Annotated in this window: 110 protein-coding genes and 1 tRNA gene (2 of these 111 cut by a window edge); 70 read left to right on the top strand and 41 right to left on the bottom strand. The window is 40.7% G+C overall.

Annotated features, from left to right (window positions below):
• The 13 genes in view from DI060_RS06910 to DI060_RS06850 are tightly spaced (at most 57 nt apart) and all read left to right on the top strand, a layout consistent with a single transcriptional unit that may run on beyond the window.
• Window positions 1–127 carry the 3' end of a hypothetical protein gene (locus tag DI060_RS06910; RefSeq protein ID WP_108975082.1) on the top strand. The gene continues 509 nt to the left of window position 1, outside the view, so 127 of the gene's 636 nt are visible here — the last part of the coding sequence; the start codon falls outside the window, past its left edge; it ends in the stop codon at window positions 125–127.
• 3 nt (window positions 128–130) lie between these two features.
• Window positions 131–448: a cell division protein ZapA gene (locus DI060_RS06905; protein ID WP_108975079.1), complete on the top strand. Its 318-nt coding sequence runs from the start codon at window positions 131–133 to the stop codon at window positions 446–448.
• Window positions 445–1,029 (top strand): 5-formyltetrahydrofolate cyclo-ligase, encoded by a 585-nt coding sequence (locus tag DI060_RS06900; protein WP_108975077.1) that lies wholly within the window; start codon window positions 445–447, stop codon window positions 1,027–1,029. Before DI060_RS06905 ends, DI060_RS06900 begins: the two co-directional genes overlap by 4 nt.
• Window positions 1,030–1,065: 36 nt before the next feature.
• A complete protein-coding gene (locus tag DI060_RS06895; RefSeq protein ID WP_108975075.1) occupies window positions 1,066–1,569 on the top strand; it encodes a chemotaxis protein CheW in 504 nt (167 codons plus the stop codon).
• Window positions 1,570–1,583: 14 nt separating this feature from the next.
• On the top strand, window positions 1,584–4,790 hold the full coding sequence (locus DI060_RS06890) for a chemotaxis protein CheW (RefSeq protein WP_108975073.1): 3,207 nt from the start codon (window positions 1,584–1,586) through the stop codon (window positions 4,788–4,790).
• A complete protein-coding gene (locus DI060_RS06885; RefSeq protein ID WP_108975071.1) occupies window positions 4,787–5,866 on the top strand; it encodes a protein-glutamate methylesterase/protein-glutamine glutaminase in 1,080 nt (359 codons plus the stop codon). The genes DI060_RS06890 and DI060_RS06885 overlap by 4 nt, the downstream gene beginning before the upstream one ends.
• Window position 5,867: 1 nt before the next feature.
• Complete coding sequence (locus tag DI060_RS06880; RefSeq protein ID WP_108975069.1) at window positions 5,868–6,230, top strand: response regulator; 363 nt, start codon at window positions 5,868–5,870, stop codon at window positions 6,228–6,230.
• On the top strand, window positions 6,231–6,977 hold the full coding sequence (locus tag DI060_RS06875; RefSeq protein ID WP_108975067.1) for a segregation and condensation protein A: 747 nt from the start codon (window positions 6,231–6,233) through the stop codon (window positions 6,975–6,977).
• Between the two features lie 30 nt (window positions 6,978–7,007).
• The gene (scpB, locus tag DI060_RS06870) at window positions 7,008–7,604 is read left to right on the top strand and encodes an SMC-Scp complex subunit ScpB (RefSeq protein ID WP_439956901.1); all 597 of its coding nucleotides are present in this window, start codon (window positions 7,008–7,010) and stop codon (window positions 7,602–7,604) included.
• Window positions 7,604–8,692: a prephenate dehydratase gene (pheA, locus tag DI060_RS06865; protein WP_108975706.1), complete on the top strand. Its 1,089-nt coding sequence runs from the start codon at window positions 7,604–7,606 to the stop codon at window positions 8,690–8,692. The genes scpB and pheA overlap by 1 nt, the downstream gene beginning before the upstream one ends.
• Complete coding sequence (locus DI060_RS06860; RefSeq protein WP_244594301.1) at window positions 8,689–9,594, top strand: prephenate dehydrogenase; 906 nt, start codon at window positions 8,689–8,691, stop codon at window positions 9,592–9,594. The genes pheA and DI060_RS06860 overlap by 4 nt, the downstream gene beginning before the upstream one ends.
• A complete protein-coding gene (locus DI060_RS06855) occupies window positions 9,581–10,738 on the top strand; it encodes a DUF1343 domain-containing protein (RefSeq protein ID WP_108975060.1) in 1,158 nt (385 codons plus the stop codon). The genes DI060_RS06860 and DI060_RS06855 overlap by 14 nt, the downstream gene beginning before the upstream one ends.
• 57 nt (window positions 10,739–10,795) lie before the next feature.
• On the top strand, window positions 10,796–11,386 hold the full coding sequence (locus DI060_RS06850; RefSeq protein ID WP_209451993.1) for a LemA family protein: 591 nt from the start codon (window positions 10,796–10,798) through the stop codon (window positions 11,384–11,386).
• Here DI060_RS06850 and DI060_RS06845 read toward each other — a convergent pair.
• From DI060_RS06845 to DI060_RS06835, 3 genes are read right to left on the bottom strand one after another with little or no spacing between them, the layout of a single operon-like run.
• Complete coding sequence (locus tag DI060_RS06845; protein WP_108975056.1) at window positions 11,383–12,813, bottom strand: MBOAT family O-acyltransferase; 1,431 nt, start codon at window positions 12,811–12,813, stop codon at window positions 11,383–11,385. The two genes, DI060_RS06850 and DI060_RS06845, sit on opposite strands and share 4 nt — an antisense overlap.
• Entirely contained in the window at window positions 12,814–14,064 is a 1,251-nt protein-coding gene (locus DI060_RS06840; RefSeq protein WP_108975054.1) for an LA_2490 family SGNH/GDSL-type esterase, read from the bottom strand.
• Window positions 14,065–14,105: 41 nt separating this feature from the next.
• The gene (locus DI060_RS06835) at window positions 14,106–14,786 is read right to left on the bottom strand and encodes a DUF6989 domain-containing protein (RefSeq protein WP_108975052.1); all 681 of its coding nucleotides are present in this window, start codon (window positions 14,784–14,786) and stop codon (window positions 14,106–14,108) included.
• On the opposite strand from DI060_RS06835, the gene DI060_RS19305 reads away from it, so the two are divergent.
• On the top strand, window positions 14,772–15,887 hold the full coding sequence (locus tag DI060_RS19305) for an alkaline phosphatase D family protein (protein ID WP_108975704.1): 1,116 nt from the start codon (window positions 14,772–14,774) through the stop codon (window positions 15,885–15,887). The genes DI060_RS06835 and DI060_RS19305 overlap by 15 nt on opposite strands.
• Here DI060_RS19305 and DI060_RS06825 read toward each other — a convergent pair.
• The 8 genes from DI060_RS06825 to DI060_RS06790 form a co-directional block, all read right to left on the bottom strand.
• Window positions 15,838–15,914, bottom strand: a tRNA-Val gene (locus DI060_RS06825). The genes DI060_RS19305 and DI060_RS06825 overlap by 50 nt on opposite strands.
• 15 nt (window positions 15,915–15,929) lie before the next feature.
• On the bottom strand, window positions 15,930–17,240 hold the full coding sequence (locus DI060_RS06820) for an ATP-dependent helicase (protein WP_167836938.1): 1,311 nt from the start codon (window positions 17,238–17,240) through the stop codon (window positions 15,930–15,932).
• Window positions 17,241–17,283: 43 nt separating this feature from the next.
• Window positions 17,284–20,082, bottom strand: coding sequence for a TonB-dependent receptor plug domain-containing protein (locus tag DI060_RS06815; RefSeq protein WP_108975048.1), 2,799 nt, complete (start codon window positions 20,080–20,082; stop codon window positions 17,284–17,286).
• A gap of 1 nt (window position 20,083) precedes the next feature.
• Entirely contained in the window at window positions 20,084–21,616 is a 1,533-nt protein-coding gene (locus DI060_RS06810; RefSeq protein ID WP_108975046.1) for an ABC transporter substrate binding protein, read from the bottom strand.
• Window positions 21,613–24,057, bottom strand: a complete 2,445-nt coding sequence (locus DI060_RS06805) for a SpoIIE family protein phosphatase (protein ID WP_135355009.1) — start codon at window positions 24,055–24,057, stop codon at window positions 21,613–21,615. Before DI060_RS06805 ends, DI060_RS06810 begins: the two co-directional genes overlap by 4 nt.
• 227 nt (window positions 24,058–24,284) lie before the next feature.
• Complete coding sequence (glyA, locus tag DI060_RS06800; RefSeq protein WP_108975042.1) at window positions 24,285–25,529, bottom strand: serine hydroxymethyltransferase; 1,245 nt, start codon at window positions 25,527–25,529, stop codon at window positions 24,285–24,287.
• Window positions 25,526–26,398, bottom strand: a complete 873-nt coding sequence (locus DI060_RS06795; RefSeq protein ID WP_108975040.1) for a lipoate--protein ligase family protein — start codon at window positions 26,396–26,398, stop codon at window positions 25,526–25,528. Before DI060_RS06795 ends, glyA begins: the two co-directional genes overlap by 4 nt.
• Window positions 26,395–27,216, bottom strand: a complete 822-nt coding sequence (locus DI060_RS06790; RefSeq protein WP_108975702.1) for a rhomboid family intramembrane serine protease — start codon at window positions 27,214–27,216, stop codon at window positions 26,395–26,397. Before DI060_RS06790 ends, DI060_RS06795 begins: the two co-directional genes overlap by 4 nt.
• A gap of 58 nt (window positions 27,217–27,274) precedes the next feature.
• Here DI060_RS06790 and DI060_RS06785 point away from each other — a divergent pair, with 58 nt between their 5' ends.
• From DI060_RS06785 to DI060_RS06775, 3 genes are all read left to right on the top strand, one after another.
• Window positions 27,275–28,228, top strand: a complete 954-nt coding sequence (locus DI060_RS06785) for an MBL fold metallo-hydrolase (RefSeq protein WP_108975038.1) — start codon at window positions 27,275–27,277, stop codon at window positions 28,226–28,228.
• 7 nt (window positions 28,229–28,235) lie between these two features.
• Window positions 28,236–30,641, top strand: a complete 2,406-nt coding sequence (locus tag DI060_RS06780; RefSeq protein ID WP_108975036.1) for a penicillin-binding protein 1A — start codon at window positions 28,236–28,238, stop codon at window positions 30,639–30,641.
• Window positions 30,642–30,821: 180 nt separating this feature from the next.
• Window positions 30,822–31,259: a hypothetical protein gene (locus DI060_RS06775; RefSeq protein WP_108975034.1), complete on the top strand. Its 438-nt coding sequence runs from the start codon at window positions 30,822–30,824 to the stop codon at window positions 31,257–31,259.
• A 14-nt stretch (window positions 31,260–31,273) separates the two neighbouring features.
• Here the strand turns inward: DI060_RS06775 and DI060_RS06770 are convergent, their stop codons facing one another.
• From DI060_RS06770 to sppA, 3 genes are read right to left on the bottom strand one after another with little or no spacing between them, the layout of a single operon-like run.
• Window positions 31,274–31,990, bottom strand: coding sequence for a hypothetical protein (locus DI060_RS06770; RefSeq protein ID WP_108975032.1), 717 nt, complete (start codon window positions 31,988–31,990; stop codon window positions 31,274–31,276).
• A complete protein-coding gene (locus DI060_RS06765; RefSeq protein WP_108975030.1) occupies window positions 31,959–33,386 on the bottom strand; it encodes an MBOAT family O-acyltransferase in 1,428 nt (475 codons plus the stop codon). The genes DI060_RS06770 and DI060_RS06765 overlap by 32 nt, the downstream gene beginning before the upstream one ends.
• A gap of 14 nt (window positions 33,387–33,400) precedes the next feature.
• Window positions 33,401–34,393, bottom strand: a complete 993-nt coding sequence (sppA, locus tag DI060_RS06760; protein WP_108975028.1) for a signal peptide peptidase SppA — start codon at window positions 34,391–34,393, stop codon at window positions 33,401–33,403.
• Window positions 34,394–34,446: 53 nt separating this feature from the next.
• Here sppA and DI060_RS06755 point away from each other — a divergent pair, with 53 nt between their 5' ends.
• On the top strand, window positions 34,447–35,349 hold the full coding sequence (locus tag DI060_RS06755) for an aldose 1-epimerase (protein WP_108975026.1): 903 nt from the start codon (window positions 34,447–34,449) through the stop codon (window positions 35,347–35,349).
• A 207-nt stretch (window positions 35,350–35,556) separates the two neighbouring features.
• On the opposite strand, the gene DI060_RS06745 is transcribed toward DI060_RS06755, so the two are convergent.
• On the bottom strand, window positions 35,557–36,354 hold the full coding sequence (locus DI060_RS06745; RefSeq protein WP_135355008.1) for a hypothetical protein: 798 nt from the start codon (window positions 36,352–36,354) through the stop codon (window positions 35,557–35,559).
• A 137-nt stretch (window positions 36,355–36,491) separates the two neighbouring features.
• On the opposite strand from DI060_RS06745, the gene DI060_RS06740 reads away from it, so the two are divergent.
• From DI060_RS06740 to DI060_RS06720, 5 genes are all read left to right on the top strand, one after another.
• Window positions 36,492–37,256 (top strand): LOG family protein, encoded by a 765-nt coding sequence (locus tag DI060_RS06740; protein WP_108975022.1) that lies wholly within the window; start codon window positions 36,492–36,494, stop codon window positions 37,254–37,256.
• Between the two features lie 19 nt (window positions 37,257–37,275).
• Window positions 37,276–37,557, top strand: a complete 282-nt coding sequence (gene rpmB, locus DI060_RS06735; protein ID WP_108975020.1) for a 50S ribosomal protein L28 — start codon at window positions 37,276–37,278, stop codon at window positions 37,555–37,557.
• A 22-nt stretch (window positions 37,558–37,579) separates the two neighbouring features.
• Window positions 37,580–38,227: an endonuclease III gene (gene nth, locus DI060_RS06730; protein ID WP_108975018.1), complete on the top strand. Its 648-nt coding sequence runs from the start codon at window positions 37,580–37,582 to the stop codon at window positions 38,225–38,227.
• Between the two features lie 785 nt (window positions 38,228–39,012).
• Entirely contained in the window at window positions 39,013–39,921 is a 909-nt protein-coding gene (locus tag DI060_RS06725; RefSeq protein ID WP_108975016.1) for a UbiA-like polyprenyltransferase, read from the top strand.
• A complete protein-coding gene (locus DI060_RS06720) occupies window positions 39,921–40,517 on the top strand; it encodes a UbiX family flavin prenyltransferase (RefSeq protein ID WP_108975014.1) in 597 nt (198 codons plus the stop codon). The genes DI060_RS06725 and DI060_RS06720 overlap by 1 nt, the downstream gene beginning before the upstream one ends.
• On the opposite strand, the gene DI060_RS06715 is transcribed toward DI060_RS06720, so the two are convergent.
• Complete coding sequence (locus DI060_RS06715) at window positions 40,501–40,914, bottom strand: acyl-CoA thioesterase (RefSeq protein WP_108975698.1); 414 nt, start codon at window positions 40,912–40,914, stop codon at window positions 40,501–40,503. The two genes, DI060_RS06720 and DI060_RS06715, sit on opposite strands and share 17 nt — an antisense overlap.
• Before the next feature lie 65 nt (window positions 40,915–40,979).
• Between DI060_RS06715 and pyrB the strand changes: the two genes are divergently transcribed.
• From pyrB to DI060_RS06655, 12 genes are all read left to right on the top strand, one after another.
• A complete protein-coding gene (gene pyrB, locus DI060_RS06710) occupies window positions 40,980–41,909 on the top strand; it encodes an aspartate carbamoyltransferase (RefSeq protein WP_108975012.1) in 930 nt (309 codons plus the stop codon).
• A gap of 6 nt (window positions 41,910–41,915) precedes the next feature.
• Window positions 41,916–42,287, top strand: a complete 372-nt coding sequence (locus DI060_RS06705; protein ID WP_108975010.1) for a DUF2203 family protein — start codon at window positions 41,916–41,918, stop codon at window positions 42,285–42,287.
• The gene (locus DI060_RS06700) at window positions 42,271–43,497 is read left to right on the top strand and encodes an LL-diaminopimelate aminotransferase (protein WP_108975007.1); all 1,227 of its coding nucleotides are present in this window, start codon (window positions 42,271–42,273) and stop codon (window positions 43,495–43,497) included. The genes DI060_RS06705 and DI060_RS06700 overlap by 17 nt, the downstream gene beginning before the upstream one ends.
• 52 nt (window positions 43,498–43,549) lie before the next feature.
• Window positions 43,550–44,536 carry an adhesin OmpL37 family surface protein gene (locus DI060_RS06695; RefSeq protein WP_108975005.1) on the top strand — a complete coding sequence of 329 codons (987 nt, stop codon included), beginning with the start codon at window positions 43,550–43,552 and terminating at the stop codon, window positions 44,534–44,536.
• The gene (locus DI060_RS06690) at window positions 44,537–45,175 is read left to right on the top strand and encodes a hypothetical protein (RefSeq protein WP_108975003.1); all 639 of its coding nucleotides are present in this window, start codon (window positions 44,537–44,539) and stop codon (window positions 45,173–45,175) included.
• 45 nt (window positions 45,176–45,220) lie between these two features.
• Window positions 45,221–46,342 (top strand): CBS domain-containing protein, encoded by a 1,122-nt coding sequence (locus DI060_RS06685; protein ID WP_108975001.1) that lies wholly within the window; start codon window positions 45,221–45,223, stop codon window positions 46,340–46,342.
• A gap of 131 nt (window positions 46,343–46,473) precedes the next feature.
• Entirely contained in the window at window positions 46,474–47,880 is a 1,407-nt protein-coding gene (rho, locus tag DI060_RS06680) for a transcription termination factor Rho (protein ID WP_108974999.1), read from the top strand.
• A 10-nt stretch (window positions 47,881–47,890) separates the two neighbouring features.
• A complete protein-coding gene (gene rpmE / locus DI060_RS06675; RefSeq protein ID WP_108974997.1) occupies window positions 47,891–48,091 on the top strand; it encodes a 50S ribosomal protein L31 in 201 nt (66 codons plus the stop codon).
• Between the two features lie 48 nt (window positions 48,092–48,139).
• Window positions 48,140–48,934, top strand: a complete 795-nt coding sequence (locus tag DI060_RS06670) for a pentapeptide repeat-containing protein (protein WP_108974995.1) — start codon at window positions 48,140–48,142, stop codon at window positions 48,932–48,934.
• A complete protein-coding gene (locus tag DI060_RS06665) occupies window positions 48,934–49,119 on the top strand; it encodes a hypothetical protein (RefSeq protein WP_108974993.1) in 186 nt (61 codons plus the stop codon). Before DI060_RS06670 ends, DI060_RS06665 begins: the two co-directional genes overlap by 1 nt.
• A 75-nt stretch (window positions 49,120–49,194) precedes the next feature.
• The gene (locus DI060_RS06660; RefSeq protein WP_108974991.1) at window positions 49,195–49,554 is read left to right on the top strand and encodes an STAS domain-containing protein; all 360 of its coding nucleotides are present in this window, start codon (window positions 49,195–49,197) and stop codon (window positions 49,552–49,554) included.
• A 1-nt stretch (window position 49,555) separates the two neighbouring features.
• On the top strand, window positions 49,556–50,311 hold the full coding sequence (locus tag DI060_RS06655) for an LA_1326/LA_4305 family lipoprotein (protein WP_108974989.1): 756 nt from the start codon (window positions 49,556–49,558) through the stop codon (window positions 50,309–50,311).
• Here the strand turns inward: DI060_RS06655 and DI060_RS06650 are convergent.
• The 7 genes from DI060_RS06650 to DI060_RS06620 all read right to left on the bottom strand — a co-directional run bounded on the left by DI060_RS06650 (window position 50,308) and on the right by DI060_RS06620 (window position 60,251).
• Window positions 50,308–51,966 carry a DUF342 domain-containing protein gene (locus tag DI060_RS06650; RefSeq protein ID WP_108974987.1) on the bottom strand — a complete coding sequence of 553 codons (1,659 nt, stop codon included), beginning with the start codon at window positions 51,964–51,966 and terminating at the stop codon, window positions 50,308–50,310. The genes DI060_RS06655 and DI060_RS06650 overlap by 4 nt on opposite strands.
• Before the next feature lie 3 nt (window positions 51,967–51,969).
• Window positions 51,970–53,037, bottom strand: a complete 1,068-nt coding sequence (locus tag DI060_RS06645) for a glycosyltransferase family protein (protein ID WP_108974985.1) — start codon at window positions 53,035–53,037, stop codon at window positions 51,970–51,972.
• Window positions 53,034–53,867 carry a TrmH family RNA methyltransferase gene (locus DI060_RS06640; RefSeq protein ID WP_108974983.1) on the bottom strand — a complete coding sequence of 278 codons (834 nt, stop codon included), beginning with the start codon at window positions 53,865–53,867 and terminating at the stop codon, window positions 53,034–53,036. Before DI060_RS06640 ends, DI060_RS06645 begins: the two co-directional genes overlap by 4 nt.
• 9 nt (window positions 53,868–53,876) lie before the next feature.
• Window positions 53,877–54,710, bottom strand: a complete 834-nt coding sequence (locus tag DI060_RS06635) for a class I SAM-dependent methyltransferase (protein ID WP_108974981.1) — start codon at window positions 54,708–54,710, stop codon at window positions 53,877–53,879.
• A complete protein-coding gene (locus tag DI060_RS06630) occupies window positions 54,707–56,638 on the bottom strand; it encodes a SpoIIE family protein phosphatase (protein WP_244594300.1) in 1,932 nt (643 codons plus the stop codon). The genes DI060_RS06635 and DI060_RS06630 overlap by 4 nt, the downstream gene beginning before the upstream one ends.
• A complete protein-coding gene (locus DI060_RS06625) occupies window positions 56,619–57,908 on the bottom strand; it encodes a citrate synthase (protein WP_108974979.1) in 1,290 nt (429 codons plus the stop codon). Before DI060_RS06625 ends, DI060_RS06630 begins: the two co-directional genes overlap by 20 nt.
• Window positions 57,909–57,977: 69 nt before the next feature.
• A complete protein-coding gene (locus DI060_RS06620) occupies window positions 57,978–60,251 on the bottom strand; it encodes a lytic transglycosylase domain-containing protein (protein ID WP_108974977.1) in 2,274 nt (757 codons plus the stop codon).
• Window positions 60,252–60,297: 46 nt separating this feature from the next.
• Between DI060_RS06620 and DI060_RS06615 the strand changes: the two genes are divergently transcribed.
• The 7 genes from DI060_RS06615 to DI060_RS06585 all read left to right on the top strand — a co-directional run bounded on the left by DI060_RS06615 (window position 60,298) and on the right by DI060_RS06585 (window position 66,052).
• Entirely contained in the window at window positions 60,298–61,533 is a 1,236-nt protein-coding gene (locus DI060_RS06615; protein ID WP_108974975.1) for an LBF_1011 family protein, read from the top strand.
• Complete coding sequence (locus DI060_RS06610) at window positions 61,533–62,306, top strand: hypothetical protein (RefSeq protein ID WP_108974973.1); 774 nt, start codon at window positions 61,533–61,535, stop codon at window positions 62,304–62,306. The genes DI060_RS06615 and DI060_RS06610 overlap by 1 nt, the downstream gene beginning before the upstream one ends.
• Window positions 62,307–62,375: 69 nt before the next feature.
• Window positions 62,376–62,816, top strand: coding sequence for a bactofilin family protein (locus tag DI060_RS06605; RefSeq protein ID WP_108974971.1), 441 nt, complete (start codon window positions 62,376–62,378; stop codon window positions 62,814–62,816).
• Window positions 62,817–63,758, top strand: coding sequence for a PdxA family dehydrogenase (locus tag DI060_RS06600; RefSeq protein WP_108974969.1), 942 nt, complete (start codon window positions 62,817–62,819; stop codon window positions 63,756–63,758). It begins immediately after the preceding gene.
• Entirely contained in the window at window positions 63,755–64,174 is a 420-nt protein-coding gene (locus tag DI060_RS06595) for a hypothetical protein (RefSeq protein ID WP_108974967.1), read from the top strand. Before DI060_RS06600 ends, DI060_RS06595 begins: the two co-directional genes overlap by 4 nt.
• Before the next feature lie 11 nt (window positions 64,175–64,185).
• Entirely contained in the window at window positions 64,186–65,301 is a 1,116-nt protein-coding gene (locus tag DI060_RS06590) for a DegT/DnrJ/EryC1/StrS aminotransferase family protein (RefSeq protein ID WP_108974965.1), read from the top strand.
• The gene (locus tag DI060_RS06585) at window positions 65,288–66,052 is read left to right on the top strand and encodes a hypothetical protein (RefSeq protein WP_108974963.1); all 765 of its coding nucleotides are present in this window, start codon (window positions 65,288–65,290) and stop codon (window positions 66,050–66,052) included. The genes DI060_RS06590 and DI060_RS06585 overlap by 14 nt, the downstream gene beginning before the upstream one ends.
• A gap of 91 nt (window positions 66,053–66,143) precedes the next feature.
• Here the strand turns inward: DI060_RS06585 and DI060_RS06580 are convergent, their stop codons facing one another.
• Genes DI060_RS06580 through odhB form a run of 3 tightly spaced genes read right to left on the bottom strand, consistent with a single transcriptional unit; the run spans window position 66,144 to window position 71,582 of the window.
• On the bottom strand, window positions 66,144–68,909 hold the full coding sequence (locus DI060_RS06580; protein WP_108974961.1) for a 2-oxoglutarate dehydrogenase E1 component: 2,766 nt from the start codon (window positions 68,907–68,909) through the stop codon (window positions 66,144–66,146).
• 35 nt (window positions 68,910–68,944) lie between these two features.
• Complete coding sequence (lpdA, locus tag DI060_RS06575; RefSeq protein ID WP_108974959.1) at window positions 68,945–70,351, bottom strand: dihydrolipoyl dehydrogenase; 1,407 nt, start codon at window positions 70,349–70,351, stop codon at window positions 68,945–68,947.
• Between the two features lies 1 nt (window position 70,352).
• Complete coding sequence (gene odhB, locus DI060_RS06570; protein WP_108974957.1) at window positions 70,353–71,582, bottom strand: 2-oxoglutarate dehydrogenase complex dihydrolipoyllysine-residue succinyltransferase; 1,230 nt, start codon at window positions 71,580–71,582, stop codon at window positions 70,353–70,355.
• A gap of 153 nt (window positions 71,583–71,735) precedes the next feature.
• Here odhB and DI060_RS06565 point away from each other — a divergent pair, with 153 nt between their 5' ends.
• The 4 genes from DI060_RS06565 (at window position 71,736) to DI060_RS06550 (ending at window position 75,781) form a co-directional block, all read left to right on the top strand.
• Window positions 71,736–72,272 (top strand): gamma carbonic anhydrase family protein, encoded by a 537-nt coding sequence (locus tag DI060_RS06565; protein WP_108974955.1) that lies wholly within the window; start codon window positions 71,736–71,738, stop codon window positions 72,270–72,272.
• 181 nt (window positions 72,273–72,453) lie between these two features.
• Complete coding sequence (locus DI060_RS06560; RefSeq protein ID WP_108974953.1) at window positions 72,454–74,148, top strand: methyl-accepting chemotaxis protein; 1,695 nt, start codon at window positions 72,454–72,456, stop codon at window positions 74,146–74,148.
• An 81-nt stretch (window positions 74,149–74,229) separates the two neighbouring features.
• Entirely contained in the window at window positions 74,230–75,255 is a 1,026-nt protein-coding gene (locus DI060_RS06555; protein WP_167836937.1) for a sensor domain-containing diguanylate cyclase, read from the top strand.
• A 37-nt stretch (window positions 75,256–75,292) separates the two neighbouring features.
• The gene (locus DI060_RS06550; protein WP_108974949.1) at window positions 75,293–75,781 is read left to right on the top strand and encodes a PaaI family thioesterase; all 489 of its coding nucleotides are present in this window, start codon (window positions 75,293–75,295) and stop codon (window positions 75,779–75,781) included.
• Here the strand turns inward: DI060_RS06550 and DI060_RS06545 are convergent, their stop codons facing one another.
• Entirely contained in the window at window positions 75,782–76,441 is a 660-nt protein-coding gene (locus DI060_RS06545; RefSeq protein ID WP_108974947.1) for a class I SAM-dependent methyltransferase, read from the bottom strand.
• Window positions 76,442–76,521: 80 nt separating this feature from the next.
• Here DI060_RS06545 and DI060_RS06540 point away from each other — a divergent pair, with 80 nt between their 5' ends.
• Entirely contained in the window at window positions 76,522–78,192 is a 1,671-nt protein-coding gene (locus DI060_RS06540; RefSeq protein WP_108974945.1) for a hypothetical protein, read from the top strand.
• Complete coding sequence (locus DI060_RS06535; RefSeq protein WP_108974943.1) at window positions 78,189–79,382, top strand: tetratricopeptide repeat protein; 1,194 nt, start codon at window positions 78,189–78,191, stop codon at window positions 79,380–79,382. The genes DI060_RS06540 and DI060_RS06535 overlap by 4 nt, the downstream gene beginning before the upstream one ends.
• Here DI060_RS06535 and DI060_RS06530 read toward each other — a convergent pair.
• Window positions 79,371–80,345 (bottom strand): metalloenzyme, encoded by a 975-nt coding sequence (locus tag DI060_RS06530; protein WP_108974941.1) that lies wholly within the window; start codon window positions 80,343–80,345, stop codon window positions 79,371–79,373. The genes DI060_RS06535 and DI060_RS06530 overlap by 12 nt on opposite strands.
• Before the next feature lie 50 nt (window positions 80,346–80,395).
• Between DI060_RS06530 and DI060_RS06525 the strand changes: the two genes are divergently transcribed.
• The 4 genes from DI060_RS06525 (at window position 80,396) to DI060_RS06510 (ending at window position 84,375) form a co-directional block, all read left to right on the top strand.
• On the top strand, window positions 80,396–83,230 hold the full coding sequence (locus DI060_RS06525; protein WP_108974939.1) for a hypothetical protein: 2,835 nt from the start codon (window positions 80,396–80,398) through the stop codon (window positions 83,228–83,230).
• Window positions 83,231–83,294: 64 nt separating this feature from the next.
• Window positions 83,295–83,810, top strand: a complete 516-nt coding sequence (locus tag DI060_RS06520) for a hypothetical protein (protein WP_108975694.1) — start codon at window positions 83,295–83,297, stop codon at window positions 83,808–83,810.
• A complete protein-coding gene (locus DI060_RS06515; RefSeq protein ID WP_108974937.1) occupies window positions 83,810–84,001 on the top strand; it encodes a ribbon-helix-helix domain-containing protein in 192 nt (63 codons plus the stop codon). The genes DI060_RS06520 and DI060_RS06515 overlap by 1 nt, the downstream gene beginning before the upstream one ends.
• Complete coding sequence (locus DI060_RS06510; RefSeq protein WP_108974935.1) at window positions 83,998–84,375, top strand: hypothetical protein; 378 nt, start codon at window positions 83,998–84,000, stop codon at window positions 84,373–84,375. Before DI060_RS06515 ends, DI060_RS06510 begins: the two co-directional genes overlap by 4 nt.
• Here the strand turns inward: DI060_RS06510 and DI060_RS06505 are convergent.
• Genes DI060_RS06505 through serC form a run of 4 tightly spaced genes read right to left on the bottom strand, consistent with a single transcriptional unit; the run spans window position 84,343 to window position 88,153 of the window.
• A complete protein-coding gene (locus DI060_RS06505) occupies window positions 84,343–86,052 on the bottom strand; it encodes a concanavalin A-like lectin/glucanase (RefSeq protein ID WP_108974933.1) in 1,710 nt (569 codons plus the stop codon). The genes DI060_RS06510 and DI060_RS06505 overlap by 33 nt on opposite strands.
• On the bottom strand, window positions 85,980–86,420 hold the full coding sequence (gene rpiB / locus DI060_RS06500) for a ribose 5-phosphate isomerase B (RefSeq protein WP_108975692.1): 441 nt from the start codon (window positions 86,418–86,420) through the stop codon (window positions 85,980–85,982). The genes DI060_RS06505 and rpiB overlap by 73 nt, the downstream gene beginning before the upstream one ends.
• Complete coding sequence (locus tag DI060_RS06495) at window positions 86,420–87,046, bottom strand: hypothetical protein (protein ID WP_108974931.1); 627 nt, start codon at window positions 87,044–87,046, stop codon at window positions 86,420–86,422. The genes rpiB and DI060_RS06495 overlap by 1 nt, the downstream gene beginning before the upstream one ends.
• Window positions 87,047–87,055: 9 nt before the next feature.
• A complete protein-coding gene (gene serC, locus DI060_RS06490) occupies window positions 87,056–88,153 on the bottom strand; it encodes a 3-phosphoserine/phosphohydroxythreonine transaminase (protein WP_108974929.1) in 1,098 nt (365 codons plus the stop codon).
• Window positions 88,154–88,280: 127 nt separating this feature from the next.
• On the opposite strand from serC, the gene DI060_RS06485 reads away from it, so the two are divergent.
• Window positions 88,281–89,969, top strand: coding sequence for a P83/100 family protein (locus tag DI060_RS06485; RefSeq protein WP_108974927.1), 1,689 nt, complete (start codon window positions 88,281–88,283; stop codon window positions 89,967–89,969).
• A 63-nt stretch (window positions 89,970–90,032) separates the two neighbouring features.
• Here DI060_RS06485 and DI060_RS06480 read toward each other — a convergent pair whose 3' ends face one another.
• Window positions 90,033–91,139, bottom strand: coding sequence for a tetratricopeptide repeat protein (locus DI060_RS06480; protein ID WP_108974925.1), 1,107 nt, complete (start codon window positions 91,137–91,139; stop codon window positions 90,033–90,035).
• A 118-nt stretch (window positions 91,140–91,257) separates the two neighbouring features.
• On the opposite strand from DI060_RS06480, the gene ilvB reads away from it, so the two are divergent.
• Window positions 91,258–92,964: a biosynthetic-type acetolactate synthase large subunit gene (gene ilvB / locus DI060_RS06475; protein ID WP_108974923.1), complete on the top strand. Its 1,707-nt coding sequence runs from the start codon at window positions 91,258–91,260 to the stop codon at window positions 92,962–92,964.
• Window positions 92,961–93,449, top strand: coding sequence for an acetolactate synthase small subunit (ilvN, locus tag DI060_RS06470; RefSeq protein ID WP_108974921.1), 489 nt, complete (start codon window positions 92,961–92,963; stop codon window positions 93,447–93,449). Before ilvB ends, ilvN begins: the two co-directional genes overlap by 4 nt.
• Window positions 93,450–93,477: 28 nt before the next feature.
• Here ilvN and trxB read toward each other — a convergent pair whose 3' ends face one another.
• Together trxB and DI060_RS06460 are read right to left on the bottom strand one after the other, a co-directional pair.
• Window positions 93,478–94,419, bottom strand: coding sequence for a thioredoxin-disulfide reductase (trxB, locus tag DI060_RS06465; protein WP_108974919.1), 942 nt, complete (start codon window positions 94,417–94,419; stop codon window positions 93,478–93,480).
• Window positions 94,420–94,482: 63 nt separating this feature from the next.
• The gene (locus DI060_RS06460) at window positions 94,483–94,992 is read right to left on the bottom strand and encodes a tetratricopeptide repeat protein (RefSeq protein ID WP_108974917.1); all 510 of its coding nucleotides are present in this window, start codon (window positions 94,990–94,992) and stop codon (window positions 94,483–94,485) included.
• 121 nt (window positions 94,993–95,113) lie between these two features.
• On the opposite strand from DI060_RS06460, the gene xerD reads away from it, so the two are divergent.
• The 4 genes from xerD to hslU are packed head-to-tail and all read left to right on the top strand — an operon-like array spanning window position 95,114 to window position 98,453.
• Window positions 95,114–96,010 carry a site-specific tyrosine recombinase XerD gene (gene xerD / locus DI060_RS06455; RefSeq protein ID WP_108975690.1) on the top strand — a complete coding sequence of 299 codons (897 nt, stop codon included), beginning with the start codon at window positions 95,114–95,116 and terminating at the stop codon, window positions 96,008–96,010.
• On the top strand, window positions 96,010–96,444 hold the full coding sequence (locus DI060_RS06450) for an ATP-binding protein (RefSeq protein WP_108974915.1): 435 nt from the start codon (window positions 96,010–96,012) through the stop codon (window positions 96,442–96,444). Before xerD ends, DI060_RS06450 begins: the two co-directional genes overlap by 1 nt.
• 48 nt (window positions 96,445–96,492) lie before the next feature.
• Entirely contained in the window at window positions 96,493–97,029 is a 537-nt protein-coding gene (gene hslV / locus DI060_RS06445) for an ATP-dependent protease subunit HslV (RefSeq protein WP_108974913.1), read from the top strand.
• On the top strand, window positions 97,029–98,453 hold the full coding sequence (gene hslU, locus DI060_RS06440) for an ATP-dependent protease ATPase subunit HslU (RefSeq protein WP_108975688.1): 1,425 nt from the start codon (window positions 97,029–97,031) through the stop codon (window positions 98,451–98,453). The genes hslV and hslU overlap by 1 nt, the downstream gene beginning before the upstream one ends.
• Here hslU and DI060_RS06435 read toward each other — a convergent pair.
• Both DI060_RS06435 and DI060_RS06430 read right to left on the bottom strand, forming a co-directional pair.
• A complete protein-coding gene (locus DI060_RS06435; RefSeq protein WP_108974911.1) occupies window positions 98,450–100,294 on the bottom strand; it encodes a chorismate-binding protein in 1,845 nt (614 codons plus the stop codon). The genes hslU and DI060_RS06435 overlap by 4 nt on opposite strands.
• Window positions 100,291–101,127, bottom strand: a complete 837-nt coding sequence (locus tag DI060_RS06430) for a hypothetical protein (protein ID WP_108974909.1) — start codon at window positions 101,125–101,127, stop codon at window positions 100,291–100,293. Before DI060_RS06430 ends, DI060_RS06435 begins: the two co-directional genes overlap by 4 nt.
• Window positions 101,128–101,208: 81 nt before the next feature.
• Between DI060_RS06430 and DI060_RS06425 the strand changes: the two genes are divergently transcribed.
• The 6 genes from DI060_RS06425 (at window position 101,209) to DI060_RS06400 (ending at window position 106,447) form a co-directional block, all read left to right on the top strand.
• Window positions 101,209–101,457 (top strand): lipoyl domain-containing protein, encoded by a 249-nt coding sequence (locus DI060_RS06425; protein WP_108975685.1) that lies wholly within the window; start codon window positions 101,209–101,211, stop codon window positions 101,455–101,457.
• The gene (locus DI060_RS06420; RefSeq protein ID WP_108974907.1) at window positions 101,454–102,329 is read left to right on the top strand and encodes a metallophosphoesterase family protein; all 876 of its coding nucleotides are present in this window, start codon (window positions 101,454–101,456) and stop codon (window positions 102,327–102,329) included. The genes DI060_RS06425 and DI060_RS06420 overlap by 4 nt, the downstream gene beginning before the upstream one ends.
• A 16-nt stretch (window positions 102,330–102,345) precedes the next feature.
• On the top strand, window positions 102,346–103,398 hold the full coding sequence (locus DI060_RS06415) for an Mrp/NBP35 family ATP-binding protein (RefSeq protein ID WP_108974905.1): 1,053 nt from the start codon (window positions 102,346–102,348) through the stop codon (window positions 103,396–103,398).
• A gap of 48 nt (window positions 103,399–103,446) precedes the next feature.
• Complete coding sequence (locus tag DI060_RS06410) at window positions 103,447–104,139, top strand: hypothetical protein (RefSeq protein ID WP_108974903.1); 693 nt, start codon at window positions 103,447–103,449, stop codon at window positions 104,137–104,139.
• A 35-nt stretch (window positions 104,140–104,174) separates the two neighbouring features.
• Window positions 104,175–104,555 (top strand): peptide chain release factor family protein, encoded by a 381-nt coding sequence (locus tag DI060_RS06405; protein WP_108974901.1) that lies wholly within the window; start codon window positions 104,175–104,177, stop codon window positions 104,553–104,555.
• A 101-nt stretch (window positions 104,556–104,656) separates the two neighbouring features.
• The gene (locus DI060_RS06400) at window positions 104,657–106,447 is read left to right on the top strand and encodes a PP2C family protein-serine/threonine phosphatase (protein ID WP_167836935.1); all 1,791 of its coding nucleotides are present in this window, start codon (window positions 104,657–104,659) and stop codon (window positions 106,445–106,447) included.
• Window positions 106,448–106,525: 78 nt separating this feature from the next.
• Here DI060_RS06400 and groL read toward each other — a convergent pair whose 3' ends face one another.
• From groL to DI060_RS06385, 3 genes are all read right to left on the bottom strand, one after another.
• Window positions 106,526–108,175: a chaperonin GroEL gene (gene groL / locus DI060_RS06395; protein WP_108974897.1), complete on the bottom strand. Its 1,650-nt coding sequence runs from the start codon at window positions 108,173–108,175 to the stop codon at window positions 106,526–106,528.
• 21 nt (window positions 108,176–108,196) lie between these two features.
• Window positions 108,197–108,487, bottom strand: a complete 291-nt coding sequence (gene groES / locus DI060_RS06390; protein ID WP_108974895.1) for a co-chaperone GroES — start codon at window positions 108,485–108,487, stop codon at window positions 108,197–108,199.
• A gap of 128 nt (window positions 108,488–108,615) precedes the next feature.
• A complete protein-coding gene (locus tag DI060_RS06385; RefSeq protein ID WP_108974893.1) occupies window positions 108,616–110,211 on the bottom strand; it encodes a helicase HerA-like domain-containing protein in 1,596 nt (531 codons plus the stop codon).
• Window positions 110,212–110,352: 141 nt separating this feature from the next.
• Here DI060_RS06385 and DI060_RS06380 point away from each other — a divergent pair, with 141 nt between their 5' ends.
• Window positions 110,353–112,758, top strand: coding sequence for a hybrid sensor histidine kinase/response regulator (locus DI060_RS06380; RefSeq protein ID WP_108974891.1), 2,406 nt, complete (start codon window positions 110,353–110,355; stop codon window positions 112,756–112,758).
• On the opposite strand, the gene DI060_RS06375 is transcribed toward DI060_RS06380, so the two are convergent.
• A complete protein-coding gene (locus DI060_RS06375) occupies window positions 112,755–113,375 on the bottom strand; it encodes a response regulator (RefSeq protein ID WP_108974889.1) in 621 nt (206 codons plus the stop codon). The two genes, DI060_RS06380 and DI060_RS06375, sit on opposite strands and share 4 nt — an antisense overlap.
• A gap of 196 nt (window positions 113,376–113,571) precedes the next feature.
• On the opposite strand from DI060_RS06375, the gene DI060_RS06370 reads away from it, so the two are divergent.
• The 4 genes from DI060_RS06370 to flaA1 all read left to right on the top strand — a co-directional run.
• Complete coding sequence (locus DI060_RS06370; protein ID WP_108974887.1) at window positions 113,572–114,042, top strand: cyclic nucleotide-binding domain-containing protein; 471 nt, start codon at window positions 113,572–113,574, stop codon at window positions 114,040–114,042.
• Between the two features lie 144 nt (window positions 114,043–114,186).
• Window positions 114,187–114,411, top strand: coding sequence for a DNA-binding protein (locus DI060_RS06365; RefSeq protein ID WP_108975683.1), 225 nt, complete (start codon window positions 114,187–114,189; stop codon window positions 114,409–114,411).
• Window positions 114,412–114,432: 21 nt separating this feature from the next.
• Window positions 114,433–115,146, top strand: coding sequence for a flagellar filament outer layer protein FlaA2 (gene flaA2, locus DI060_RS06360; RefSeq protein WP_108974885.1), 714 nt, complete (start codon window positions 114,433–114,435; stop codon window positions 115,144–115,146).
• A gap of 21 nt (window positions 115,147–115,167) precedes the next feature.
• Window positions 115,168–115,343, top strand: partial view of a flagellar filament outer layer protein FlaA1 gene (gene flaA1, locus DI060_RS06355; protein WP_108974883.1) — the beginning only. 799 nt of this gene lie beyond the right edge of the window; 176 of the gene's 975 nt are visible here — the first part of the coding sequence; the start codon lies at window positions 115,168–115,170; its stop codon lies off the right edge, out of view.

Genomic DNA, 115,343 nt, shown 5'->3' with positions numbered 1-115,343 from the left:
AGATGTTCCTACTGTTGAGCTAGACGATGAAGACGACATCATCATTGACGATGACGATGATACGATCACTGTCTTTGATGCGGATGATGACGATGACTTTTTAGTCATTGAAGACGATCCCAAATAGCAGATGGCAGATTCTGCCTCTTCACCTCAAAAAATCACAAAACAAATCTTTGGTGAAACCTACACCATCGTTGGCGAAGCAAGTCCCGACTACATACATACCGTAGCAGAGTATGTAGAAGCTCGCATGAAAGAAATCGCGCAAGGTTTGCCACAGGCTTCAAAAACAAAAATAGCAGTACTCTGTGCTTTAAACCTTGCTGATGAATTGTTCCAACTGAAAGATAAGTCACTCGACCCCAACCAATCGAAAGAGATTGAGGATAGAACACAAAAAATCATCTCATTACTCGAAGAAGGAATCATCGGGGATATCTATTGAATCTACTCGAAAAGCCAGAAGCCAGAAAACGACTCAAAGAGTTGTTACCGGTTTTGAGCCGAAGGGATGAGGCTGAAGGCATCATCCTTCGGCGTTTGTTGCAAGAACTTTCAGGCAAAGAAAGGCTTATATTTTACGTCGCGGACCCTCGTTTGGAAGTCGACGTACTTCCCCTAACGGAATCGACTCCCTTACCTAGGCCCAGTGCCTTTTGGGAGTTCCGTCACCCAGCCAAATATTTTTTTCCAAAAGTCAATCCTCGGGGAACTTTATCCTTTGTAAGGCCTCATTCTTGGGAGCGCGGACAGTTTGGACTTTGGGAGCCGATTGGGATTGAGGAGATATCCCCAGAAGAAGCCGATTTGATTCTGGTTCCTGCCTTAGGATTCTCAGAAACGGGGGAGCGATTGGGCCGCGGGGCGGGTTATTATGACCGAACCCTTTCGTCTCCTGCTGTGTTCAAAAAAACGATAGGACTTACATTTTCCGCAGTTTTTCCCGTTCCCTTCCGAACAGAAGAACATGATCAGAAAGTAGGAAAAATCATCACAGAAACGAGCATACACTCGTTTTTGGATTGAACTCAGTTCTTTACTTAGAGAGTATATAGCTTAGATATGGACCAAGAAAAGTATGCTCTCAGTTTAGCCGAAAGAACCAAAGCAGAAGCAGAAAATGAAATAGGGGATTTGGAACAATTCCTTACGTTTACAATCGATAAAGAATACTTTGGTCTTCCCTTATTGCATGTTCATGAGATATTAAAGCCTGTAATGATCACTCGTATACCCAATGTCGAAGAATACATATTAGGTGTGATCAACCTACGAGGAGAGATCATCCCTATCGTGGATCTCAAAAAACGCTTTCATCAAATCGATTCCGAAATCTTCCCTATCTCCCGCATTATAGTCATTATGCTAAATGAAAAAAGGTGTGGTATCTTAGTCGATGAAGTTAAACAAGTTGTGAAAATCCAAAAGGCTATGATTAGCTCAACTGTTGATGATCTATCCCTCAATTATTCAAAGATGGTTGAATCGGTGTCTCGCTTCGAAGGCAATTTAATTTTAAATTTGGATTTTTCTCAGATCGTAGAATTTATCTCGGTCAACAAGTAGGAAGGGTTATTACTTTGGCTGGAATCTTAGGCGAATACACAGAAGTCTTTTTAGAAGAATCAGAAGACCAAATTGAAGAGCTTAACGCAAATCTTTTAAGGTTAGAAAAAGACCATGATAACCATGAGATTATCAATGATATCTTTCGTGCAGCACACTCTCTAAAAAGTTCATCTGCTTTTGTCGGCCTTTACAATCTTTCTGACCTTGCGCATAAGATGGAAAACCTTCTCCAACAAATTCGGGAAGGTTCGCTTGAGATCAATGTATCACTGGTAAATCTTTTATTTGAATGTTTTGATCTGATAAAACAAGTGATAGATGGAGTTGCCAATGGATTTAAGGTTGAAACTCCTTTTACTAGCATGATCGATAAACTGGCAAAGTATGAAGAAGACCATAAGGGAGGAAAAACACAAACAAAATCAGATGCGCCCCTTGCGAAAGCTGAAAAGTTGCAATCCGATTTGCCAGCAAAAATAGAATTACACGATGAGGATTGGAAAGAAATAAAATCTCTTCTTCGAGAAAAAAGCGGTTCTAAACTCTTTCAGGTTTGTTTGCGCTTAAAAGCAGATACTCCGATGCAAAACCTACGTTTGCTTTTGATCGTCCAAGCCGTAAAACAAACAGGCACTATATACCGAGCTGAACCATCGGAAGAGGCTTTGGATAATGGCGAAGGCAATTCAGGCATATCCTTTTTGAGTGTAAGCCAACTTTCTAGAGAGAACTTATACAGCCAATGTAACATTGATATGGTGGAAAGTCTTTCTGTTGACGAAGTCATTCCTCCTGTAACAGAAATGGATGTGCTTGAAGAAGAAGTTCATGAAGAAGAAAGCCTTCCCAAAAAAGCCTTCGGATCAGCATCTGAGACAAGTCAATCCCTGCCCAATGGAAATTTTGATAAAGCTGTCTCTGAATCAAAGGTTGTCATGCGGACCATCAAAGTTTCCTCAGATAAATTGGATGAACTTATGAATAACGTCGGTGAGTTGGTTATTACCAATTCCGGTTTTCAAAAAATTTATGACGATTTGGTTGCGCAATTTGGAGAGGATTCCCTTTTCAATGAACTTAAAGGCAAAATAGACCAAATCAATAGGATCTCTAAGGATCTACAAACAGGGATCATGAATATCCGAATGGTTCCCATCGGTTCGGTATTCAATCGTTTCACTCGACTTGTAAGGGACCTTTCATTGGAAACTGGCAAACAAGTCAATTTAGTGCTAAGAGGTGAATCGACTGAACTCGATAAAAAAGTAATCGATGCCATTGGGGAACCACTGATCCACTTGATCCGAAATTCAGTAGACCATGGGGTGGAGCCACCTAGTGAGCGTAAGGCGGCTGGCAAACCGGAAGAAGGTACGGTTGAATTGAATGCCTACCAGGGCGGCTCGAATATCATGGTTGAAATTAGAGATGATGGTCGAGGACTCAATAAAAGTAAAATTCTAAAAAAGGCGATAGAAAGAGGTCTTGTTTCAGAATCAGAAGCAATTAACCTCTCCGAATCAGAAATTTATAATTTCATATTTGCTCCTGGATTCTCTACAGCAGACAAAATTTCCGACATCTCTGGACGGGGAGTTGGGATGAATGTGGTAAACAAATTGATTGAAGAGTTCAAAGGAAAAATTTTGATCCAATCAGAAGAAGGCAAAGGCTCTTCTTTTACCTTATCCTTTCCTCAGGCTCTGGCGATCATTCCGTCCATCCTGGTTACCATGGAAGAAGAGGTCTATGCTTTCCCATTATCTGAGGTATCAGAGACGATTAAAGTAAATGTAGACCAAATCACAACTTTGGAAGGACACGAAATTATAAATCTCCGTGGAGAGGTCCTACCAATTTATAGATTGAATCGTATCTTAGGACTGGCTGATAAAGCGGAATTGAGTGAAGTGCCTGTGATCATCGTCAACTATAAGACCAGAAAATTGGGCTTTATTGTGGATGATTTGATCGGAAAGCATGAGACAGTGATAAAATCTCTTGGCAAAAACTTTCGAGATGTCAAGGGTCTCACGGGTGCGACCATTATGGGCGATGGGACCATTATTTTAGTTCTGGATATCACTGGATTAATTGAAATCGCATCAGATTTGTTAGGTTTGGAAGAAAATAAGATCACAGGCGATATGATGAAGAGAACATCCACCATTCGTTCTCTCGAAATGTCCGATTCAAATACCATCTTCAAGTCAAAACTAGCAACAAACGTATATAACTCTAAACTTTTAGAAATTCGTTCCAAAGAAAAGACAAAGGTGAAAAAAGACCGGAACAAAGTGGAACACCATGTCATTGTTCCCAAAGAAGAAGTTTTCTATGAGGAAAAAACTTCTAACCCCAAAGTAGAGCCAGAAACAAAAGCACATACAAATGGACAATCGCAACATACGGACACGCACTCGACTTCCGTTAGTTCATCCATTGCCACAATAGAAGCGGTGGATGCAAAGACAATAGAAGTCCAAAGACTTGCTGAGAAGGCAAAATCAGAAAAGGCTAGTGCAGAGGACCGAAAACAAGCTGCGGAAATCATTAAAGGCTTTGTGGAGCAAAAAGAAGAGCGACTCTCAAAGATATCATCAGATCAGTCAACTGACATCAGCAAGTTGATGTCCAATAAAGATATCAAAAAATTAGAGAACATAGTCAATTCAGGAATGATGAATGCAGGCGTCGTTTTATCCCAATTAGTTGGGAAGGAAGTAGAGTTATTCATCCCTGAAATTAAATTAACAGATAGAGAAGGCCTCGCCCGAGAATTCAGATTTTCAAATGATGAGTTTTTTGGAGTCAAGATTCGGATGAACGGGGACCTAAATGGTAACTTACTGATGATGTTTTCGGAAGACAATGGCCGAGAGGTAGCGAAAGAACTATTAGGTTCTGATGCGCAAAGTGAGGCCATCCAAGGCAAAAAGCTTTCCGATGATATGACTTCAGTTTTATCTGAAATTTCGAACATTGTATGTTCCAGTGTTATGAATTCATTATCCAATAAACTTAAAAAGGAGATCCTCCCCTCAGTGCCAGAGATGATCACGGGAAGTTTTTTGGATGTCTTGGATATCGTAAAACCGGAGCGAACCAAGTTCTTATCCATGCACACAGAATTCAATCATGAGGGTAGCAATCTACTTGGAGTACTTCTCTTCTTGCCAGACTTCGATGAACTTGTCGATTTAATCCAAAACACATGACTAACAAATCAAAAATTGTCATCATTGATGATTCCCTCCTCGTTCGAAATATCTTAAGCGATGTACTTGGGAAAAAAGACGGGATTGAAATCCTCGCAACTGGAAAGACTGGTTTAGATTGCATAGACTTGGCAGAAAAACTCAAACCAGACTTTATCATTTTGGATATTGAGATGCCTGTCATGGACGGATTGTCCGCCCTTGCGGAAATCAAGAAGAAAAAACTGCCATCGCAAGTGATAATGCTCTCCGTATTAACTCAGCATGGCGCAGATGCAACCTTTAAGGCCTTAGAGTTAGGTGCTATCGACTTTGTGCCTAAACCGTCCACAGGAAATCAGTTTTCGCCCGAGCAGATTTCGGATGTGCTGATACAAAAAATTCGCGGTTATATGGATTCAAAGGGACTAGGCTCCTTTAGTTCCAAACTTCAGCAATCGCCAATTCTACCGGCCAAGGATTTTCTAAATAAAAGTTTTCAAAAACTGGTCTCCGTAAACGCTATAGCAATTGGCACTTCAACTGGTGGTCCAAAGGCCTTGCAGACAATTTTTACGTCACTTCCCAAGGACCTGACGAAGCCTATATTTGTTGTCCAGCATATGCCACCTGGTTTTACTAAGGCCTTTGCTGATCGATTGAATGGATTGAGCCAGATAAGCGTAAAAGAAGCGGAACATGGGGAAATGGTAGAGGCAGGGCATGCCTACATTGCTCCAGGAGATTACCAAATGCGAGTCATAGAAAAAGGTGGTCACAAGTTGATCGATTTAAAACAAGATCCTCCTGTTAATGGACATAGACCATCCATAGAAGTGACCTTTGACTCTGTTTCACAGGTTTACGGAGCCAACCATCTATTGTCTGTTATTATGACAGGTATGGGCAAAGATGGCGCCAATTCTATAACCAATATCCATAAAAATGGCGGGGTTACATTGGCGCAAGATGAGGCAAGTTCGGTTGTTTATGGAATGAACCGAGCAGCTGTTGAGTTAGGCGGAATTGATTTTGTTTTACCTTTAGAAGATATTGTACCTAAGATGATTGATATATTGAGAGCGAGAGGAAATTAGTATGGCAAGGATATTAGTAGTGGATGATGCAAAATTCATGAGGACTCTTGTAAAAGACGCCCTTGTGGGAGCAGGTCACGAGATAGTTGGTGAAGCTGAAAACGGAAATATTGCCATTGAACAATACAAGGCTTTAAAACCTGATTTGGTAACCATGGACATTACCATGAGAGAAAAAGATGGGATTGAAGCAACAAAAGAGATCATTAAATTTGATGCACAAGCAAAAATCATCATGGTGACTGCACTCGGCCAAGAGGATTTATTAGCAAAGGCGATCAAAATGGGAGTCAAGGATTTTGTAGTAAAACCTTTCCCACCAGAAAGACTGCAACAAGCAGCTGCTAAAGCTCTCGGGTTGTAAATGAGCCAAACTCCTGAATTTATCGTCCGTTGGAACAACCAGGATGGTGGACTCACGGAGGGCCCTTTGAGTGTTCTTTGGAGTCTGATTGATAGTTATAAAGTGGACATTTTTGAAGTGTCTCTCGCTCGGATCACTTCTGATTTTATTCAGTTTTTGAGGACGTCTCAATCTTTATCGATAGAACTCAGCTCAGAGTTTGCATTGATGGCAGCGCATCTCGTTTATTTGAAATCAAAAGCTCTCCTACCCGATCCAGGGTTTGAAGAGGAAGACATTGAGCCACCGCTGCCAAAAGAGTTAGTAGATAAATTATTGGAGCATAAAAAATTCCAGATGGCTGGTCAAAGGCTCGCTGAGTTAGATCGTATAACGGCGGGTATGTTTACTCGCGAAACAAATCAGGTTTTGGAAGAAGAAGATAGTTGGTTGGATGTCAGTTTGGTTGACTTAATTTCTGCCTTTAACTCAATCTTAGAAAAAGAAGCTGCTAATTCTGGCGAAGAAGATATCCCAATCTACGAAGGACATCAACAATACTCTGTAGAAGATAAAATGGCGTTTCTACATCGTATACTGGATGAAAAGGGTGAATTGCACTTTTTGGACTTATTCACTCAATACCCACCAGAAAAGAAAGAGATAGTCGCCGGTTTCATTGCTGTTCTGGAAACAGTTAAGATAAGGGTATGTAAAGTTGTCCAACACCAATTGTTCGGTGAGATAAAAATAGTAAAGGTTGCATAAGATTTGGAAGATCGTAAATATTTACGAGGATTGCTCGAAGCATTGCTATTTATTTCCTCTACTCCCATCAAACTTTCATCTCTTGCGAAATCATGTGGCATCGAAAAAACTGAGGCCAGAGAACTTTTAGATGAATTGATTTTGGATTACGAAGAAAGAGAAGGTGGGTTTTTACTGCGGGAGATTGCAGGCGGATACCAATTCATCACAAGCCAAACATATAGTGAGGCCCTCTCTCATATATTTAAAGATAAAAAGAGAGAAACACTCTCTCGGGGTACTTTAGATACCTTAGCGATATTAGCATACAAACAACCTATCACCTTAAGCGAGTTAGATGAGATTCGTGGAGTTTCTTCGCGTGCGATGGTTGCATCATTGATTTCAAAAAAATTAGTGAAGGCTGTTGGCCAAAAAGAAGTTCCAGGACGGCCAACTCTATACGGAACAACAAATGAATTCTTAATCCACTTTGGTCTGAGTAAATTGGCGGATTTGCCTACTCCAGTCGAAGTGAAGGAATTAAAATTTGAAGAACTCAGCCCTGAAAGTTTTGAGATTACCGATGAGCCAGAAGTCATCAATCCAGATTTTGATACAAATTCCTTACCAGAAGAGCTACGATGATGAGCAGTGCCGAGGAAGAATTAAATAAGTTACGATCTAAAATTGATGAGATAGACTCACAAATCATTCGATTGATTCAGGAAAGAGCTAGTTTCGCGAAAGAAATCGGGCATGTAAAAAAGAATTCGAATGAAGCCATTTACCGCCCAGATAGAGAACGTGATGTATACGAAAAAGTAACCAAACAATCAAAGGGGCCACTTCCAGATTCAGTTCTACGGGCAATCTACAGAGAGATGATGTCAGGAACAATTGCCTTGGAGCACCCTCTGCAAGTGGGCTATTTAGGTCCTGAAGGATCTTTTTCTTATGAGGCACTCAGAAATAAATTTGGATCCTCGATTGAATCGATTCCCTTGCCTACAATCCCTGACGTGTTTCGCGCGGTTGATTCAGGTCAGATTGAATATGGCATTGTCCCCGTTGAAAACTCCACGGAAGGACATGTTAGTTCCACCTTAGATATGTTATTGGAATCTCATGTAAGTATTTATTCAGAATCTTATCAGAAAATTCAATTCTCACTTCTCGGCTATGAAAAAGATCTAAAAAAAATTCAGAAGATTTATGGAATTCGGATCGGCAATGAACAATGCCGAAATTGGATTTCTGCCAATCTCTCTCACGCAGAGATCATAGAAACATCTTCAACTGCAATGGCCGCAAAGACAGTCGCTGAAAAAAAAGAAGGAGCTGCGATTGCATCCAAGATTGCTAGTGAAACCTATGGCTTGGATATCATAAAGGAAGGGATCCAAGACTTTTCAGGAAACACAACTCGATTTTTAGTGATTGGAAAAACTGATTGTCCAAGAACAAGTAGCGATAAGACATCTATCGTTTTTTCCTTACCCAATCAAGTTGGCTCGCTTTTTTCTGCACTTTCTCTTTTCCAAGACCATTCTATCAATTTACTAAAGATCGAGTCCAGACCGATGAAATCAAATCGTTGGGAGTATAACTTTTTCATCGATTTTAAAGGCCATAAAAACGATCCACTCATTGAATCTGTCTTATCTGATTTGAAGACTAGATGCCTAACACTAAAGGTATTGGGTTCTTATCCGATCTCAGAAGAGAATTTATGATGACAAATCAAGAAGTGCTCATCGTTGGTATGGGACTTATGGGCGGTTCTCTCTCGCTTGCAATTAAAGAGAGATGCAAAAATTTCAGAGTAACAGGCGTTGTTCGATCTGAAAATTCCAAAAAAACTGCTGAGTCTATGCATTTAGCAGATGAAATCCTTTTAGATTCATCCTTAAGTGTTTCCTTTCCTTGGGGGAACTATGACTTTATTATTTTTTCTACTCCAGTTGATTCTGTTATTCGCTACATTCCAATGCTACCCAAAAGTGGGAAGACTTTTATAACTGATTTGGGATCTACAAAAAAGACGATCATTGATGCAATCAACAGACATTTCGGTGAAGATCATAGGTATCTTTCTTCTCACCCTATGTGTGGGTCTGAATTTTCGGGTCCTGCAGCGGCCAAGGTAGACTTGTATGATCAAAAACTATGTATTTTGACAAAAGCGAATTCTACAAGTATAGACGCATATGATTTTATCAGAGGTTTTTGGGAGCAAATCGGATGTTGGACTTTGGATATGGATGCCAAAGAACATGATGAAACCTTAGCCTACTTATCTCACCTTCCTCATATTATCTCCACATTGTTAGTTGATACTGCCATTGAAAATGAGACCGTCAAGAAGATCATTAACGCGACTGACAAGCCGATTACGGGCGGTGGCTTTCGCGATATGTCTAGGATTGCAGGTTCTAATTTCGAAATGTGGTTATCTATCTTTCGAGAGAATCAAACTTACGTTTACGAATCCTTATTAAAATATAGAGACCAATTGAATTCTATCCTAGAGGATTTTTCCAATGGTAAACCTCTTGAAGAGACTAGACTCCAATCGTTATGGAATCTAGCAAAAGAAGGAAAGAAAAAAATTCAGAAAGCAAATGAAGCAGATTAAAAGTTTAACAAAGTTTTCTGGTTGTTCCGCTGGAATTTTAACCAATCAAAGTGCTTTTGGCTTTGAAGGAAAATACCATTTTGAGGCTTATTCTGAAATAGTATCCCTAAAAACATTGTTTTTACCAGAGCATGGTTTGTTTGCTGAGCTTCAAGATCAGGTCAGCGGTAAAGATTTAAGTTATTTGTTTGGTGACCTTCAAATTGTAAATCTTTACGGAGATACAGAATCTTCTCTTGTGCCAGAATCAAAAATTCTCCAAAGTTTGGATCTGATTATTATTGATATTCGAGATGTCGGATCTCGTTATTATACGTTTTTGACTTCTGCCTTCTATATGATGGAAGCCGCTTCTGAAATCAAAAAAAATGGAGGGAAAGCTCCCATTTTTGTAATCGTAGACTCTCCGAATCCAATCGGAACAAAGGTAGAGGGGAGTCCATTACAGGTAGCCTTTGAATCTTTTGTTGGTGTACGGACTGTGCCACATCGACATGGGCTTAGTCCTGGTGGATTGTTAAGTTATTATAATCTGGAATTCCATCTAAAACTAGATGTCGCTGTTGTTCCAATAGGTGTTTACCATCCAAAAAAATTTGATAGCTTTTTGTGGGTACCACCTTCCCCAAATATACCTACACAAAATACCTGTTATGTGTATCCGGGTCAATGTTTGTTAGAAGGGACAAACCTCTCGGAGGGACGTGGCACGACAAAACCCTTCGAAACATTCGGAGCTCCCTACTTACAAGGACCAGAAAAAAGAGAGCTAGACCGTCGATTAGAATTGCACCAGGCCAAAAGTAAACAGATTCGGAAGTTAAGGTTTTTGCCGACCTTTCATAAGTTCAAAGACCAGATTTGTGAAGGATACCAACTGCTGATTTTGGATCCAAAAAAATTTCGATCCCTTTACTTTTCGCTGTTTTTGATTAAGAATACAAAAGAACTCTTTCCTGATGCATTTAAATTTTTGACAGGCGTGTATGAATTCCGCTCCGACAAACCAGCCATTGAATTACTTGTAGGAGATAGTTTTCTTTTGGATTACGTGAATGGAAAGGTGTCGGAAACTGCATGTTTGGAGTATCTTGAGCACCAAGAAAAACAATGGATTCTTAAAACAAAAGATTTCCGTTATTAATTTTTTTTGTCCGAAATAGGCTTGATCCTACTCTAAATTTTGTATATGAAGAAGTCTATGATTCAAACTGTACAAAGATTTTTCCTAGCGTTCCTTCTTTTATCTGCAGTATCAAATTGCGGATACAATCGCATCCAAGAATTAGATGAAGAAGTGTCAGCATCCTGGGCAGAAGTTCTCAACCAATACAAGAGGCGAGAGGATCTCGTCCCCAATTTAGTTGCGGCCACGAAAGGCTATGCGAATCAAGAAAAGGATATCATGAAAGGGATTGCGGAAGCACGTTCCAAACTTGGTTCCATCCAGGCGACTCCAGAGTTACTCAGAGACCCAGAAGCTTTCTCTAAGTTTACACAGGCACAAGGTGAGCTAGGTGGCTTTTTAGGTCGTTTGATGTCGATCCAAGAGAATTATCCAGAACTAAAATCAAGCCAGTTGTTCTCAGATTTAACGGCTCAATTGGAAGGCACTGAAAACCGCATTACAGTTGCTAGAAATAGGTTTATAAAAGCAACAAAAGACTACAATGTGTTCATTCGACAATTCCCTCAAGTGCTAACCGCAAAGGCTTTCGGCTATGATGCCAAACCAACCTTTACCGTAGCGGATGAGAAAAAAATTGAAAATGCTCCCAAAGTAGAATTCTAAAACTGAAAGTAAACAAATGGGCTCGAAACTGCTACACTGTAGATTAGAAATGCAGTGACGAGCATGATTGCGGAAATTGAATACAATATAAAAGGACGCTTCATGAAAAAATCAAAAGCGTCCTCTTTTTTGTTCTGCACAATATCCACGAAGAAAAGGAGAAATACAGCTAAACCCATTTCGAATGTAAAATCAAGGCTCAATCCTTTTGCAAATGTAAACATCCTTTCAAAAATCACAAAGGACACTTGAATTCCGTAAGGTATCGTTTCGGTTGGCCTTGCTCGAAAGAAAAAAATTGAGAGCACAAAAATGGCACAAGGGTAGATTGGCTGGAGAATCTTGGGAACGGAATCCCAGGCGTTTCTGGCCTTTTGGAACTTAAAAACAAATTTTTCTACAACCATCATACTTGCGTGAGTGGCCCCCCACAACACATAGGTCCAATCTGCTCCGTGCCAGATTCCAGAAACAAAAGTAGTAACAAAAAGATTGATAAACGCGATCAGTTCTCCCTTTCTGTTTCCACCTAATGAGATATAGACGTAATCTCTTAACCAGGAAGAAAATGAAATATGCCATCTGCGCCAAAGTTCCGTCAAAGTTCCCGACAAAAATGGTCGGTCAAAATTTTTTGGAATATGAAACCCTAGTATACGACCGGTTCCAATGGCGATATCTGAGTATCCAGAAAAATCACAATAGATTTGAATGCAGAATAAAGTTCCTGCAGATAACAAAGCAATTCCAGAATAGGAATGAGGGTCGGCGAAAGCAGGATCTACCGCGAGAGTCAATGGATCGGCAACAAAAGTTTTTTTAAAGACTCCCCATAAAAATTGGCGTATGCCCTTATGGAGATTTTCCCATTCAAATTCTTTTGGTTCCAAAAATTGGTGCAACACATCACTCGCTCGTAAAATGGGCCCAGCAACAAGTTGGGGAAAAAAAGATAAAAATAATCCAAAGTGAAAGATAGATTTTGCCGGCTGAACGATTCCTCTATGGACATCGATCGCATATGAAATTGCTTGCAACGTAAAAAAACTAATCCCCATCGGAAGGACAAGCCCCACTAGAGGAATTGCTTGCGGATCGCATATTTCACGACCTAAAAGCAGATTAATGGTCTGAATGGAAAAATCTAGATATTTAAAGATGAATAATAAACCCAAATTTGCCCAAATGGCAACGGACAGCCAAAGAGTTTTATAGAGTTTTGTGGTCGCACGAACCATTTGGTCGACAGCTAATTTTGTACTGACAAAAGAAAAAACTAGCAATATCAAAAATGGAAGCTTAAAAATCGCGTAAAAGTATAAGCTAACAATAAATAATAGAATCCCCTGCATACGTTTGGGAATTAAAAAATATGTGATAATAACAATCGGTGCGAAGAGAAGATAGTGAACTGAATTAAATAACATTTATTTTAATTTTCCCAATTCTGTTTTTAACGATTTAGCAACCCATTCATTGCCTAGCTTTGTTAGGTGCCCATCTCCCGGAATGAAGAAATCTCGGATTTTGGATAATTTGATTTCACTTTGTTCCTCAAATTTTGTTCCACACATTTCAGGAGTGTAATCTGTCAAATCGATTGAGTGTACCGATTTGGTCTTCCAATAGGCTTTTGCTTGGAGGCTATAATTTCCGAGCGGATGGTATTTCCCATTGAGATGACAATAGATTTCTTCAACTTGCACTGGTATAAATACAGGATGCAATCGAAATCCTTTTTCAAGGCTCAACTGATACAGTCGGTCATATGACTTTTTTGTCAGATCTGGCAGGGGAGGAAGATCTTTTTCATTCGGTGCTTTGTCAATGCAAGTGAATTCATGAACAGGAATTGGTTCTGGACAAACGACCGTAGTTTGATTTTCTTTTTTTCTGCAGACTTTTGGGCTTACTTGTCCTAAGAAAAAAGATTCCCATAAATATCGATCCGGCTGAAAGAAGATTTGGTTTAGTTCCTCAAAAAAAGCCAATTTTGTTTGTTGGCTAAGTAGGATGGATTGTTCGTAAGATAGTTTTAAAGCTTGTAGAACATAGGAAACTCTTGTCGCTTCAAATTGTAATTTGAAATTTCGTTTCCAAGTAGGGTCATTTTCATGCAAGGCATCAAGTTCATCGTCTGGCAAAATCCCTTGTTTTCTGAGAACTTCCGGCATCGCAAAATCATTGGGAGAGATAAATACTAATACTTCTTTTGGCTTATCGATTTGCTGTAAAATATCTTCCAGTCGTTTTGCATAGCCTAAGGACCCATACGCATCAACACCCAAGTTTAGTGATTGGTGAACTTTGTCTCCTATCTTGATACCATCGAGAAGAGAACAAAATGTTTCATGGTCAGAAACACCAAATCCCATGACCATACTATCACCAAGACAGAGCAATTTAGGAGAATTGGGATCAGCTTCTTTCGTACCTCGAATGCCTAGAGAATTAGTGGTAAACTGGCCTTGCCACAAACTAGCATAGTGTTTTATGAAACGCGCTTCCTTCTTTTGGAGGGTGACTCCATATTCGGGATGGTAGGCATGAAGTAGCTTAACATCCCGATAGTATTGCAAACCTTTTGGTTTTGAAATTCGGAGGAGGAGTTCAACGCCGATGAAAACAAAAACCGCACTCGTAAAAACCAGAAGTACTGATTTCAGAAAAGACTTCATCCCTCAAAGATTTCTAATCTGGATAGCCTTGCAAGCATAGCTTACATGATTTTTTCGAAAAATAAATAACTCACTGCGAGGCTTCCTGCGTATTGGACCATGATGAGGAAGGAGATAGGAATCTGCATCCAGAGAGGACTCGTCGAAAATCCTTGGTAGGCAAGGTAAGTTGCCACACTTAAGATCATTTCAGGGACCAAAACATAATGGGCAATCCCGTAAGACATCTTAACATTTTGGGCATACCAAGATCCAAGTTCATTGGAAAAAGCTTCCGACAAACCAAAGACTACGACGGATAAAAATGCGACCCAAAGGCAAGTACCAATGATGGAAACGGAACGTTCCTCTAGTTTTATGCCTGTGTAGACAAGCACAAATAATGGAATCGACCAAAGGCCTGCCATGTATGCCGACACCGTGCCAATTTTGGCAAAGCCATCTTCTGGAAATACTAACACAGAGAGTACGCCAGAAAGAAACCAATCAGGTACGACCATCATAATGGAAAGCGGCAATAAAAAGAGCCAAATCCGAAATAGATTATAAAACCGGAATACAAGGCTCACTAGAGGGAAGCTGATTTGAAAGAGGAGAACGAGCAGAAAAAACTTCCATCCTTGAGAAAAATCTAGGAAACGAAGCACACAAATTGATATAATAGTAAAAACGCTAAAATAAGCAAATAAAAAGGACTCTTCTAAAAAATGGACTTTCTTCATAGATGCAAAAGATTTTATACATCCGTTTCTTATAAATCAATCTTAATAATTTTCCTTCATTTTAATTTTTTAGGGATTGAGGCCAAAGAGAAATCCAATTTACAGCCGATCAAAATCGCTTTCGGTTCTTGTATGGACCAAGATTTAGAAAAACAGATTTGGAAATCAGTGCTAAACACAAATCCGAATGTCTGGTTATGGTTAGGGGATAATATTTATAAAGATACCTATGATAAGCAGGAAAAGGAACTTGCGTATGCGAAACAAAAACAAGAGCCACTGTATAGCTTACTCAGGACAAAAACAAAGGTATTGGGAGTCTGGGATGACCACGACTTCGGGATCAATGACTCGGGTATGGAGTATCCAAAAAAAGAAATGTCTAGAGATCTTTTCTTTCAATTTTTAGATATCAATCCGAAAAACCATGCCTTACCTAAAGAAGGTATTTACCAAAAATGGATTCTTCAGGAAAGGAACCTAAAGGTGCGATTTTTTCTTCTGGATACTAGGACTTTTCGTACGGCACTTAAGAAAGGATATTGGGATTCTATCCAGAGAGAGGGATATATAGAAGATGACAGTCCAGAAACGGATATGTTAGGCAAGGAACAGTGGTCTTGGTTGGAAGCCAATATCAAACCCGAAGGAGAAGATTTAAACATCATTGTTTCAAGTATACAAGTGTTAAATGATACTCATCCTTTTGAGAAGTGGTCAAATTTTCCGAAGCAAAGAAAAAAATTATTAAACCTGATTGCAAAACACATCCCCAAAAACACCATCCTCCTTTCTGGGGATAGACACATCGCTGAAATTTTTGAGGAGAGGGGAGAGAAAGGTAATCTTTACATAGACTTCACATCTAGCTCTCTGAATAAGCCTATCAAAGGTCTCTACCAAGAAACCCAAGACGAAAGACGAAAAAGTAAAGTCATAAGCCAGGAAAACTTTGGTTTGATTGAAGTGAGAAAACAAAAACGAAAATTACACATCTCGTTAAAAATCATTGGACTTGAGGATGTTTTGGAGGAAAGGGCTTATCTGCGTTTGGTGGGAGATACTGGGATCGAACCAGCGACCTCTACCATGTCAAGGTAGCGCTCTAACCAGCTGAGCTAATCCCCCAAACGTAAAACCAGTTCACCAGAGAGGGTTTCTGAGTAAAGTCAGTTTTCCGGAATCATTGAATCCTCTGAAGTCAGAATAAAATAGATCTTCCAAGGATACTCGGTTCTGGACAGGTTTCCTTCCGATGAGCACGATCCGATTTTTGGATCGGGACAATCCCACATATAAAATCCGTCTTTCTTCTTCGAGGCTCTCTTTTATTTGGGACTGTGAAATTGTCCAACCGGTAGACAGATCTAACAGTACGGTTGAATACTCCAAACCTTTTGCTGCGTGGATAGTTGAGACTTGCTCGTCTCTTAGACCTGCTCGTTTCCACTCATGCTTTCGGTAGTTGGAACGAACGAGTAAAATTGAGTCCGTATCTTGAGTAAAATATGTTTGAACTCTTTCGAGAATACCTTGTGTAACCTTTGTGGTCTCCTGAGGAAATTCTATTCTCTCAAACAAAGCGCAGCCTTTGCGATGGGCAAAAACTTGTTTATCAATCTTGTCTTTATTCTTGCGGATAGCATGGGTTGAGAGGTTCACTATACCTGATAGGGAGCGATAGTTTGTGCTCAGTAAGAATTGAACCGCACCTGGGAAAAATTTGGGAAATTCAAGGAAGGGTTCTACACTTGCTCCTCGAAAACCATAAATTGCTTGCCAATCATCACCTACGACTGTTATATTCCTCGGTTGCATCATTTTCAGAATGTGTAACTGAGAAAAATCTGTATCTTGAAACTCATCAACAAATATATAGTTGTAACGGTTTTTGATTTCAGTAGTCCAATCTTCCTTGTTTTGGAGTCCCTCAAAAATAAATTGCGGGAGGTCATCAAATTCATATCGATAACTCTTTGTTTTCCACGTGCGAAGTTCTGATTGATAGGTAAAAAATATTTCTGGAAATTCAGTCCTTAACAAATATGCATTTCTCTGGAATAGTAAGGCGAAGGGGATCCCGCCAACTTGAAATTTGTAATTTGTAAGGAATTCTAATGTAAATTTTATCTTTTCTTCTTCTGCTAGGATAACAATGGAATGGCGCTTGAATAAAGGGTGATATAAATTTAGATTTCTATAACAGAAGGCATGGAATGTAGAGATGTGGTAGCAACTTGAAAGACCTAGACCTGCAATGCGATGGGAAAGTTCTTCTGTTGCCTTGTTTGTAAAAGTAATCAAAAGTGTTTTTTCAGGGAGAAAGCTGGGGTCCTTTTCTAAGTGAGTCAAAATGCCCATCAAAGTTGCAGTTTTTCCTGAACCAGCTGCAGCTATGATCTGTTTGATTGGTTCCTTGGATTCTATAATGCGCTGTTGTTCATCACTCCACACGGAAGGAATGGTCTATGAATAGGGGTCTTGGTTTCCGATTTAATTAAAAATCTGCCCTTACAATCAACCAATAGGTTCGAGTTTCATAAGAAGGTGTACCAGCCGCAAGTGAAACATCACCAGCGGCATTATTGATTGGATAGAGTTTTGTCTCATTTAGCAAATTGCGAACAGAAAAATTCAAACTAAATATCTCGTTGATTTGGTAATTTATTGCACCGTTTAACATATGCATGCCTGCAACTCTCGTCCCATTCGGTGCAAACCAATTGTAATTGTATAAATAATTAATCCCTATATTCAAATCTTTATGTGCTTGGATTTGTAGATGTAGGCGCGAGATATTTTCTGGGTAAGCGCGAAAATGAGGATTTCTTGTATCACTTGTTAAATATTGAGAGCGATGTAATTCTGTACTTGCTCCCAAAACTTTGACGAAAGCATGGCTGATTCCTAAGCTGAGTACTTTCCATTGATAATTTGCACTCACTTCTGTTCCGCCCTGCCTGAGTATTCCCGGAGTATTCCGAAAGAAAAAATACCCACCCCAATCGCCTGGCTCATCAGTGCCAATCCTTCCTACTTTGAAAGTATCTGGAGTCGGAAAAATTACACCTACATCGATGACATTTTGAATCATATTATAGAATAATACTGCATCGAAATTAAATTTATTGTTTGGTTTCCAACGGGAAGCTAATTCAAAACTTTGCATTTTTTCAGGCTTTGCTTGTGGGATATTCCTAAAGATTGTGTTTTGCCCATTTCCATCCACCGTTGGAATCTGTGCACTTTGTACTGAGCTAAAATTGTCACTTCTCAGGAGCCCGTCTTTTTGGTAACCTCCCGTATAGGAGACACCGACTGCTCCTCGGAATCCTTCCTGGTAAGATGCGCGAAAAGATAGTTGCGAGTTAGGTGAAAATAATGTTCCTAGTCTAGGTGAAACATTTTCACCCCAATATGGATGTTTATCATATCGCAATGCAGTGAACAAATCCCACTTCTGAGATATTTTATATGAATCTTCTAAAAAAATACTCCCAACTTGAATGGTATTGGTAAAAACAAATTTATTGGTCTCGTTTACCTGGAATGGTGATGCTATATTTCTAGCGGGGTTGAAAAAACTCGCTGCTTCCGCTCGGTTCACTATAAAGTTATTACCGTTATCATCCTTCTGACCAAGATCATATTTTCGAATTTCCACCCCAATGGCTAATTTATTATTTGATGATGTTTCCCAAGTAAGCGTACTAGATCCGCCATATCGATTTTCCCTTGTGCCTCCTAAAGTCACTCCTCTGTGGGATTGGAAACCAAAGTCATCTTGCGTGTAGTAAAATTTCGATAATATATTTATTTTTTCACTTAAAGGATATAAATAGGAGATAGATCCATGTCGGATCTGGTTGTTGACTTCATTGCGATCGCGATAAAAATTAAACAAATCTCGATTCTGATTTGTGAAAAAAGTATTTAGTTTTAAATTTTTGTATTCAATATTTCCTAGGATGACTTCATTTTTACTTCTTTCGAGCGCGTTACCGCTCGCCTGTGCTATGTTAGGGTAAAAGGATCCGCCAAATAGAGTATTTGTCCTTAGTACGGATTGTTCTCTTGGGTCTGTGATTTGTTCCAGACCAGAAATCTCAGCACCTTCGTAGGCTCTTTGCCTCGTCCAGCCTTCACTTCTTAACTTTTGCCCCTCATAATTCATTTTCGAAATATAAAAATAGGCTTTCATATCTTCAATCAAGGCTCCTCTTTGGCCTGATTGGATTTGGTAACTCCTAAAACCATCTTTCCCAGCACCGACGCTCACATTTGTTTGTGGGAAAGACATACCATCCTTGGTTACAATATTGATTACACCCAAAAGAGCACCTTGGCCTAAAGTGACCGAACCCGGTCCTCGGATTACTTCAATCCTTTGAATATAAGAAAGATTCATACTATTAATAATGGAATCAGGTGGACCAAATTGCCATTCGGTGTTTAGATTAAATCCGTTGATTAACAAAAGGACTTTAGAATTTGAATCGGGTGCTAATCCTCGAAACCCAGCAATGGTATCATCCTGGTCTTCTACCTTGAAAAAACCGGGAACATAAATCATTAATACATCATTCAGTGTTCTTCCTCCGGAGAGGAGAATCTGCTTTTCACTAATAATGGTAACAGATACTGGTTGTTTTTCTGCTTCGCGAAAGATATTTGATGCTACCGTTACGTTTTGTTCGGATAGAATCTGGAATACATCCTTTTTTGATTGTTCGAATTTTTCTTCTGATAAAGTAAAGTTTCTATGCTTTTTGATTTCGCTATTGAAAACGTATTCTTGCAAATTGTCTACTTTGACCTTTCTTTTTGTATTTGTTTTTATACGTATGATGATTTTTCGAATCCACTCTCGTTTTTGGCTCTGCCTATCATTCGTAAATTCTGAAGGATCGATCTTTACATTGGGAAATTCATCTAAAGGATTGACTTGGTTGTAGGCATCAATGAGTTCGTTTGTATCTGGCCTATAAATTTGAGAAAAGATACTCCAATTGGGTTTGGTTCTGACAAATCCATCAAGATAAAAGTCTGATTTTAGTTTGCGTGCTTCTTCGTGAGGTAAGTTACTCAACTCGACTTTAAATCCTTCTTTTTTTAAACCTTCTGCCAATAAGAGTCGAAATTCCTCTATCTCTGGATTGGATTCTTCTTTGTTTTCTAAGGACAGAAATTTTCCGACGGTCACAGTTTGGATATTTGCATCATCTGCGAGGAGATTCAAATTATAATGAAAGGCTATCATAACACAGAGTAGTTTTAGAAAAACATTCTTAAACATCTTACTGTTGCCTTCTTTCTAAAGCTTTCAGGGCATCTCGTTTTTTGATTGAGAGCCTTAAATATTCTTGTGCCGTCTTTTCACTCGGATCAATCAGCAATACTTTTTCGAATCGGTCGATTGCTTCCTCATATTCTCTTTCTTGGTAAAATTGAATTCCATTTTGTAATAAGTTAGGTATTTTTGAATACTCTGATTTGCGTAGGCTATCTAACTCATTTTTTGCAGTTTGATTTTGCGGATATGTTTGGATTGACTCAAGATAGGATTTAATCGCTTCAAAAGAATTTCCCTGAGTTTTTAGGCTATTGCCTCTGTTTCGTTCTTTTTCACTTTGAGCGATAGTTGCATTCAAATATCCATCTTTTGCAATCTCTAAGTTGGGGTTTATATCCAATGCTTTTTTATATTCCGCTCGTGATTGAGCAAAATTACCTATCGCAAAAAATTCCTTCGCTGATCTAATGATTTCTCTTACCTTTGATCCGGAAATTTTTTCTATTGTTAATTGTTGGTATTGTTTTGCCGATTGGTTGTTGGGATCACTTTTGAGTATAGAATCAAAGACAGACTTTGCTGACTTCCATCTTTCCTCATTCAGCAATTGTATTCCCAAGGAGTATAACTTCGCATTTTTAGCTCTCTCTAGGATAGGATTGGATAAAGGAATATTTGATGCTTTTGCATAACTTTCATTTAAGATAAAGTTAAATTGTTTTGGCAATTGGATGCCTTCAATTTCGCAACTAGATTGTTTTGAAAGTATCCTATTGACCATTTCACCGGTCTCAATGCCAATCGCTGTGTAATCAGGATTGATGCCAAATGTAGCCCCAGATTTAACTAAAGCAGGAAAAGAACTCATAAGAATAATCGAATTATCTAAACTATACTTTGAAATTATTCCAAAGTTTTCAGCATCGTACAGCGGATCAGCTGGGATAAAAATTGCGTCGGGTTTAACCTCCAATGACTTTAATTCTTTGGTTAAATTGGTCCTGGTTATTTTTTTTCGTTGGAAGATGAGTTTGTATTTAAGATCATAATGCTCTCCCTCCTCTGTGCTATAATTTCCCTCATCCGAAGAATAGAAGGCGTATACATTTTTTGAACTTACAGAAAATTCACGTAGAGTTTGAAAGAAGAATTCAATAGGAGTATGCATACTCATTCCACAGAGTTGAGAAGGATTGGAACTCAGCCCTTTGGGAAAATTAATCATAGAAAATACAATCGGGATTTTGAGACCAGCATCTAGCGCGTATTTTGTTGCTGTTTTACCAAGGGTAATCACAATTTGGATTCCCTTTTTTTCTAAATTTTGGAAGTAGCGTGATGGTTCTTCAAATTCATTTAGAATCAAATCGTAATAGTCTACTTTAATCTCTCTTTGTAAACTTGTTTGTAGACCAAATAAGGCCTGTTCATAGATGGAATTATCAGAAGAGATGATGACTTGGATTGTTGGAGTTGATTCCGCATAGATACTTGATAGGGAAAGCAAAAAAAGAATGAGCGTTTGTTTTAATTTCATTTCTTTTGCCTTTTTTTACTCGGTTCTTTGGTCTTCGTTTTTTTGTATTCTTTGATTTTCTCTACAAAACTTATATCCATTTTTATGGATGCATTCCAATATTCCTCAGCTTTTCTTCTCTCCTTAAGATTGAAGTATGTACAAGCAATTTTGAACTTTATATTCGCATCATCCGGATCTAAAAATTCTGCCCTTTCTAAATACTTCAAAGCAGCCGAATCATGCTGTAAGCTGATGAGTCGTTCCGCAATAAGCAGAGTTTCACTTTTCAGTTCTGTAGGACTTTTTCTTGATATTTCACCAAGTAAAAACTCTTTATCCAGGTATGAGACTGTCTTTGTCGTGATTTTTTGGAGTAGAGAATTTGCTCTCTCGTGATTTGGAACAAGTGACAGTACTCTTTCCAGGAGAGCTTTGGCTCGGCCCTCTATTCCCGATTGTAGATATACATCTGCTAGGTGGATTAAATTTAAAATGTGCTTAGGATCTCTTAGAAATAGTCGTTCGCCATAATCGGCTGCAAGTGATAGTTTTCCAAGTTGGTGTAATAGTTTGGATATCTCAAATAGAATTTCTTGGTCAGAAGGCTCTCGTTTTTCATACTCTAGATAGGCTTCTAAGGCATCTTGCCAGACATTCAACTTAGAATAAGCCTTACCGAGGATAAGAAAATAATCGGAAGGTAGACGATTCGGAAATTTTTTAATTTCTGAGAGTGCTTCCTCGGGTTTATTTTCAGCTACTAACTGTCTGATCTTTTGCCAATTTGATTCTGCTGGGATAGTTAAATGAGGATGGTCGAGAGCCCGTTTATCTTGGTAAGAAATAGATAAGAGTGATATGTCATCATAAAGTTTTCCTGATTCTTTAATCTCTTCTAAGATTTTAAAAAGGTCACCTTTCGATTGTTCCACACGCTTTAGAAATAGGTTTCCATCTTCATTGATAATCTCCATGTCACCTTCATATCCAATAATGACGTCATCTCTTCCATCTGAACCAGTGATGAGTATGTCACCATCATGCATTTGAAATGTGCGAATATAAAATCTACTTTCTTGCCCTGGCGTTCCTATTTTACTTATGGATACCTGCTCTTCCAAAAAACTTGCTTTGCCATCACGATAGAGCACTGTCCATGGATGCTCCGCGTTGATGTAATACATCATTCCATTTTCTGTATCTATGAGACCCATGCAAACAGAGATGTACATTGTTCCGTCAAATGATAAAAAGACATTTTGTAAATCTAGAAATCTTTCTTTAATCCATATCTCAGGAAATAGCTTTGACTGAGAAAATGTTCTAGAGCGTATAAGTCCAGCATTGAATACAACTCCTAAAGCAAGAGCACCACCTGCTCCTTGTATTGACTTTCCCATAGCATCTGCATTCAAAAACACAGTGTACTCTCTTTGGTTTAATTGGATAGTGTCTGTAATACAAATATCACCCCCAATTTGAGATTCCCAATTTCTGAAGGAAAATTTTTTCTTTTGTTCTGTGATGAAATGAGTGATTACATTTTTACTAAAATTATTGTTTGAAGATAGTGGCTCTAAAAGCAGAGATGTAAGGTAATAATCACCATCTTGGGCAATTTTAAGATTTTTGACCTCCGTCAAACTTTGGTTGAGTTCTTCAGTTCTCTCTTGCACCTTCTTCTCTAAATTTTGAGTAAAATCATAAATTTGTTCCCCCATTCTATTGAAGGCATGGGCAAGTTGCCCGATCTCATCCTTGCCGTAGAGTTGAATTCTATGCTCAAAGTCACCAGATCCAAATTTTTGCGCTCCTTGGTTCAGAACTTGAAGGGGATAAGAAAAGGAGATAGAAATAAAAAAGGCAATTCCGATTCCAAATCCAAATAGTAAAGTGGAGTATAATAAAATCGAATTTCTAAGATCTTTGATAGGCAAAAAGATTTCTTCTGCATCAAATTCGAAAACTGCAGTGCCGACTCGAATTTTTTTATTTTTGTATTTTATAAATATAGGATATGCAAATTCTAATATGGAAATATTGTTTAGTACTAATTCTCTAGAGGTTAATATATCAAGTTTGGAGTAGTAGGGTAGATTTTCCTCTATCTTTGCTTCTGGAATCGTTTTTAGATTTAATCTGGCTTTTACTTTACCATCTAGATCGATAATATAAGTATCTCTTAATGCTTTTATTTCCGATTCGCGAAGTTTTGTAAGTGCTGAAGTGGATGCCTCATAGGTATCTCCGACTAGGAGCTCATCATCTGCGATTTTTGCTATGTTATTGGCTATGTTTCGACAGACTTCATACGTTTTTTCTAATACGAGATTCTTATTTTGGAAGTAAACAATAGTAGATAATGGAATGACACAGAGAACCACAATTCCCGAGACGAGGAGTATCATCTTTGTCCGAAGTTTTGTATTTTCCAGTAGATGGAAATGGCCTGTCTTCACGATGCGAATCCGATGCAATATTCAATTGCTTCGAAAGACAATGTAAAGGAAAAAAGATAAACATCCTTTTTATTTTAGCACTTCATCTTAAAAATAGATTCGTGCCGAGTAGTTTTCTTGAGGCTGTCCGTATAACAACGACAAGACTTAATGACTTATAGTCGGTTCGGTCGTTGAGGCAAAAAGCTTAAGAAGAACCAGCCCCTAAACCAGAGCTGGTATGTGGACTAGAGGCGAAAGTTTGCCATTGGAAACTTTCCTGTAATCTCTGCAACCCCTGCTTTTACTTTATTCTTCCAACTTTCATCGCCAAAATGATCAAGGAAGTCACAAATCAAGTCACCGACTGCCTTCATTTCATCATCTTTCAATCCTCTCGTAGTCAGAGCAGGGGTTCCCAATCTGATTCCACTCGCCACCGCCGGCGGATTTTTATCAAAAGGAATTGCGTTCTTATTTACAGTGATTCCCACCGCATCTAATCCATCGGCAGCATCTCTACCCGTGAGACCTTTTACGGAAACATCTAAGAGCACTATGTGGTTGTCCGTTCCGCCCGAGACAACACGGTACCCCCTTTTTTGAAAGACCTCTGCCAGAATTTTTGCATTTTTCACAACTTGTTTGATATAGGTTTTAAACTCAGGTTGCAAAGCTTCACCAAACGCCACGGCCTTAGCCGCGATGACATGCATCAAGGGCCCTCCTTGGATGCCTGGGAAAACTTTTGAATTCAGACTCTTTTCATGTTCAGCCGAGGATAGGATCAAACCTCCTCTCGGTCCCCGCAATGTTTTGTGAGTGGTTGTGGTAACAAAGTCACAAACGCCTATAGGAGAAGGGTGTTCACCTGCCACCACCAAACCAGAGATATGTGCTATATCGGCCATCAGTTTGGCTCCTATAGAATCTGCAATCTCTTTAAACGTATTAAAATTGATGATTCTTGGATATGCTGAGGCACCGACAACTATAAGTTTTGGCTTATGCTCTTTTGCTAATTTGGCAACTTCGGAATAGTCTATCGTTTGGTCTTTTTCTGTTACACCATAGGGAATAGGTCGAAAGTACTTTCCACTGATATTCACAGCAGAACCATGTGTTAGGTGTCCTCCGTGGGCTAAATTCATTCCGAGGAATGCATCGCCAGGTTCTAGGGTGGCGAGAAATACCGCCATGTTTGCTTGAGCCCCACTATGTGGCTGAACGTTTGCATATTCTGCACCAAACATTTTTTTTGCACGGTCAATGGCCAACTGTTCCACCACATCGGCATTTTCGCAGCCATTGTAGTATCTTTTACCAGGATATCCTTCTGCATATTTATTGGTAAGGGTGCTGTGGTAAGCCTCAAGAACTGCTCGAGAGACAAAGTTTTCACTGGCAATCATTTCCAAGGACTTTTCCTGTCTTTCGTCCTCGTGTTTCAGGGCTTGGAATACTTCTGGGTCTTGGTTTTGTAGTTGGCTCATGTGGATATTTCTCTGTTCAATAAATATGTCAAAGATTCGTATTTTTTCTTACGAATAATTTCAGATTCTCGTAAGACCTGCTTACGAAAAGAAGAAAACCCTGGATGAAAGAAGGAAAATTCATCCTTCCACTTGGACTCCGCACCTTCCAAGTAGGTATGGAGTGCAAAGAAGAGTTCTTTTCCGAAAGCTTCTTCATCAAATCTTTCAGGTAGCGCGGTTAAAAAATCTTTGTGCGATCTACGTTTGCGATACTCAGGTTCTTCTGGTGGATGGGGCATTAGGTCCATCACGTCTTCAATCAGTTCCTCTTTGAGGATCAAGGTTCCGTGTTGGACGATACAATTTTTCTTTCGAAACTGTGCATTCCCTGAAATCTTTTTCAGCTTACTCTCCGTTTGCAAGACGATGTCTGATTTACCTTCCATGCTAGCAAATATATTTTGTTTTGCCAATGCCGTAGTTACCAATGACAGAAGGATCTGGTAAGACTCTTTCACCGCATAGAGTTCAGGTCTTTGGTTCAGATTCACATAAATGGAATAGTTTATATTTCCTTTCTGGTTCTGAAAAACAGTACCACCACCAGAAGCCCGTCTTGCTATGTAGGTCAGATTAGGAATCATATGTTTTGGAAGATTTGAAATTTTTGAGCGCCAATCCAAAAATCTTTGGATGACATCCTCTTTGATTGTTTGGTTGGGATTTTCCGATAAACCTAGAACAAGAGTGGATGGATTCCTCCAGACGCGTATACCTGCAGTGATGCCAAATTGATTGAGTTGAAGTGAGATAGCTTCTTCTACCGCTAAATTATAGTAAGGCGATCTTATATTCTGGGAATGGAAAAAGAATATGCGAGGATTCACTCGTTGAAGTACTTTTGCGAGGCTTCGTTTAAAAATTTCTTCTCTGCGCGGGAAAGCGAATTCATGCCATGCTGAGAGATCTTTTCTAATAGTTCATCCACGTGTTTCTTTGCATTTTCTCTTTTGTTCATTTCTTCTTGGTACCTTTGGAATCTTCGTTTTTGGAGGTAACGGGAGAGAGACCAGGTAGGTTGTTTGGACTGTGATTGCCAGGATCTATACACCTTCATTAGGAAAAACGCTCCCAGGATGCCACCTAAATGTGCCATGTGGGCAATCTGTCCGCCTTGAGAAAAAACAATCATCAACATCAAAATGAGTACAAAAAACTTTGTTTTAAGGGGGAACACCAACATAAACAACACTTCTCTATTTGGCCAAATGATGGCATACGCACACAAAAGTCCAAAGGTTGCTCCGCTTGCCCCAAGAACGATCCCTTGCGGGAATCCAAGATAGGCAGCGATTAAGGTCACTAGACCTCCCATACTCGCGCAAAACAGGTAAAATTTTAAGAAGGCTCTACTGCCAAATTGGTTTTCTAACTCGGAACCAAACATCCACAATGTAAGAAGATTCATCAAAAGGTGCATGATATCCCCGTGGAGGAAAGAATAGGTTACCAACTGCCAGAGATAGCCATGCAGAACATCCTGAGGATGGAGAGCAAATAGGGATTCTATCCATGGAGATTTGAATGCCAATCGAACTATCATTTGTAAGACAAAGATTGCCGCGTTCGCGATAAGCAGGATTCGTACCATAGAAGTCATTTCAGGGCCGAGTCTGAGTTGGTATCCGGAAGAGCGTGGGGGCATAAATTCAAAGTCGCAAATCTTGAGTGACAAGGAAAGTTCATTTCTAAGAATCGAGGAAGTGGTTGTACAGTTATTTGGAGTCCGAGGCTCAATCGCCGCTCCACTCCGAAATCAAGAATATAAAAAAAAGATCCTGGAAGCTTTGAGCCTCTACCAAGAGTCAGGGAAGGGCCAAAGCCCCGAACAATTTTGGAAGTCTCTACCTTACCACGTAAAATTTGTGACAGGAAGCGACACAACCTGTATCAAACTTACCGATCATCAGGGCAATCTCTACATCATAGATATGGGCACTGGCATCCGTAATGTAGGGGATGAATTGATCCAGGACTACCTAAAATCACCAGGGCCAAGGACAGTCCATATTTTTGTTACGCACACACATTGGGACCATATCCAGGGTCTTCCTTTCTTTAAACCGATTTACTTCCCTGATTTTACTTTAAAGTTTTATTCTCCTTATTCAGATTTGCAAGCTCGTTTGGAACGCCAGCAAAACCCGGAGTTTTTTCCGGTCACATTTTCATCTGTCGCCTGCCAAAAAGAGTTCAAATACTTCAGCCCAGGCGATGTCTTACGATTTGGCAGTGGCATAGAAGTGAAATGTTACCCTTTACGGCACCCAGGAGGTTCTTTTGCCTATCGGTTTGTCACTGCAGAAGGGAAGACATTTATCTTTGCGACTGATGCGGAGTTTACCGGCCAAGATATGGAGATAATCCATGACTCTATGGATTTTTTCCAAGGAGCAGATCTACTTATTTTAGATGCACAGTACACTTTGGATGAGTCCTTTTCCAAATTTGACTGGGGCCACACATCTTACACTATGGCTGTAAATTGTGCCACTTCTTGGAATGTAAAGAATCTTGTGCTCACGCACCACGAACCAACATACACTGATCAAAAAATCCATGAAATCTTTGAAGCGGCTGTAGACCATAAAGATCTTTTAGGTGCCAAAAACTTAAAGATCCATTTGGCTAGAGAAGGACTTCGCTTCCACCTTTAGATACCATATGAACCAGGAAAAAACTCTTAAAATTACTCTATCGATCTTTTTCGTTATCTCTCTCTTAGGTGGATTGTTCTTTGGGTACATCCTATCCGAAGTCAACCAAGGTAAAGAGCTCCAAAAATTGGCCTCCTACCAACCGACCACTCCTACAAAACTTTATGATGCCAATGGTGTACTCTTTGCGGAGTTGTATAGACACAAACAAGAACTACTAAAATACCAAGATATTCCTCCTCATGTTATCCATGCTTTTTTAAGCGTAGAGGATGATAATTTTTTCAACCACTTTGGTATCGATTTTTTAGCGATTGTAAGAGCGGCCATTAAAAATGTGTTAGCTGGACGGATTGTACAGGGTGGCTCCACTCTCACTCAGCAATTAGCAAAAACCATACTCCAAGAACGTAAAAAGACCTTCGCACGAAAGTTTTTGGAAGCTCTTTTGACTCTACAAATTGAACAGGAATATACAAAAGAAGAGATTTTAGAAATCTACTTTAACTTGATCTACCTCGGCCATGGTACGACAGGTTTATCTTCTGCTGCCAATGTCTATTTCCAAAAAGATGTACGAGACTTAGATGTGGCAGAAGCGGCTCTCCTTGCTAGACTCCCCAAGGCTCCAGTCACATATTCTCCCTTTAAAAACCCCATGGAAGCAAAGAATGCACATAAAATTGTTTTGGGCTTAATGGCTAAGAATGGTTTTATCCCGGAAGAAAATGTGCAAAAAATTCATGAGGAGTTTTGGCAGAAGTATTGGCCCATTGTTGTCACACAATCCCCCTCACGCTCCACTTGGGGTACAAAACTCAACCGAGCACCTCACTTTACCGAATACGTTCGCCAAATCCTTGAAAAACAAGTGGGAGAAGATGCTGTTTATACAGGCGGGCTCAAGGTATATACTACACTAGATGTTCGTAAGCAAGAAATTGCAGAAGAGGAATTACGTAAATCTCTTATCGAACAGGATCGATATGCGTTTGGTGCAAACTTTCGTTATGCGGGAAGGGCAGATCGATCATTAGTTTCATTGTACAATCTCTTGGGTTCTGTATTCCCAGTAGGTGTTCCTTTTATCACAAACTTAGATGATAGGCAGGTCTTTCGACTTCAACTGGAAAAGGAAATGGCGCCAGCCCTAGAACTTTTAACAGATTTTGTTCCCTCTGAAAATGAGAGTGCAGCGGTCAAAGAGTTTAGACGTTCCTCTCTTGTATTTTCTTCCAACTTACACGTAGAGGGCGCTATTATTACCATAGACCACCAAACGGGCTATATCCAAACGATGGTTGGTGGATCTAGGTTTACCCCCAAAAATCAGTTCAACCGTGCAATGTCTGCAAGGCGGCAAACTGGTTCTGCATTCAAGCCTATGGTCTATGCCGCCGCGATTCAAAACAGAGCCGTAGGATCTGGCACTGGGATTATGGATGCACCTCTGACTACTTTGACAGAAGAGGGAGAAGGATATTCGCCTCAGGATATCTCTGGTGACTTTCGTGGTATGGTCCCACTTTCACGGGCTTTATCTTTATCTTTGAATATCGTTTCTGTACAAGTTTTGATGAGAACTGGCACCGACTCAGTCATTGATTTTGCCTCCAAAGTTACTAAGGCGAATAAAGCTCGTTTCCCAACAGGTCCCGCCCTTGCCTTAGGAGTGGCAGAGCTTACTCCCTATGAAATGGCTGTTGCCTATTCCATCATGGCAAATCGAGGGAGAGATGTGATCCCGTTTGGCATTCGTTATGTGCTAGACCAAAGTGGTTCCATCCTCTACAACCGAGAGAAAGAAGTACAAGAAGAGTTAGCAGAAAAGGCGAAAAACGGAACAATACAAATCATCCCCGAGGCTACTGCTTATATCATCCGCCAAATGTTGATTGGAGTTGCCACCGGTGGTACGCCAACCGCTGCTTTACGAGATAGAGACAAAGGAAATTATAAAGGTATCTCTGGTGGAAAGACTGGCTCTACCTCATCTTATACCAATGTCTGGTACTGTGGTTTTGATCCGAAATTCACGACCGTTGTTTGGATGGGATTCGACAAGTCCTCTCTCTCCCTAGGGCAAGGAGTGACCGCTGCGGGTGTTGCAGCTCCTATTTTTGGTAAGCTATATTCCCGTTGGTACAATGGTGGTCCCTACCCAGAATTTCCGCAAGAAGAGGTCCCTAGCGATGTCGTCAAAGGTGCCACTTGCGCATTCAATGGGATGACTCCTTCTCCGACCTGTCCTTTGACTTCCAATCTCTTTCTAAAGCCCATCACAATCGCAGGCCGCAGCCTTTCTGTCCCTGGTGGGCGGCAATGTGACGGTGACCGGGACCACTTTCGCTCATTAGATCTCAAGGATTTCCTACAACGGGAGCTTGAAATCAGCGATGATGAGTTAAAATAAACTATACTTTGTAGCGTACTGCCTATACTTTAAGCAGATTCTAGTTTCGTGCTTAAAGTGTAAGCATGAAACCTGCTACCCTCTGCGGAGTACACCCTAATTAGCCAGCAATCCACATGGCACGCCACTTGCATATAAATCTACCAAAGGCCAGTCCTTCTCTGGCTCTTCGGAGGATTTATGAAAACAAAGCTAGCGTTCCTTGGTATTGCTCTCAGTTCCACATTGGTTGCTTCTGGTTTTTCTGAAACCTCTGAAGATATATCTTACCTTATTGATAGTTACGATAAATCGACTCTCACTGAGATTTCCAATGAACTAGTCAAAATGGCTTCTAATGAAGAGGCAATGGGTGAGTTTGAACTGGCAAGTGTGCACTACAAAAGAGCACTTAAGATCCGAGAGTCGATAGGATTAAGAAATCATAAAAGTTATGCCTCCATTCTTTATTTAAGCTCAGGAGCTGAGTTCCAAGCAGGAAAGAGTTGCGATGCCGCGTTCTCTGCAAAAGTTGCCAGCGAAGAGTTTGAAAAACATGGTCTTGTGAAATACCGAGATAAGGCGATGGAAGATTACCTTGCATACGGCAAAGTTTGTTCCTTGGTTGCTCTAAATTGAGTTTTGATTCTTTTCTAGAGATGGTTACCCTCTTTTGATTCTTTGTTTGAGTCAACCAACCTCTCGTATTCATATACGTGAGGTTGGAATTCTTTTTTTCCATACTTACTGCGAACAGCCATAAATACCTGGTCATCCCGATAGGCTCTGGGCAAATCCCAAACCATTCCAAATTCAAACTCTTTAAAATTTGATTCGTATTGAAGAGGGATCAGGGACCTCTCCTTTTCTGAATAATGGTAAAGTAATTTTGATCGGTAGGAATAAAATCTGCCTTGTTCCTTGGCGCAGAAGGTAATGGATTTCGGAGGTAAGTAGCCACGTCTTTTAGCACTTGTCAATTGGCAGGAATACTCTCTTCGTTCCTGGTATTCCAATAAAACCCAAGGTCCGTACATTTTGTACAAACCTATCCCTTCGGAAACAGTTATTTTTGTTTTATTTTTCTCTGATTTAAAACTTCTGTACATCTTTTTGAATGTGGAGGGGGTATTGAGTTCGATCCATTCTTCTTCAATGAGTTCTACATTAGGATTTCCCATAGGAGATTTCATTTGAAATGGTCGATTGAAAATGGCCAAAGGCAGATTGGGCATTTGAGAATTTGTATACTCTGATTCCGTGGGAAGCCTTCGTATCCATTCTAAACGATCTCTGCATTCCAAAGGAATGCAGAAAATGAGGAGAAGAAGACCTTGTTTAAAATTGGAAGTAGATAAAATCTTGCCCACCGTCGCCAAATATTCCCAACAACAAGAAGAGGATCACAGATAGGAATGGCAATAGATAGTTTTGGTAGGGTTTACACTTCTCATACATCCAATCGGAGTATTGCAACCAATTGAAAAACAATCCCAGAAGGATGAGCAAGGGAAGTTCATCGGAACGATCAAGAGTGTCTCCCGAGTCGCGAAATGTCAAAATGCCTTTGAATACGGCCCAGACTGTGGGCATAGCCTCATCACCGCGTGCAGCCGAGCGAAAGAAAATCCCAGAAAATGAAAATGTGAAGTAGACAAATAAAAACCGAATCCACCAAACACCAGGTAGGCTATCAGGAAGTATTTTTTTCTTGCCTCTGAATAGGTAAATCGATCTCTCTATCCAAAGAAAAGCGCCCAGATAAGCTCCCCAACCCACAAAAGCCCAATTGGCTCCATGCCAGAGCCCACCCAAACACATAGTGATGAACATATTTAAATTTGACCTAAAGACCGACCCTTGGTTCCCCCCAAGTGGTATGTACAAATAATCTCTTAGCCAGGAGGAAAGTGTGATATGCCAACGGCTCCAAAGATCTCTATAACTTTGTGCAAGGAAAGGGCCCTTAAAATTTTCAGGAATTTCGTAACCGAGTAAATTAGCAGATCCCCTTGCAATGTCCGTGTAGCCTGAAAAATCGCAATACACTTGTGTTGCGAAGGCCATAGTGGAAAAGAAAAGAGAGAAACTATCATATTTGTCCGGTTCTAGATAGATAGGAGCGATGATGGGAGCTATATTTTCAGCAATGACGACTTTTTTGAATAATCCACCTAGAATGAGGAAGAGACCTTTCTTCATTCTATCATCATCTATTTCAGGATGGTCGATTTGTGGGATAAAGTTATCCGACCGCATGATTGGTCCAGCGATCAATTGAGGGAAAAAGAGAATGAACAAAAAGTAATCTTGGAACTTAACTCTTTCCTTTAAAATACCTCTATCTATATCTATTTGGATCGCAATGATCTGGAAGGTATAAAAACTGATCGCAAGAGGTAAAAAGATATTCCAGGATTGTGCAAATGATTTTATAGATTCATCACCAAACAAAGAATACAATGTACCAGTTACAAAATAAAAATATTTAAAAAAACCTAGGTTGATTACGTTAAGGAGTACGATCCCAACAATCACCCAGCGGTTTGATTTTCCTAATTGTTTTCTCTTAAAAATCCATTCGCTAAAGCCGTAGTTGATTAAAATGACGGCTAAAAAATGGAATAGAAATGGAAAGCTAAAGTACGCATAAAATAAGATTGAAGATGTGATCAGTATCGATTTGCGAAACTTTTGCTCAACATTCCAATATAGAATGTATGTAAGTAGAAAAAGAATAAAATAAGGAATAGAGTTAAATAACATGCAGTCCTTTTAGTTTAAATATCCCAAAGGTAAAAGAATCGAGCGCTTGATTTTGGACTGATCCATCCCTCGATGCTCGTCAAAGTGCTTGGGTTGTTGTTGGGCTCGTTTGCCATATACACATTTTCTAAACGAGTCGATCCTCTTTGGTAGATGATGATCCTAGGGCTGTCTGTTCTGTCACCCTGGTATTTAGGGTGCAAAGTCATTTGGAGGACAAAGTCATCAAAGTATCCTATGGCATCAACCATACCTTCTTTTTTGGCTTGTTCTGCGGTAAAAATACGGCCATCACAAATCTCTTTCAAACGGGATTCAGGAACATTTGGTCTACCTTTCTTAACCACTTTGAAAAAACGATCGAAGAGGTTGTCCACAATCGATTGAAGGATACGTTTTTGTTCGGGGCTTGTTTCTATGAGGGGAGAACCAAGTGCCTTGTTTGGCCCAGATGTATAGGATTGGTCTTTGATTCCAAGTTTGTCCAAACCTTCTTTGACATTCACATTTTGCATGATAACACCCACAGAACCAGTGACTGTTGTCGGGTGTGCTCCTAGGAAGTCCGTCGCCATTGCAATGTAATAGGCCCCACTGGCAGCTGTATCCATAAAGATAGAAAAAACGGGAATGCCTGTCTTTTTACGGAATCTGTCAATCTCTTCATAGATGATGTCGCTTGCGGTAACCGTCCCACCAGGTGAGTTGATTTTTAAGATGATTCCTTTGATTTGTTTGTCCCGTTCCGCAAATTTGAGAGACTCTTTGACGGTGGCTACAAGAGATTCGCGCCCACCTCCGAAGAGAGTCGCTTCCCTGGACTCATCGCTGATCACCCCTTCGATTGGGATCAACAGGATCTTATCTTTTCCTTTGCCTGAAATGAGTTTTTCTTCAAAATTCGGCTTGGATGCTCCGAAGGCTCCCGGGCCGATGATGCAATTTTGCAGTTGAGAGGAGAGGAAAAGGAATGCGAGCGAGATTAAAAAGTGCTTCCGTAAAGACATAGAACCTTTTTAAGATTGGAAAGATTGGGTTCAATCATTTTTGGGGGTTTGGATTGTACGAACTAAAGCACGCAGGTGCCACCTTTACTTTACAATTAAAGAATGGTGGGCAGTGGATTGGATTGGAGCTTGTCTCTCCACTTGAAAATCGTCCCATCTCAGTCCTTTCCGGACACAAAGAAAATGATCCTTTCTTCGCTTCTGGCTCCTTTTTGATGTTTCCTTGGGTGAATCGATTGGATCCAAATCCTTGGGCCAGGGAACCATTTTTTCCCAGCACACAATGGTTAACTGACGGGAATGGTTTGTCATTGCATGGCTTGTACCATAGTTTGCCTCGTACTATTCTTTCAGAAACCGGTGATACAAATTCTCGTTCTTTGAGCCTGGGCTTTGAAATTCCTGAGGAATGGAAGGGAACTGCTTTGGGCAAACAAGTAGTTGTGGAAACCTACCACCTTAACCAACACGCTTTAGGCATAGAATATAGCATTCGGAATGATAGTGATTCTGAGTTTCTGTTTTCTTTAGGCATCCATCCTTACTTTTCTTTTGGACAAGACTCGACAGTTGACGACTTATATCTCTTTGGTTCTGGCTTCCAAGAAGTTAAGTTAGGTGATTATCTGATTCCGGAGCGGATTGTGCCTGAGCCGATTCGATTTGTGGGAGAAACAAAATTAGAAGGAAAAAATTTTGACCATCTCTATAAGTCGGTGAATCCACCACAAGACGAAGTTTACTTCGGATTTTTCTCTGTCAATCGCCGTGAACGGGTATTGGTGATTGGTGGGAAGTACTACCAAATCTACATTCCACCAGATCGAAAGTCTATTGCCATTGAACCAATGACAGCAACAGGAAACTTTTTACACTTTGAACGGGATGCCATCATTGCAATACAACCTGGTGAAGAGAAAAAAATTACATTTTTGATACGAATTGAAACTTTTTGAAAATCTTGCTTGCTCTCATTCGTCTAAACTGCGAGGTTCGCAACGAAATGACTGAAAAGATAATACAATCCTGCAAAAGTTTAAGCAAAAATCTTTTGGAGATCAAATACTTTGCAGAAAAGAAAAACACCAGCCGAACTTCTGTTTATCGAGCTTTGAGTGACAAGAAGTTAAATGAAGTGAAGATTGGGAAAAATTCTCGCTTCATTATCCTTGATGATGAAGCGAAGAAGTGGAAACCTGGTCGCCAGTAAGCAGGGCATTTACATCCGCTAGGCTTAGGTCTGGCAAATATCCAAAATCCAGGTGAAGTGTTTCAATCCTTTGTCTGTTTTGAGTGGATTCGATTTCGAAGATTTGATTTGGGATTTGTCTGCTGAATGGCAAATCATCCAAACCCTCCAAGCCCCAAAACGTTAGTAGATAGTTGTCGTTGTGATTTTGTAGGCTCCGTCCTAGAAAAACATAATGAGATCTACCGTAATTTCCATTGGAGAAGATTTCTTTTGCCCGAACATAGCAATCCGCCATACGCGGGTAAGGTGGCTTAAATTTCCTTACTCTCCAAAGAGATTGGATAGAACGTAGTTCATACACTCGGAAGAAACAATCTATCTTTCCGAGCGGTCTTTGTATGATCTGGGATCGCTTAGGTTGGGAAATGTCTAAGAAGTCCAGGCGAAGCTGGTAATAGGTGCTTTGGGCGATCCGCAGTGACCTTGGCCGGACTAGCCATGTCCATAGGCTCTGTTTCGGAAGGAGATCTTTCCCTTGGGAATCACTGTCCATGGGTAGTTTGGTTTGGAGAATCATATTGATTCTCTTCTCCCATTCCATTCGGCGCCAGAAGTTTCCCTTCGGCATATAGATGGCCAGGTCTAGGTTTGCCTTTCCCAAAGATTCCATTTGGGTTTTATATTCGAACCGAAGTCTTTGCGAAACTTTCTGCCTGATTTCGGGGAGAAGAATCTCTTCCAAAGTCTTTGTCAGCTCACTAGCTGGCATAAAGATCCTGTCTATTTTCCACCTAATCACTGTTTCTTTAAAAAAGATGGAAAAGAAATCTCTGTAGAATGAAGAAATGGACTTCGGCAAGAATTTCATCGCTGTTTGCACAAGAATCGGTCGATCTTTGGAACAGAATGACAGAAATTGCGTTTGAAAACAAAGATTTTTTATGGGGAAATGAAGCTGGGCCTGTCCGCATTCTTTCAGAATACCTTCACCCCAAGTCCGAGTTATTAAAAAAAGGCATCACAGATACTGTAGTTGTCTTTGGTTCTGCGCGGATCCCATCTCCAGAAGAGTTGAAAACCACAAAACATACCAATTTAGCATCCTTACATACGTACTACGAAGAAGCCAGAGAATTCAGTCGTTTGGTAACTGACTGGGGAAAGAGATTCCATGAAGAATTTCCAGGAAGGAGCTTACATATTTGTACGGGCGGTGGCCCAGGCATCATGGAGGCAGGAAATAGAGGTGCCATGGATGCCAATGGAAAATCAATTGCATTGAACATTGCGCTTCCCCATGAACAAAGTCCCAATCCTTATGCCAGCTTGGATCTGAGCTTTGAATTCCATTATTTTTTTATGCGGAAACTTTGGTTCATGAAATACTGTCGGGGAATGATTGCCTTTCCTGGTGGATTTGGCACCTTTGATGAGCTGTTTGAGACCCTCACTCTCGTACAAACGGGAAAAAAATCTCGTATCCCTATCATTCTCTATGGCTCAAGCTTTTGGAAAAAAGTACTGCATCTAGAAGCTTTGGCGGATTGGGGCTTGGTCTCGCCAGAGGACTTGGACCTCTTCCAAATGGTGGATAGCCCAGAGGAAGCCATCCAAGCGATGCAACAAAAGATACGTTTGGAATTGACCAAGAAGTTGGGTACAAAATCATAGCGGAAACAAAGGGAATTTTATGGCTAGAACATGTGTTGTGACAGGAAGAGGAACTACGGCTGGGAACAATGTATCCCACTCTCATAAAAAAAATCGTAGAATTTGGAAGGTCAATGTCGTTACCAAAAAAATCTTCCTGGAAGATGAGAACCGTTGGGTTCGAGTAAAGATCTCTACGCGGGCATTGAGAACTCTCAGAAAAAAAGGCCTAAAAGTAGCCATAAAAGACCATGGTGGTGACATTACAGCCATTGCTCCTAAGAAGTATGTGGGAGTAAAACCAACTAGCCCAAAGGCATAAGCTCTCGTCAGATTGGGCTTTTATGAAAAGGTCCAAAGCTAAGCCCGAAACTGCTCTACAAATCTATCGTAAGTTAGAAGAGCAGTTTGGGGAAGTCGAAACCCCCTTACATTTCACACAAGACCATGAACTCGCGATCGCTGTCATCCTCTCCGCCCAGTGTACGGATGAACGAGTGAACCAAGTCACTCCTAAATTATTCCAAACCTTCCCGAACCTAGAAGATTTTGCCAAAGCCAAAACCAAGGACATTGAAGCTTTGATCTTCTCAACTGGTTTCTACCACAATAAGGCAAAGCATATCAAAAACTTTGCCAAAATGCTCATTGAAGAATTTGGAGGGAAGATTCCGAATCGTTTGGAAGATGCGATCAAACTTCCAGGCTTTGGCCGAAAGACTGCCAATGTTGTTCTGAACGAATTGTACGGAGTAAACGAAGGATTTGTCGTGGACACACATGTGAAACGATTGACCAATCGACTCGGACTAACAAAAAACACGGATCCTGTGAAGATTGAGAAAGATATTATGAAATTACTTCCTCCTAATCTTTACCGAAACTTTTCTCTGTACCTGATATTTCTCGGTCGTAAGAATTGCCAAGCCCGCCGAACTGAATGTTCGACTTGCGTGTTGGCTGAACTTTGTCCGTCATATTCTCCGACTTAGCTGGCAAACTTGATTCTGTAACACTTGTATCGTAAGGAATCCAAGACCGATTTCTATCGGTAAGGTTGATTGAGACGATAGATTCGTGGATTGCGATCAGGTCTCGCTTTCGAAATGTTAGATCCAAAACACCAATTTTTCCAAAATCCATAGGACAATGGATGTGGTGAACATTTCCAAAAAATTGAAATCTAGCACCATGTTTTGCTTCGGTGATTAAAAAAACGGGCAAAGTGTTCGTTTTGTGTTCTGGAAGTTTTGCAGGAGGTAGTTTCGTTTCCCCTAAATCAAAATAAACAAGAGCGTCGAGGTCATCCCAAGGCAATTGAACCCAATCAGTTTTTTTCGCTTCTCCTAGACCTATCTTTACATGTCCTAACTGAAACAGGTTGCCTTTTTTCTCTTCGAATCCATCATAGGGAAAGTTTTTGAGATGAGGATCATTCGGAGACAGAAAGGGAAACAAAAAGTACACTCTGCCCATCTTTTTCTCAAATTCTTGTTTTTCTCTTTGGACATGATAGATTAGGGCTGCAAAGCCACCTCTTCCTTCCTTGTCCATGGCAGTGATTGCATTTTTTCCGCAATGGTAGTAAAAGCGGATGGGTCGGTCTTCAAAACTGGGATGACCGAGGAGAGTTTGCGAAAAAACTGCAAAAAAAGAGAGGATAATTCGGAGATGCATCTTCATTCTAGCAGGTTCCAATAAGAAGAACGGTAGATTTGAAAGATTCATGAACCAATTTTTACCTGCCTCTGTCTAAACCAGCAGAGGAAGTCCCCAGATGAAATTCATCCACAACCTCGTTTTATACGGAAAAATGATCAAATTCTCTCATACACTCTTTGCTCTACCCTTTGCCGCTATTTCTTTCGTACTTGCCTACTTAGAATCGCCGCTTGAAATGAATGAGCTTATGAGGATCGGTTTTCTCTGTCTGGTCTGTATGGTCAGTGCCAGGAGTGCCGCCATGGGATTCAATCGTTATGTGGATGCCGAAATCGATGAAAAAAATCCCAGAACAGAGAATAGAGAGATTCCCGCCGGGAGGATTTCAAAGATTTCTGCCTTGTTGTTCATAGGCTTGTCCTCTTTTATCTTCATCATTTCGAGTTTTTTTGTCAATAAGCTAGCATTCCTACTTTCATTTCCCGCACTCTTTGTCTTATTTCTCTACTCGCTCACAAAACGATTCACATTGTTTTGTCATATTGTTTTAGGTTTTGCTTTGGCCTTAGCGCCTCTTGGGGCATGGATCGCCATCACTGAGTCTATCTCCCTCATTCCCATTAGTTTTTCTTTGGGTCTACTCTTCCACATAGCGGCCTTTGATGTGTTGTATGCCATCCAAGACATGGACTTTGATCGAAAAGAAGATTTACATTCTATACCAGCAAAGTTAGGTGAAACACCATCACGTTTGGTTGCGATGGGTATGCATATAATTTCCATTCTTGTGTTTGGATTTGCTGGTTATGTTTCCGATTTAGGGATGTTGTACTTCCTACTCTTGGGTTTAATCGCACTTCTCATTTTTTATGAACACAAACTTTCCTGGGCGCATGAAACAAAGGAACTTCCCATCCAATTCTACCAGATCAACTCATACATTTCTGTAGTTCTTTTGTTCGCTATCGTAATGGACAAATGGTCCGAATTGATGGTCAAGATTGTATCGGGAATCTCATTCTAATGAGATTGGTTGTGGGACTTGCTGGTGCGAGTGGTAGTATCTATGCAGCGAGGTTTATCAGAGCGCTGTCCTATTTAGAAGGCGAAACCTTTCTGATTGTAAGTCCACCTTCACTTCGTATATTTTCAGAAGAATATGAAACTCAAGTCAAAACGCCAGAGGATATCTTAGCCTTTCTTAGAGAAAGGTATGGATTAGGTGATGTGCACTCCTTCAAAATCAGAAACTTTCATGACATCGGTGCCGACATCGCCAGTGGTTCCAATGCATGGGATGCGATGGTCGTTGTGCCTTGTAGTATGAAGTCTGTAGCCTCTATACATGCAGGGTTTACAGAAAACCTCATAGAAAGAGCAGCCGATGTAAGCCTAAAAGAAAGAAGACGCTTGGTTCTTGTTCCAAGAGAAACACCATACAACCGTATCCACCTCCGAAATATGTTGGCTCTGGATGAAGCTGGAGCCATCATCTTACCTGCATCACCTGGATTCTACCAGATGCCAAAAACTTTAGAAGACCTAGGAGATTTTATCGCCGGAAGGATCCTGGGTCTACTTGGCATAGAGCACCAACTTTTCCCTAAATGGGAGGGTTAAAGTTTCTAAAGTAAGCAAAAGGCTTTCCATTTTCACCTAAACATACGTAGGTGATCTCACTTTCAATCACCTCTGAAATTTTTTGAGTTTGTGGGTTATTGGTTACGGCTAAAGTTTTGCTAGTTACGGAAGATTTTCCATACTTCATGATTTTGCCATAGATTTGTATGATATCTCCGGCTCTCGCTGGTGATCTAAAAACAACATTGTCCATGGAAATTGTGACTATATTTGTATAGCGGATTTTTGTCATAACAAACATTGCCATCCCTTCATCGATCCAAGACAGCATCTTCCCACCGAAAAGATTGTTGTGGTAGTTGAGATCGTCTGGTTGCACCAAATGTTGGGTCACGAGTTCCATATCCGAAAGTTTGTTTCGTGTTGATTCTGACATAGATACATAAAATTTTCTTTTCGTTTTCTTCGATACAAAAAACCTTTGATAAAAGCTTTCGGAACATGTATTCATATTCACATCGGAATATCCTAGACACACTGCAATTTTCAAAGGAAGATCTTGATTTTCTTATCAAAAAATCAAAGAAGATGCATTCTTTGCAGGAGTCCGGGGATGCATTTGGTATTCTCAAAGGCAAACTTCTCGCATCGCTTTTTTTTGAAGCTAGCACTAGGACTAGGCTATCTTTTGAAACCGCCATGGAACGGTTAGGTGGCCGCCTCGTTTCTACGGTCGGGTTTCAATTTTCTTCCATTTCCAAAGGTGAGACATTATACGACACCATGAAGATGATCGAAGGCTATGCTGATATCGCTGTTATCCGCCACCCAGTGGAAGGAAGCTCTCGGATTGCTGCTGGTGCGGTCAGCATACCTGTGATCAACGCGGGTGATGGAGCAGGGCAACACCCAACACAGGCGCTCCTGGATTTATACACTATTATTTCTGAAAAAGGAACCCTAGACGGGCTGTCCATTGCCTTTATTGGTGATCTAAAATACGGAAGGACGATTCATTCACTCATCAATCTGTTACGTCATTATTCTGTGCATTTATACCTAATTTCGCCAGAAGAGTTGAGGCTCCCTGATACCTACAAAAAGTATTTAAGTGGCTTCCCTATGACCTGGGAGGAGACAACAGATATCAAAGCTGTTTGGGACTCAGATGTTGCATATGTTACACGCATACAAGAAGAAAGATTTGCTGACCATAGAGAGTATGAACGATTAAAAGATATTTATAAAGTAAACAAGGAGCTTGTATTAGCTTCTAAAAAACAAACTACGATTTTACATCCTCTCCCAAGGGTGAACGAACTTTCAACCGATGTGGATGATCTACCGAACGCAGCGTACTTTCGACAGGCAAAGTATGGTGTTGTCGTACGGATGGCTCTACTTTGTTTGAGTTTGGGAGTCGATTTCTAGATCTTTATGGGGAAAAAAATATGGACCCTAAGGGAAGCGAAAGAAGTTCTACCGACCATTATTGAAATCACTTCTGAATATTACGAAAAATGTTCTGTGCTGGCTAAAGAATTGAGAGCCTCTATTTATCCAGAGAATGTTATGGAAACAAAAGAAGCAGAGATTGCAGACTTGGTGCAATCCTGGTCGGGGCAGATGTTAGCATTGGGCTTAGACGTGAAAGGTCTCTGGTTGGTGGACTTTGATCATGGGAAGGGCTATTATTGTTGGACTTGGGGCGAAGATGATGTCATGTATGAACATGGATACAATGACGGCTTCCGCTCCAGAAAATTAATCGAAAAACCTAGTGAGGACTCAGATGACGGGAATCAATGAAAACTATTTAAAATTGAAAGCAGGGTATCTATTCCCTGAAATCGGACGACGTGTTAAAGCCTATGCGGAGAGCAATCCCCAAGCGAAGATCATCAGACTTGGCATTGGAGACGTAACTTTGCCTTTAGCACCTAGCATAGTAAATGCGATGGTGGAGGCCGCCAAAGAAATGGGCAATCCACAAGGATTCCACGGCTATGGCCCAGAGCAAGGTTACAGTTTTTTAATCCAAAAGATCATTGAACACGATTACACAAAACGAGGTGTAAAGATTGATGAAGACGAAGTTTTTGTTTCCGACGGATCAAAGTGTGATTGTGGCAATATCCAAGAAATTTTTGCCTTGGATGCAAAGATTGCGGTGGTAGATCCCGTCTATCCAGTGTATGTTGATACAAATGTGATGGCTGGGAGAACCGGTGAAGCAGATGCCAATGGTAGATACCAGAATATAGTATATATGCCCGCCACAGAAGCCAATCAATTTGAACCAGAGTTTCCAAAAGAAAAGGCAGACATCATCTATCTCTGCTATCCCAACAACCCCACTGGTATGGTTGCTTCCAAAGCCCGCCTAACAGAGTGGGTCGAGTTTGCCAAAAAAAATGGAAGTATCATTCTATTTGATTCTGCCTATGAATCCTTCATCCAAGACCCTAACATCCCAAAATCTATCTTTGAGATTCCTGGTGCTAAAGAAGTGGCTATGGAATTCCGCTCCTTTTCCAAAACAGCGGGGTTTACAGGAACACGTTGTGCCTATCTTGTCATCCCGAAAGAACTGAAAGGAAAGACGAAGGCTGGAGAATCTGTGAGTTTCAATTCTCTTTGGTCGAGACGCCATAGTACAAAATTCAATGGGGTCTCTTACATCACACAAAAGGGAGCTGAGGCAGTCTTTTCTCCCCAAGGCCAAATGGAAATCAAAGAGCAGATTGCCTACTATATGGAGAACGCACGTCTCATCCGAGAGGGATTGGGCAAAGCGGGGTATACTGTATTTGGAGGGACCAACGCTCCGTATATCTGGTTGAAGACAGCAAAGGGAATGAAGTCCTGGGAGTTTTTCGACCATCTGCTCCAATCCGCTCAGGTGGTGGGTACTCCAGGTTCGGGGTTCGGACCCGCCGGGGAAGGGTATTTCCGCCTTTCCGCCTTTGGAAAGCGAGAGGATGTGATTTCTGCCTTGGAACGCATACAAAAATTGTAAAAAGTAGGAAAGGTTTTCCCTAGCTCTCCGATATATATTCTAAGGTAGAGCTATGGGAAAATGGAAAATCATCCTCTTTGCGGCGCTTGCGAGTGTTCACATCTCACATTTGAGTGCCGTTTCCCCCGAACAAACGAATTTGGGGATTTTAATCTTTGAAAACAAAGAAAACATCAGTTTCATCAATGTTTGTTTGAGCAATCTGGCTCCTCCTCAAGAAGAGGCTCCATCTGCCCAACCAACAGCCACTCCTAGTGCCGATACAGGTAAAAAAAATCTAGACCACGATTACTTTAAGCTCTTAAAGGAAGCGAACCAATCCGACTTCTCAGGGAATATGTGGTATCTCCAAAGCAATTACACTTATGCTTTCCGTCAGTTGAGAAGAGCTCAAGGCGAATTGAAAAACATCTTTGAAGTTGTGATCCAAAAATACATTGAAGATGCTCGTTCCTTGCTAGAATCAGCGGCTCCTACCATCATTCGTTCCAATGATAGCCAATCAAAAGCATTGCTCAGATTGGGTTTCCGTGACCTAAGGTCAGCCGAAGATTTATATACAACTGGATTGAACTCCAGTCCTCACCAATATCGTTACAAATTGAAACTCTACCAAGAGGGGATATTGACTCTTAGACGTGCAAAACGATTTGCAATCCTTGCGATGATCTACAGTAAAACTCCGGATGAAGACAAACCTGAATACCAATACCGATCTAACGAAGATTTGAAAGAAGCTCGTGAAGAGGAAAAACAAAGAAACTATGAAAAAGTGAGGAACACCCTCATCAACTTCATAGAAAACAAACGTATGGAACGAACCGTACAGCCTCCGGGAAATCCAGACGCGAAACCACTGGATTTGTTAGAGCAACACGATGATAATTATGGATTTATCACAGCGAAACGTTTGGATCTATTGTTGGAAGCGAATGCTCTCATCAAAGAGACAGAAGGTGCTAAAAGAGAATCGGTCCCGCAAGTCCCCGTGATCGACGAACAAGGAAAAGTTTCGTATCCAGAAGCTCAGAAGAAATAAATGAAACCCATAGTGTATCTCCTAATTTTCTGCCTCTCTCTCTCGGTTTTGGCAAAGTCTACCATGTCTTACCGAGAAAGGAAAAAACATTTCGACCAAAGGATACAGCTCATCTTCGATGTGCGGGAAACCCTTTCCATTCCTGAAGAAGAAACAAAAAATCCTCTGCACCAAGTGAAGTTGAATGTAGAGGAGGCCTATCGAGCAGGAGCAAAGGCAGAGATGGAAAAAAACCTAAGCCTTGCCGAGGGAGAAATTGCTTTCGTTGGCCGAAAACTCTGCCTCCAAGTGGAAGAGATTGCTTCTGACATCTACGGTAAGGCTCAATCTGCTTTTTACCAAACAGAAAGCCAAGAGAAACAATCCGCCAAAAAAATGGAGTGGGAAACCAAAGAGAAAGTAAATCGTTATTTGGGTATGGCAAAATTAGAAAAAGACCATGCCAAAGAATTTTTCATTTCTGGGAATTACCATCTTTCTTTACATACATACAAACGATCCATTCTTTACTCCTTACTTTCGCTACGCGCCCAAGGATTGGAAAGCCCCTCAGGTTATGAGGCTGCACATGCAGCATGGGCTGAACCTGTTTGGCAAACAGGCAAACAACAAAAATCAGGAACCATTCAGACCAATTAAAATTATCATTTTCACCTTAGAGTTTTTTTGCAAAATGACCCGAAGGTGAAAATCGAGACTCTCTACAAACAGTTCTTACTCACAAAGGCAAGTCACCTTCCGGTACTCGGTGCCTCTGGAGATCTCATAGGACTTCTCTCCAAAGAAAAGGTTCTAAGAGAACTTGCGGATTTGGGAGAGGAAAAAGAGACCTATGATTCCATCCCTAGCTCGCTCTTAGATACCGAACTACAGGAATCTTTCCTTCATTTTTTCAAAGAAGCGAGCAAGATCCCGGTTCTCAATGCAAAGGGGGAGACCACCCAGACATGGGACAAACCTCGATTCCTTGCCGAATACCATAAGTTAGATGCAACATCCACCAAGAGAGATCCGAAAGTTGAACACTTAGCGGAACAGCGGGATAAAAAGAAAGAAAGCCAAAACTCTATCCATTGGTATATGGAACAAATCTTAGCAAATTTTCCCGATGGGCTATTATCAACAGATGTTCAGGGCAACACAGTCTTTTATAATGAAGCATTTGAATCGAAATTTTTGAGCCAGGACTTTTTCCAAGATTCCTTAGAAAGGGCGGAGCAGTTTCTAAAAAATCTAAACCGAGATTTATTTGCCTCTTATCTCAAAGAAAATGATCTTGATTTGCATACAACCGAACACTCTGCACCCGTGCTACAAACTGTCGTCTCAGAAATTCTTTCTTTAGTGCGAGTCATCACTCTAAAGAAAGATACAAAGGTCATCGGATTTTTGTACCACCTCTCCTTTTTAAGTACCCGTCTGAATGCGAATACATCCACAGGCAATAAATTCCCAAATTTAGAGGAGGCACTCCAAGGAAAGTTTCCCATGGAAAAGGTCTTGGAAGAAGTGGAAGCTAGGTTTATCTACGAAACTCTCAAATTGAACAAAAACAATATTTCACATTCAGCAGAAGATTTGGGAATACCGCGAACTACACTGCAAAACCGCATCAAATATCTCAAGTTAACCGATCGATTTCGAGAAGAAGAAAAATCTCCGGAAAAGAAAGTCATTCCGAGAAAGCGATCACAAGTAAAGTCAGCTCCTCCGAAGAAAGGAGCCCCAGCAAAGAAAGAAAAGAAGAAAAGCCCGGCGCCAAAAAAGAAAAAGAAAACAATCCCCAAGAAGAAAAAAATACGTTGACGTATTTCTGTCGAATTGCACATTTTCCCTACCATTTAAATATCTACAACACTCCGTAGCTCAGTCGGTCCTTCCCGTCTTAAATGGTTTCCCATTTCAAAATCAAATAAACACACACTATGTAAATCTCTATGGCATCACGCAAACAAGAAGAAGTTCAATACAACAATCCTGAAGACCAACCTGAATACTCAAACAACGGCATAATGGACCAAGAAGAAAGTTCAGAACCGCCAAAGCATTTTAAGAAGAAAAAAAATAGATACGAAGGTCCCATTCCTCCTCCACTTGATCTCGTTGAACTGAAAAAAAAGAACATCAATGAGCTAGCCGATCTAGCAAAGGGTCTAGGTGTTGAAAATACACATGGACTCAAAAAACAGAATCTCATGTTTGCACTTTTACAGGCACAGACCGAAAAAGACGGACAAGTGCACGCTGCTGGTGTCATGGAAAAGCTGCCTGACGGTTATGGTTTTTTACGTTCACCTGATTACAATTATGTGCCAGGTCCAGATGATATCTATGTTTCACCCTCTCAAATCAAACTCTTTGGTTTGCGTACGGGAGATACTGTAGAAGGATTGATCCGTCCCCCAAAGGAGGCAGAACGATTCTTTGCGATGCTACGCGTAGAGTCCATCAATGGCTACCCAGTGGAAGTAGCACAAAAGCGAAACCTCTTTGATAACCTCACACCTCTCTATCCAAATGAAAAAATCAATATGGAGTTTGACCCAAGCCATTTGGATACTCGAGTGATTGACCTAATGTGTCCTATCGGGAAAGGGCAGAGGGCCTTAATTGTGGCACCACCTCGTACAGGAAAGACAGTCCTCATGCAGTCGATTGCGAATGCCATCACGAGAAACCACCCAGAAATTTTTCTCATTGTTCTTCTGATTGATGAACGACCAGAAGAGGTAACCGACATGGCCCGCCATGTAAAAGGAGAGGTCGTTAGTTCTACCTTTGACGAACCAGCCCAAAGACACGTCCAAGTGGCCGAGATGGTCATCGAAAAAGCAAAACGCCTCGTGGAACATGGAAAAGATGTCGTGATCCTACTAGACTCCATCACAAGGCTTGCGAGAGCTTACAACCAAGTTGTTCCGACCTCCGGCAAAATCCTATCAGGAGGTGTTGACTCCAATGCACTCCATAAACCGAAGAGATTCTTTGGAGCGGCAAGGAATATTGAAGAAGGTGGTTCTTTGACCATCATAGCCACCGCTCTTATCGATACTGGTTCTAGAATGGACGAAGTTATCTTCGAGGAGTTCAAGGGAACGGGCAATATGGAGATCCATTTAGACCGAAAGTTGGCCGACAAACGAATTTTCCCAGCCATCGACATCAACCGTTCCGGCACGCGAAAGGAAGAACTTCTCCTTCCACAAGATGTCCTTACCCGAGTCTTTATCCTCCGAAAAGTACTTTCTCCTATGAGTATTACCGAAAGTATGGAATTATTAATCGAAAAGATGCGTTCTGCCAAAACAAATGATCAGTTTTTGGCGAGTATGAATACAAATTAGAGGGACCATTATGAAGGCAGACATTCATCCAAAATACGTTTCCGCAAAAATCAAATGTGCATGTGGCAATGTGATCGAAACACGTTCCTATGCTGGTGACATGAGCATCGAAATTTGCTCTAATTGCCATCCATTCTTTACTGGTAAATCGAAAGTAGTCGATACAACAGGCCGAGTGGATAAATTTAAGAAAAAATATAAAATGAAATAAGACCTTTCGGTCTACGGATTAGGTCTAATCCGAAGAGGTGATCCCAATATGGCAGTGATGGACTTCGCAAAGTATAAGGAAATCAATGACCAGCGGTTGAACTACCGTGAAATGGAGGACGCGAACGTTGTGTCCTATTACCGGAACACCGGCTGCGGTGATGGTTACAGGATTTACCTAAAGGTAAATGATACAGGACTCGTAGAGGATGCAAGCTACACCACTACAGGTTGTGGCTTTGGGATTGTGGCACTTGCCATGGCCACTGAATATGCAAAAGGCAAGTCCATGGCCGATCTTAAAGCACTTACACCTGGCACCCTAGAAACACTATTTGAATTCCCTGAGCGACGGAAAAACTACCCCCAGTCTGCGGTTGCCGCTTTACACAAGGCAGTCGAGGATTGGGAAACGGGAGGGTCTGTTCCTCCCGAAAAGAGAGTTACAAAAGCAAAAGTTCTAGAGCTTTTAAAGACACAAGGCCATTTGCGTGGAGCTGATCTATCCAGTGTTATGCTAGAGAAGGAAAACTTTGATGGAGTGGATTTCTCTGGAGCGAAAATGAACAATGCGTTTTTGCAAAATACAAGCTTTGTTGGTGCCAACTTTTCAGGTGCCAACCTAAAGGCCTCATTCTTTAACGGTGCTGATTTGACCGGAGCCAATTTCCAGGAAGCTGACTTGCGGTTTACAAAATTGGCAGGTGCTAAAATCGAGGGGGCCAATTTTAAGGATGCCTTGTATGACATCGGCACTCGAGTCGACCAAAAACAAATCGGTATTTTTGACCAAATGAAAAAAGCAGGCAAGGATCTATATCTCAATTCTGAGGGATTGGAGTGATGCAGGTTGGGGAAAAGGTAAAGATTACTAAACGTACTTTTTTACACAATGGTATCTTCATTTTTACAGGATCAATTGTAGAAATCAAAGATATGCAAGGTGAGAATGCGGTGGTCATCTACCATGACAGGGAGGGCCACCCCCATGATCTAACCTTTGCGCTCTCTGACCTAGAGCCTACCTAGAATCTGGTCTCGAATTTCTTGACACAAATTCGGATGCCATTATCTTAATGCTTAACTGGTTCATATAACCCTGAAATGCTAATACAAATCCACCAATCTGACAGCCACCTTTTGTTTTCCATCCAAAGGGACATCCTCATGGAGAATTCTAGGGAATTTTACCAAGAGTTTGAGAAAGCCTTGGAAGGAAGAACATTTGCCAAGATCAGTATGGATTTTGGTTCCGTGAAATTTTTGGATTCTTCTGGAATTGGTGCAGTGATCAAGGCTTCCTCTGCCTTACACAATAAAGGTATTGAAATTTTCGTAACCAACCTAAATAAAAATCTGAATTCAGTCTTTCGTTTGTCTGGCTTAAACCATATTCTTTCTATCCTTACCCTAGATGAATACGTCTCCAAATTTCCTGAATTCAAAAAATCTTTGGACCCTTAAAATGAAATCAATTTCACGTTTCTCTTTTTTTGCCATTGTTTATGTAACGTTTTTCTTCGGATGTGCTACTGGCACTCAGACAAAACAGCTTTTATACCATAACAATAATTTTGCGACTTATAGTGTAAAAAGAGAAAAGATCAAAACAAAGACGGAAGGTAGTTTGCCTCAGTCTTTTGTCCACCCGATCGACATCACGGAAGAAAAGATAATCGATCTTTTAGGCAATTTGAAGTATAGACGAGAGACCTCTCTTGGGGTGCTTGTAAATTATATTTTCGATGAAACCGAATTGAAAGAATTTGCTTCTGATTTACGCGATGCTTTGGGGCGTATCAAGCCGGATGAAGCATTGTTGGTTATATCAAAATATAATTCTGTAAAGTCGGTGGTTTCACACTATTCCAGAACGAGTTTCTATGTTTTTTCAACTGAGAAAAATGTGGAGATCGTGTTTGGCGAAGTACAAAAAGAAATCGAATTTGATGAAGAGGGGAACTACTTCGATTGGTCTCGTATTCCGGAGATTTCTTTTGAAAACGTTGCTCTAAACTATCAGTTATTACCATCTTCCGATTTTGAATTTCGTAAGGTAAATGGTTTTAGCAACAAACGATGGGTTGTATTTTCTAAATCTTCTTTGAACCAGATCAAACTTGAGAAACGGAAAAAACAAGGCAAAGAATTAACGAGAATGGTTGATAAGGACATAAAGTCGGATTCAAAAGAAGATGACGATGCCATCATACAAGACTAACGTTGCATACGTTCTGTCTGAATGCTACCATCTTGTCCTAACTGCAAGCTTGTTTTTCCTATCATTGAATTGAAAGGGCTTCTGTAGATTTTTCCTACTCCAAAACTAATTTCAACTCCGGGAAACATTTCTCTTTGGATTTCTACGTAAGCCGCCTTGTTAGGTTCGAAGGAACCAAGTGCAGTATCAAATTGTTTTTGTAAGGTTTCCAGTAAGGTACTATACTTTTCATTGGCTTCCTTTAGCTTTAAGAGCATATCCTTTTCATCTTCTTTTAGCTCTTTTTTTTGGGATTGTTCTACCAGTTTTTGTATAGTTAGTTGGACTTTTTTTAGAGTGGAACCTTTTTCATTGATCTCTAATTTCATTCGGTTCAACTCCTCCAATAATTCTGGCGGAGTTCCAATGGCTAATTTTGTTTTTGTCTCCACAACGGCACCTAATTTTTGACAGACGATGGAATTGGCGGCGATGATTGTTCCCCCAATGAGTTCACCTCTACCACCGGAGGCTTGGATCATATCTTTGGCTGACAATTCAGAATGCATGGAGGCTTCTTCAATAAATATACTGCCTCCAGCGCTGATTTTACCTTGTTCTACAAATTTAACATATACATTGCTATCCGATTCGAGGAATCCTTCTCCTCTTCCCATAAAGCCGCCTGAAATGACGATATCCCCTTTAGCTTTGAGAAAAGCTTTACCTACGGATTGGTTAACTATGATACTGCCGTTCGTATTTAGGGAGAAACCATCACCTATTTTTTGTTCTACGATGATTGTTCCAGGGAAATCAACATTCCCTGTTGAATAATCGACCGCCTCTAAATTGATCACTTCATCTACTCGGATCTCACCCGATTTATCTAGGACAGGGCGGCCTGCAATTTTCGAAAATAATTTGCCATCTTTCTCTTCTACATTGTTTCCGATGATCCATGAAACTGACTTAGGGTGTGGTGGTTCTAAACTTTCTGATTTGACTGTACGGCCTGGACTTCCTTGTTTCGGCGGAATGATTTCCGCAAGAAGCGTATTTTCTTTCACGGATTGGATCATTGCTATATTTTTATAGTCTATTCGGCCATGTTCATCCTCTTCTAAATTTGGCTTGTTCTCAGACCTAAAATATAATTTGATTTCGCCATCTCGGCCTAGGACAGGAGGAAGACCTTTTGCAAACTCGATGGGACTATGAAAAATAGGTTCACGGATCAGGGACTGAAGAACCGAATCTATAATGCCAACACTGATCCCTTGGCTTGCGATGGTTTCTCGTAGCTTATGTTCAGTCATGAGCTCACCACCATGTTTCGGGGGATAGAGGATCAGCTTTGCTGACATAGAGTCTTCTGATATATGGATGTCAATATAGGAATCTTCAGGTTGCCCCTTTGACCAATGGCCTATTTCAGTTTCCCTTCCATCTGCAAGAAGGATCAATTTTTTGATCTGCTCGGTATCGTAATCTTCCACACCGAATAGTTTGATCCGAGAAATTACATCTTTTAGGTCTACGCGTTTGCCTTTTGCGCCACCTTTGGTAACTCTCAAATATGCTTTCCCAACTTTATTTTCGATTTGAAAGAATCCGTTTTCATTGGCTTCTAATTCTTGTAAAATCTTATCGGTGTAGGAATCTGGACTGGGCATATATTACGAATATTCTAATACCTGTTCGACGACTGTTTTTTCGCCATCGTATAGAATCTCCTTCAATTTAGTAGTCCATAGAGAATTGTCAATACTAGAAATTGATCCATTGAAATCACAGTTAGAAATTTGTTCGTGAGAAATATAGGAAGAAGGAAAAAACGTATCCAGCCAATTGGTTAATACTGGGTATTCTGCAAAATCTCCTCTTTCTGTGTATAGAATGGGAGTTTTCGCATACACACATTCGGAAATAATTCCGTAGCCAGGTTTTGTTAAGACAAAATCACATGCGCTTACCAGATCTGGGTAGTGTCCTTCTCTCGGGACAAAAATTCTATTATCCACTAGGCCAGGGACACCTGAAGCGACTAAAACAATCTCATCAGACAATTTTTCTAGATTGAGTGGGAATCCAGAAAGTCCATAGGCACCAAAGGACATGAGAATGTACGTTTTGTCCGATCGAAATCCAAAAGAATTCTTTGCCTCTTCTTTACTCACATTTGGTTTTCTTCCTACGAAGCCAATGTTTTTGGTCTCAAGAAAGGAAGGCATCGAACAAGTTAAAGGTAAAAACAATGCCTCCGTTGCAAAGGAATATTCGGTTGCATATAGATCGGCGATATAAGAGAAATAACTTGATTGGTTTGCATAATGTCTATAGATAAAATCCCAAGTGAAATTGCCAATGAAGATCGAAGGAATTTCCGCCTCTACAGCAATGACCATTGGTAAAGAGCTTACATCACTCATGATCAATTTTATACTATTCTCTCTGCAATATTTCGATTCAGATTGAATTAATTTGTGTTTGTCTTTCTCAAATGTTTGTAAGTTTGCTTCGGTTGCCTTTAGATCAATAGACAAGGAGTCTTTTTGTATCACTCCTAAATCCAAGTTCACTTTTCTTTTTTTTAATTTTGGATGTTCCCAATCAATGAATGAGATTCTATCGGAAACTAAATGAATTTCTTCTATTTGAGGACACTTTAAGAGTTCTAAGAGTATGACTGAGCTTCGACTGATATGTCCATATCCATGGCCTGAAGAATAGTAATAGATTTTCAAATGATTCCCTTTTTGTTTTGTCTTAAACTTTCATATAAGACAATGCCACATGACATTGCCAAATTTAAAGAATCTGCCTCTCCGAACATAGGTAGAAAAAGTGTATCATGGCTTGTTTTTTTTGCTTCTGCGGAAAGTCCATACTGTTCACTGCCAAACAGGAACGCACTTTTTTCACAAAGATTTGCGCTAGTGTAGAGCGTTCTTCCTTCGGGAGTAACTGCAAAAATTTGATAAGAAAATTTCTTTAGATTCTTCGTGAGTTCATCTAAAGGCGATAGAAAAATTGGTAAAGTGAACAAAGTACCGGTACTTGCTCTGACAACATTTGGATTGAATAAATCAATTTTTGGATCGGTCACAAGGACGAGCTTTACTCCTGCTCCTTCTGCCGTTCGGAGAATTGTCCCTAAATTTCCAGGCTTCTCTACACCTTCAATGATTAATATAGGATTGAAAGATAGATCCTTTATCAGATTCCAATCGTAAACAGGATTGGGTGTTTTTGCTACTGCAATCAATCCGTCTGGACGGTCTCGATACGATATCTTTTCAAAAATTTTTTTTGGCAATTGGTATACAGGACAATTTGCACTTTTTATCAACTGAGTTTCTTGATTTCCTAAAAAGCAATCAGGAGAGATGAAAAGACAGTCGATTTGAATACGAAAACAATTTGTATTTTTTTGATTCCCAAAAATAGCTTTTGATATTTCTCTAAATCCCTCGATAAAAAATTTACCCTCTTGGTCTCGAAATTTTTTATCCTTAAGAGAAGAAACCCATTTTACCTTTGGATTTGAAAAACTCGTGATTTCTTGAATGTTCATACTAACAGACTAACGGTGATAAAATGTACAAAATCCTGCTGGGTATTTTTTCCCAGATGCTTCCGGTATGTACAATTCATCTGTTTCATAATGTCCTGGGTGCTTAATTCTGCTGGATAACATTCTTTCTAAAGTAAGAGGGCTATAACCTTGGCTATGACAACTTAAAATCACAAAAGTAGGTGAGTTATCAGATAAATCCATGAGCGCATCTAATAACTCAGGTAAATCATCCTCTATTTTCCAGACTTCGCCTTTAGAGCCTCTTCCAAAACTTGGTGGATCTAGAATAAAACCTTGGTATTTTTTATTTCTTTTGATTTCTCTACGAATGAATTTTAAAACATCGTCCACAATCCACCGAACAGGTCGTCCATCTAATTTGGAAAGTGCAGCATTTTCTCGAGCCCAGTCTACCATTCCTTTAGATGCATCAACATGACAAACACTCATACCTGCATCTAAACATGCTAAAGTAGAACCACCAGAATACGCGAATAGATTGAGGACTTCTAAACCTTTTGTTTTTTCGCCAATGCTTCTGATTCTTTCCCAATTTTTCTTTTGTTCTGGAAACAAACCGATGTGACCAAAGGGAGTGAGTTTGACTTTAAATTGTAGATTGGAAAAGGAAATTTGAAAACTCTCAGGTATTTTCTTTTGAAATGTCCAATGCCCTGAGCCGGAATCATTTTTGTGGTAAGTTGCCCATGCATCCTTCCATTTATCCGGTGAATGTTTTTTGTAAGCAGAGGAAGGTGATGATCGAATAATCTTATAGTCACCGATAATTTCTAATTTATGAAATTCTCCAGAGTCTAGGAGTTGGTATTGGTCTTTCATTCGAGTGAGAGAAGTATGAATGTAATATCATCTTCCCATTCCTTTAGGCTTTTTTTTGTATACTGCTCTAGGTTATGCACTAAACCTTTCTTAAACTCAATTGCAGGGAGTTTTCGCATCTTTATCATAAAATCCATAACTCTTGTCTCTCCGAACATTTCTTCCAATGGATTGAAAGCCTCGGTAACGCCATCTGTTAAAATCAGTACACGATCACCACTCTCCATGGGATAGGAAATTTCTTCAAACTGAAGATGAGGGAAGGCACCAATTATTTTGCCTTTTGGGTGTACTTTGATGATTTCTCCTGAAGCTCTTTGTAAATAGAGGCTAGGGTGTCCGGCTCTACCAAATCTCCATACGGAAGTTTGGGTGTTTAAATATACATATGCCGCTGTTAAGTATTGAGGAGTGCAATTTCCATAAAGTACTGAATTCATACCCTCTAATACGCGTTTGGGTGAGAATAGGTTTTCTTTCTGAGTAGAATAAGCCACCTTACCCATAGCAGAAATTAAGGATGCGGGAATCCCATGTCCGGACACATCACAGAGCAATGTTCCCAATTCACTTTTGTTTGGGGAATAAAATTCGTAAAAATCTCCACCCACTTGTTTCATTGGCTGAATGAACAATTGGATGTTTAGATTATGAATTTGAGGGATAGTCTTCGGGAGAGATTGCATCAAAATATCACGCGAGATTTGTCTCTCTTTTTCATGCCTTTCCAATTGTTTTAAGGCACGATCTTTATCTAATCTCAGCAATTGAATTCGATCCGCCAAAGCGAATGAAAAGAGTGTAATGTCGGCGAGGGATGCTACAGGGAAAAGCATCTCTTCGATAAAAGTATTACTTCCAATAGGGAAAAGTTTAAGTATGCCGTAGACAAAACAGGCAAGCATTAAGATCAAAAAAGCTGCAGCAAAATAATAGAAATTGCGAATCCGTCTACGGAAGCCAATGATGATGATTGAAATGATAAAAATGGAAAAAACAAGAACTTCCCATGTTACAAATTGTGCGGAAAAATATACCTGACCCATTAATGCAAATATCATATTTAAAATACTTGCAACCCAAAATACCTTTGTCATTCGAAAAGCTATGGGCATTCTTTTCTTTAACTTCAAGAAATTGCTCGTAAAGAGTGCAAAGAGTCCGATGCTCCCACTAAAGAAAAATGGGATGCCAACTTTCATTAGATGTGGGTGTTCTGGCACAAAAAAATATTGAAAGAAACCTAAAAGGGATAATTGACCGAATGCAAAAAAGAAAACATAGCCAACATAATAAAAGTAATTAATATCACGTACGACAACAGCGATTGCTAGATTGTATAAAAAAATTAAAAAGATAAATCCAAAAAAAAGTCCATATAGCCACTGGCTTTGGTAATCATCTGCAAAGAGTTCCTGAAAGTTTTGAAATGAGACGCCAAATTGCAGTGAGATGTCTGATTTCATTTTAATAAAGATAGAGGCATTTTCTGGAAGATCACCTACGGATACGATAAAGGCTCTATGTTGACTATCCCGTTCAGACATAGGGATAGAACTGCCCGAGCGTTTTAGAATATACTCACCTCTAGTGTTTGGAATGAAAAAATCCACCTGATCAATGTTATGTGCCTGGATAACTAAAATATCTTTGTTTTTGGGCAATTCTGTTAACCGGAACCAGTGAGCTGATTTAGAAAAACCAAAGTTAAAAAAATTTTCTCTGTTCAGGGTATTTGAGGCAGCCTTAGTTTGGATGTCTTTTAGGGCAAATGTGTTTTGAGCATCTTCCCAATGTTCTACTTTGAAATTTTGGTTTGTTTCCGAATGGATAGGGGATTGGTAGAGGATAAGGAGAACAAATATGGTAGGAGAGAGATATCTCTCCCACCTTTGAAGTAGACTAATTTTAGCCTTTTTTCTTTGCAACGTCGTAAGGAGTTTCGACTGGTCCTGTGTAGATTTGTCGTGGTCTTCCGATCTTCAAGCCAGGGTCCTCGATCATTTCCTTCCATTGTGCAATCCAACCAGGCAAACGACCCATCGCAAACATCACGGTAAACATGTTTGTCGGGATACCAAGTGCACGGTATATAATTCCAGAGTAGAAGTCCACATTTGGATAGAGCTTTCTTTCTACAAAGTAAGGATCATTGAGAGCGGCATCTTCTAATTCTTTGGCGATATCTAGAAGCGGATCTTTGATTCCTAATTTATTGAGGACTTTGTCACAAGCTACTTTGATGATTTTGGCTCGTGGGTCGAAGTTTTTGTAAACGCGGTGTCCAAATCCATTCAAACGGAAGGAGCTATTTTTATCTTTAGCCTGTTCCACTATCTTTTTAACACTCAAACCCGACTTTTTGATTCCTTCCAACATTTCTAAAACTTCTTGGTTGGCTCCACCGTGTCTTGGTCCCCAAAGTGCTAGAATCCCAGCGGAGATTGCACCGTATAAGTTTGCAAGAGATGATCCCACCAAACGCACAGTCGATGTGGAACAGTTTTGTTCATGGTCAGCATGGAGGATCAACAATAAGTTGAGTGCCGCCACGACTTCAGGATCAATTTTGTACTCTTCCGCCGGAACTGCAAACATCATATTCAGGAAGTTACTTGCATAGTCTAGGTGGTTGAGAGGATGGATGATTGGTTGGCCAATTGACTTTTTGAAAGCATAGGCTGCGATCGTAGGGAATTTTGCAATTAAGCGTATGATAGAAATCTCCCTGTGCTCTTCGTTCAGTGGGTCATACGAGTCTTGGTAATAGGTAGAAAGACAGCCCATCATACAAGACATGATTGCCATTGGGTGTCCATCTTTTGGAAAACCATTGAACAATCGTTTTAGATCCTCATGGATCATGGTATGGTGCGTGATGGACTCATTCCATGTTTTTAGTTCTGTTTCATTTGGCAATTTGCCATAGATCAGGAGATAGGCGACTTCTGTAAATGTAGATTTGGCAGCAAGGTCCTCGATTGGGATACCTCGGTATCGAAGGATACCTTGTTCTCCGTCTAGAAAGGTAATTGAGCTAGTGCAAGCTCCTGTATTTAGATATCCGCTATCAAGCGTAACGTAACCAGATAATTGGCGCAGTTTTGTGATATCGATTGCTTTCTCTTTCTCGGAACCGATGACGATGGGAAGTTCATATTCTTTCCCTTCGATTTTTAGAATTGCCTTATCGGACATACCTACTCCTGTATCTTCTCTTCTTTAAGAGATAAGATGATAGGAGAAAATACGAGGAAAAGCCATTTTTTACAGTTTGTGGTATTTTTTCATTATATCATAGGCATAGTAATTGGATACTACGATGCGGCAGTAGTCCCGCGATTCCTTCACAGGTAAGTCCTCAAGAAAATGATTAAAATCGCCTCTGTAGACTGCTTTTTTCCACTTACGAAGGTTTCCTGGCCCCCCGTTGTACGCAATAGATGCCCATCGAAGTTGGTTCTCATTGGAGCGAAGCAGGTAGGCCAAAAATTTGGTTCCTAAACGGATGGAAATGTAAGGCGAATAGAGAGAGTATTCGGAAATTCCCATCTTTTGTGCCAACTCCCTCCCTGTTGCTGGCATGATCTGCATAAGACCACGAGCATTGGAGCGTGAGGTGGCCGTTTCTTTAAAGAAGGATTCCTGTCTCATGAGGGCATAGACCATATCTTCCGAAATCTGGTTCTCTTCGGAATACTTTTTCACGAGCTCTCGATGAGGTCTGGGAAAGATCCGTGAGGAGATCGCTGTAGGTAGAAGAATAGGGTCGTCTGGAATCAAATAGCGTTTCAAGAGGGATCGAGTGTAGAATGCCGAATAATATGTGTTTTTCGATTGATCACCGATTCCCACCAGTAGCTCTTCTTTGTCTTCTTCTGAGAGCTTTTCTTTTAAGGTGTAATGGTTGACCAATGACAATCCTAAGGCATCTTCGCCAACCCGAAAGTAATCAGCTGCCAAAGATAACATCCGACTGCTCTGCACCTTACCTTGCGCATTCGATAGCCGTGTTCCCAATTCGTAGGCGCCCTTGGGATAGGCAAAGGCAAGATTTCTTCCTAGGATTGAATTCGATTCTTCGGGTATCCCTGCAGTATAAGATAGATACTCAAATAGTGCATCGCGGTTATAGGTCGGGTTTTCTGGTTCTTTGGATTCTTTGATTTTTAAAATAAATTCTTCGCGTATGACCCTTGTATAGTAAGAGCCTGGGCAGAGGTAATAGTAGCGTTTTAATTCTTTTTTTAAGCGGTCTGTTTCTGATTTTGATTCTAAGGCTCTCAGATACCAATATACCAATCTACCTTTAACAGGAAGGTTAGGTATTTCCGCTATGGCCTTTTCAAATTTTGCAAGTGGTGCAAAATCCAAATCTGAACTTTTCCCTTTCACCAAAAATTCTATCAATCGGTCCTGATAGAATAAATTAAATGGGTATTTCGAAAGATAAAGGACCAAGTTTTCAAAATATAAATCGTTTTCATTCAGCCTATCATATGAGGCAGCTAAGATTCGATAGGTGCCCGGGTCTTTAGAGCCATAGGTCTTTACGAGTTCAATTGCCTTATTGAATTTATTTTGTTGGTAGAGAATATCTGCTAGGTTGGAAATCCAACTAGGATCCAACTCAACAAAAGCGCGATTTGATTTTAAAACTCTAAAAAGTTCTTCAGTGCGGTCGAGTTTTGTTAATTGTAGGCTTAAGTATTTGAATCCTTGGTAGTATTGGAGTCGTGAAGAAAATAGTTCGGGTCTTGAACGAAAAATTGCTTCTTTATCAGCTTGGTTGATTGCTGGAATGAAAAGACTAAGTTCGGAGACGGGTAGTTGGTGAATAAAATTATTCCCTTTCCATTTTCCAAGATCTGCTGCAATGTATTGGATTGTGTATTCTTGTGTGCTGTCTTTTTGGATGCATTTGATCCATTCGTCCAGAGCACCATCTTCATCTCCTAACATCAATTTTGCTTTTCCCAATCGGTATTGTGAGTCTGGAGTTACGATGTAGTATTTTACCGCTTCCTGGATATTTGCTGTTTTTTCTATGATATCCTTCCAGCGATTTTCAATGGCTAGTAGGCGGATCATTTCATCAAAAGCTTTCCGGCAGATAGGGTCTTCCTCAAAATTCAATCGAGAGAGATATTGGATTTTCTCATCGTTATTGAAATGATTTCGTAAGGAAATTTCATTGTACAACTTCCAATACGTAAGTTTGAAAAGTGTTGTTTGGATGGGCATACTTTGGGTGAGGATTTTTTTGGTCTCTTCTGGCCCAGTTTCACTGACAAAGACACCGCGAACGAGTGAGATCATATAACGAAAACGTGTTTCACTGTTTCCATTTGGTGCCTTATCATGAAATTCGATTAAACTAAAGACTTCACTCTCGCGCGTTGGTGAACTTCTTTTAAATTTTTCTTCTATTTTATCCCATTGGTGAGATTTAACCCAGTAGTAGATATCTTCTTCCGCGATTAATTCTGTGGATAGGAGGCAAAGGATCAGAAATCTACTTGCTACCCAAAAAAACCTCATGCATACTTCCTATCAGATCGAATTTTAAGGGAAAGGAATCTTCCCCATGAGCCAACCTAGCCAATTTACCTTATCCTGGCCTGAAACCAGATTGGTCTCCCCGAAACACTCTCCTAAAGTGAATGAACCATCCATTTCCAAACAGGACCAAAACCGTCCTCTGGCTGAACTTTGGAGTGAATATCTGGAGACGTTTTCTGGAAAACAGTCTCGTTTCGCTCAGTATCTACTCTACCTATCGACCGATTTTTCAGGTGGTCTTAAAGTTTGTTCCATTTTGGCAGGAAATTCCAAAGAAAATCCCTTTTCAGTCGTATGGACGCCACCGGCGCCCAAACTCAATTCCAGTCTCCGAGATGAGATTTGGAGGCGTTGCTTAGCCAAAGAAATGGAAGAGATCGACAGAGAGAATTGGGAAACCCTTGGCTTTGGTTTCCTTTTGACTGGCGAATTAAAATCCTTTAGTGATTGGGTTGAATTTACCGAGAGAGAGTTTGGTCTCAAGGATGACTGCATAGCCTTTCTCCAATTATTGGGCAAAAAGTCCGCGGACTTGCAAGGTTCCACCTCCGTATTGCAGGTATTAGTTGACTATATGCAAGGGAATTTCGAACAAGTAAGTTTTGAGAGCTTAAGCAGAATGGTTCTTGTGGATGGGCACTGGCAAATCTCTGGTATCCTGTTCCATGCGATCGAAAACGGTCACTGGACTGGAGAGCCTAGCATTCGATTCTTACAGTTTTTATCCGCATTTTTTCAGGATTGGAAAGAATGGGAACAAGCTCAATTTTTGAATGTAGTTTTGGGTAAGGCACCGGCATTTCCCCTCTTACGAAAAGCCAAACAAATCCTTAACCCTAATCAGTATTTGATTTTTAAGAACAAATTAGAAATCGTATATAGGGGAGATTGGGAAGAATCAGATCGAATCTTTGCTTATGATCTTCATTTGAGTTTTGATCCTTTTATCAATTGTATGATGAAGTACAAAGAGGGAGGGGAGAGCTTTTTGAACACTTTGTACTTTGAATCAAGAAAGAAACCATACTCTTTTTATTTAAATATGCAAATGGCACTTGTTTGTTTTATGAACGGAGAGTATGATTCCTTTCTGCACTATTATTCTCTGGCTGGCAGACTCAAACACCTCCCTACGCCACTCTATATCTACGCAAAAGTTCTAGAATCTCGCGGAAATGAAACAAATTCCAATGCAATCTTTAGTACTTTGGATCGATTGGGCAATACTCCAGTCTTTCCAAGAGAGTTGGGGGATATCTAATGCCACTGTCTCAGGACGATATACAAGAACTTACAAGGCTCCAAAAGATGCTCAAAAATCTAGAAAGGATTGAAAAAGGAGCCAAAAATGATCTACAAAAAGAAAGGGTTGCCTTTGATATAGAACGTTACCGTCGCCGGATCCAAGAAGTTTCACCTGAAGGTATCCCGGAAAACCTAGAGCAAACCATGCAAAATGTAAAGATGCGTGCGGCAGATCCAGATAACGTAAAACACAAGGTAATCTCTCAATACCCAGTGATGAAAATCACACCCAATTCAAACGATACCGAGATCAATCAAATAGGTACTCTTATCAATATTATGGATTTGGAATACATACCTATTTTAGGTGATGCACATATCAAATTTGATTATTCGCACGCAACAGAAAGGGACACGGTTTTGAAGTATATGGAGAACCTTCGTCGCAATATGAAAATTTTGATTGAGACCATCGAAGAATACTCGGCAGCCGACAAACAAGAATTTCGTGAACAGCTCTCTCGGATGAAAAATAAACAATCTCGGATCTTTATTGCAGAGTCTTTTGAAACCTTGAGCAAATTTCAGGAGTTTTTGAAATCTGTAAACCATGAGATCCGCGAAGGCAATAATGTGATCATGAACTTGGAGGAGCCGATCAAATTCAATACTAGATTTGAAAAGGCCACCATGTTAGAAGGGAAGTCCATTATGGAAGGACTTCGGGAATTCCAACAATTTGTGGACGAAGCCTGCGAATTGATCAAACTCCCTTCGTTTCGGACCTAAAAAAACCTTTTCAGGCTTGGGGACTCCTCCTACATTGGGAAAAACTCTCCAAAAGGGATTACTCAGCACATGGCTCTAGTCAAAAACCAAACAGAAGTAACCAACTCCACAATAGGGGAAAATTCATACTTCAACGGTAAATTCTTCATCAATGGATCTCTAAAGATTGATGGCAAATTTGAAGGAAAGTCTTTGCAAGCAGAGCACCTTTACATAGGCGTAACAGGGAAAGTGAAAACAAATATCACAGCATCCAGCGTCATCGTAGAAGGCATTGTCGCAGGAAACATCACCGCTCGGAACCGAGTCATGTTACTCCCAACTTCCAAGATTTTAGGAGATATAAAGACACCAGAATTGATCATCCAAAACGGTGTGATCTTAGAAGGTCGCTGTATGATCTCTAATGATTTAAAACACAGCGCAAAAGATTTGATCGAGTTGGAGTATTCCAAAGACTCCCTCAGCGTAGAAAAAATCTTTGGAAAGCAACCCAACGCTAAAGAGTAATTGAAGACCATATTGATTTCGGAGGGGGACCCCACTGGGATCAACTACGAGTTGCTCTCAAGGGCACTCGTTCCTCTCCAAAAAGCTGCCAAAAGCCACCGTATCCTCTTGGTGCGTGGCGATCATAACCAAAGGCTCAAATCCTTTCAGACCGTATCCGAAATTCCGCAGAGCCCGGGTCTTTATGCCTATACCTATCCATCGGTTTCTGCCAGTGAAGACAAACAGGTTCGGCTGGGCAAGCCGAGCGAGGTTTCCGGAAGGATCTCTTATAGCTCCCTCATCCTCTCTGTGGAATTGCAGAAAAAAATCCCCAATTCACACCTCATCACTCTTCCTTTGAGTAAGGAATGGGTGATACGATCTGGGGTGAAGGATTTTCGAGGCCATACCGAAGCCCTTGCCTTAGCCTACCAAAGGCCAACCTTTATGATGATGACTGGGAAACGATTGTTTGTCATTCCTCTGACCACCCATATCCCTTTGAAGGATGTGGTGGAAGAACTGAAAAAAGTAAATACCAAAGAATTGATTCTTGCTATCTCCAAAAGCCATCTTTTGAAAAAGCCCAAAATTGGCATCTTAGGATTGAACCCTCATGCAGGAGAATCAGGTAAAATCGGCAATGAGGAAGAAGAAATCCTTAGACCCATGATGCATTCCTTTGCGTCGGCAGGTTTTTCTATCGAAGGCCCCTTGTCGGCTGATTCTGCTTTTTTACCGACAGCAAAGAAGTATGATCTCTACTTAGCAAATTACCACGACCAAGGTCTTATCCCATTTAAAATGATTGAAGGAAAGGCTGGGGTCAATGTAACTTTAGGATTGGATTTCATACGGGTATCTCCAGACCATGGAACAGCTTTTGACATCGCTGGCAAAAAGAAGGCAGATCCCACAAGCCTCCTTACTTGTTTGAGATTATTGGTATCGCTGAAATGAATTTATTAGACATTCTCGCCTTTCCAACATTATTTATTTGGTTTGTTGGATTGCTATTAACATTCTTTAGGCGAGACTTAGAGCCACATTGGAAATTTTTTTTCTTTTTGGTGTTTTGTTTTTATTTGGTTCAATTCTTTCCTGAATTTCGCTCAGGGATAGACCGGTGGAAGGCAAACCCTAAAGAAGAAGTATTGACTTGGCTATTCGCCATGGGCAATGCTACATATGTTTTTTTATTTTTTCTCTGGCCACTAGTTTTGGTTCGTATTTATTATTCAGCATCCAACCAACTCAGCCAGACATTGATCCCCATTCTTGCCTATGGAACTGTCGTTTACTGGGTTTTGTTCTTTCTTTGGTCGTACTATTCCAAAGAATGGAACCAATTATTAGAAACTATCATTAAAAAATAAAAGGAAAAACTATGGCTGTCCCCTTCATAGACATCAAAAGATTTGAATCAGGCTTTTTAGATAATTGGAATGCGAAAGTGAAATCACTATCAGAGAATGCCCAATTCATTGGAGGTTCTGAAGTTAATGACTTAGAGACAGAACTGTCGAAATGGACGGAACAAAAGTATACGATTGCTTGTGCCAATGGAACCGATGCACTCCAACTCGCCTTACGAGCAGTTGGTGTCGGTCGGGGAGATAAAGTCTTGGTCCCTGATTCTACTTTTTGGGCAACCTTCGAATCAGTTGTAAACGTAGGCGCAGATCCCTATACAGTCGATACCAATCCTTCGGACCTACAAATGGACTTCCAAGTATTTGCAGAAGCCATAGATAAAGTGAAACCAAAAGCGGCCATCATTGTTCACCTTTACGGATGGGGGACTGGGCAAATCGAATCCTTCCGGAAGTTGTGCAAAGATAAAAATGTTCCTTTGGTAGAGGATGGTGCACAGTGTTTCGGTGTCCAATGGAAAGGCCACTCTCTCTATAAAGATGCATTGATTGCTACCACCAGCTTTTATCCCGCAAAAGTATTGGGTGCGGCAGGGGATGGTGGTGCCGTATTCACAAATGACGAGGAACTTGCCTCTATCACAAGAAAGTTGGCCAACCACGGTCGTACTTCCCATTATGAACATGGCTATGTAGGTTGGAATTCTAGGATGGACTCTTTACAGGCTGCGTTTGTAAGGCTTTCTCTACAGCATTTAAAGTCGAGAATAGAGTCGCGGAAAAAATCCGCCCAGTTTTATTACAAAGAATTGCCCAAACTAAACATCCAAGTCATCCACCCACCGGAAGGTTATGATGAAAACGGCTATTGCAATGTAACCATTGTGGATCCAGATAGAAGGCCAAAGATTGAAGCAGTGTTGAAAGAAAAGGGTATCGGTTTTGGAAACATCTACCCAGGTGCCATGTCCGACCAACCAGGTGCAAAACCTCACCTCATCGAACGATTTGGAAAAGACCAAAATGCTAGACGGATCGCTTCTTCTGTGTTAAACTTTCCCTTGTTCGCTTATATGAAGGATTCTGAGTTGGAGGAAGTCCTAGACGTTATTCGCAATGGAAAAGTTTAGAGTTGGAGTATTCCTATTTTTACTTCTTGTCATCGCTGTTCTTACCTTCAGCCTAACGAAAAGTTGGCGGTTGTATGACTCTGGTTATGAAGTCAATGTAGAACAACCTGTAGACACAGAAAAAGAAAAAGAATCTATCCTGGAGCCAGAAGAAAGTTCGATTGATTTGGAGGATGGCAACGCCAAAGTATATTGGAAACAATTTCTGGTCTACCCTGTCGGGCTAGTTAAAGAGAACGGTGGCATAGGTCCCGATGGCATTCTTTCTCATGCGCGGAATTTATTTTCGGTAAACTTGAAAACTGGTTCTGTTAAAAAGTTTTTTAAACGAGACATCTATGTTTGGGATTTTTTCCCTGGAGAGTTTACGAAAAAGACTACGCAAAATGCCATTGATGAACCCAAAGAAGACGTACTTTCCATAGAAAGAAGATTGATCGTAATAGCTGCCACAAAAGATTCGAATAAAGATTCTGTTTTGAATCACAAAGATTATAAAACCGTATTTCTATTTGATCCTGACAAAGAACTTGTAACGGATGTATTACCGGAAGGCTACCATTTCCGAAAATTGATTTTTAATACCCAGAAAAATCAATTGGTACTTATCGTCCAAAGAAACCCGAGCCTTGAAACGGAGATAAAGGGGAGTTCCAAAGAGAAGACAAAGAAGCCAAGCACGGAGATCTATAGCTACGATATCCTTCTCGAAAAAGGCATCTTTTCAGCACCAATTGAGACAGCCTTTTAATCTAGTTAAGCTTTCGGTATCGACCAAAACTCGTTTAGCAAAAAAAAAGGGATGATTGCTCATCCCTTTTTCATTCCACCTTGGCTTTCCTTTAAGCTAAAGCATCCTTTACAAGCTCTTCCTGTTCTTTTAAATGTGTGACCACATGTCCGCAAGCAGGGCTTGGGAACTCAGGACGTCCTGCATAGTGAAGTCGTTTGTTTTCTGGGATAAGGCCTTCGATTCGGTCTCGGATAAAGAACCATGCGCCTTGGTTTTTTGGCTCTTCTTGTACCCAAACAAACTTTTTTGTTTTGTTGTATGTTGTGATCAACTGTTTAAGTTGTTTATCTGGGAACGGATAGAGTTGCTCTAATCTAATCACTGCTATGTTTTCAATTTTGCCCGCATCTATTGCCTTTCGCAGATCATAGTATACTTTACCGGAGCAGAACAAAAGTTGTTCCACTTTTTCTGGCTTTGCGATTGGATCTGGGAGGACTTTCTTAAAAGCGCCTGTTGTGATTTCTTCCAAAGTGGAACCAGCTTCCTTCAATCTAAGCAATGACTTCGGAGTCATGATGACAAGTGGCTTTCTGAAGCTTTGTAAGATTTGGCGTCTCAATATATGAAAGTACTGGGCTGGAGTGGTAAGGTTTGCCACTTGGATGTTGTCTAGAGCACAAAGCTGCAGAAAACGCTCCAAACGTGCCGAGGAATGCTCAGGTCCCTGACCCTCATACCCATGTGGAAGTAAGCAGACAAGTCCACTCATCCTTTGCCATTTGATTTCAGAGGAGGAAATGAATTGGTCAAAGATCACTTGTGCATTGTTTGCAAAATCACCGAACTGCGCTTCCCACATAACCAAGGAGTTTGGATCGGCCAATGAAAAACCGTATTCAAATCCTAAACAAGAATACTCGGAGAGAGATGAGTTTACTATTTCTATCTTGGCTTGTTTGTCGCTGATATGGTTGAGTAGGGTTACTTTTCTGCCGGTTTTGATGTCTGCTAATGTAGCATGGCGATGGGAAAATGTTCCCCTTTGCGCATCCTGTCCTGCTAGTCGGATCGGGAATCCATTTTCCAAAATGGAACCGAAGGAAAGTGCTTCCGCAAATCCCCAATCAATGGGCATCTCCCCATTTCCCATTTTGATGCGGTCTTCTAGAACCTTTGCATGTTTTGGGTTGGGAGTAAATCCCTCTGGGAATTTGGTGATAGCTTTTACTATCCCACCTAATTGTTGTTGGAGTAGTTCTGTATGAACATCAGAATCGAGAGGTTCTTTTGAGTAGCGTGACCATACTCCACCCAAAGTATCTACAGTAATTCTAGTGTCTTTTTCTTTCGCTTGTTGGAAACTACGTTCAAGACCTTCATTTATACCTTGTTTGATGAATTCAATTTCCTCTTTTGTGATATCACCTCGGTTTAAAAGAGCATTTTCATAAATGCTAATGGTTTTTGGGTGTTTTTTTATGATGTCATACATTTGAGGTTGGGTAAATGTCGGCTCGTCCATCTCATTATGCCCAAGTCTTCTGTAACAGATCAAATCTATGATCACATCTTTTTTGAATTTTTGGCGGTATTCTAATGCGAGTTTTGTGACTCGATATGCCGCCTCTGGATCATCTCCATTCACATGGAAAATTGGGATTTGGTATCCTTTTGCGAGGTCTGTCGCATATAAAGTGGAACGAGATTCATTGGGAAGGGTAGTGAATCCGATTTGGTTATTGATTACGATGTGAAAGGTTCCACCAACAGCATAGCCATCGAGACTCATCATGTTCAGAGTTTCCGCAACAACACCTTGCCCTGCGAAGGCTGCATCTCCATGGATCGCAACTGGCATAAACTTGGAGCGATCCAAATCCTTTGCCATTTCTTGGCGAGCACGTACGGAACCGGCAATGACAGGATCCACAGCTTCCAAGTGAGAAGGGTTAAAGGCAAGGGAGAGTTTTACTTCTTTGCCAGAATGGGTCATTACGTGGTTGGAATAACCTAGGTGGTACTTTACGTCTGCATAACCCAACTGCCCAGGGTTTAACTTTTCTTCGAACTCAGCAAAGATAAGGCCTGCAGGTTTTCGGATAATGTTTACAAGGACGTTCAATCTTCCTCTGTGTGCCATACCAATGACAAGAGCATCCATTTTGTGCATCCCAGCTTCTTCTACTAAAGTATCGAGCATGGGAATCATGGTTTCTCCACCTTCGAGTGAGAAACGCTTCTTACCAACGAACTTCTTTGCTAAGAAATTTTCAAAAGTATCCGCTTGGTAAAGTTTCTCGAACAAACGTAAAGCGGTCTTTTTAGCAATGGGTTCATTGTTGGCAAGAGGTTCCATTCGGTTTTGGAGCCATTCACGTTCCTCATCGTTAACAAGGTAGTAATGTTCTGAACCAATAGAACCACAATAGGTTTTCTCAAACCAATTGATGACATCTTTTAGCTTTGCCTTTCCTAGGTTAGCAACTCCAGAATCCACTTCTGTATCTAGGTCACTGCTCTTGAGTGCTTTGACTTTGAGGTCAATGAACTCTCGATTTGGCTGGTTGATGCCAAGTGGGTCCAGGTTCGCCGCTAGGTGGCCTTGCCTTCTATACGCATTGAGTAGGTTGATGATACCAAAATCACTAAGTGATGAATCTTTTCGATGTTCTGAAGAGGAGTAATTTACATAGCCATTGCCATTATAACCGTTGCTATGTCCATTTGTGCCTACATTGCTTCTTTCTAACTCCTGAAAGAATAAAACCCAATCACTCGATACTAAATTTGGATCTGATTTGTATTGGGAATATATCTCTTCTAGGACGGTAACATTGTCACCATATAAACTCATCATCTGTTCAACGTTCATTTTGTATCTCTACTCCGTATCTTGTTCAAATTACATTAAGAATGGATGGACCATTTTGCGTCTGCATCCATTGCGGCTTCTCGTATCGCTTCAGATAAAGTTGGGTGCGCATGCGTAGAACGGGCTATGTCCTCTGCGCTTGCCCCAAACTCAAATGCGATTGCCACTTCGGCAATCAAATCAGAAGCTCTAGGACCAACAATATGCACTCCTAGGAGTTTATCTGTTTTTTTATCAGCTAGGACCTTTACTTGGCCATCTGCTTCGTTCATTGCTTTTGCTCGAGCATTTGGTTTAAACATATACTTCCCAACTTTGTATTCGATGCCTTGGTTTTTGAGCTCTTCTTCTCCGTAACCAACCCAAGCAACTTCAGGCCAAGTATACACTACCCAAGGTATGGCACGGTAGTTGACATGACCTGCCTTTCCAGCTAAGAGTTCTGCAAGTGCGATGCCTTCATCCTCTGCTTTATGTGCAAGCATAGGGCCATCAATCACATCACCGATTGCATAGATATTGGGAATATTGGTCTGGAAGTGGTTGGGTTTGACTTTGATGCGACCACGGTCGGTGAATTCGATCCCGATCTCTTTGGCTCCCAAGCCATCAGTATTAGGCCTTCTGCCTATGGACACTAGGACTTTATCCCCTTCTAAGGTGGATTTTTTTCCTGATTTATCCTCGATTTCGACCTCTACCTTTTTGCCTTTTGCTTTGGTTCCAAGCACCTTTGTTTCAAAGAGAAAATTGAGTCCTTGTTTTTCCAAAATCCTTTGGGCAAGGCCAGCTGTTGCCTGGTCAGAAGTTCCAAATAGGCGTGGCATCAATTCCACAATGCTTACTTTGGCACCCAAACGAGACCAAACGGAACCGAGTTCTAGTCCGATCACTCCTGCTCCTACGATGATAAGGTGCTCTGGAACTTCTTCCAATGCAATCGCATGGTCAGATGTAATGAGAGTCTTTCCATCGATAGGAAAAGTAGGGATCTCTATGGGTGTAGAACCTGTGGCTATGATGATGTCTTTTCCAGCAATGGTTTCTACTTTGCCGTCCTCTCCTTTGATCTGAACTTCTGTTTTGGAAACAAATGAACCAAGACCCAGGTAACGGGTGATTTTATTTTTTTTCATCAGATAATCGACGCCAGAGGTAACTTCAGAAACAACTTTGTCCTTTCTTTCCATCATCTTTTTGATGTCGATTTTTACGTTGCTGATAGAAATACCATGGTCGCCTAATTTATGTTTTGCTTTGTGGTATTCTTCTGAGGAGTCAAGTAAGGCTTTGGAAGGGATACATCCAACATTCAAACAAGTCCCACCCAGAGTTTTTCTTTTTTCGATAATGGCAACTTTTTTGCCTAATTGGGCTGCCCGAACTGCCGCCACATACCCACCAGGACCAGCTCCAATGACAATGATATCGTATTGCTCCATGTTATACCTCAAACAGTAGACGAGTTGGATCTTCTACTGATTCTTTGATTTTCACAAGGAATTGAACTGCTTCTTTGCCATCTACGATTCTATGGTCATAAGAAAGTGCCAAATACATCATAGGACGAATGACAATCTGGTCGTTCACTACGACTGCCCGTTTTACAATGTTGTGCATACCTAAGATAGCTGATTGTGGTGGATTGAGGATAGGTGTGGACATCATGGAACCATAGATACCGCCATTTGTGATGGAAAAGGTTCCGCCTTCCATATCTTCTAAGGCAACCTTGCCATCTTTTACCTTACCTGCCAAACGGGCAATTTCTGCTTCGATTTGAGCGAAACTTAAAAGATCTGCATCTCGTACAACAGGAACGACCAAACCTTTTGGCCCACCCACGGCGACTCCGATGTCATAGAAATTTTTGTATACGATATCTGTGCCTCTGATCTCGGCATTGATTGCAGGGAACGATTTGAGTGCAGCTACAGCTGCTTTGGTAAACAAAGACATAAAGCCGAGGCCAATCCCATGTGTTTCTTTGAACTTATCTTTATACTTGCTTCGTAAGTCCATGATAGCACTCATATCCACCTCATTGAAAGTAGTGAGGATGGCGGCTGTGGCCTGTCCTTGCACAAGGCGATTAGCGATTGTTTGTCGTAGCTTGGTCATCGGCACTACGTTTTCACGAGGGCCTTGAGCGCGGCTACCTTGTGGGATCTGTTTTGCAATTTCAGGACTAGGGCTAACGGCCGCTACTTGTGGAGTGGAGCCTTTCCCGGCACTTGCAATATGTGCTAGGACATCTTCTTTTGTAATCTGACCATTGCGACCTGTGCTTTTGATTTGAGCTGGGTTGAGATGGTTTTCTTCGATTAACTTCCTTGCAGCAGGAGGCAACTCCTCATTTACCTTCTCACTTGCGCTAGGTGCCACAGTTTCTGGGCTAGAGGCTTTCGTGGGGCTTGGGGCAGCGACCGCACCAGCGCCTTCCTCAACTGCTCCAATGATGTCTCTTACTTTGACAACATCGCCAACTTTTTTGCTAATTGATTTTAATACTCCAGAAACGGGGGAGGGGATTTCCAAAGAAACCTTGTCTGTTTCTAAAATAGCAAGCACTTCATCTGCGTTAACTGCTTCGCCTTCTTTTTTGGTCCAGGCACTGATTGTTGCCTCGGTTACGGATTCGCCCATCTCAGGGACTTTGATTTCTATTGCCATGTAGCTTTCCTAAATTCTGGATTTTGAAGAAATGGAGGATAATACGATTGGGATTCCATGGAATCTGTTTCTACGATAGCTTAGACTAAGTAAAAATGGCAAGTCAAAATCACAAAAGAGTTGTGTTTGGCTTTCTGAAATCAAAATCTACCTATGATCTATCCATTTCAGGGGAAGACACCCCTCATTGCAGACTCGGCTTGGATTGCTCCCAGTGCTGACATCCTAGGCGACGTAAGCATTGGGGAAGAGTCATCGATCTGGTTCCAATGTGTGCTAAGGGGGGATGTAAATTATATCCGCATTGGCAAACACGTGAATATCCAAGACCATACTTTAGTACATGTATCACGAAATCTCTACCCTGTCCTCATCGGGGATTATGTTTCGATTGGCCATAGTGCGGTGATCCATGCCTGCACCTTAAAAGACCATTCCTTTGTGGGAATGGGAGCGACCGTCATGGATGATGTGGAGCTTGGGGAATGGTCCTTTGTCGGAGCAGGAGCGCTCGTCCCACCTGGAAAGAAAATTCCGCCAGGAGTGCTCCTTATGGGAAGTCCCGCCAAGATTGTAAGGGATATCTCAGATAAAGAAAGAGAGATCATCACAAGAACTTCGGAAAACTATGTGAAATACAAAGAAAACTACCGTAAAGAAGGAATTCTAGCGGAGTGGAAAAGCGGCTGACCTTTTTTTGGACTTAGGAGCCAATCCTTTTCTTTGTAGGCTTGGTTCCAAAAATTCCAAAGCTTTAGTATTTTTTTGAATACTAAACAACGATCAGACAATATTGAACAACGAGTCAATTTCACAAATCCTTTGCAATTCTATTACTAAATGCTAGCTTGGATAAAAGGACTGGTCTTTTATGTTTTTGTATCGTTTCCTTTCCAATCTTAGTATCCAATGGAAACTCTATCTTTCTACATTGATTAACCTTAGTTTGGTTTTTATCGTTGTCATCTCTTCTATCTTTGGCCTTTACCAGATCAACCAAGACATCACAGAGACTCGCACAATCTATCGCAATACAATGGGGAAATCCATTCAGATCAATTACCATTTGCTTGAGTTGCAAGCCATCAAAGATTTTTCGGAGGAACAAATCACTGTTAAACAGTTAGTTTCTTCTGTTCAACAAAACTTAGTTGAAATCGAAAATTATTTATTTCTATTCACTGCAGAAAATATTGATTCGCAATCAGAATTGGGTGGAAAAGCATTAAAGCTAAACCGAGAGATCCAAGATAATTTTGAAACAATTCTCAGTTTTGCCTCGAATGCAAAAAAAGAACCAGATGCCATTCGTAAGGCCACAGAAAAGCTCATTAAAAATATCCAAACCTTTGATGGACTGATCCAATCTATTATCATTAACCACCAAGAAGGATTACAAAAGAGAAACCAAAAAATCAAATCAAGTTTACTGATAGGATTTGGATTGAGTTTTTTGGTGGCTATGGTGCTCTCCTATTTGATCAGTCGATCTGTGATACAGCCTGTTCGCTCAGTCAAAAGAATGGCTACCTCCTTTGCTGAAGGAGATCTGACGGTAGTGTCACCGATAGAAACCAAAGAAGATTTCGGTAGATTGGCCCAAACATTTGAGACAGCAGCCTCTAATCTACGAAAGCTTATCCTTTCGATTCGTGAATCAGCTCTGAAGGTTAGGAACACATCAGAAGAGTTGACTCATACTTCCCAAGAATTATCGAATGGTGCCGATAGACAAAATGAGTATCTAATGAATGTCAGTAAATCCATTCATGAACTCTTTGACGCTGTCGAACAAGTCTCACAATCAGCCATCGATCAATCGACCGAAACAAACCATGCGATTGAGGAAATGAGTTCATTAGCTTTGAATATCTCTGATATCAATAAAAAATCTACGATCGTAGATGAAGACGCAAAGCAGATGTTAGAGATCGCTGAGTTTGGGAAAGCCAATATCGACCTAGCTGTAAAGAGTATGAAAGAAATTTTTGAAAGTTCAAAAAAGATTACCCAGATTGTGACTGTCATCAATGAAATTTCCGGTCAGACAAATATGTTGGCATTGAATGCGGCCATAGAAGCTGCCAGAGCTGGTGAGAGTGGAAAGGGATTTGCTGTCGTTTCCGAAGAAATTTCCAAATTGGCAACACGCTCCAAACAAGCATCCAAACAAATAGAAGAGCTCATCCAAGAATCCATCGTACGAGTGGAAAAAGGGCAAGAGAACATTGAAAAGGTAGTGAGTAGCTTTTCTAGGGTCTTACAAAACGCCGAGGATTCGGTTAAGATTGCCTCCGAAATTTCTGATCTCACCCAAGTCCAACAAAACCGAAGCGAGAAGGTTCTTCTTTCGGTCACTCACCTAACAAACCTTTCAAATTTCATTGTAGATAGTACCCGTATCCAAAATGACTTTGTAAAGGAGATAGGAACTGTTATGGAACAGGTGAAAGGGATTGCGGATACCGACCGCGAACGAGCCCGCGAACTTGCCATTTCCAATGAAAGGCTGTACCAAATGTCTGAAGAGTTGCGAGAATTGATTTCCAATTTCATTGTAGAATAAAAATAGAATTCTCTATTTTGTATTTTTTAGAATAAGAATAAAAGTTGTCCTTTTTCTAGAACATTAAAGATGGGAAGCAAGATGGCTACTTCCCAGAATGAGATCCCTGCTGAGATACTTCTTCAAATCATCCAACTCCAATATGAGCTCTCTGACTCGAACCTCGCAGTTGATGCACTTTTGGTTAAACTCACTGCTGGGTGCCAATCATTGACAGGTGCAACAGGAGCAGTTTTCGAATTGATAGAAGGAGACGAACTGGTTTATCGGGCTGCAACGGGAACTGCCGAGTCTCAAATTGGATTGCGAATACCTATCAAACATAGTTTTTCTGGACTCTCTATCCAGGATCATAATGTTCTGATTTGTGCCGATTCGGAAGAAGACCATAGGGTCAATCGGGAAGCATGCCGTAAGGTAGGTCTTCGCTCCATGTTGGTTTCTCCCTTATTGGTTGCGGGGGAAATTGTGGGCGTATTAAAAGTTCTGTCCACTGAAGTTGGTGCCTTTTCGGAAATGCACAGGCAAATCATCCATCAGATCACCCCTTTTCTTTCGCGTGCGATCAAGAATGCATTTGAGAGGTATGAGAGCAATCAACAGATTAATACTCTCGCACAACTAGCAAGCCATGATAGTCTAACGGGTCTCTTGAATCGCTCCTCTTTTTATGATCTTTTGCGGCAGGGATTATCGAAAGCGGAGAATTTTTCTTTTCGTCTGGGTGTCGCGATGTTTGATCTTGACCATTTAAAAAAAATCAATGATGCATTTGGCCACCAAGCAGGAGATCATTACATCCAAGGGTTTGCAAAACGATTGAAAGATGTGTCCGAAGAAACTGCAACGGTTGCACGTTTGGGTGGCGATGAGTTTGGTTTATTCATTCCTTTTGAATTGCCACCTGATGAGCTTAAGGCGCAAATCCAAAGCATCTCTGATAACTTAGAGATCGTGTTAGATTATAAAGGGAATCAGTTTCCCATTAAAGTGAGTTACGGAGTTTCTATCTATCCTGACGATTCGGATCAGATTATGGAACTTGTGCAAATCGCTGATGAGCGAATGTATACAAATAAACGTCATCGAAAATCCCTTGAAAATTAATTCGACAGTTTGGAGCATTTAGGCTTTTCTGTCGTAAATGTCCAAGCGTAAAGTAGACTATTCAGTTCACCCATTATGGCAATTTTTAAAAGAAAATTTTGGGATGCAGGAAGCATTTCGCATGTTTGGACCATACCGTGGAGCAAATATACTTCCTGTTGAAATCGATGATTATACATATGAAGTAAAAATGCCTATAGTACTTAGCAATACAAATTATGTAGGTACTCACTTTGGCGGATCTCTCTATTCTATGTGTGATCCTTTCTTTATGTTCATATTAATGAAAAACCTAGGTCCCAATTTCATAGTTTGGGATAAGTCGGCAAAGATAGATTTTTTAAAACCTGGCAGGCAAACAGTTAGTGTAAAGTTTCACATAGCCGAAGAAGAAATCCAAACCATTCGAGATATAGTTGCAGAAAAGAAAAAGACGACTAGATTTTATGAGGCGAATGTCTATGATGAAGATGGTACGCATGTGGCTCGAGTGGATAAGGAACTTTACATTAGAAGAAAAGACTAATTAAAAACGGAAGATGTCTGTATCATCTTCCTCTTCTTTTAAGTCGTAGTATCCATACACAAACTCTCTGCTTGCTTTTACTTCCAATCCATAAAAAAATTCAGAAATCCTTCCTGATTTGATCACGGTAAGTTTATATTCTTCCGCTAAAAATACCATTTTGTCCAAGGAAATCTTTTCGTTGATTTTGGGACCGAATCCTAAGGATTCTGTTTTTGCCCAATCCACAATCAATAATCTCCCGCCGGATTTCATTGAACGGATCAATCCATCCATCGCCAAACCAGGGTTAGGAAATGTGGATAAAGAAAGGGAAGCAAATATGGCTTCCGGTACAGGTATCCATTCTGGCAAAAGGGGGTGGTCCGATTGGTCGATATAAAAAGGGGTAAGGTTTTCGATACCTTCCAGAAGCTTTCGCCGAAGGATCATGTCTATGATATCCTGTTGGCATTCCCCCGCCCAAATCCATACATTGGGCATCCATTTTCTGAATTCCTGAAAATAGAAACCGAGACCCGAACCAAAATCCACTAAGTTGGTGATTCCCTTCCAATTGAAAAATTGAAACACATCCTCAGGCGGACAAATTTCCTTACGGTGCGAAGAAAGAAGGTATTCTTGGTATTTAAGAGACTTGAAATACTCCGTCTCGGACATAATGTCGATTCTTAGGAACTAGGAATTATCGTACAAGAGAAAAATTTAATTCGAGGACTTTTGATTCCGAAAATGAAACTATGAAAGTCTCGCAACTTCATTGGATTTGTTATTTTGCAATTATATTTCCATGCCTTTTGCTAGCTGACAATTCTTTTGATGAAAAAAAATTTCCTTCGGTTGCGAAATTACTACGGGCTACCCAGTTAGCTGACAAACGTTCTATCATACTCAATTGGGACCCGCCCAAAGATGAAGGCGAGGTCATCATTGCCCGTTCCAATTCCATGATTGATACTGCAGAAAAATTATTCATTGCTGACTCATTGGGTCGGTATAAGTCGGGTGGACCCAACGGCGCAAAATCCTTTTATGATTATAATTTAAAACCAGGTACCTACTATTATGCGGTTGCACTTGTCAGTGATATTCGCAAACGAGAAGTAAAACTTTTCGCAAATCAAAACTATACAATCACTCCTATCGTCATCGAGGAAACAGAAACCAATCCGAGCATCAGCAATACACCAGATTTTGATCCTTTGCCTTTGCCTTCAGGATTTATCCGAGATATCCAAGCCATATCAGAAAATAATTTTATTAGAATATCTTGGAATCCTCCAGCCAGAGCAACTGCCGGAAGGACTATCTATACAATTTATAGATCAAATTCTCCTTTGACTACTCTTCCCTTGATGCAAAAGGCCACAAAACTCGCAGAAGTTGGCCATCCGACAAATTCCTTTCTAGACCAAAGTTTGGAAAAATCCCAAACAGTCTATTATGGAGTATCTGTCAAAGAAGGGAAGGGAGAAGAAACCTTGCCCTTAGTAGACAAAGAATCCACCATTCGGGTGTTTTATGTACGAAACAAAAACTCGGATGATGCAGAGGTTATCACAGAGTCCAGTCCTGTCTCCAACCCAAATCCGAATAAAACGACTCCCGAAGTAAAACCAGACCCACCAGGAACTTTACATGTAAGAGGGATAGGCTATGAACGAGTAGGTAAGGGAGTAGTGATGACCTGGCTTGGCCCGGAAGTCACGGATGGTTCTACGGTCTATTCAGTTTATGCTTCCACCCGGCCATTCAATGCTGGAACACAATCTTTTGGGCCCGGAATGGCAGTAAAGGTTGCCAGTATCAACCATCCGAAAACAAGTTTTTATATCAAAGAGTTAAAACCTATAGAAGATCTCTACTTTGGTGTGACTGTAAAATCTTCCTCTATCGATGAAGATTTCAATCTATCTGAAAACGTATCTTATTTCAGATTTGATTTTGACAAAGATCTCGTCGTTCCTAGCCGCGAAGAAGTAGCCAAACAAGAACAGAAACCGAACGAGACAGAGAAAAAACAAGAAGTTGTAAGTAACCAAAGTTATGTTGCACCCGTAGATTTAAAATTAAAAGATGAAGAATCGATCTCTGTACAAGGCACTCATTCACAAAGTACGGTTGTCTTTGATACCTCTGACTCAGATTTAGATTTGATTTTACGCGAAACATTTATGAAAAAGAAATTCGAGTTAGCAGTATATCAGCTTGAGTCCTACATAAAAAGAGAAAAACATGGACACTTACTCGGAAAAGCATACCTATTTTTGGGAATCAGTCATTCCAAGTTAGGTGACCAGAGAAAGGCTTTGAAGTATTTACAAAAGAATGAAGCCAAATCCTTTTCGCCAGAAAGAACAGATTTCTGGACCAACCAAGTATTAGAAAAATTAAGTAGAGGTAAATCATGAATCGGACTATCATCGCATTGGCCGGATTCTTATTCATTTGTGCCGGTATCATTACTGCATTTTATCAAACAACGCTCGAATCAAATTTAGACCGTTCCTCCTCTGTTTTAGAGAAAATCCAAGAAGGAGAAGAGTATTTAAAACAAAGTGGTCCTACAGGAAAAGAGAAGGCATTGACAATCTTCTCCGAATTAGCTGGCAAACAAAATACCAGTGAATTTGAATTTCGGATCAAGTACAACCAAGCAAGGGCTCTTGAAAAGAATGGAGATCATTACCTTGCTCTGGATATCTACAAATCATTGAGATCCAAAGCGAATCTTACTGAGGATGAAAAAAATCTACTTGCATACTCTCTTGGAAATTTACTCCTTCGTCTGGACCAAGAGGTAGAAGGCAAAGGTCATTTGGAATCTGTGTTAAGAACCTCAGCAGATAGTAAATTGAGATCAAAGGTGTTGCAATCCTTAGGCGACTTTTCTTACCGCAAAAAAGAGTATGAGTTGGCTAGAAAAAATTATATTCTGTCTTTGCAAGAGGACACAAACAATACCGATTCTCGTATTGGTTGGGGAAGGACATTACGCAAACAAGGAAAAGAATGGGCCTCCTTCGATGTCTTTGATGAATACATTGATACGGAAAATCAACTTTCTGGAGCAAAGACCGAAATCGTCGATGAGTATAAGAACTCAGTCTTTTCAGAAGCTATGCAACTCTATTCAAAAAAGACATACTGGAAATCCATTGAGTTGTTTCAAAAATCCTTGAGCATCAATCCTAGTCCTTCCGTAGAAGAAAATTCTTATTACCATATTGCTTCTGCTTATGATGCCTTGGGTAGATTACCACAGGCACTAGAGTATCTAAATAAAACCTTGGCGAATCAAGTCTATACACTGGACCAACAAGCCCTTTATAAAAAAGGAACCATTTATTTCAGGCAAGGCAAGTATACAGAAGCTGCTTCCGTATTCCAAACCATTGTGGATAAATATCCGAAAAACCACATCACGGAAAAAGCCATTGCTTGGAAGAAAGAATCACTGGACCAACTGAAAGATGAAGATGAAATGCCCGTAAATGATGATCTCAGTTTTGAAGGCGTTAAACAAGAACGCAAAAACTCTGTCTCACCACTCATGGAAAAAACAAACCAAAAAGCATCGGGAAATGATCTAGAGTTTTGAGGCCTCAAATTCATTCTTAGAAAGTGAGTTAATGGCATCCCACATGCCGAGGCTTTTGTAGATTTGCAATGGGATGTCTTTTAAAGATTGGATAGAAGTCGCCATTTCAGCAGCAAGTTTGCCACTGAGGTAAGTGGGCACTTTGTTTTCTGTATGGTTCTTTTGGCTTAGGTCTTCTAAATTTCCATGGTCACTCGTAAGGATAAACGTATCCTTTTCGATATCCATACCATCTATGCATCCTTCCAAAAAGGATTCCAAAATCTCGATAACGATTTGAGCCTTTTCCCAATCCTGTGCGTGCCCAACTTTATCTGTTAAAAAATACTCATAAATACAAAGATCATAATCTTTAAAATTCGAAAAGACCGCCTTGCCAGTATTATATGGGTCTTGAGGTTCCAAGACGGGATCATCAGGAGACAAAAAGTCTTTTGCCATCTCTCTCAAAAAACCTCTTGTAATGTCCATGTAGAGCCCACGGCCATTCCGTAAATCTTCCAAATTCTTTAAAGGTCTATCACTGGCCGTTTGCACGAGTGTGGAGGCTGATACCAATTTGGGATTTTCTCTTACGTGCTTTAAATATGGATCAGTAAAGCAGTTTAAAAAATCTGCCTGTTTGCCAGCCTCCTGCATGACTTTTATGATGGAATGTTGGGCAATGATCTTGCGTAAGGTAACCGTCGGGAAACCACTGACATGCCTTCCCAGGACCTGAGGTCCATTCACGCCTGTCCAAAGGGCGGTCTGTCCCGTCGCCGATTGGGGGAGACCTGGAATGCCCATATGTGCATCTGTTTCCAAAATGCGAATTTGGCTGGCTTTTGCACTCAGTCTACTTTCAGACAGAGGGAGTCCCCCGAGTGGGCTGAGTAGTCCCTTGGCAAAACGACTAAAGGGATTGGTTTCTGGTTGGTAGGAACCGATTCCGATTCCATCTACAAAGACATAAAATATCATTTGTTCTCTTTAGACTGAAATTCCCGCGATAAAATCCGATAATCATACTAATGAAGAGAAAACAAATCCTAATCAGAAATCTAAGTCTCTTCTTACTCTTAAGTCTCGTACTTAGCTCGGTGATGACAGCAGTCCGTGTATCGGTCAACGGAAAACTTGAGGAGAAAAAATTTTTTCAAGATTTAGATTCTCAGTTTGATCACCTAAGTAGGCACCTCATCCATCAGATTGAATTTGTTTTGGACCAGGACTCACTGCCGTTTAATGCGAGTGAAATGGCTGATCGACTGAAGAAATCCACTCATATCAGTTCAATTCGAATTTATGATGAGAGTGCAAAGTTACTATATTCAGAGATGGAAAGTAAAGAAATCTTTCAATCTGAAATTAGACATAGAGAACAAATACAAACACCAGGCACCCTTAGTTTTTTGTCCACAGGTGAGCAGGTGTATCGTTCTTTGGGAGGCGATTTTTATTTTGTTTTTGAAAGAACTCAAAGTCCCGCCCTAGGTCTATCCAATCCAAACGTACAGATACGTTTTTTGTATTGGCTTTTTGATCCTATCAAAAAAGACATTCTTCTGTCGAATGATGAATCCCTTTTGAAAGGCGACAGGAGTGAAAAAGATCTATTAGAAAAATTTACAGGCATAGAAAATCAAAGTATCAGTTGGACTCTTTACGGTAAGGTCTCCTATCTAAGCTTAGTAGAATGGAAAGGGTATCAAATTTATATTTTACGTCCTCTCAGCTGGTTCGGAAAAAAAGAGATTAGCTTTTTTCTTTTTCTCTTTTTTGGAATTTTCTCTTCTCTTTGTTTTCTTTTGGGAATCTGGTTGATTCAGAACGGAGAATCCATATTCATCTCTAGGCATAGATTGATAGCCTTACTTTTCTTCCTGTTTTCTGTCTTTACATACTATCTCGTCAAAGTAGTTTTTCCTGAAGACCAGTTTCAACATAAGTGGATATCGAGTCGACATGAGGAGATTGAACAGTATCTCCATCAATTGGAAAAAAATGTTATCTACCAACTAAGTTTTGCGAAAGAAACAGATTCATTGTTTGTGGATACTTTTGATCCCAGTCTCCAGGAATTGTATGTTGTCGAATCCCAAACTACATTTTTATGGAATCGTTTTGGACAAGAGATCAACATTGCTTTAGAAAATACGAAGAGGGCTGGAGTCTCACAACTTTACCAACTTAAATCTGAACTATTGCTTTTGGTTCCTTTGGATGGCGGAAATAAGATTGCCTTGGTAGTGATACAACCTACCTTTTTAAATGCAAAGAAAAAGGGCTATCACGACGAGTTCTATCTTTTGATCCCGAAGTATAGGTTTTCTGACAATAAAAGTAAGGAAACATTCACCAAACACCCATTTGCTTGGCAAGAGGACTTTTTATCGGAGGACTTAAGGACTCATTTCTTTCCAAAAAAAGTATCAGTCTTTGGTCAGTCTTATTTAGCTTACGAGGGCCAAAATCCAAAAGCCATGTTTACCAAAGGACTGGTGGTATTTCGTGCAACAGACTCCTTTCCTTTATTACTCTATTTATCTCTATTCACCATCATACCTCTGTTTGGTTTGCATTTTTATTCTAAATTTTCAATTCGCCATCGCAAGGAAGATGAAGGCAATTCCGAACTATCCCCCGTAGAAAGTGTAGAGGCGCTTTCAGAGCAAGTCCTTCCTCTAGCAGACGAGGGGCAAAGTTCCCTAAGTCCAATCCTTGGCGAAGAATTGAGATCCCAAGAGGAGCCTATTTTAACTGAACAAAAGATTGCGGAATCGGAGGCAAACTATCCAATGGGAGAAGTCCCCGTGAAAAACAAGAAGCCTTTGTACATACCTCCCAAGTTATGGAACCAAACATCGGTAACCCTTCCTCTACCGATCCAAGAGAAACGGGATTCCATTTTCAATTCCGACCTCAAGAAGTTGGTGGACCGGGTCAAAGGATCTCCTGAGACCGCCGAAGGTAGGCGCCAAACAGACCTTCGGAGAGAGATCCCTTCCTGGCCAATCCCAGAAGAACACAAATTTGAATACTCACTTTTGGACCGAGTCTACCGTGGAGATGAGATCTCCTTGGATGGTATTGTGGAATACACACGGAACTTCATCCAAAGGTTGGGATCACCTAGATTTTCATATCTCTTTCTCAATGATTCGATTGGGTCTTACCACAGCCAAATCTCCTTTGGTTTAGACTATAACACGCGTTCAAATTTAATTTTTTTGTATAATGATCCTTATTTAGAATTTGATGAATCAGGTTTTTGTCTCCTCCAGATCACTGAAAAGTTGAAACAAGACAAGTTCATTGTGAAAAAGTTCTCTTGGGAGATCCTTGCCCAAGTGGAATCAATCCTGGCATTCAATCTAGAAAAGAACGGATTCCCAGGATTATTTTTGATTCTTTTGGATAAACTGGAAAAAGAGAAATTCCTCGATTCACATAAACGAATGATCAAAGAAAAGCTAAAGCAGATCATTCCCGCTTTACATGTATTAATGGAAAAGGAAAACAAAACTCCTGAGCTATATGAAGATAGCCTTTCTTGGATGTTGAGATCCTTTTTGCAAGCTACACTCGGTGGAAAACGAAATGCCTATGTAACACATGTGATATGGGAAAACTACCATCCAACAGATGAAAATGAAGAAAAAAAGGCAGATGTTTTACGAGAAGTTTGTAAGGTTATAGACAGCCAAGACAGAGTGATTGAAAACTCTCCAAATGCTTTTGTCATCATCAGTGCAGAAGATATCCGGGTTCCATTAGAAAAGTTACTTAAACTTTACCCGTTCCCTTATGAAACTAAATACATGCGGTATCCAGATGATGGTGAAAACTATTATTTATACCTTTAGTGTTGTATTCAGTCTCGTATGTTTTACAAGTACAACGAGCGCAGAAGTCTCTCGGCGCCAAGAGATGGCCAGGAGCTTAAAAAAGCAAATTTTCGCCTTACACAAATCTGACGAGGAAACGACATCCATTCCTTATATAGAAAGGTATTTAGAGCTTAGTCCGTCCGAAATCTACTTTAAACTTTTGTATGCAAAGGCTTTGTTGTATCGCACTGATTTAGAAGTTCCAAAAACAGAAGAGGCCATCGAGATTCGACTGAACAAAGCCAAACTATTAAAATCGAACTATGCAAAAAGTGCAAAACTATTCCAAGAAGGTGTCCTTCATCTACAACAAGTTCGGCCAAGGGATCCAAATCTAGGTCGATGGTATTATCTATGGGCCTTTAGTGAATGGTTTTCGGATAACAAAGAAAAGGCGATTAAATTATTTCAGAAGTCTGTAAAACAGGATTATCGTTTGACAGAGTCTTATTATAACATCGCCGCTTTGTATGAATCTTTGGGACAATGGAGGGATGCCGAACTCTATTGGAGAAAGTACGAAAAGGCCGAAAGGGAAATAGAAGAGGAGGAGTAATGGCAAAGATTGATAAAAGATTCCAAATTTTATTTTCTGAAGAAGAAATCCAACTCCTCAAAAAAGAATCAGATCGGAGAGGAATTTCGCAAGCGGAATTGCTACGGTTGGCACTTAGAAATGAAGTCACCAAAAAGTCAGATCTAACAAAGTGGAAAGCATTAAAGGCACTGGCTGAGGTTTTGGATTGAAATACTATCTTTCCTCTTCTCTTCTGTATGGTCTTATCCTTAGCAAAGAAAAACCTACAATCCTTTCAGAATTAGAATCCTTACTCCAAAACCAAGCACGGTTTTATACTTCCGTATGGACACTGATTGAATTTTTCCAAGAGGAAAGTATCATACAAAAAAATGTCTCAAGAACTATTTTACATTTAATCACAGAGCTGACCGAGGAGATACTGCCCTTACAAAAAGATGTGTTGGAAGTTTTACAGTTACAGGGAAGAGATGATAAAACCCAAACGATAGAAAGCCAAATTGCTATTTTATATGGAATGGATTTTATCATCAACTTCCAAAATGGAAGGTCATCTCTGCGAAATCTCTCGATCGAAACTTAAGGATACAGGAGCTGAGAGTTTACTTTTCTGGTCTCTACCTTCCCACTCATTATAAAATTGATTGTAAGCTGATATCCGAAAGTAATAGGTTATGCCTGATTGGAAAAGATGGCCTTTTCTTTCCATCCGGCTTGTAAAGACAGGATCCGAAACTGTATTTGGAAGTTCAGTAACTGATTGGTCGGGGATGTAGATATTTTCGAGTAGAGTTCTTTCATTCGCACAGAATTTTAAGTTTTTATAATCAGCTGCCTCATCACGGCCATCAATATTTATCAATTTGTTATCTTTGCTTTTCACAAATAGAGTTCCAATCATTCGGTCTGGATGCGGGCCAAAATGGATCATGTAACCACCTTGGTTCTGGACTTCCCGTTCATGGTTAGAGTTCCAGAGAAAACAGACACCTAAGGGTTCGCCTTCCATCTTATTGACTCGAAAAAAAGAAGGTACATCAGGTGGTATGAGTTCTTTCAATTGGTAGGTTAATTGACTTACGGAAGGTGCCGTACTACCAATAGGGTCGGGTCTAAGCCAAATTTTCCATTGGTAATATCTAAATCTATTTGTATCAGTCCATTTTACTTTTGTTAGATCAATCGGTTTCCATGTTGGACCTACGTTCTCTTTGTCTGAGAATTTTTGTAAAGAAGAACGAAAGTATAGACCTACATTTGTATCTTTTGGGCTTTGCCTATGCAACTGTACAAAATCCAAAGTGCTATGACTATATGTAGTTTCAAAGACAGGGGATGTGATGAAACTACCTTCGTGTTGTACACGTTTTGTGTCATCAGAATACTGAGCCGATTCATAACGTGAATACTTTCCGTCTCCAAAAGGTTCACCTGCATGGATATGGAATCCATCAATATTTCCAAAATACGATTTTGCTAGAATGAGAGCATTGCTATCGTCCTCATGAAATCCAATATGATCAACAGCCGCTTTCGGCGCTTCATACCTTGCAGTCTCAAATCCATTTTGGAACATTAGAATTTGATTTTTTTTTGTATCAAAATAGAGGGAAAGAATGTGCCATTCCTTTCTCGGAATGATTTTGTTCGATCGTATGGTGACTGTAATATATGAGCCATCTAACTTTTTGATCATTTGGTGTAGGCTGAGTACTGGTTTGGCCTCTACAATTTCCAAACGAAAGCCATAGCTCTGTCCTTGGATTAAGACAGTTTTATCGAGTACATTTGAATAGGCACCCTGTTCATTGATCAAAAGGGGAAGGGTAATGGTGAATGATTCAGGATTTTGTCCAAAAAAATGTGAGCCACTTACATTGAGATGAATTTGATTTCGTTTCCCTGAAAAGTAAGCAGATCGCTTTCCATATAAGGAATGTTTCGGGTCTGGGATAAAGGAGGAGGAAAGAATTGAAATGGCCCGAGACAGTTTTTCATTTTTGTCTTCTTCAAAATCTAAAAACAGTTCCGGGTTTTTGGGTCTATTTTCGCTCGGTTTTAAGCTCTGGTTGCCAGAAATTCCTTGTTCGTATTCTGCGGACTTACGTTTCCAATCCGCAAATTGACTTTGGTACTCACGAATGATTTCCTTTGCCTCTAGAGAAAAGGAAAGAATGATACAAATGGCTAGGGCTTTAGATCCTCTATAAGTTGCAAGCGCCGTTCGTGTCGTCCACCCTCGAAATTTGTTTGAATCCATTTTTGCACTATCCGTAGAGCTAAATCAGTTCCCAATACCCGACCACCTAGCACAAGTACATTGGCATCGTTATGGCGTCTGGACATTTCTGCTGTAAACTCATCATGGCACAATGCGGCTCGAATGTTTGGAAATCGATTGGCCGCAATAGAGGCTCCAATCCCCGTTCCACAAAGTGCAATGAGTCTAGGCACATCTCCAGCCAAAACTTTCTGGCAGGCGGCTCCCACTAGACTTGGGTAGTCTACAGATTCCTCGCTCTTAGTACCGTAATCGACCATTTCGAAGCTTTCCTCCAGACTTTTCCTGAGGAATTCTTTCAAAGCAAAGCCTCCGTGGTCTGATACAATGCCAATCTTGGGTTTCATCATCCTTTCTCCGTAAATGTTTCTAAAAATTTTAAATAAGACCGTCGGCTCTCTATAGTCAGTCGGAAGAGAAATTTCTCTCTCTCTCGGAGAAGGCTTCCGTAGCGTAGATAAAACTCCAATTGGAGGTTCTTTTTTTCTTTGCGGAATTCCTTTTCAGAAAGGAGGATTGCCTCTTTTGTAAAGGAACGGATGCCCTCCCGAATGATTTGTCTCGTCTGGAAGTATTCTTCACTTGTTTGTATTTCAATGGGAGTCAGGTGGTATTCCCGATTGGCACCAATCAAAATCTTTTTTTCCAAAGCTTCCAAATTGTCTTCTCGTTCCAGACTCTTTTCATAGGAACGTTGCATATCTTCCCTTTCTTCGGGTGTTTTGGCATAAGCACGCAGGCATTCAATAGATGCCATGCGGATCTCGGCACTTTCGCGTGCAAGCGACTCTATCAACTTATCATTGATCTGGTTAGGAGAAGGAGAGAGTGATTGGTTGGAAATCTTTGTTTGGAGAGGTTGGTAACAAAGTTTACTCTCCTCTGCATAGGAAGATTCTTCAGGAAATAACAAAGATAAGGCGGATAGGGATAGCGGCAAACTGATCAGAAAGATACAAAAAAGTCTTAACATGCCAATATCTTAAGCCTTTGAACTTTCAAAGTGTTTGATATAGGAAACCAAGGTATCGATCCCTGATTTGGGCATAGCATTATAAATGGAAGCACGGAAGCCACCTACGTCACGGTATCCTTTGAGACCCGCCAAACCGTTTTCTTCGGCACCTTTCAAAAACTCTGCTTCTAGTTTGGGTTCATTGGACTTAAAGACAACATTCATCACGGATCTATGTTTTTTTGGAACAGGCGCATAAAATAGACTGGAAGCATCTAAGGCATCATACAAAGCCTTTGCTTTTTCCTCGTTCTCCTTTTCCATCACGGAGAGACCTCCTTTTTTGATAAGCCAATCAAACACTAGTTTTGCGATGTAAATTGAGTAGGTAGGAGGTGTGTTGTAAAGAGAACCATTTTTCTCCATAAGGGCATAGTTCATTAAGTTGGGAATCGGGTGTTTGACTTCGGGGAGTTTTTCTTTGTCAAAGATTACAATTGTGATTCCAGAAGGACCTATATTCTTCTGGGCTCCTGCAAAGATGACAGAGAATTGATTGAGGTCTAAACTTCTGCTTAGGAGTTCGCTTGTCATATCTGCGACCAAAGGAGTTTTGCTTAGCTTCGGAAATTCTGAGTACCGAGTCCCATAGATTGTATTGTTGGAAGTGATGTGTAGGTATTTTGCGCCTGGGTGGATATCCGCCTCAGTCAAATCGGGGATTTCAGTATAAGCATTTGGCTTTCCATCATAGACGGACTGAACGTTCGGATAGAATTTCTTTGCCTCAGCCATCGCTTTGACTGCCCAGACTCCTGTTTCAGAAAAGTCAGCAAATTCTCCCGGTTGCAAATAGTTCAAAGGAATCGCAGAAAATTGGAGAGTGGCGCCTCCCGGAAAAAACACAATGCCAAACCGTTCCGGGATATTGAGAAGTGTTCTCAGCGATTGCACTGCCGTATCTAAAATGGTTTGGAAGTGTTTTTCTCGGTGGCTCATTTCCATCACCGACATTCCCGTCCCTTGGTAATTTAGGAATTCTCCTTGGGCAATTTCCATAACCTCTGTGGGCAACATGGCTGGGCCTGCGTTGAAATTGTAAATGCGGCTAGTGAAGTGGCTCATCTCACCTCCAAATTCTGTCGCTGAGATTTAGGGTAAATATCTTTTTCCTAGGAAAACTTGCTTTGCAGATTCAATTGGAGGCAGTATACTTGGCGCATTCTTTAAAATAAATTGGATCGAGGGTGAAATGAAAGGATTTCGCATCGCCACATTGTTGGTGTTCGCTGTTACATTAGGACTATCTGCACAAACGAAAGCTCCTTTAGGAGAGTCGGAAATCAAAGGAGTGAAACGAATCGAGTTTATCAACCGATCTACGAAAAAAGCAAACTCGGACATTTTACAAGAAAACCAAGCGCAAGGTAAGAAGCTTGCCGAAGGTCTCAAAAATTCTGATTCATCCACACAGGGTGGGGTGAGCATACAAAGGATCCAACCAGGCGCGGATGGAAAGTTAGGTGCCGATATCCTTACTATCAATGAATCTCAATCCTTCGACCATATCAATTCAGTTGTTCGAATCCTAGCTGCCTATGTTGAAACTTCCTTCCAATATAAATCTTCTGGAGCTGATACGATAGCTCAGTATTTGGTTTATTATAATGCAGCACACCGAAAAGATCTGAAGTTTTTTCAATCCAGGTATTCAGAAGCCGTATTAAAGCAGTTAAGTGCTGATAAAGCGGGTATCGATACAAACTATCGCAATTGGTCAGGAAAAACTCAATTGGTCATTCCTATAGAAAAGAATGTTTTGAAAGATAGTGGAAAGGACATCACTACCGATGAGTTGGAAAAAGATGTCAATAAACTCGTAAAAGACAAAGAGAAAGATCCAAATACAAAACAAAAGATGCAAGAAGAAGCCAAAAAAATGGACAGCTTGCAGACAGAAAAACTAAAAGAAGAGAAAAAGATCCTTCAGGACAAAAAGAACGAAGTTGCAAAAGAAGAAAAAGAAGTTCAGTCCAAAAAAGAAGACTTAAAGAAAAAAGAAGCTTCTGAAGTTGCAAAACTCAATGAACTCAAAAAAGATCCTGTAAAAAACAAAGTAGAAATTGAGAAAAAGACTGAAGAAATCAAACAAATCCAACAAGAAACCGCTAAAACAGAAGTGCAAGCGGCAAAAGTAGAGGAAAAGAAAGAAGAGTTAGCGAAAAAAGAAGAGCAAATCGCTGCCAAAGAAGAAGCTCGTAAAGAGGGTGGTGATTCAACATCCGCAACCACCGAAACAAAAAAAGAAGAAGCTGTTAAAGAAGCAGAAAAGAAAGTAGAAGAGTTGAAGACAGAACTCGCAGAAGTCAAAGAGGAGCTCAAGAAAAAAGAAGAGCAAAGTGACAATGTCATCAACAACAAAATCCTTTTTATGAAGTTCATCAAATATGATGCTGATGGACACTATTCAAACGAACTTTGGGCTATCGACACAACCAAAGACGATGCTCTCTTCAAAAGTCCTTACAACAATATCTGTTCCAAAGACTTCAAAGAGATCGCAAACCAAGGTGTTTTGGTTCTTGGTTATGATGGAGACAAGGTAGAGACAAGAAAACACAAACTAGTGCTTTTGGACCCAGACAAATTAGCGGTGAAAAAGACTAGCCAAGCTGCAGATATTTTCTGGAGAACACCTATGATCAACCGTGAAGACAAGATCTATGTGGTTGAAAAGTTTCAGGATAAATACCATGTTGCAAGATTCAAAAATGACCTGACCTTTGAAGCTCGTTCACAGGAAGCCATCGAGGAAAATTCGGAAATCACCTTCTTTGGTGATAAAATCTATGTGACTGGTAAACCGAAAGAGGGTGACAAAACAACCATTAAAGTTTTCAAAAAAGAAGACTTGAGTTTAATAAAAACCATCGCTCCTTAAACAAAAAAAGCCGATGCTCGTTTGCATCGGCTTTCCATTCTCTCTCTAGTACTCCAAAGAAACTTAATCTTTTAAAAACTCTATCTTTTCACGGATGGATTCGTTGGAAGGGAGTTTTTTGGACAGGTCTTCCAGCATATGGATGGCCTTGTCTCGTTTCCCCATTAAGTCCCACAAATCAGCAAGTTCCAATGCGGGTCTGGGATCGTTTGGCGACTTTGTGAGTAGAGTCAGGTAAATCTCTTCTGCTTTTAAGTGGTCACCTATGAGTTTTAAGGCAGCAGCCTTACCCAGTAATGCGAAGTAATCTTCTCCGCTCGCTAAAATTTTATTAAAACATTCTAGAGCCTTATCATACTTTCCAAGTCCACGCAAAGAATCTGCGTATCGATTGATGATGAGTTTGTTTTCTGGATCAAATTCAAGAATCTTTTCCCAATATAAAATTGCAGTTTCAAAATCTTTTTTGCCTCGGAAGGATTCTGCAAGTCCGTAGAGCGCAAAGAAGTTTTTTGCATCTAAATCTTTCGCTCTTTCGTAGTAAATGACAGCTTTGTCAAAGTCTTTGATTTTACGATAGCTATTGCCAATTTCGGTTAAGATCTTTATATTGTTAGGTTGTGAGGATAATAACTTTTCCCACCAATGGATGGCTTCAGAATATCTTTGGCAAGCAAAGAACAAATGACCTAAACCAACAATGACATATTGATCATTTGGATTGAGTTGGAGAGCCTCCATATAATACACTTCAGATTCTTTGAAATTCTTTAGCTTTCTATGGGCATCTGCTACTCGCGACAAAATGCTCGCATCCGTGATTGTTATGTGGTGAAATTCTTCGGCAACTTCTATGATTTTTTTGAGGCTACTTAAGTCTCGATAACAATTCATTAGACCCATGAGAGAAAATTTATTGGTGGTGTCGCCAGCCAAGCAGCGTCTGTAGAATTTAATGGCTTCCTCGGGTTGTTTCGTTTTTGCGTAGTAGTCACCCATGCCCACAAGTCCATAGGTATTTTGGGGATCTTCATCCAAAAGGATTTCCAATCTTTCTTTGGCTTCTTTGAATCTACCTTGGTCTAGGAAGCGGTAAGCTTCTTTGGCGAGAGCTTTGATCTTAGAAAACTTTTCGTCTTCTGGGGCTTTTTCTATTTCGATTTTGTCCATTCGTAGGAAACACTGCTTTCTTTACAGCTTCAAAATTAAACTGGCAAAAATCGACTCAAAAACGAGAGAACATTGACGAAAGACCCTTTTTTGAAGAAATGGCTCTAGGGGAATTGAAATGGCAGATACATCCGAAGCAATCACTGGCGCCAGATTGATGGTAGAGCTTTTAGAGGAAGCAGGTGTGGAAATCGTCTTCGGATATCCCGGTGGAGCCATCCTTCCTTTCTACGACGAACTCTACCACAGCAAAAAAATACGACACATTCTCGTTCGGCATGAACAGGGAGCCATCCATATGGCAGAAGGTTATGCTCGTTCTACGGGCAAATTGGGTGTTTGTATTGCAACATCTGGTCCTGGGGCCACAAATTTAATCACCGGCCTTACAGATGCTAAACTAGACTCCATACCTATCCTGGCCATCACTGGACAGGTCCCAACTACAGATATCGGAACGGATGCATTCCAAGAGGCTGACATTTACGGCATCACCATCCCAATCACCAAATACAACGCACTCATAAAAAAAGCAGATGATATCCCACGCCATTTTGAAGAGGCCACAAAAATTGCGCTGGGGGGAAGGCCTGGACCTGTGCTTTTAGACTTTCCTAAGGATGTCCAAAACCAAAAAACATCTGTTAGAAAGGCAACTCAATTAAAGATCGCAAAACACCATTATGAAAGACAAACGGTCAAAGGTGACATCCAAGAGTTTGCTGATGCCTTGAACCGTGCAAAACGTCCTCTTCTATATGTGGGAGGAGGTGCCATCAACTCATTTGCTTCCGCAGAAATCAAACAATTGGCTGAAAAGTCAAATTCCCCAGTAACCAATACACTGATGGCTCTTGGCGCTTTCCCTGGTTCGCATGAGCAGAATGTGGGGATGTTGGGTATGCATGGCACTGCATACGCAAACAAGGCGGTCTTGGAATGCGATTATATTTTGAACTTAGGCGCGAGGTTTGACGATCGAGTAGCCAAGTACCAAGACTTTGCTCCAAATGCAGTGCGTGCTCATATCGATATTGACGCGGCCGAATTCAATAAACGTGTAAATGTAGACTACATTCTGCACGGAGATCTTAAGGATGCCATCCGTGAGATACTACCTTACATCAAGACGGTAGACAGAAGTGAATGGCAAAAAAGGATCCAAACACTTAAAAAAGAGCACCCACTGAGCTTTGACAATTCCGGGGATTCCATTAAACCACAAGAGTTTCTCCGTTTGGTGTATGAAAGGACACAAGGCAAAGCCATTGTATCCACCGATGTAGGCCAACACCAAATGTGGGCGGCACAATACTATTCATTTGATGAACCCAACCACTGGCTTACTTCTGGCGGTTTAGGTACTATGGGCTATGGTTTGCCTGCTGCCATCGGTGCAAAATTTGGCAATCCAGACAAGACTGTCATTTGTGTGACTGGTGATGGAAGTTTTCAAATGTGCATTCAGGAATTAGCGACGATCGCACAATCTCAATTAGGTGTCAAAATCCTCCTCTTTAATAACAATTTTCTCGGGATGGTGCGCCAATGGCAGGAGCTATTTTACGAGGAAAGATTCAGCGAATCGCAATGGACGTATAACCCAAATTTTGTGAAGTTGGCTGAGTCTTATGACATCCCTGCTATGAAGATTTCTTCCAAAGGAGAAATCCACGCAGGTTTAGATTTTTTCTTAAAGGACTCCGGTGCGGCATTGATTGAAGTGATGATCCCTGCAGAAGAGAAAGTCTTTCCTATGATCCCATCTGGAAAATCCCAAAGAGATCTTATCGAATTTAAAGATTTAGCGAAGTTAAAAAAATGAAACATACTTTGAGCATCTTAGTCAACAACCACCCTGGTGTCATGAGCCATGTTTCAGGACTTTTCACAAGGCGAGGCTATAACATCGATTCGATTGCAGTTGGTGTTACGGATGATTCGGAAGTCTCTTCCATGACCATTGTCTTACGTGGGGACGAAACGACTGTAGGACATGTCAAAAACCAGTTATTAAAGTTACCAGATGTCCTACGTGTGCAAGATATGGCTTATGCTAGTTCTGTACAAAGAGAACTCGTTTTGATTTCCATAGAAATTACGGAAGCAAATCGTTCGGAAGCTCTGGCAGTCTGCAATGGATTTGGTGCGAGTGTTTTGGAAATGACAGAAGACTCACTCCTGATGGAATTTTCAGGCAACTCGCGACAAGTTGAGAACATGATCGCACTGATGCAAAAATTTGGAATCAGAGAGATTGCAAGGACAGGTCAAATTGCCCTTGCCTATCGAAACCAAAAAGCAAACTAGGGATTTTTTTCTCTAGTTTGTTTCTTTTCTAATGACCTTCTAACCAACGTTCTGCTTCCAAAGCCGCCATACAACCACTTCCTGCTGCCGTTATGGCTTGCCTATAGATCTTATCTTGTACGTCTCCGGCGGCAAACACACCTTCGATGTTGGTTTGGGTTGTGCCTGGGACAGTTTTGATATAACCAGTCTCATCTAAATCGAGTTGGCCTTTGAAGATCTCCGTATTGGGAACGTGCCCGATTGCGTAAAAGAGTCCACCTACAGATAGTTGGGATTGGTTTTTGTTTTGGGTATTCTCTAATACGATTGAAGTAAGACCTTGTTGTTCCCCTTTTGCTTCAATCACATTCTGGTTCCAGAGGATCTCAATTTTTGGGTGTTCCATTGCTCTTTTTTGCATGATCTGCGAGGCGCGTAAGGTATCCCGTCTATGGATTAAGTACACTTTGGACGCAAATTTAGCTAGGTGGTTTGCTTCTTCTACGGCTGAGTCACCGCCCCCAATTACAGCCAACTCTTTGCCTCGGAAGATTGGGAGAGCACCATCACATACGGCACAAGCGGAAATCCCCCTTTGCCAGAAGGTTTCCTCACCTGGGATGTGCATACGTTTGGCCGTTGCTCCCGTCGCGATGATGACAGATTCTGCTTCTATCCGTTCGTCATCCGACCAGAGTACAAAGGGTCTTTTTGAAAAATCTACCTTTGTGATGGTTTGGGTGTGGATGGTCGTACCATACTTTACCGATTGCTCTCTAAATAATTGCGTTAATTTGGTTCCATCGATTCCTTCAGGAAATCCAGGGAAGTTTTCTACCTCAGTGGTTGTTGTCAGCTGTCCGCCGGCAGCCACTCCGCCCGCCATGAAGCCTTCATACATCACTGGGTTTAAATTGGCCCGCGCCGCATAGATGGCCGCTGTATGCCCTGCGGGCCCCGACCCAATGATCACTACTTTATGTGCCATTCTCAACCTCTTTAAAATGATTCTAAATTTAGACGGAATCCCTCTCGATCTTTTGGGAAAAAATCAGAGGCCTTGTTCACAAGTCCGAACCCAGGGTGCGTAGTAGGGGTCATTTGCCAAGGGACTTTCTTCCAAAACTTTCAGAAAGTCCTTTTGTTTGTTGGGTTTTGTCAGGCAAAAATACGTTGATTCAAAAAAACTGAGTTCATTTTGTTTCCCCTGAAACCGTATCTCTTCTAAAATCTGGAGTGCCTCTTTTTCGTAGCCAGAGGAAAGGTATAAGCGGAAGAGCTCACGGTTGACTTCTAGGTCTTCCTTTTCTGCTTCGTGGTACTTTTCCAGATAAAAGAGAGAAGTAGCCCTTGCCTCTGCAGACTCGGCCAAGAGAAGTCCCATACGTTTCAAAACAGGCAAATAATCAGGGTTTTCGCGGAGTGAAAGTTCATAGTAATAAAGAGCCTTTGTTTTCTCTCCACTTTCTTCGTAGGATTTCCCTTCATGGTATAGCTTTGCTTCTTTTCCACTACAAGAGAATACTAGAAAGGCAAAATAAATGATGAAAAGAAGTCGCATAAAATATGTCTCTCTATCCTTTTTTATTTTCTACGAGTGATCTGGCAAAAAAATAATAAGTCTCTTTAGTCATTTTGTCCGAACTTTTAAGTAACATAAGAGAGTTACCATGGGTTCCAAATTGCCAAGTTCGCAGAATCAATTACTACAAACATTTCAAGAATATCTATCCGTAGAAAAAGGGTTAAGTGATAACTCTATATACTCCTATGGTTACGATCTCAACAAATTTGCAATCTTCCTTGAAAAAGAACACATCAACTTTTTAGAAGTGAAAACCAATGATATCATGCGTTTTCTTGAAGAAGAAAGAGAGAGAAAAATCTCTGCAAAGACATTGGCTAGAGAAGTGGTTGCGATTCGGCAATTTTATAAATTTTTAAGAGATGAGAAACGTCTCGATTCAAATCCAACGGAAAAGATTGAAACACCGGAAGTCGCGAGAACAATTCCGGACTATTTGACCCAAAGTGAAATAGAAGATTTATTCAATAATATCAAAGAAGATAATCTTTATGAATTGAGAGATAAATGTATCTTTGAACTTTTGTACTCTTCTGGTTTGCGAATTTCCGAAGCATGCAACCTCAGGATGACTGATGTTGATATGGAAAATATGGCAATCACAGTGGAAGGCAAGGGCGGTCGCCAAAGACTCGTTCCTTTCGGTGAAAAATCTCTTGAAATTCTAAAAAAATACCTGACAGAAAGTAGACCTGAGATATTAAAAAAGAGAACTTGTGAGTTTGTTTTTGTCTCAAAAAAAGGATCGTATATCAATCGTAAGTCGGTATGGAGATTGTTGAATCACTATATCAAACGCACCAAAATCAAAAAGAAAGTCACACCACACACTCTAAGGCATTCATTTGCAACACACTTGTTAGAGAACCACGCAGACCTAAAGTCTGTTCAGGAACTCCTAGGTCATATCGATATTTCGACTACTCAAATCTACACTCATATGGCAAACAAAACGCTAAAAGAAGTGCACAAGAAGTATCACCCTAGAGGCTAATGGCAGAGTCCAAACCCAAAAAAACGGATTACGCTCGCGTAGTCCGTTTGCAAATCCCTTCTCACCCTCGTTACATTTCCACTACAAGAAATTTCTTTTTCCACTTAGCTCTCGAACAAGGTTTTTCGCTTATGGATTCCGTCGATCTGAAACTAATCCTTGGTGAGGCACTTACGAATGTAATCAAACACGCTTATGAAGGGAAAAATGACCAACCGATTTTCATAGAGTTTTTTTTTGATAAAGACCGATTGGAGATCAGAATCCGAGACTACGGAAAGAAAGCCCTGCCCAATGATTTAAAAAGCTTTGATTTGAGCGATTATCGCGAACATGGAATTGGCCTTTTTATGATTAAACAGCTCACAGATTACTACTATCTCGACCAATCGTTTGAAATGGGAAACCAGATGGTCATGGTGAAAAAAAAGTAATCTTTTCATTTTCCTAGACAGTTATTTCACAGCTAGAAATCTATCCGTATGGAATCGATTCATGCGACAACGATACTTTGTGTAAAAAAAGACGGAAAGACAGCAATGGGTGGCGATGGGCAAGTTTCCATGGGCCAAACCGTAATGAAACATACAGCGAGAAAAGTACGTCGGTTATATGGCGGGAAAGTGCTCGCTGGATTTGCAGGTTCCGCAGCAGATGCATTTACACTCTTTGAACTATTCGAAAAAAAGTTAAATGAACATAGTGGCTCTGTCTCCCGTGCAGCAGTGGAACTTGCCCGTGAATGGAGAATGGATCGCATGCTCAGACGATTGGAGGCTCTTCTCATTGTCTGCGATGCTTCTGAATGTTTTCTGATTTCTGGAACGGGAGATGTCATTTCTCCAGATGACGGAGTCCTTGCGATCGGTTCAGGCGGAAACTACGCTTTGAGTGCGGCAAGAGCTCTTGTTGAAAACACAAGTTTAAGCCCAAAAGAGATTGTTACCAAGGCAATGAAAATCACAGCAGATATATGTATTTATACAAATCACAATTTAGTCCTAGAGGAGATTGAATGATGGAATTGAAAGAAATCCTTGCAGAAGCAATTGGCGAACCGACTTCCAAATCTGTCCTTGACCTAAGCCCTCGTGAAATTGTAAACAGACTCGATGAATACATCGTCGGCCAAAAAAATGCAAAAAAAGCAGTGGCCGTCGCCTTAAGAAATCGTATGCGCCGCAGACAATTGCCCGAGGAAATCCGAGAAGAAATCTATCCAAAAAATATCATTATGATTGGGCCTACTGGTGTAGGCAAAACTGAAATTGCACGTCGTTTGTCTAAGTTATGTGGAGCTCCCTTCTTAAAGGTGGAAGCAACAAAGTATACTGAAGTTGGGTACGTAGGTAGAGATGTAGAGTCTATGGTCCGTGATCTGGCCAATATATCTTTAAACTTAGTAAAGTCCGAATTCCGCGAGTTGGTAAAAGAAAAGGCAAATGCAAAAGCGGAAGATTATCTCTTAGATCTAATCCTTCCTCCTATATTTACCAAAAAGTTTGAAGATTTAAGCCCTGAAGAACAGGAAAGGCAACAGAGTTACCTCTCATCGCGCGAGCGATTTCGAGAAAAATTACGCAAAGGTGAATTGGATCAACAAGAAGTTGAATTGGACCTTCCGAAATCAAATCCCACAAATGGTCTCCCCATGTTACAAGTATTTGGTGCCGGAAATATGGAAGAAATGGACCAACAAATCCAAAATCTCTTAGGAGACTTGCTTCCCAAAAAACAAGGTAAACGAAAGCTCAAAATCGTAGATGCAAAGAAACTTCTGATCGATGTAGAAGCCGATAAGTTGATGGATGCAGACAAAATGCAATCCGAAGCAGTCCGACGTGCAGAAGACATGGGTATCATCTTTTTGGACGAAATCGACAAGATTGCTGGTAAGGAAAATCGTTCAGGAGCAGATGTTTCGCGGGAAGGTGTTCAAAGAGATTTACTTCCTATCGTAGAAGGTTCCACTGTCAATACAAAGATAGGTCCTGTTAAAACGGACCATATCTTATTCATAGCAGCGGGTGCTTTTCATATGTCAAAACCTGCTGATTTGATTCCTGAATTACAAGGAAGATTCCCTATCCGTGTGGAATTAGAAACACTTTCCCGAGAAGATTTCGTAAAGATTTTATCCACACCGAAGTCATCTCTGACCAAACAATACGAGGCATTGCTCTCTACGGAAGGAGTAGATCTACACTTTACAGAAGGTGGCATTGCTGAAATCGCACGTCTGGCATTTGAGATGAATGAAAAGAATGAAAATATTGGAGCAAGAAGGCTGAATACCATAATGGAAAAACTCTTGGAAGATACAAGTTTCGATGCTCCAGACCTTTTGCCGGAACAAAAAAAGGTAAAAATTGACGAACAATTTGTACTCTCAAAACTACAAGGAATCGTCGAGGATAAAGACTTAAGTCGATTTATTCTTTAATTTGGAACGAGGCTAGCCGGAGAAAGGCCTCGAAGAGAGTTCCCGACTAGGATCTCTTCAACATCTTCAATCTCTTCTATGTGCAGATCTCGGATTTGCACCCATGCTTTCTGGAGGAGTCGTTTGCGTAAGATTCCAGGAAGCCCTCCCTTTCGCAAAGAAGGTGTATACCAATGCCCCTTCCATTTGTAAAAAACATTTCGGATCTGAGTTTCGGCAAGATTGCCATCTTCATCCAAAAACAAAACATCATCGGCTAACTTTTCTTTTTTGACATTTGATTGTTCATCATAGAAAGAACGATTTGTTGTTTTATGGTATACAAAGATATTCTTTTTGTCCAACGGTTGTTTTGCCATCACTAACTTTACTTTTGTTTTGGACCTGTCTCGGGAGAAGGGAGATGTTTCATATTTAAAATGGCCTTCCTTGGAAAGTAAAAATCGAATTTTATAGCTTCCGTTTCTCTGCTCCGATACTACTTTGAGAGTAGAATATGCTTTATTTTCATCAAAGGGAAACCCAAATCGAAAGGCTGATTCTTTCATCCTTTGCAAATGGTCCTGTAAAAATCGAAACCTGCCTTCGCAAAGGAGAAACGATTCTAAGATTTCAAAATCAGGAAAGGTTGGGCTCTGTAAAAAATGCAATTTGCTCAGACACTCCTCCCATTCCGCTTCTGGTTCAGAGAGTACGGTAATTCCACTCCCAACTGAGTACATCCCTGTCCATTCATCCTTTTGGTAACGAAGCTGTAGGGTTCGAATGCAGACATTTGCCGTTACAGTGAATTGATCTTCTGCGCGTTCAAACCAAAGGATGGAGCCTGTGTATAGTCCTCTATTTCTATTTTCCAAGTGCCTAAGAAGTTCCATTGAGCGTTTCTTAGGTGCTCCCGTGACTGATCCTGAGGGAAAGAGACTTTTGACCAATGAGAGGGAATCCATCTCAGGTAAAGATTGAGAGAGGATTTGAGTGGTCATCTGCCAGATCGTACCGAATGCTTCTGTCCGAAAAAGATTCTTTACTTTTACAGATCCAATTTCAGATACTTTACCAAGATCATTACGAAATAGATCTGTGATCATAACATTTTCTGCGCGCTCTTTCTCAGACAATGCAAGATCTTTTCCTATTCTTTGGTCTTCTTCATAACTCATCCCTCGGTTTGCAGTTCCTTTCATTGGTTCTGTAAAAATCTGATTCCCATCCCATTGAAAAAAGATTTCCGGAGAAAGTGATAGCGTATATCGATCTCCATCTTGGAAATAAACGGAACACTTTGTTCTTTGTTTTCGTTTTAAGCTTTGGTAGAGATGGAAAGGATTTCCAGTTCCGTTTATCAGCACAGGAAAGGTGTAATTCAATTCATAAGACTCTCCTTTTCGGAGAAAATCTTGGCAATTTAGAATATCTCGAATGTATCGCTCCTTCGAAATCTCAGGTGTAACATTCATAACCTCTGTTTTTTGCAAATCCAAGAGCAATGGATCTTGATACAGAAATACCTTCTTCTTTGCAAAAAAATACAAATGAAAAAGTTCTGTATGAGAACTCTCTGTATATGTGATTTGAATCTTTTGGAGAGGAAATCCCAATTCATAGTGAAAGAAACCGATAACATAGATGCCTCGTTTGTTGGCATCTTCGATTCTCTTAAATATATCTGTTAGGTGTTCCTCAGAGTGGATGTCTTTTGTGGTGTATACTTCTTGGGAAAGCAGTTCAAAAAAATGAGTGCAATGGTTATAGCCAGGAAAGGACTGAGTGTCTTCCCAAAGTAAACCATTTTGATTGATAAATTCGGAATGGAAAGATTCCCAGCTAAGCGTTTGGATCAAAACTCTATTTTTTGTAAGGCCTCAATTGGATATCTGAGGTATACAGTCGTGGCATGTTTACTGGTTTGGATGTCAAAACACTCAAGCGGATCTAAGGCAAGGTTATAGAATCCTTCATCGATCATTGCGATACCAAAACCAGCACTTTCCTTTTCATCTAGAAAGTCAGGTCGGAAAAACTCGCCAGAGCGACCTTCTCTAGCAAGTTCAGCATGCCTTTCTCGGCTCTTTCGTATCCTTTGCAAATCCAATCCCATGATAGGCGAATCATTGCGTAAACGGATGTACAATTCTGCCGTTCTAATTTCAATCTTTAAAGAGATTTTTAATTGGTAGGCTCTTGTCCGGGCCTTTACCATTTCCAAAAAGTCGATTTCTTCTTGGCTGAGAGTTCCCTTTTTGGAACGCCTTTTATCTGAGAGGGTAAGTATCCTTTGGACGGTCTTTTTGATCTTATCTGGTACTATGTACCTCTGCATTGCGTCTCGCAATGGTTCTGTTTCTAAGATCACATTTAGTAAATCTTCAGCTTCCGATTCTAATGCGGTACCCGAAGATGTTAATTTGTTAAGTAATTCATCTTTAAAGATCACAAAACGGGCATTTGCTTTCACTGCATTCAACAAAGCTTCCATAAGTCCACTGAATAAATGAAAAGACGTAAGTGGGTTTGCACCTATCTGGTCTAATATCCCTTGGACAGCTTGGTTGATGATATCGCGCGTACTTTTGGTGAGGCCTTTGATTTCGAAGTGGTACTTTCTTTGTTTTAGAATCTCAGGAAGATTTTCTAATATTTCTTGGCCTTTGTATTTGATTTTCTCGTTTCCCATGGAATGAATTCAAACTTTTATGTTAAAAAACCCTATAAAGTAAGATTTGTAAACCAGTTTTCCTTTGGAGGAGCAAAAGCGATGCAAGTGAGAGAATTTCTATTGAAGACACCCGATCTGGGCGATACTGAAAAGATCGAACTCATACGTTGGTCTGTAGAAGCAGGTGCTTTCGTAGAAGAAGGAGAGGAGTTGATCGAATTAGTAACTGACAAGGCTGCTTTCCCCGTTGAGTCTCCCTACAAAGGCAAACTAAAAGAAATCCGAGTCAAAGCAGGTTCCATAGTAAAAAAAGGTGAGATATTAGGGGTTCTAGAGATTTCGGAATGAAACTCATTCATATTTCTGACCTTCATTTCCCAACAAAGTTACCTTGGTCCCAACTCAGGGGCAAAGCCATCGTAGGTTATACCAATTATTCCCTACGGCGCCGAAAAAAACACAACCACTCAATCGTCCAATCACTCATACAAACCATCCGCAACATTGACTACGATGCCTTGGTCATTTCCGGAGATATTACCAATGTTTCCCATCCAAAAGAGTTCGAGGAAGCAAAAGAGTTGCTTGCTCCCCTTCTAGACGAACGGGTCTTTATGGTTCCTGGCAACCATGACCGCTACCAAAAAAAATCCGTACACCCTGTACCATTATTTGAATCATTTTTTGGACCCTTTTTAGGTACAAAAATAGAATCAGATTCTTATCTACGAAAGAAGGAGATCGCAGGACATACATTTTTTGGTTGGGACTCCAACCAGCCACTAGCCATCGCAAAAGCAAATGGAGAGGTCTCTTTGGAAGTGGTGAAACAAACTTTGGCGGAAGGGAAAAAAAATTACATTTTGGTTTGCCACCATCCCATTTGGAATCCAAATCACTATCTGGAATCTAACGGACATAAAATGGTTAATCGCAAAGAAGTTGCGATTCAGTTGCAGAGTAACCCTCCTTTTTTATATTTGCATGGGCACTCTCATTCCAATTGGCATAAACTTCCTGGAAACATTTGTGCCTTTCATGTCCTAAACTCAGCTTCTAGCACACGTAGCTCCGATGCAAAACACCTGTCCGGTTTTCACATTGTCTCCATTCAGAATGCAAAAATTATGGATATTCAGAGGATGTCCTATCAAAATTTGTCCGGTTCTTTTGAGCCTACAAAGCTTCTTTCGTATCAAGAAGAGGATGGCCAAGTCTAACTAGAAAGGTACATACATGTCGGAAAAAAAATTGGATCTCAACCAAGTGCAAAGGCAATTGATGCAGGTGAAACACCCTGAATTGAAAAAAGACATCGTGAGTTTAGGAATGGTATCTAAGGTTGAACCACAAGCTGATGGTCTAGAAATCACAATCAAAACACCCAATCAAGATAGGCGATTGCAAATAGGATTGGAAGCACAAACCAGACAGCTAGTATCCAAAATTGAAGGCCTAGGGAAGGTCAAAATAAAGTTTGAAGTTGACCAAACCATGAAGATGGAAGATGGCAATCGCATCCCAGGTGTGAAAAGAGTCATTGCCATTGGATCTGGAAAGGGCGGAGTAGGGAAGTCAACCGTAACGGCAAACCTTGCCAGTGCTCTATCTCTTGAAGGGAAAAAGGTTGGGATCTTGGATGCCGATATATATGGCCCATCTCTAGGAAAGATGTTTGGAGTGAATGGTCGGGTAGCCTTAAAGTCAGAAGAAGATAAAATTTACCCTCTCGAAAAACATGGAATCAAATTGATTTCTTTTTCCTTTCTTGTAACTGAAGACCAACCCGTTGTATGGCGAGGGCCGATGTTGGGAAAGGCCATCGAACAGTTCTTATACGATGTAGTTTGGGGAGAATTAGATTACCTTCTCATTGATCTACCACCAGGCACGGGAGATGTGCAGCTTTCTTTGGCACAATTGATAGACCTAGATGGTGCTATCATCGTTACCACTCCGCAGGATGTGGCCGTTTTGGATGCAGGGAGAGCGGCTGGGATGTTCAAACAAGTCAAAGTGCCGATCTTAGGCGTAGTTGAAAACATGTCTGGCTTTTCTTGTCCAAAGTGTGGGCATGTGACGGATTTATTTTCAAAAGGCGGAGGCTCACAATTAGCCAAGCAGATCGGTGTTCCCGAATTAGGCCAAGTCCCATTGACCGAAATGTTGATGAAAGCAGGCGATTCTGGAAAACCGGCACTTCTCCAGGAACCGAAAGGGGTTTTGGGAGAAGTATATAGCAAAATTAGCCAGGGCCTTGAGGAACAAATCGCGCTCTATGCGGATTAAAAATCACTTGTTTCCTCCCAGCTTACCGCTAGTCTAAGTAGAGACACTATGAATTTTGAACGAGGATCTAAACCAAACCCGACAGGCAACCTAGTTGCGTATTGCCATGTTTTTGGGGAAAACCCAATTGCCCCTGGTGGTAAGATCATTGCTTCCAATGTCGTGGTAAGCTTTCTAAAAATAGGGGACAACTTCCCTGTTGTGACCTTCCCACCAATTGCTCTCTCTTCCAAAGAAGAACTGATGAAGGTACTCTCGGATAACATTCACCTTTATGATGTTGTCCAATTGCCGGATTTCCAAATGCCAGACAACAAAGAATTGGGTAACCAGTACATCCAAGAAAGGATGGAACAGTTCAATGCCATGGTAATGCGCTATGTTGAGTTTTGCAAAGCCAAAGAAAAGAAAATGGCCAACCAAGTAGAGAAGTTAGATGGTCTGAATGAGTCACTAGAAGCCCTTGCCAACCTTTCTTTGGAATACCGTAGCAGTTCTGGCATTGCAAGAGAGGCAACTCGTCTGAAAATGGATCGTATTGTAGATCATTTCCAAAGCAACCACCCTCAGCTAGACATTGAGAATTTTAAAAAAGCACTCTCCTTTCCAGGAAAATTAGGTGATGAATTGGTGAGTTTGTACATACAAAAGTTCAACGCCATTCAAATCGAAAATTATGAAGACGCATCGGATCTTCGGCGACGTATACTTGCCATCGAATCCATGTCGCCTCAATCTTAAACCAAACTTTGTAGGATGAGGGAGGCTATGTCTATATGGCTTTGATCTTCCCTGTTTCCATCGCAAAAATGGAGCTACTCCGAAAGAGTATGGAGAGGCTTAACATCCAAGAATCCGATCTGAAAGAAACGTTCGTGAAAGCATCAGGGAATGGTGGCCAGAATGTGAACAAAGTGTCCACAGCCGTTCGTTTAGTTCATTTGCCTTCGGGTATCCAAATCCAATGTTCCATCTATAGAACACAGGCTTTGAATCGATATAAAGCGAGAGCTTTGCTCTGCAATCAGTTGGCCGAATCCTTAGTAATACCAGAAGAAATGAAACGGAATAAGGAAGCTGTCAGAAAGAAAAAGAGAAAAAACGATCAAAAGAGACGATCCAAAAAAAAGTATGCAGCTCTTGGAAACATAGAATGAATTTGATTCAAAAGACCCCACTAGCATTGTTTTTGCTTTTAAATTCTTGTATGCCCTTTCTATTACCTTTTCACGCAGTTGAATGGCGGCAAGACTGGCAGATGAAATGGATTTCAAGAGAGGAATTCCTTGGATTTGAAAAAGAACCAGTATTTACAAACAATGATTTTATAGAATATAAAATCCCTTGGATGTCTATGCAGAGTTATGCGGACAAAGTTCTCTATGCCAGAAGAGTTATACAAGGTATTGATACGGTAGACAATCCATCACTATTCATTAGAGGCGGTGGAAAGATTATGGCTGTCTATTTGAATGAAAAAAAAATCACCTGGCAACTTTTACCGAAAGAAAATTCCGATGACTTTATATTCAACACGGCTTATTTCCCCGTGATCCCCTTGAATCCTGAAGATGAAGGGAAGGTACTTTCTGTATTTTTTTATGCAGAGAAAAATTTTCCAGTGGGATTCACGGAAGCCCCCATCGTAGCCACCCAGTCCGAAAACTACAAAGCCGTAGCAAACCGTAACCAAATCTTTGCTAGTCTAGGTTTTTTCTTTTTTGCACTTGGCATCTTTTCTAGTTATCTCTATTTGCGTAGAAAAAAAAGAGCTATCATAGCATTTACACTGTTTTCCCTTGTTTCAGGCATTCATTTCATGGCACAAGTTGGATTTTGGGGGTATTTTTACTATGATTCCTACAATGCTAATTTCTATATTTTTACTCTTTCCTTATTTTTCATCCCGGTGACGGGTCTTTATTTCTTTGATAAACTTTTTGGTTTAGGTCGTGGCAATATCATTCGGATGTTGTGGCAATTTCAATTTTTATTCAGTTCTTCGGTTCTTTGTTTGGCTCATTTTGAAGTCATTACATATCCCATAGCTTTTATGACGTTTCTTTGGGTTGTTGCTCCCTCTCTATTAATGCAGATTTTTGTTTCTTTGGGTGAATTCTTTCTCAAAAAGCCACGAGCTTGGATTTTAGTATTGGGAAGCATCGCATTATTATTGTTTAACCTTCATGATGTAATGGCTACGCTAGGGAAAATAAACTCCATCAACCGCCTTTCTCCTTGGGGTTTCTTTCTTTTTGTTGTTTCATTGTCTCTGTACGGTGAAGAAGTATTTAGAAATTCAGAGGTAAAGTTTGCAGCCCTGCAGAGAGAAATTGTGACTGCTGCTCGGATACAAAATGCAATTTTGCCTCCCAAGGCTCCCGCCTGGACAGATTTAGAAGTTGCTGTGTACTACCAGCCGTCTCACGAAGTTGGTGGGGATTTTTATGACCTTCAAGCATTGGGTGACAAAAAATATGGAATATTGATAGCCGATGTAGTCGGGCATGGATTGGGTGCTTCTATCATAGCCTCTCTTTCGAAATTTTCTTTCTTTCAAAACTTTATACATTGGAAAAATCCATCATTTCTCTTATCGGCGATGAACGAGTATTTGGTGAGTCGATCTAATGGAAGATTTACGACAGCAGCTTATTTTTATTTCGACATGGAGAAACACAAACTAGTAGTAGCGAATGCAGGTCATCCTTCGTTTCTCCATTATTCCCATCATTCTGATACAATTTTTGAAATTAAGCCAAAAGGCAAACCATTGGGTATTTTTGAGAGTTTGACCTATTTAGAAGAGGAGTTTACCTTTGATCCAGGGGATTCTTTTTTATTTTATACGGATGGTTTAACAGAGGAGACTGGTGTTGGATCCCAAGAGTTTGGATTAGAAGAATTAAAAACGATATTCAAACGAACTCTACAAGATAAATCTCAAGTTTCTTTAGAATCACTGGTACAACAATTCCAAGATGTTATTCAGCTAGAGGGTCTGCCTCACGATGATATCACGATTCTTTTTGTTCGGATTCCAAAATAAAAAAAGCCCGGGATTACTCCCGAGCTTTTTGGAACTTTTATCCTAAGGATGAGTTGTTCGATGATTCGGTTTCCCGAATTACATCATTCCACCCATGCCTCCCATTCCGCCCATACCACCCATTCCGCCTGGCATTCCGCCACCAGCGTCTTTAGGTTCTGGTTTGTCAGTGATTGTAACTTCTGTCGTGAGAATCATCGCACCGATAGAAGCTGCATTTTGGAGTGCAGAACGTACTACTTTCGCAGGATCTACGACTCCAGCTTTTATTAGATCTTCCCATACCATTGTAAGGGCGTTAAAACCTTCGTTGCCTTTTTTGGCACGAGCTTGTTCTACGATCACAGAACCTTCTAAACCTGCGTTGCTAGTGATCATTCTGATAGGCTCTTCAAGTGCTCTCAAAACGATGCTTGCACCTGTTTTTTCATCCCCAGTAAGGTCTAGAGCTTTCACAGCTTCTTGCGCACGGAGAAGAGTCAATCCACCACCAGGAACAATACCTTCTTCTACAGCTGCACGAGTTGCAGAAAGAGCATCCTCAACACGAGCCTTTTTCTCTTTCATTTCGACTTCTGTAGCAGCACCAACGTGGATAACGGCAACACCGCCAGCTAACTTAGCAAGACGTTCTTGGAGTTTTTCTCTGTCGTAATCAGAAGTAGTGTCTTCGATTTGTTTTTTGATTTGGCTTACGCGGCCTTGGATGTCTTTGGAGGATCCAGAACCTTCGATGATGGTTGTGTTTTCTTTATCGACTACGATTTTTTTTGCACGACCCAACATCTTAACATCAGCGTTTTCAAGCTTCATACCCAAATCTTCGGAGATCACTTGACCGCCAGTTAGGATAGCGATGTCTTCCAACATAGCTTTTCTTCTGTCGCCAAACCCAGGAGCTTTAACAGCCACACACTGGATTGTTTTTCTGAGAGTGTTTACAACGATTGTTGCGAGAGCTTCGCCTTCTACTTCTTCCGCGATGATCACAAGTGGTCTTCCCGCTTGAGCAATCTTTTCCAGAATTGGGAGTAGGTCTTTCATCGATGCGATTTTTTTGTCGTAGATCAAGATGAAAGGATCTGCAAAAGTAGCAGTCATAGATTCTGGATCAGTCACCATATAAGGAGAAATGTATCCTCTATCAAATTGCATACCTTCTACGATATCCAAAGTAGTTTCGATGGATTTTGCTTCATCTACAGTGATGACACCTTCTTTTCCAACTTTATCAAAAGCTTGTGCAATCAAATTTCCGATCTCAGGGTCATTGTTAGCAGAGATTGTCGCAACATTCGCATATTCAGCTTTGCTATTGATTTTGATCGCACGTTTTTTGATTTCGTCTACAGCACAGCTAACTGCTTTATCGATCCCATGCTTCAAAGCCATAGGGTTTGCACCAGCAGTTACGTTTTTCAATCCTTCGTTTACAATTGCTTGTGCAAGGATAGTCGCAGTCGTAGTTCCGTCACCAGCGATGTCGTTGGTTTTTGTGGAGACTTCTTTTACCATCTGAGCACCCATGTTTTCAATAGGGTCTTCAAGTTCGACTTCCTTCGCTACAGTGACACCATCTTTTGTGATGGTTGGTGCTCCAAATTTTTTATCGATAACTACGTTTCGGCCTTTTGGTCCGAGAGTTACCTTAACTGCATTAGCGAGTTTGTTGACTCCACTAAGAAGTTTTCTCCGAGCTGATTCATCAAATTCTATTGTTTTAGCCATTTTGATTCTCCTATCCTAAGATTAGTTGGAAACAACTGCGAGAATGTCATTCTCACGGATGATTAGGTAGTCTTTGCCACCTTGTTTGATTTCGGTTCCGGAATACTTTCCGTAAAGAACGGTATCGCCCACTTTTACTTCGAGTGGGACTAGTTTGCCGTCCTCGTAACGACCTTGGCCGACTGCAGTCACTTTGCCTTCTTGCGGTTTTTCCTTTGCAGTGTCAGGTACGATGATGGATCCAATTTTCTCTTCTGCCTCTGATTTAGGCTCGATTACAACTCTATCTCCCAACGGTTTGATCGTTGCCATAGGGGGTTCGTCTCCTTCTTGTTCTAGATTGAATTTCAATGATTAGCACACCTAATGAGTGAGTGCTAAGCCTGAAGTACAAAGTAAAAAAGAAGGGAAAAAAGTCAAGCACTTTCAGCTAGAGAGTGCTAAAATCCAAAAAGCCCCGATCGTTTTCGTTTTGTGCGTTTGCCAGCAGGGATGCCCAACATGCCTAAAAGGCCTCTTGTCACTTCCTTGGCAACTGTCCTTCCGACTTCACGTGCCAAAGGGTTTTTGGAAAGCTTTTCCACAAAGCTTGGGTCCTCTTCTAATTGTTTGCGGCGGGCTTTTTTCGTAGATTTGCCTTGGCTTTCCTCTTCCGTACTCTCTTCACCGTCTGCAATTTCAGCCACTTTCTTCGAGAGAATTTCGTAGGCAGACTCCCTGTCTAAATCTTTGGCATACTTTTTGACCAAGTCAGATCCATCCAAAATCTCTGCGATTTCCTTGGGTTCCAAAATTCCCATGCGAGAGGAAGGCGGCTTCAATATGGTTCTCACGAGTGCCGTTGGTATCCCTTTTGTATTTAAGGCAGTGATAAAGGCCTCTCCGATCCCAAGCTCCGTGATCTCCTTGTCGACCTCATAAAAATCTGTTTCGGGGTAATTCGCAGAGGCCTCTTTTATGGCTTTGCGGTCATTGGCAGTAAACGCACGTAAGGCGTGTTGGATCTTTAATCCCAACTGTGCTAAGATGTCCGAAGGAATGTCGGTAGGAGATTGCGTACAGAAAAATACGGCTACCCCTTTTGAGCGTATGAGACGCACCATAGATTCAATCTGATTGACTAGGTCTTTGGATGCTTCTTCAAACACTAGATGAGCTTCGTCAATGAATAAGGCTAGTTTGGGTTGCTTCAAATCTCCTTCTTCGGGGAAATTGGCATATATTTCTGTCAGTAGGCTTAACATAAATGTAGAGAAGAGTCTGGGCTTTGATTGAATTTCTGTTAGACGAATGATGCTAATCTGTCCTTTACCATCATTATCTTTTTTGATTAAGTCTTCCACCTCAAAGGACGGTTCACCAAAGAAAATTTCTCCGCCTTCGCCTTCCAATTCTATGATCTTTCGCAAAATAGTAGCAGTGGAGCTGGAGGAAATGGCTCCATACTCTTTTTCGATCTCCTCTTTTCCCTCATTGCTTAGGTATTGAAGTGCTTTTTTGATATCTTTTAAATCAAGGAGAGGGATACCTAAATCATCACAATACTTAAAGATAAGCGCAAGTACTCCTTGTTGGGTATCATTGAGATTTAAGATACGAGAGAGAAGAACAGGTCCAAATTCACTGATGGTTGCTTTTAGACGCACACCCTTATCACCTGATAAACTCAATAATTCAACGGGAAAGGCCTCTGGTTTCCAAGCATAGTCTAAGGACTTTGCACGCTCCTTGATTATGTCTGAATCGGATCCTTCTTTAGCAATGCCTGAAAGGTCTCCTTTGATATCCATGAGTAAAACGGGAACACCAGATACGGAAAGAGATTCACATAGTACTTGTAAGGTTTTCGTTTTTCCTGTACCGGTAGCCCCGGCTATCAATCCGTGTCGATTTAAAGTGGAAAGGGGGATGGCTACCTTCGCTTCTGGAATGGTCTTTCCCTCATGAACGCCTGCGCCTAAATAGAGTGTAGAATCTGAATTGGGATAAGCACTTTGGATCGCTTCCAGAAACTTCGCTTTGTCTTGTTTTGCCATATATCTATCTTGTTGGGGTTCCTTTCCGGTTTAGTTTTGCCCCATGCTCTACCTTTGGAGCAAGAATGTCTTCCATAAATTAAAACTTGCCAATTCCCCGAAACATAGGACGCTACGTCCTAGGGAAACTACGTAAAAACAATGAGGTTCGTTGCCTTGGGTCGCAAGTTCAGTATCATAAGCATGTTTGCCTTTGTTGCCCTATTCGCTTGCCGCGAAACTCCTATCCCCAAAGAGAGGCCTACATTTTCGGAAGTAGGGGTCCTCGGACTCAAAGACCGTAAATTAGAAGAGATTAACCCATTCCCTCTCGAAGGCATTTGGCATGCTTTTCCTGGAAAGTTAGCAGAAACAGAAGAAGACTTTTTGGCTCTCGAAAAAGAAGTGCCGATACCACTGAAAATCCCAGGGTATTGGATCGACCAAAACCTTCCTCCTCATGGTTGTGTGACCTACCGACTCAAATTGGATGTGGACCTCCCAGGCAATTTGATGATCTATCTTAAAGAGGCATCTTCCGCCTATCGCCTGTATGCCTATAGTAAGGAAAGAGGTCTCGTAGAATTAGGTGGATCAGGTACTTTGTCTCTAACAAAAGAAGGATCCATCGGTTATTACGGCGAGTCTGCCAGAAGTTTCCGTGTTTTTCCGAGTTCCGCCTTATATCTCGTCGTTTCCAATCACTTGTATTCTAGAGGAGGGCCTTATTACAGCCCTATATTAGGAAGCCCAGAACTAACTCTTGTTTTTTTAAGGACCAAGGAGAGAAAGAAATTCTTTTTCTTAGGAGTCTTTTTTTTGCTTTCTCTTTACCATCTCGTTCTCTACCTACATCGGCGCAGAGATATGTTCACACTGTTTTATGCAATCATGTGCTTTATGTGGTTTCTGCGCATCGCTTTGTTTGAACGTGTAACGCGAGATTGGTTTATGCCATCAGACTTTATGGAGATGCTGCAAATTCGTTTGGAGTATTTGACTTTCATCCTATTGCAAATTTTTGCGGTTAACTTTTTTTATCATTTCTTTTCCCCACATTTCAAACCGAGGACACGCAATATTCTTATCGTTCCTCTTGTTTTGATTTTACTTGTGACACTGTTTTCTCCTTATTCAGTTTACACAAAATTTTTATATATCACTCAAGTTTATATGATGGTTTTATTGGTGACGTCATATCGGGGGATCTATCGTATCATTCGAAACAGAGACACACGACACACCGGGATTGTATTTCTTTTGGGAACTACCGTTATCCTTGCGACAACCGTATATGATTCATTAGTCTTTCTCTATCGCTGGGAACTTCCCTTCCTGACTGAATTTGCATTTACCTTCTATTCTATCTGTTTGGCCTATGAAATAGCCAATCGAAATTCGTACGCCTGGGAGACGGCCGAATACCTCACTACAAATTTAAGAAATGAAGTCGATTGGAAGACGATTGAGTTGAGAAAGGAGAAAGAAAAAGCAGAAAAGGCAAGCGAGATGAAGGATAAGTTTATCTCAATTGTTTCCCATGATATCCGTTCTCCACTCTTTGGAATTTCATCGGTTGTAAATCTTTTAACAGAGTCACCTCCAAGCCTTAGTCCTGACAAAACAAAACAAGTACTAAACGATGCGTCCATTGGCTTAAAAAACCTTCTTTCCATGGTGGAGGATTTGATCCAATACTCACGCTTTCAGAATGCTACAATCTTTCCTGACTACCAATTGTTTGATTTCAATCTTGTTTTTGAGAGCCTAAAAGAAAAGGCAAAGAGTTTACTTGATACAAAGAACCTGCGCTTACAAATGGATATCCCAGACTCAGCCGTTGCGATTGGTGATCCTCATCTAATCCAACACTTACTTTGGAATTTCCTTACCAATGCAATAAAGTTCAGCCACCCAGGCTCTTCTATAGAAATCCGCGCAAAAGAAATCAACCAACACTGGAATCTGAGCATCATCGACCAAGGTATCGGATTTCCTGAAGATTGGGCGGAACGAATCTTTGAAGAAGGATTCGTCTATGTCAGAAAAGGGACTGCAGATGAGTTCGGAGCAGGGGTTGGCCTTGCCTTTTGTAAAGAAGTGAGTGATCGACATGGTGGTTTACTCGTTGCTCATTCTTTGGAAGGAAAAGGTAGTCATTTTACCTTTATGTTACCAAATTACGATCGAGTTGTACTCGTGTTAGATGACAATCCAGGCTATCGTAGCCAAGTTAGAAAGATATTGAAAAATTTACCAGTTGTGATTTGGGAGGAAGAATACGCAGACCATGCTTTACAATCTATCCCTAAACTTCGGCCCGATCTGGTAATTGTTGATTTTTCCATGCCAGAAAAAGATGGATTAACATTTTTAACAGAGCTTTATGCCAACCCTGATATGGTAGAGATCAAATCTTTAATGCTCTCTAGTTCTCAAAATGACCCAAAGACAGGAAAAAAATTAGAAGAAGATCTTTTAAAAATCGGAGGAGATTCATTTTTGAAAAAAACTGTCTCTGATGAGAGATTGTTTTTGGAGATCAAGAGACTCCTCGGATTTCTTTAGATTAGCATTTGTTCTTTGGCTCTACCAATCAACTCAGCTACCGTTTTTGCATTGAAGCGGTCTTTTAGGCGGCCCACATGGTATTCAACTGTTCGTTTTGATAAGCCGATGTCATCACCGATCTCTTGGTAAGTTTTACCTTGGCCCAATAGGGAAAGTATTTGTTTTTCTTTTTTGTTGGCCACTTTACCATCTTGGGTCTTTCGGTTGAAGGATAATTTTAGATTTTTAGAATATACCGTTTTCCCTTGCGCAATCTCATCCAAATTTTTTGTGAGACTAGACAGATCATCTGATTTGAGTAGATAACCATCTACACCAGCTTCAATGGCAGAATGAACTACGGTTTGTTCATCTAGCATGGTTAATGTGACAACTTTAAGATTTGGGAAAGACTTTTTCCAATCCTTCACCATATTCAAAACATTTTCCCCAGGCACTCGTAGATCGAGTAACATAAAATCAGGGTTTTTATCTTTTAGCAAGGGTTCAATTTGAGAGGCATGTTCTGCTTCGCCTACAACCTCGAAATCATTGGAAGAATTTACTACGTGTTTCACACCAACTCGTGTGACTGCATGGTCCTCTACCAAAATTACTGTTTTTTTCTGTGTCATTCCAGTTCCCTCTAGCCCCTTTCAGCCTTGCCAGATACGTACATTGACGTAGTATCACAGGCATTCATAGTACTTCTACGATTTTTTCTGCGGAACTGCCACAAAATGTACAGAAATAGCTGCCTTCCTATGTTTGGTTTTTCTCTTGCCAAAAGGAGAAATCATAACATGGTTCTCTAGGTAGCCAGGAGTTTGAATGAATCCTAAAGTAGAGAGCCTTAAACAAATCTATCTCTTCCGTACCTTAAACCAGGATGAATTGTTGCATATTGCAGAAAAAGTCACCGAAGTCCACCTTCCCCCCAGAAATGTTCTCTATGACATAGGAGAGGAAGCCCAGTCCATGTTCATCGTGAAGTATGGAACCCTCCAGATTTCCACTGCGACCAACCAAGGAGATGATGTGAACTTGGTGACATTGGGGCAGGGGGATCATTTCGGAGAATTGCCTTTTTTTGATGGCGAAAAACGCTCCGCAAAGGTAGAAGCGAAAGAAAATTCAGAACTCTATGAGCTCCGCTACCAAGATCTCCTAGAAATGTTCCAAAAAAACCAAACCATGGAGACCAAATTCTACAAAGAAGTCACACACTACTACATCAAACGCCTACGCAAATTGACCCACGATTTGACCTATGCGCGTGAACTTAGAAAACGATTTGCCTAACTTTCGCTTCCGAGTGCACTATGTTTGATCGGAACGACTGAGCTTATGGAAAAAAACCCCTCCTTTTTCCGATTCTTATGAATCTGGCTAAGGAATAGGCTCAGTTGGCCGATAATTGCTTTAGGCAGGGAGAAGGAATGCATGGTGGACCCCGAAATCCTAACCGAGAAGATCGTTACCCAAAATAAGACCTTTCTCGTGGATTTAAAGAAAAACCAAGCTGGCTTTTACCTGAAGGTGTCGGAGTGGTCGAACAGTAAGAAGTCCTCGATTTTTCTTCCTGCTGAAGGAATCGATCGAATGATCGAAATCTTGTATAAATTCAAAAGCCAAATATCCGATAATGATATTACCAAGGACCCGGTTTAGAGCCATTTAGGAGTGAGTTTCATGGGGAAAATAGGAATGACCAAACTAATGTTAGGCCTCTTCCTTTCGATAGGTTTGTTGTATGCACAGGCGGAAGGTCCTGGCGGTCAACAAGCGGCAGCGAACGATGAGGATAGTCCACTCAGAAAAATCATTTTAGATGATTTTGAAGAGTCTGAAGATTGGAGAGTCAAATCGACAACTCCGCTTGGAGAAACGAGAACGCTTAAACTCGTTCAAAGAGGACTAATCAAAGACGTTTTTGATGAAAAAACCGTGCCAGACAATGGCGGGGATAAAATCGAAAAGAACCATATATTGGGTGTGAAAACATTTTTTTCCACAAAAGGTTTTGATCGAGTGGAACTTTATCCTCCACATGAATATATCATCAAAGGAAAAGTAAGACAAATCTCTGTTTGGGTGTTGGGTAGAAAATACCGACATACACTCTTTGCAAAATTTCGTGATTACAAAGACAATACTCACAATGTTAGAATGGGTAAATTGGATTTTTTTGGTTGGAGAAAATTAACCGCAACCATTCCAGGATACATCCCACAAAGCACTCGTTTTGCGCTTTTGGACAAAAACTTACATTTTGTCTCCCTTTTTGTAACTTCAGATACTCATGAAGTTGCGGGTGAATTCTACTTTTATGTAGATGACCTTCAAGTGCGTGCAGATCGTTCAGAATCCAAATACCCTGGATCTGAGATCAAGGACAATTGGTAAAAGGAGAAATAGGCATCCATTATGGAAAATAAAAAACTTACAATCCTTGCAATCGGAACCCTTATCTCTATCTCACTTTTGGGATTTGCGCAGGCGCAATACCGAGTGGATAGTGGGGTTCAAACAGCGAACGGAAATGACATCGCTGCTATGGAACTCAAAGCCATCACCATCGAGTCTTGGGACAACCCTCCAGC

Origin of the sequence: Leptospira ryugenii (assembly GCF_003114855.1) — a bacterium.
GTDB classification, from domain to species: domain Bacteria; phylum Spirochaetota; class Leptospiria; order Leptospirales; family Leptospiraceae; genus Leptospira_A; species Leptospira_A ryugenii.
This window is presented reverse-complemented; position numbering and strand designations above follow the sequence as displayed.

What these genes read in the sequence shown, in the direction of transcription:
- DI060_RS06640 (WP_108974983.1), bottom strand. Translation starts at nt 53,867, where the DNA reads ATGAACATTCAAGAAATCACGAGTTTTTCAAATCCAAAGGTAAAATGG.
- DI060_RS06880 (WP_108975069.1), top strand. Translation starts at nt 5,868, where the DNA reads ATGGCAAGGATATTAGTAGTGGATGATGCAAAATTCATGAGGACTCTT.
- DI060_RS06745 (WP_135355008.1), bottom strand. Translation starts at nt 36,354, where the DNA reads ATGCCAGCTAGTGAGCTGACAAAGACTTTGGAAGAGATTCTTCTCCCC.
- DI060_RS06375 (WP_108974889.1), bottom strand. Translation starts at nt 113,375, where the DNA reads ATGACACAGAAAAAAACAGTAATTTTGGTAGAGGACCATGCAGTCACA.
- DI060_RS06495 (WP_108974931.1), bottom strand. Translation starts at nt 87,046, where the DNA reads ATGTTAAGACTTTTTTGTATCTTTCTGATCAGTTTGCCGCTATCCCTA.
- DI060_RS19305 (WP_108975704.1), top strand. Translation starts at nt 14,772, where the DNA reads ATGGACTTTCTTCATAGATGCAAAAGATTTTATACATCCGTTTCTTAT.
- DI060_RS06460 (WP_108974917.1), bottom strand. Translation starts at nt 94,992, where the DNA reads ATGCGACTTCTTTTCATCATTTATTTTGCCTTTCTAGTATTCTCTTGT.
- DI060_RS06700 (WP_108975007.1), top strand. Translation starts at nt 42,271, where the DNA reads ATGACGGGAATCAATGAAAACTATTTAAAATTGAAAGCAGGGTATCTA.
- DI060_RS06480 (WP_108974925.1), bottom strand. Translation starts at nt 91,139, where the DNA reads ATGGACAAAATCGAAATAGAAAAAGCCCCAGAAGACGAAAAGTTTTCT.
- DI060_RS06695 (WP_108975005.1), top strand. Translation starts at nt 43,550, where the DNA reads ATGGGAAAATGGAAAATCATCCTCTTTGCGGCGCTTGCGAGTGTTCAC.
- DI060_RS06385 (WP_108974893.1), bottom strand. Translation starts at nt 110,211, where the DNA reads ATGGCAAAACAAGACAAAGCGAAGTTTCTGGAAGCGATCCAAAGTGCT.
- DI060_RS06540 (WP_108974945.1), top strand. Translation starts at nt 76,522, where the DNA reads ATGAAAGTCTCGCAACTTCATTGGATTTGTTATTTTGCAATTATATTT.
- DI060_RS06520 (WP_108975694.1), top strand. Translation starts at nt 83,295, where the DNA reads ATGGCCAGGAGCTTAAAAAAGCAAATTTTCGCCTTACACAAATCTGAC.
- DI060_RS06405 (WP_108974901.1), top strand. Translation starts at nt 104,175, where the DNA reads ATGGCTTTGATCTTCCCTGTTTCCATCGCAAAAATGGAGCTACTCCGA.
- hslU (WP_108975688.1), top strand. Translation starts at nt 97,029, where the DNA reads ATGGAATTGAAAGAAATCCTTGCAGAAGCAATTGGCGAACCGACTTCC.
- DI060_RS06610 (WP_108974973.1), top strand. Translation starts at nt 61,533, where the DNA reads ATGCCACTGTCTCAGGACGATATACAAGAACTTACAAGGCTCCAAAAG.
- DI060_RS06605 (WP_108974971.1), top strand. Translation starts at nt 62,376, where the DNA reads ATGGCTCTAGTCAAAAACCAAACAGAAGTAACCAACTCCACAATAGGG.
- DI060_RS06780 (WP_108975036.1), top strand. Translation starts at nt 28,236, where the DNA reads ATGAACCAGGAAAAAACTCTTAAAATTACTCTATCGATCTTTTTCGTT.
- DI060_RS06885 (WP_108975071.1), top strand. Translation starts at nt 4,787, where the DNA reads ATGACTAACAAATCAAAAATTGTCATCATTGATGATTCCCTCCTCGTT.
- DI060_RS06555 (WP_167836937.1), top strand. Translation starts at nt 74,230, where the DNA reads ATGGCTACTTCCCAGAATGAGATCCCTGCTGAGATACTTCTTCAAATC.
- rpiB (WP_108975692.1), bottom strand. Translation starts at nt 86,420, where the DNA reads ATGAAACCCAAGATTGGCATTGTATCAGACCACGGAGGCTTTGCTTTG.
- DI060_RS06720 (WP_108975014.1), top strand. Translation starts at nt 39,921, where the DNA reads ATGAGATTGGTTGTGGGACTTGCTGGTGCGAGTGGTAGTATCTATGCA.
- DI060_RS06410 (WP_108974903.1), top strand. Translation starts at nt 103,447, where the DNA reads ATGAATTTTGAACGAGGATCTAAACCAAACCCGACAGGCAACCTAGTT.
- DI060_RS06655 (WP_108974989.1), top strand. Translation starts at nt 49,556, where the DNA reads ATGAAATCAATTTCACGTTTCTCTTTTTTTGCCATTGTTTATGTAACG.
- rho (WP_108974999.1), top strand. Translation starts at nt 46,474, where the DNA reads ATGGCATCACGCAAACAAGAAGAAGTTCAATACAACAATCCTGAAGAC.
- DI060_RS06740 (WP_108975022.1), top strand. Translation starts at nt 36,492, where the DNA reads ATGACAGAAATTGCGTTTGAAAACAAAGATTTTTTATGGGGAAATGAA.
- DI060_RS06370 (WP_108974887.1), top strand. Translation starts at nt 113,572, where the DNA reads ATGAATCCTAAAGTAGAGAGCCTTAAACAAATCTATCTCTTCCGTACC.
- pheA (WP_108975706.1), top strand. Translation starts at nt 7,604, where the DNA reads ATGAGCAGTGCCGAGGAAGAATTAAATAAGTTACGATCTAAAATTGAT.
- DI060_RS06485 (WP_108974927.1), top strand. Translation starts at nt 88,281, where the DNA reads ATGAAAGGATTTCGCATCGCCACATTGTTGGTGTTCGCTGTTACATTA.
- DI060_RS06565 (WP_108974955.1), top strand. Translation starts at nt 71,736, where the DNA reads ATGATCTATCCATTTCAGGGGAAGACACCCCTCATTGCAGACTCGGCT.
- DI060_RS06545 (WP_108974947.1), bottom strand. Translation starts at nt 76,441, where the DNA reads ATGTCCGAGACGGAGTATTTCAAGTCTCTTAAATACCAAGAATACCTT.
- sppA (WP_108975028.1), bottom strand. Translation starts at nt 34,393, where the DNA reads ATGTCTTTACGGAAGCACTTTTTAATCTCGCTCGCATTCCTTTTCCTC.
- DI060_RS06525 (WP_108974939.1), top strand. Translation starts at nt 80,396, where the DNA reads ATGAAGAGAAAACAAATCCTAATCAGAAATCTAAGTCTCTTCTTACTC.
- DI060_RS06530 (WP_108974941.1), bottom strand. Translation starts at nt 80,345, where the DNA reads ATGATATTTTATGTCTTTGTAGATGGAATCGGAATCGGTTCCTACCAA.
- DI060_RS06400 (WP_167836935.1), top strand. Translation starts at nt 104,657, where the DNA reads ATGAAATGGATTTCAAGAGAGGAATTCCTTGGATTTGAAAAAGAACCA.
- DI060_RS06615 (WP_108974975.1), top strand. Translation starts at nt 60,298, where the DNA reads ATGAGCCAACCTAGCCAATTTACCTTATCCTGGCCTGAAACCAGATTG.
- DI060_RS06415 (WP_108974905.1), top strand. Translation starts at nt 102,346, where the DNA reads ATGTCGGAAAAAAAATTGGATCTCAACCAAGTGCAAAGGCAATTGATG.
- DI060_RS06560 (WP_108974953.1), top strand. Translation starts at nt 72,454, where the DNA reads ATGTTTTTGTATCGTTTCCTTTCCAATCTTAGTATCCAATGGAAACTC.
- hslV (WP_108974913.1), top strand. Translation starts at nt 96,493, where the DNA reads ATGGAATCGATTCATGCGACAACGATACTTTGTGTAAAAAAAGACGGA.
- DI060_RS06420 (WP_108974907.1), top strand. Translation starts at nt 101,454, where the DNA reads ATGAAACTCATTCATATTTCTGACCTTCATTTCCCAACAAAGTTACCT.
- DI060_RS06590 (WP_108974965.1), top strand. Translation starts at nt 64,186, where the DNA reads ATGGCTGTCCCCTTCATAGACATCAAAAGATTTGAATCAGGCTTTTTA.
- DI060_RS06595 (WP_108974967.1), top strand. Translation starts at nt 63,755, where the DNA reads ATGAATTTATTAGACATTCTCGCCTTTCCAACATTATTTATTTGGTTT.
- DI060_RS06875 (WP_108975067.1), top strand. Translation starts at nt 6,231, where the DNA reads ATGAGCCAAACTCCTGAATTTATCGTCCGTTGGAACAACCAGGATGGT.
- DI060_RS06635 (WP_108974981.1), bottom strand. Translation starts at nt 54,710, where the DNA reads ATGAAAGACCAATACCAACTCCTAGACTCTGGAGAATTTCATAAATTA.
- DI060_RS06905 (WP_108975079.1), top strand. Translation starts at nt 131, where the DNA reads ATGGCAGATTCTGCCTCTTCACCTCAAAAAATCACAAAACAAATCTTT.
- DI060_RS06535 (WP_108974943.1), top strand. Translation starts at nt 78,189, where the DNA reads ATGAATCGGACTATCATCGCATTGGCCGGATTCTTATTCATTTGTGCC.
- DI060_RS06380 (WP_108974891.1), top strand. Translation starts at nt 110,353, where the DNA reads ATGAGGTTCGTTGCCTTGGGTCGCAAGTTCAGTATCATAAGCATGTTT.
- ilvB (WP_108974923.1), top strand. Translation starts at nt 91,258, where the DNA reads ATGGCAGATACATCCGAAGCAATCACTGGCGCCAGATTGATGGTAGAG.
- rpmE (WP_108974997.1), top strand. Translation starts at nt 47,891, where the DNA reads ATGAAGGCAGACATTCATCCAAAATACGTTTCCGCAAAAATCAAATGT.
- DI060_RS06715 (WP_108975698.1), bottom strand. Translation starts at nt 40,914, where the DNA reads ATGTCAGAATCAACACGAAACAAACTTTCGGATATGGAACTCGTGACC.
- DI060_RS06895 (WP_108975075.1), top strand. Translation starts at nt 1,066, where the DNA reads ATGGACCAAGAAAAGTATGCTCTCAGTTTAGCCGAAAGAACCAAAGCA.
- lpdA (WP_108974959.1), bottom strand. Translation starts at nt 70,351, where the DNA reads ATGGAGCAATACGATATCATTGTCATTGGAGCTGGTCCTGGTGGGTAT.
- trxB (WP_108974919.1), bottom strand. Translation starts at nt 94,419, where the DNA reads ATGGCACATAAAGTAGTGATCATTGGGTCGGGGCCCGCAGGGCATACA.
- DI060_RS06515 (WP_108974937.1), top strand. Translation starts at nt 83,810, where the DNA reads ATGGCAAAGATTGATAAAAGATTCCAAATTTTATTTTCTGAAGAAGAA.
- serC (WP_108974929.1), bottom strand. Translation starts at nt 88,153, where the DNA reads ATGAGCCACTTCACTAGCCGCATTTACAATTTCAACGCAGGCCCAGCC.
- DI060_RS06660 (WP_108974991.1), top strand. Translation starts at nt 49,195, where the DNA reads ATGCTAATACAAATCCACCAATCTGACAGCCACCTTTTGTTTTCCATC.
- DI060_RS06790 (WP_108975702.1), bottom strand. Translation starts at nt 27,216, where the DNA reads ATGCCCCCACGCTCTTCCGGATACCAACTCAGACTCGGCCCTGAAATG.
- DI060_RS06625 (WP_108974979.1), bottom strand. Translation starts at nt 57,908, where the DNA reads ATGTCCGATAAGGCAATTCTAAAAATCGAAGGGAAAGAATATGAACTT.
- DI060_RS06860 (WP_244594301.1), top strand. Translation starts at nt 8,689, where the DNA reads ATGATGACAAATCAAGAAGTGCTCATCGTTGGTATGGGACTTATGGGC.
- groL (WP_108974897.1), bottom strand. Translation starts at nt 108,175, where the DNA reads ATGGCTAAAACAATAGAATTTGATGAATCAGCTCGGAGAAAACTTCTT.
- DI060_RS06550 (WP_108974949.1), top strand. Translation starts at nt 75,293, where the DNA reads ATGTCCAAGCGTAAAGTAGACTATTCAGTTCACCCATTATGGCAATTT.
- glyA (WP_108975042.1), bottom strand. Translation starts at nt 25,529, where the DNA reads ATGAGCCAACTACAAAACCAAGACCCAGAAGTATTCCAAGCCCTGAAA.
- DI060_RS06765 (WP_108975030.1), bottom strand. Translation starts at nt 33,386, where the DNA reads ATGTTATTTAACTCTATTCCTTATTTTATTCTTTTTCTACTTACATAC.
- DI060_RS06665 (WP_108974993.1), top strand. Translation starts at nt 48,934, where the DNA reads ATGCAGGTTGGGGAAAAGGTAAAGATTACTAAACGTACTTTTTTACAC.
- DI060_RS06855 (WP_108975060.1), top strand. Translation starts at nt 9,581, where the DNA reads ATGAAGCAGATTAAAAGTTTAACAAAGTTTTCTGGTTGTTCCGCTGGA.
- groES (WP_108974895.1), bottom strand. Translation starts at nt 108,487, where the DNA reads ATGGCAACGATCAAACCGTTGGGAGATAGAGTTGTAATCGAGCCTAAA.
- DI060_RS06845 (WP_108975056.1), bottom strand. Translation starts at nt 12,813, where the DNA reads ATGTTATTTAATTCAGTTCACTATCTTCTCTTCGCACCGATTGTTATT.
- DI060_RS06840 (WP_108975054.1), bottom strand. Translation starts at nt 14,064, where the DNA reads ATGAAGTCTTTTCTGAAATCAGTACTTCTGGTTTTTACGAGTGCGGTT.
- DI060_RS06775 (WP_108975034.1), top strand. Translation starts at nt 30,822, where the DNA reads ATGAAAACAAAGCTAGCGTTCCTTGGTATTGCTCTCAGTTCCACATTG.
- DI060_RS06505 (WP_108974933.1), bottom strand. Translation starts at nt 86,052, where the DNA reads ATGGATTCAAACAAATTTCGAGGGTGGACGACACGAACGGCGCTTGCA.
- DI060_RS06810 (WP_108975046.1), bottom strand. Translation starts at nt 21,616, where the DNA reads ATGAAATTAAAACAAACGCTCATTCTTTTTTTGCTTTCCCTATCAAGT.
- DI060_RS06430 (WP_108974909.1), bottom strand. Translation starts at nt 101,127, where the DNA reads ATGGGAAACGAGAAAATCAAATACAAAGGCCAAGAAATATTAGAAAAT.
- pyrB (WP_108975012.1), top strand. Translation starts at nt 40,980, where the DNA reads ATGTATTCATATTCACATCGGAATATCCTAGACACACTGCAATTTTCA.
- flaA2 (WP_108974885.1), top strand. Translation starts at nt 114,433, where the DNA reads ATGGGGAAAATAGGAATGACCAAACTAATGTTAGGCCTCTTCCTTTCG.
- DI060_RS06835 (WP_108975052.1), bottom strand. Translation starts at nt 14,786, where the DNA reads ATGAAGAAAGTCCATTTTTTAGAAGAGTCCTTTTTATTTGCTTATTTT.
- DI060_RS06620 (WP_108974977.1), bottom strand. Translation starts at nt 60,251, where the DNA reads ATGAGGTTTTTTTGGGTAGCAAGTAGATTTCTGATCCTTTGCCTCCTA.
- odhB (WP_108974957.1), bottom strand. Translation starts at nt 71,582, where the DNA reads ATGGCAATAGAAATCAAAGTCCCTGAGATGGGCGAATCCGTAACCGAG.
- ilvN (WP_108974921.1), top strand. Translation starts at nt 92,961, where the DNA reads ATGAAACATACTTTGAGCATCTTAGTCAACAACCACCCTGGTGTCATG.
- DI060_RS06725 (WP_108975016.1), top strand. Translation starts at nt 39,013, where the DNA reads ATGAAATTCATCCACAACCTCGTTTTATACGGAAAAATGATCAAATTC.
- DI060_RS06580 (WP_108974961.1), bottom strand. Translation starts at nt 68,909, where the DNA reads ATGAACGTTGAACAGATGATGAGTTTATATGGTGACAATGTTACCGTC.
- DI060_RS06705 (WP_108975010.1), top strand. Translation starts at nt 41,916, where the DNA reads ATGGGGAAAAAAATATGGACCCTAAGGGAAGCGAAAGAAGTTCTACCG.
- DI060_RS06425 (WP_108975685.1), top strand. Translation starts at nt 101,209, where the DNA reads ATGCAAGTGAGAGAATTTCTATTGAAGACACCCGATCTGGGCGATACT.
- DI060_RS06690 (WP_108975003.1), top strand. Translation starts at nt 44,537, where the DNA reads ATGAAACCCATAGTGTATCTCCTAATTTTCTGCCTCTCTCTCTCGGTT.
- DI060_RS06450 (WP_108974915.1), top strand. Translation starts at nt 96,010, where the DNA reads ATGGCAGAGTCCAAACCCAAAAAAACGGATTACGCTCGCGTAGTCCGT.
- nth (WP_108975018.1), top strand. Translation starts at nt 37,580, where the DNA reads ATGAAAAGGTCCAAAGCTAAGCCCGAAACTGCTCTACAAATCTATCGT.
- rpmB (WP_108975020.1), top strand. Translation starts at nt 37,276, where the DNA reads ATGGCTAGAACATGTGTTGTGACAGGAAGAGGAACTACGGCTGGGAAC.
- DI060_RS06670 (WP_108974995.1), top strand. Translation starts at nt 48,140, where the DNA reads ATGGCAGTGATGGACTTCGCAAAGTATAAGGAAATCAATGACCAGCGG.
- DI060_RS06815 (WP_108975048.1), bottom strand. Translation starts at nt 20,082, where the DNA reads ATGTTTAAGAATGTTTTTCTAAAACTACTCTGTGTTATGATAGCCTTT.
- DI060_RS06650 (WP_108974987.1), bottom strand. Translation starts at nt 51,966, where the DNA reads ATGCCCAGTCCAGATTCCTACACCGATAAGATTTTACAAGAATTAGAA.
- DI060_RS06585 (WP_108974963.1), top strand. Translation starts at nt 65,288, where the DNA reads ATGGAAAAGTTTAGAGTTGGAGTATTCCTATTTTTACTTCTTGTCATC.
- DI060_RS06850 (WP_209451993.1), top strand. Translation starts at nt 10,796, where the DNA reads ATGATTCAAACTGTACAAAGATTTTTCCTAGCGTTCCTTCTTTTATCT.